Raw genomic sequence first — 113631 nt, 5'->3', positions numbered from 1 at the left:
GAAGGCCGCACCCGCGGCGAACGCCAAGCGGGCGCTGCTCGGCTGGGACGGACGCGTCCTGCTGCTGGTGCTCTTCGCGCTGGCGGGGGCCGCGACGGCCAGTCACATCCTGCTCGCGGTCGGGGTCGGTCTCGGCTTCCTGACGGGGGCGATCCGCGACTGGCGCGCCGGCGGACGCCGATGACGCTGCTCAGCGTGGTCCTGCCCGTCTACAAGGTGCAGGGCTACCTGCGCCAATGCCTCGACTCGCTGCTCGAGCAGCGGTTCACCGACTTCGAGGTCGTGGCCGTCGACGACTGCTCGCCCGACCACAGCGGGGCCATCCTCGCCGAGTACGCCGCCCGCGACCCCCGCGTCCGCGTCGTCTCCCTGGCGGAGAACGTGGGACTCGGCCGGGCCCGCAACGCCGGCCTGGACCACGCCGTAGGCGAGTACGTCTGGTTCGTCGACAGCGACGACTGGCTCGCCGAGGGGGCCCTGACCGCCGTCGCGGACCGGCTCGCCGACACCGCCGCCGACGTGCTGATCGTGGGGTTCGACCGGGTGGAGTGGGACGGCCGGGTGGCCGTGCCGGGGGCCGGCCGGCTCCTCGCCGAGGCGCCGGAGACCTTCACGGCCCAGGAGTGGCCGCGGATCCTGAACACCCTGCACGTCGCCTGGAACAAGGTCGTGCGCCGCGATCTGCTGCTCAAGCTCGGCTTCCGGTTCGGCACGGGCTGGTACGAGGACGTCTCGTTCACCTTTCCCCTGCTCGCCGCCGCGCCGCGGATCAGCGGCCTGAGCCGGATCTGCGTCCATTACCGCCAGCGCCGCACCGGAGCGATCACCCGTACGCTCGACGACCGGCACTTCGAGGTCTTCGACCACTGGGCCCACGCCATGACGCTGGTCGACCGGTACAGCGACAGTGCCGAGGCGCTGCGGCCGGTGCTGTTCCGGCGGATGATGTGGCACTACCTGGTGGTGCTGCGCAACGCCCAGCGGGTACCGAAGGCGTCCCGCCGGCGCTTCTTCGACCGGATCGCCGAGGACTACCACCGGTACAAGCCGGCCGTGGGCTACCGGCTGCCGCCGGGCGCCATGGGACTGCGGCACCGGCTCGTGGCCCGTCGCGCCTTCGTGCTGTTCCTGGCGTTGCAGTGGATGATCGGCGTCGTGCGGGCCGTCGACCGGGTCCGGTACCTGCCCCTGATCGAGGCGGAGGGACTCGCCAAGCGCGTACGCCAGGCGGCCTACCGGGCGTACTACCGGGCGCAGCTGCGGCTCCCGGTGGACGAGAGCCTCGCGCTGTACGCCGCGTACTGGTATCGCGGAGTGACCTGCAACCCGGCCGCCATCGCGAGCAAGGCCGCCGAGCTGGCACCCGGCGTGCGCAGCGTCTGGGTCGTTGGCCGCGGACGGGTGACCACGGTCCCGCCCGGCACGGATTACGTGATCGCCGGTTCGGCGTCCTACTACCGTGCGCTGGCTCGGGCCCGATGGCTGGTCAACAACGTGAACTGGCCGAACTGGGCGGTGAAGCGCCCGGGCACGACGCACCTGATGACCCATCACGGCACGCCGCTGAAGATGATGGGCATGGACCAGGCCGACCACCCGGCGGCCGCGAAGGACCAGGACTTCCACGCGCAGATGCGCCGGGCGGACCGCTGGGACTTCAGCATCACGGCCAACGCGCACACGACGATCGCGTGGGAGCGGGCCTATCCCTGCCGGCACGAGATCCTCGAGGTCGGTTACCCGCGCAACGACCGGCTGGCCACCGCGACCGCCGCGGACACCGCCGTCGTCCGCGACCAGCTCGGCATCCGGCCGCACGAGCGCGTCGTCCTCTACACCCCGACGCACCGCGAGTGGCTGCCGCTGGGCCGCCAGGTGCTGGACGTGGAGGCGTTCGCCGACCTGCTGGGCCCGGACACCGTCCTGCTGGTCCGCGCCCATTACTTCGCGGTGACCGACGAGCACGGTGCGCCGGCACGGCGTGGGCGCATCGTGGACGTGTCGGCGTACCCGGTCGTCGAGGACCTCTATCTGGCGGCGGACGTCATGGTGACCGACTACTCGTCGGCGATGTTCGACTTCGCGGTGCTGGACCGGCCGATCGTGATCTATGCGCCCGACTGGCCGGCGTACCGGGAGCTGCGCGGGGTGTACTTCGACCTGATGGAGCTGCCGCCGGGCGAGGTCGCCACCACCGTGTCCGAGCTGGCCGAGGTCTTCGCCACCGCTGCGTACGAAAGCGCGGGTGCCGCCGAGAAACGGGCAAGCTTCCGGCGGCGGTTCTGTTACCTGGACGACGGAAAGGCCGCGGAACGGGTGGTCCGCCGCGTGCTCCTGGGCGAGGCAGCCCCCTGACTTCCTGCTGAGACATTTACCCCTGTGACGATTCGGTAACTGACCGCGAATGGCCGTTCACCCGATGGCAGTCATCGATGGGTCTGGTCACGCTAAGCCATCGTCGCAGCTCACATGCAGGAGGTTGACGGTGTCCACCGTCGCGCTCAAGGACGTCACGAAGGTCTGGCCGGACGGGACCGTGGCGGTCGACAGGGTCAGCCTCGACGTGCAGGACGGCGAGTTCATGGTGCTGCTCGGCCCGTCCGGCTGCGGCAAGTCGACGATCCTGCGGATGATCGCCGGCCTCGAGGACCCCACCGCCGGTGCCATCCTGCTGAACGGCGAACCGGTGATGGACCTGGCCCCGAGGGACAGGCGGATCGCCATGGTTTTCCAGGACTTCGCGCTGTACCCGCACATGACGGTGGGGGACAACATCGGCTTTCCCCTGAAGCTGTCCGGCGTCGAGCCCGGTCCCCGGGTCGAGCGGATCGGCGACGTGGCGAGCGCGCTCGGCATCGGTGATGTGCTGGCCCGCAAGCCCGGTCAGCTCTCGGGCGGCCAGCGCCAGCGGGTCGCGATGGGCCGGGCCATCGTCCGCCGTCCGGGTCTGTTCCTCATGGACGAGCCGCTGTCGAACCTCGACAGCGGCCTGCGCGCCGAGCTGCGCGCCGAGATCACCAGCCTGACCCGCGAGCTCGGCGTCACGACGATGTACGTGACGCACGACCAGGCCGAGGCGCTCACCATGGCCGACCGGGTCGCGATCATCCGGCGCGGTGTCCTGCAGGACCTGGGCACCCCGACCGAGGTGTACGGCCGCCCGGCGACCCTTTACGTCGCGGCCTTCCTCGGCTCGCCTCGGATGAACCTGCTCGAGGCGTCGGTGTACGTGCACCTCGACCGCTATATCGCCCTCAACCTGGGTGAGCAGGCGCTCTACCTGCCGTGGAACGACATCCGCGCCCGGGCGATCTCGCACTACCACGGCGAGCGGATCGTCATCGGGATGCGGGCCGAGGCGCTCACCCCGGTCGCGCCCGACGCCCCGGGCGACGTGCTGCAGGGCCGGATCCGCTACCTCGAGCACCACGGCCACGAGTCGCTGGCGTTCCTGGACATCGGCGCCACCGCGATCGTCGTCGACGAGCTCGGCAAGGGAGTCACGGACGCGGCTCCCAGCGGTGGTGCGCTGCGGCGCTTCGGTGGTGCCTTGCAGCGGCTCGCCGGCCGCGGTGACCGCGCCGTGCTGGAACGGGAGGAGGCGGAGAAGGACTCCGTGCTCAGCGACCCGGGGCGGCATCACCGGCGTCCGGCCGAGCTGGCCGTCCGGCTGGCTCCGTACCCCGCCGTCTCGCCGGGGCATCCGCTGGCGATCAGCGTACGGATGGACGCGCTGCACTTCTTCGACGAGCGCGGCGACCGCATCGATGTCGGGTGGCGCTAAAGAAGACATTCTGCTCATCAGGTTGTAATCCGACCGGCGCGACGGAAAAGACGGGTCGGTGTCGTTGACACGGTGCCGTACCGTTCGCCGCACGTCGGTGCGATGGCGTATCGACGTCACACACCTGAAGGGTGGCGACAATGGCGAACGCATCCGGATTGCTGGTGATCGAGAGAATCCTGCGCGACAGACAGGGGATCTGGCAGCAGGTCGTCGAGGACCGCGCACTGTCGAAGCTCACCGGCCAGATGATGATCAGCTCGGTGATCGCCCTCGCGTGCTACGGGGCGGTGCTCGGTTCCTTCCACAGTGTCCTCATGGCTCTGACCTCCGCGGTGAAGCTGCCGCTGCTGTTCCTCGTGACGCTGGCCATCTGCCTGCCCACGCTCTACCTGTTCAACCTCGTCTTCGGGGCGCGGCTGTCCGTACGGCAGTCCCTCGCCCTGGTCATGGTGGCCCTGACCGTGACCGCCATGCTGGCGCTGGCGTTCGCGCCGATCGCGCTGTTCTTCCTGATCACCGCGCCGGACTACAGCTTCTTCAAGCTGCTCAACGTCGCGATCCTGGCGCTGTCGGCCCTGGTCGGGCTCCGCTTCCTCACCGGCGGCATGCGGGTGCTCAACGACCACGGCCTGCTGGCGCCCGAGAAGAAGGAGACGCCGGTCGAGGCTCCGGTCAGCCCCGCCGTCGCCGCTCCCGCTCCCGAGCCCGTTCCCGTGGGCGCTCCCGCGAACGGAGCCCCGGCCCCGGCTCCGGGCGTGCCGCCGGCGGTGGCCCAGGTGCCGCCGGGTTACATGCTCACGCCGATCGGCCAGCCCCGGCCCGCCCCGCGCCCCGCGGCGGTCAAGCAACCGGCACCGCCCAGCATGGCCCTGCTGTACGTGTGGATCCTGCTGTTCGGCTTCGTCGGCACTCAGCTCGCCTGGACCCTGCGGCCCTTCTTCGGCAGCCCCGGCATGAAGTTCAGCCTGTACCGCGAGATCGACGGCAACTTCTACGCCGAGATCTTCCGGACGCTCTCCCACCTGTTCTGACCGGACTTACCGGGCTCGGACGGCTGCCACGGAGGCGGTACACAGCGTAGGCTGCTCGGCGGTGGAGGAAACCGTCGACCACGAAGTGCTGCGTCCGGCTCCGGGCAGGGAGTCACCGGACGCCGTCTCCTCGTACCGGAAAACGGGTGACGACGCGTTGCTCGACCGCGTCTTCGGCCGTGACGACATCACCGTGCTGCGGCACGAGGTCCTCCAGCATCTCGATCCGGCTCTGCTGGGCGACCGCCTCGACGGCTATCTGCTCGCCGTCAACGAGGTCATCACCAACGTCGTGCTGCACGCCGGCGGCAGCGGGCGGCTGGTGCTGTCGCGCACCGCCTCCGCGGTCTGGTGCACGGTGACCGACTCCGGGCCCGGTATCCCGGAGGAGCACCGGCGCCCGCCCGAGGCGCCCGGCGCGTTCGAGGACGGCGGCCGGGGCATCTGGCTGGCGTACCAGCTGTGCGACGAAGTCACCATGGCGACGGGCCCAATTGGGACAACTATCGGACTGCGCATCGACCTCCCCGGCCGGCGCTCGACGTCTGACCTGCTCAACGGAGCGTCGGCCGGAGGCTGAACACGGCATGAAACGCCGTGGAAATGTCGACATCGGCATTCAAGCGTGTTCGTCACCGAGGGCGACTACATTAGGCCGGTGCTCGGACTACCTCCTCACGTGACGGCATGCCTCTTCGATCTCGACGGCGTGCTCACCCAGACCGCCCTGGTCCACAACGCAGCGTGGAAACAAACCTTCGACGCGTTCTTGCAGGTGTGGTCCGCGCAGAACGGACAGCCGTTCGTGCCGTTCGACTCCGGCTCCGACTACCATCGATACGTCGACGGCCGGCAGCGCGCCGACGGGGTCCGGACATTCCTGGCCTCGAGGGGCATCACCCTGCCCGAGGGCTCGCCGGACGACGGTCCCGACGAGGAGACCGTCAACGGCATCGGTAACCGCAAGAACGTGCTGGTCTTGCAAAAGATCCAGGAAGGGGCCGTACAGGTCTATCCAGGATCCGTCGACTACCTGCACGCTGCCGTGGACGCCGGCCTGCGCCGCGCGGTCGTGTCCGCGAGCGCCAACTGCAAGGACGTGCTGGAGGCGGCGAAGATCGCCGACCTCCTCGAGGTGCGCGTAGACGGTGTGGTCGCGCGTGCCGAGAACCTGCCCGGCAAGCCGGCGCCGGACACGTTCCTGCACGGTGCGAAGCTCCTCGGCGTCCCGCCGGAGAACTGTGCCGTCTTCGAGGACGCCCTTGCGGGTGTCGAGGCGGGCAGGGCCGGTGGATTCGGCATCGTGATCGGCGTGGACCGGGTCGGTCAGGCCGACGCGTTGCGCGAGCACGGCGCCGACATCGTGGTGCAGGACCTCGCCGAGCTCCTGACCCGGTAACACCCCCATCGACTTACTTACTCTTCTCAGTTGCGAGAGGCACCACCGTGATCCGTGAACGGGCCTACCCCGTCGACCCCTGGCACATCCGGGAGACCCGGCTGGACCTGGATCTCCTGGCCCAGTCAGAGTCGGTCTTCGCCCTGGCCAACGGCCACATCGGCATCCGCGGGAACCTGGACGAGGGCGAGCCGCACGGCCTGCCCGGCACCTACCTCAACTCGTTCTACGAGCTGCGGCCGCTGCCGTACGCCGAGGCCGGTTACGGCTTCCCCGAGTCGGGTCAGACGATGGTCAACGTGACCAACGCCAAACTCATGCGGCTGCTCGTCGACGACGAGCCGTTCGACGTGCGGTACGGCGACCTGCGCTCCCACGAGCGCACCCTCGACCTTCGCGCCGGCACCCTCGAGCGGATCGTCGAATGGGTGTCGCCGTCCGGGCAGGCGATCCGCGTACGCACCGTGCGGATGGTGTCCTTCACCCAGCGCTCGGTCGTGGCGTTCCTCTACGAGGTCGAGCCGCTGAACGACACCGCGCGGCTGATCCTGCAGTCCGAGCTGGTCGCCAACGAGCAGCTGCCGCCCACCAGCAAGGACCCGCGGGTCGCGGCGGTGCTGGACCACCCGCTCCAGGCCGAGGAGATGCTGGAACAGCGCACCGGCGGCCTGCTCGTGCACTGCACCAAGGCCAGCGACCTGCGCATGGCGGCGGCCATGGAGCACCTCGTCGAGGCGCCCGGCAAGCACGCCGTCACCACCGAGGGCCACCCCGACTGGCTGCGTACCACGGTGGCCTGCAAGCTGGAGCCGGGGCAGAAGCTGCGGGTCGTGAAGCTGGCCGCTTACGGCTGGTCGAGCAACCGCTCTCTGCCCGCCGTGCGCGACCAGGTCGGTGCGGCCCTCGCCAGCGCCCGGCTGGACGGCTGGGAGGGGCTGATCGAGGCCCAGCGCGAGTACCTCGACGAGTTCTGGGACCACTCCGACGTGCGCGTCGAGGGTGACCCGGAGGTGCAGCAGGCGGTCCGCTTCGGCCTCTTCCACACCCTGCAGGCCGGTGCCCGGGCCGAGAAGCGCCCGATCGGCTCCAAGGGACTCTCCGGCCCCGGCTACGACGGCCACACCTTCTGGGACGCCGAGACGTTCGTGCTGCCGGCGCTGACGTACACGCAGCCGTCCGCGGCCGCCGACGTGCTCCGCTGGCGGCACTCCACCCTGGATCTCGCCAAGGAGCGCGCGCAGACCCTCGGCCTGCAAGGGGCGGCCTTCCCGTGGCGCACGATCCGCGGGCAGGAGTGCTCGGCGTACTGGCCGGCCGGCACCGCCGGCTTCCACATCGGCGCCGACATCGCCGACGCGGTCCGCCGCTACGTCTCCGCCACCGCCGACTACGACTTCGAGCGCGAGGTCGGCCTCGAGCTGCTGGTCGAGACCGCCCGGCTGTGGCGCTCCCTGGGACACCACGACCGGCACGGCCGCTTCCACATCGACGGCGTGACCGGCCCGGACGAGTACACGGCCGTGGTGGACGACAACGTCTACACCAACCTGATGGCCCAGCAGAACCTCTTCGCGGCGGCGGACGCGGCCAAGCGCCACCCCGACCTGGCCCGCAAGCTCGGCGTCGACGACGAGGAGTCCGCCTCCTGGCGCGACGCCGCGGCCGCGGTGCACATCCCGTACGACCGTGAGCTGGGCGTCCACCAGCAGTCGGAGGGGTTCACCCGGCTGCAGGAGTGGGACTTCGAGAACACGCCGCCGGAGGCGTACCCGCTGCTGCTCAACTACCCGTACTTCGACCTCTACCGCAAGCAGGTCGTCAAGCAGGCCGACCTGGTGATGGCCATGTACGTCCGCGGCGACGCGTTCACCCCGGACGAGAAGGCCCGCAATTTCGCGTACTACGACGCCCGTACGGTCCGCGACTCGTCGCTGTCGGCCTGCATCCAGGCGGTCATCGCGGCCGAGGTGGGCTTCGTCGAGCTGGCCCACGACTACTTGGGCGAAGCGGCCCTGATGGACCTGCACGACCTGCACCAGAACGCCCGCGACGGCGTGCATGTCGCGTCGCTCGCCGGCTCCTGGATCGCCCTGGTCGCGGGGCTGGGCGGCATGCGCGACTACAACGGCCAGCTCTCCTTCGCCCCGCGCCTGCCGAGCCGGATCAGCAACCTGGAGTTCTCGCTGCTGTGGCGCGGGCTGCGGCTGCGGGTCGAGGTCACGCCCGACGAGGTGACGTACTCGCTGCGCAACGGCGGCGGGTCCGCGCGGCTGGACCTGCTGCACCACGGCAAGGAGGTGACGGTGACCCAGGTCAAGCCGGTCGTCCTGCCGATTCCGCCGGCGCCGCCCACCGGCCCGGCACCCACGCAGCCGGCCGGGCGCGCACCGGTTCGCCGGGCGAGCGGGTCCTGACAGCTCAGAAACGCGGAAGCCCCCGTCCGGCTCGACCGGACGGGGGCTTCGTCGTGCGTGGGGCGCTGCTACAGCATGGAGATGTGTACGTGGTCCGTGTGGTTGGACGGTCCGTGGTACGTCTTCCAGCCGGTGGCCGGGAACCAGATCATGCGGTTCCAGATGACGTACAGGATGCCCAGCCGGTCGGCGTTGCGGACCGCGAACGCCATCAGGTTGTTGCCGTACTCGCGGGTGTCCTGGTTGTGCCAGGGTGAGAACCCGCTCTTCTGCAACGACCAGTCACAGGCGCGGCCCTTGGGATGCTCGAAGGGGCCACCGTCGCGGTGACAACCGACGAAGCGGTTGAATCCGGCCTTCTTCACCTCTTGGTACATGTGCAGGGTGCGCGCGGTGATGCAGCCGTTCGTGGTCGGGTCGTCGACGTTGCACGGCAGGGGCCCGAACTCCCCGTCGGCGTTCCGTGGCGCGGGCGCCGCCACCTTCGACTTGGCCAGCACGAAGCCGCCGGTCACCGTCTTGCCGCCGACCAGGTCGAGGGCTTTCTCGGCCGACTCCTTCTGCTTCGCCATCAGCTGGAGGTTCTGCTGCTGCGCCTTGACTTCCTGATCGAGGTGCGCCTTCGCGGTGGCGACCTCGTTGATGGCGGCGTCGAGCTGGCGCAGCTTGCCGTCGTTGAGGGCGTTGATCTCCTCGAGCGAGACCGCCTTGTCGACGAACGTGTCGGGCGAGCGGACGTTGAGCAGGAAGCCCACGGTGGTGAGGCCGCCCGTGCGGTACTGCTGCGCCGCCACGGCGCCCACCTGAGGCAGCAGCGCGTCCCGCGTGGCCTCGGCGTTCTTGACCTTCAGGGCCAGGCCGAGCTGCTCCTTGGTCGACTTCGCGACCGCGGACTTCGCCGCCAGGTAGCGCCGGCCGGTGCTGTCCAGCAGGTCGTTGAGCATGGGGTTGTCGTCGCCGTCGTCGGCGGTCGACGCATTCCCGCCGCCGGGCGCCGCACTCGCGGGCGCGCCGGGGGCTGCGATCATGGTGACCGCGGCTAGCGATGCCAGGGCGAGGACCAGCCACCGGCGGGGTCTTGCCGTCATCCAGTTTCCTTCCGTGTTGCCGCCGACCGGGTTAGCTGACGGGTTCGGGACGGAAGCGATCCCTACCGCTTGTTCAGCGGATTCACCCCATTACCAGGTGGTTCCCCGATTCGCCTCGCGGCGATTGAGCGGTGGTCCGCCGGCACCTTGGGGGCGGTGCCTTCCTTGGCAGCGACCGGCGGAAAGCTTACCTGACTCGGGGCCGCTCATCAGCGGTCGCGACGTCGGCAAAAGTGTTACCTAGCAACGACTTTGCGTTACTGCTCGATGGAATGGGGGCCGGTAAAGAATGACGGCGTGTGGTCATGCGACCGCATAGAGTGCGACAACTGTCGATTCCGGAAAACCATGGGTATCGTTCGTCACGGTTCCATCACGGAACCGCCGCCTAATCGCCGAAAGGCGAGCCGGGGACCCAACCGGTAATGGGGTGAATCCGCAGCTCCTGCGGTAGGGATCACTTCCGTCCCGAACCCGTCAGCTAACCCGGCCGGCGGCCGACGGAAGGAACGCACGTGAGGCTCGACCCTGTTCGCCGGCGATTAGCGACCCTGCTCGCGGTCCTCGTCGCCACCTCGGGGCTGACGCTCGCCGCGCCGGCCGCGGCCCACGCCGCGCCCCGCCCGCTCGCCGCGCCGGGGGACTCCGGCGACGACGGTGAGGGGGCCTCCAAGTCCCTGATCGAGCAGCTCGAGGCGGCGTCCAAGGGCTTCGTCGAGGCCAAGGAGGCGCTCGACCGCTCGAAGAAGCGCCAGCAGGAGCTGGTCACCAAGCTCAAGGAGATCGACGTCCAGCTCGGCCCCAAGCAGGGCGCGCTCGACGAGATCGTGCGCAGGTCGTACCAGGCCGGCCGGCTGGGTCCCATGAGCGCTCTGCTCACCGCCGACTCCACCGGCAGCCTCCTGGACCGGGCGCAGACCCTGGAGACGGTCGCGCGGAAGCAGGACCGCGCGGTCCGCGACCTCAGGGACGCACGGGCCCAGCAGGAGCAGGCGAAGCTCGCGATCGACGCGTCGATCCGCGACCAGCAGAAGCAGCTCACCATCATGGCCAAGCGCAAGGCCCAGGCCGAAGGCGCGCTGAAGGCCCACAACGCCGCCGCGCCGGCCGCGGACGACGGCGGCAGCAGCGGTTCCACCGGCGGCGGTTCGAGCTCGCGCGCCGCCCCCGCGCCCCGTAACTCCGACGGCTCGCTGCCGAGCGAGTCCTGCACCGTCGACGACCCGACCACCAGCGGGTGCATCACACCGCGGACGCTGCACGCGATGAAGGAAGCCAAGGCCGACGGCTTCACCCACTTCGTCGCGTGTTTCCGGCACCAGAACAGCGGCGAACATCCCAAGGGCCGGGCCTGCGACTTCGCCGCCGATCGAAACGGCTTCGGCGGCGTGGCGACGGGCAGCAGCCGCGACTACGGCAACCGGCTCGCGAACTACTTCATCAACAACGCGAGCCGGCTGGGTGTGCTCTACGTCATCTGGTTCCGGCGGATCTGGCTACCGAGCAGCGGCTGGAAGGCGTACACCCGGGGCAACGGCGATCCGTCCAGCGATCACACGAATCACGTGCACCTGTCGATGAGATGAGGATGCGGGGCCTGCGTCACTTCTTGACGTAGGCCTCGTACTCCTTGAGCACCTCGTCGGTGGGGCCGTCGCCGCGGATCACACCCGACTCCAGCCAGATGCAGCGCTCGCAGGTGTCCCGGATCGACTGCTCGCTGTGGCTCACCAGGAACACCGTGCCGGCCTCGGCGCGCAGGTCACGGACCCGCTGCTCACTGCGCTTGCGGAACTTGGCGTCGCCGGTGGCGAGCGCCTCGTCGATCAGCAGCACGTCGTGCTTCTTCGCCGCCGCGATCGAGAAGCGCAGCCGGGCGGCCATGCCGGACGAGTACGTCCGCATCGGCAGCGAGCTGAAGTCGCCGCGCTCGTTGATGCCGGAGAAATCGATGATGTCCTTCACCTGGGACTTCACCTGGGCCGGCGTCATGCCCATGGCGAGGCAGCCGAGCACCACGTTGCGCTCCCCGGGGAGGTCGTTCATGAGCGCCGCGTTGACGCCGAGCAGCGACGGCTGGCCGGCCGCGTAGATGGCGCCCTTCTCGACGGGCAGCAGGCCGGCGATGGCGCGCAGCAGGGTCGACTTGCCCGAGCCGTTGGTGCCGATCAGGCCGATCGCCTCGCCCTTGTACGCGACGAAGCTCACCCCCTTGATGGCGTGCACCTCGCGCAGCGTGGCCGGCTTGGCGCCGGTGACGATCCGCTTGAAGCTGGCGAGCGGGCTGCCCGTACCGGCGCTGCCGGCCTGGTGGACCCGGTAGACGACGTGGGCGTCGTCCACGATCACGGTGGGTTCGCGCTGGTCAGCCACGGCCGTAGCCCTTCTCTCCGCGCCAGAAGTAGACGTAGCCACCGATGCCGACCACCAGCGTCCAGGCGATGGCCTCGGACCAAAGCACGAGCGGCGAGGCGGCGAGCTTCACGTCCTCCATCAGTGCGTGGCGCATCAGTTCGATGAAGACCAGCAGCGGGTTCGCCTCGACCAGCCGCAGCACCACGGGATGCATGCCGGCCTGCTCGAACTTGGTCACCGGGTAGAGCACCGCGGAGCCATACATCCAGAAGCGCATGATGAACGGCACCAGCTGCTTGAAGTCGGCGACCTTGGAACCCAGGCGCGCGGCCGCCATCGCAAGACCCGCATTGAAGATCGACTGGAGCAGGAAGATCGGCACGATGAGCAGCCACTCGAGGGTGACCGGTTCGTGGAAGGCCAGCACGATGGCGATCAGCACCGCGATGGAGGCCACCATGTTGCGGACCTCGACCATCGTGATGGCCAGCGGCAGGGCGGCACGCGGGAAGTGGAGCGCCCGAATGAGACCCAGGTTGCCGCTGATGGCCTGGATGCCGGCCTGCACCACCGACTGGGTGAAGCTGAAGATGAAGACGCCCGTGCACAGGTAGGCCACGAAGTTGGGAGTGTTGTGCGAGGTCCCCAGGATCTTGCCGAAGATCACGTAGTAGACGGCCGCGTTGATCAGCGGCGTCAGCACCTGCCAGACCATGCCGAGCCGGGTCTTGCCGAGCGACGAGGTGACCTTGGCGTTCGCGTACGACGCGATGAAGTGCCGGTACGACCACAGCTGGCGCGTGTACGCGGGCAGGCTCGGCAGCTTGCCGGCCGCACCGAGGCCATGCCGGCGGGCCAGCTCTCTCAGAGGGATGCCGGTGTCGGAATCGGCGACCGCCGTCTGGGACATGGGGTGGCGCTCCGATCTGGTCGGTCCGTCAGGGGTCGGGGACCTGAATGACTTGCGCGGGAACACACTAAACAGTCTGACGCGATGAAACGCCATCGTATCGACGTTGGCCCGAACTTATCCGACCCGACGTCGAAACGCAACCGTTGCGTCCTCGCGTATAGTGTCCTCGTGGCGACAGCGAAACGCGCACCGGCCGGAGCGGCGGTGCTCCGCGGTGACATCACCGCGGCCATCCGGAACGCGGTGATGCACGAGCTGGCCGAGGTCGGCTACGGCCGGCTCTCCATCGAGGCGGTGGCACGCCGGGCCGGGGTCGGCAAGACCGCCGTCTACCGCCGGTGGAGCAACAAGCTGGAGATGGTACTGGAGATCGTCTCCGGCGTGGCGGAGCGTAGCGTGCCCATGCCCGACACCGGAAGCTTCGCCACGGATCTGCAGCTGTTGATGTTCATCGTCAGCAAGGCCCTGCAGCACCGCATCGCCTCGCAGATCATCCCCGATCTGATGGCCGAGGCCGCGCGGACCCCCAAGATCGCCGAGACGCTCCAGCGCGCGCTGCGCACCCACCAGCTCGCGGTCGGCGAGAAGATCGTCGGCCAGGCCGTCGAGCGGGGCGAGCTGCCCGCGGGCACCGATCCTGAGCTGGCCGTCGACCTCATGCTCGGGCCGCTCTACTGGCGGCTCGCGGTCGCGCGGACCCCGATCGACGACGACTACCTGGAGAAGCTCGTGGCCACCGTCACGACGGCGTTGCGAGGCACTCCGCCGGCATCATGATGGCCGCCGCGAGCTGCTCCGGCGCCATCGGCCGGGCGAAGTGGAAGCCCTGCGCCCGGACGTAACCGAGATCACCCAGCTTCTCCGCCTGCGCCAGCGTCTCGACACCCTCGGCGACGGCCTCCACGCCCATCGCGCGGGCGATCTGCAGGACCGCCCCGGCGATGGCATCCGGACCCGGGACCGGCGCGAAGGAGCGGTCGAGCTTGATCTGGTCCACCGGGCAGTTCGCCAGCAGGCTGAGCGTCGAGGCGCCGGTGCCGAAGTCGTCCAGGGAGAGCCGTACGCCCATCGCGCGCAGGGTACGCAGCGTCTCCGCGGTCGCCCCGCCGCCGACCGCGGTCGACTCGGTGATCTCGATGGTGAGCCGGCCGGGCGCCAGGCCCGTCTCCCGCAGCACCGCCGCCACGTCCGAGGCGAACGAGGCGTCCTGGAGCTGGCGCGCCGAAGCGTTCACCGACATCGAGCCCGGCGCCTGGTCGCCCAGCTCGGCGATCCACGCCGCGGCCTGGCGGCAGGCCTCGCGCAGCACCCACCGGCCGATCGGCACGATCATCCCGGTCAGCTCGGCGCCGGGGATGAACTCGCCGGGGCCGAGCAGCCCGCGGTCGGGATGCGCCCAGCGCACGAGGGCTTCCACCCCGGTGAGCCGGCCCTCCGGCAGCGCGACCACGGGCTGGTAGTGCAGGACCAGCTCGTCGCGCTCCAGCGCGTTGGTCAGGGCGGTGGTGATCCGGCGGCGTTCGGCACCCCGGGCCTCCGAACCGGGCCGGTAGCGCTGGAAATGGCCACCGCCCCGCTCCTTTGCCTCGTACATGGCGATATCGGCCTGGCGCAGCAGGTTGCCGGCGTCGTCGCCGCCGCGACCGTCGACGACGCCGAAGCTCGCGCGCACGGCCAGCAGGTGACCCTCGACCTCCATCGGTACGGCCAGCGCCTCCGTGATGCGCTCCAGCACCCGGTCGACGTCGCGGCCGCCCAGCCCCTCGAACAGGATCGCGAACTCGTCGCCGCCGAGCCGGGCCACCGTGTCGGTCGGGCGTACGCCGGCCCGCATCCGCTCGGCGACCGCGATGAGCAGCTCGTCGCCGCAGGCGTGCCCGAGCGTGTCGTTGACGGTCTTGAAGTCGTCGAGGTCGACCAGCACGATGCTCAGCCGCTGGCCGCGTTCCCGGCGGGCCACCGCCGCCTCGAGCCGCTCGGCGAAGAGCGCCCGGTTGGCCAGGCCGGTGAGCACGTCATGGGTCGCCTCGTAGCTGAGCCGCTCGTGCGCCTCGACCGTCTCGGTGACGTCCCGGCAGTTGCTCACGATGCCCGCGACGCCCGGCTCGTCGACCAGGTTGGCGCTGATCACCTCGAGCGTCCGGTACGAGCCGTCCGCATGCGCCACGCGTACCCGGTAGGTCGTGGTGGCGCCGGGGTAGACGGCGATCCGGCTCATGTGGCCCGCGACGGCGTTCCGGTCGTCCGGGTGCATGCGGTGCACGAGGTTCGTACCGATCACGGTGGCGGGATCGCTGCCCAGCACGCGCCGGACGGCCGGGCTGACGTACGCCAGCCGCCCGTCGGCGTCGGTGATGGTCACCACGTCGGTGGAGTTCTGCACCAGCAGGCGGAAGCGCTGCTCCTGGTGCCCCAGCTCGAGCATGTTGAAGTCGAGGCGCTCGAGCACCTGGTCGTTGCGGCGCAGGCTGCGCAGCTGGCGGGCGATCACGAGCACGGTGAGCGCCGCGCCGGCGGCGGTGGCCACGCCGAGCGGAACGACGCCGTTGGCGGTGTACACGAGCAGCAGCCAGGCGGCACCGGCGACCGCCACCGCCCGGAGGATCAGCGGCAGCCGCCGGTACCGCACGGGGGTGCGGGGCTGGGCGGTCATGGCTCTCCTCTCGCGCCGGGACGTTGCTCGCAGGATCGGTCGGTACGGCCGCCGCATGAGCATTACCTCTGCGCAGGCTTGCCGGGAGAATCCTCAAGCTGAGGTCAAGGCGGCCGAAAGGTAAGGTCCCCGCCCACGTACGACCCCCCGGAGCGCGCCCATGCGTATCGACCGCGTCGACGCGACGATCTTCCCGACCACGTCCCTGCTGGCCCTGGCCTTCGGTGACGCCGACAAGATCGACCGCATCACCCTGCCGCGTCCCGCCGGCCCGCCGGAGGGCTTCGCCGGCTTCTGGCGCAACGCCGACGGCACCGTGCGCCTCTGCCTGGCCGAGGACTGGTCGTACGAGGGCAAGGTGGCCGGGCGCCGCCGCAGCGCGCGCGGCACCTACCGGCGTGACGACGAGGGCCTGGTGCTCAGCGACGAGTCGGGGCTGCGTACCCGCATCGCGGTCGGTGACGGCCGCCTCGAGATGGCCGGTCACCAGCTCTTCAAGGCCTGAGGAGGCGCCGGCGGCTAATCCCGCGCGCGAACAGGCCGATCCGGAAGGCATGCGCCTGCTCAAGCTCCTGCTCCCGGTCCTCGCCCTGCCGCTGGCCGTCGGCGGCTGCGGCGTGCTGGGGCTGGGCTCGGCGGGTACGCCCGGAGCCTCGGCGAGCGCTACGCCCGCGGGCGGCCCGAACTGGATCGTGGTGGCCAGCGGCAGCGCGACCCCCACGCCGAAGATCGGCTACAGCGGGTCCCCTTCGCCCGCGCTGCCGCCGGTGTCCTTCCTCCCGACCGCGCCGAGCGACTGCCCCGACGACTGGACCGTTGAGCCGATCTTGATCCCGCTCGAGGTCAAGCCTGGGGTCGGCAAGCTCACGGTCACGTGGCCGCGGCAGTACGACTCCGACTACCGCATCACCGCCGTCAAGCAGCCCCTCAAGGCCGGCAGCCAGCCCCCGTACACGTGGCAGAGCGTTCCCCCGGCCACCGGGTGCACCGTCACCGCCACGATCACCGGGCTCGCCTCGGGCGTCCCGTACGTCGTGTGGCTGGACGCGCCGCACACCGGGCACGAGCGGGACGGGTCGCGGCACCCGTACAGCGGGCGCTCGGACGTGGTGTACCCCCAGTAGTCACGGCGCTGTGCGAGTACGCGGTGACGGTCGGGTCGGGCTGGTCGTCGAGCCGCTTCCGGGTGATCTCCGCGTTGCGGCGCAACCGGGTGCCGTTGATCCGGGCCAGGTCGCGGAGCGCCTTGGCCTCCACGTGGCGGGCGAGCAGGCGCAGCGGGCCGTACGCGGTGACCCGCACGGGAAGCCGGCGGTCAGCCGGGATCTACAACGGACACCGCAACACCGCGAACGTCGTCGTCACGCCGGGCCGGCTGGGCCCGCCGCACCACGTGCACGAGTACGTCGGCAACCTCGCCGTCAACGCCGACACCACGGTCGACGACCTCGCCGGCGCGGCGACGACCTGCCGCAACGGTGACGAATCCACCTACTACCGGCCGGTGCTGCGTACCGTCGCGGACGAGGCGATGCCGGATGTGATCGTCGAGGCGCCGGACCAGTTCCTCACGCCCGGCCGCCGTTCGACGCTCAGCGGCACATGGATGCGGTCGTCGCCTGCCTGAACGCGGGGCGGAGGGGTCAGTAGCCCTCGGGGGCGGGCTGGAGGGTGTCCGGCAGCGGCTTCGTCTTGCCGCCCTCGGGGTTCACGGCGAACCAGGTGCCGTTGACGCCCTGTCCGTTGATGTCGCCCGGCTTCTCGTCCTTGGCGAAGTAGTACACCGGCCAGCCGTTGATCGTCACCTGGCAGTGGCCGTCGGCGCGCTCGACGTACCCGAGGATCTTCGGGTTGATGCCCTTGGGGAAGATCTTGCCGGGCGACTTGATCAGCAGCGGCGGCCAGGCCTTGGCGCAGTCGCCGTTGCAGGTGGCCTTCGGCGGCTTGTTGTCGTCCTTGTCGAAGCGGTAGAGGGTGCGACCGGCACCGTCGGTGACGTAGGTGCCGATCTGCGCGTTCTCGGTGGCGTTGAGCTCGACAGTCCTGCTGCCCGTACGGATGCTCCGCGGCGGCTTCACGTCCTTCTTCGACCGGCCGCTGTAGATCTTGACCCATTTCTGGGTCTTCGCGACGGTCGGCTCGGGTACGGGCGCGGCGGGCGGATCCGGCGTCTCGGCCCCGGCCAGCTCCGGTGCCGGCCCGCGGCCGCTCTCCGGGGGCACGTCGGCCGCCGGCGGGGCGGTGGGCTCGGCCACCACCGCGGCGACCTCGATGGCGGTGCGCTCCGCGGGCCGGGCGCAGGCGGTGAGGCCGAGAACGCCGGTGACGGCGATCGCCGCGGACACGATGGTGGTGCGCTTCATGGTTCCCCCTGTCAGCGAAGCGGACCCCCTCCACACGGAAGGACCGCCGATCCGGTTCAGCGAAATTTCTTTGAACCGGATCCGGGGGGGCGTACGTGTGAGGAGAGTCAGACCGACGAAACGGGGGTCGAGGGTGGCCGGAACAACGCTCCGTCCGGCCGGCCTTGGCAGGTGGACCGCCGGGTGGGGGAGAAGATGCCGGGGTTGAGGCTCCAACGTCGCCGGGAGGTGGCCGATGAGGCGCTGGTCAGGTCGTTGTTCGAGGAACACGGGCGGGCGATGCTCGCGTACGCGACGCAGCTGACCCGCGACCGCGCGGCTGCCGAAGATGTCGTCCAGGAAGCCCTGGTCCGCGCATGGCGGCACCCGGACAGCCTGGTCAACGGAAAGGGTTCGGTACGCGGCTGGTTGCTGACCGTGATCCGCAACATCGTCACCGACCAGATCCGGGCCCGCAACGCCCGCGCCCCCGAGGTGCGGGAGAGCCCGGTCGACGTGGCGTCTGACGACGACCACGCGGAACGGGTGGTCAACTCGATGGTGGTGGTGGACGCGCTGAGCCGGCTCTCCGCCGAGCATCGTGAGGTCCTCGAGCAGTTGTACCTGCAGGGCTGCACGGTGACGGAGGCGGCCAAGACGCTCGGCATACCGCCGGGAACCGTCAAGTCGCGATCCTTCTACGCACTCCGGGCGTTACGCGAACTCAGGTCGCTGAGCCCCGCCGGAACGGAACGGTCTGCCTCATGAAGACGAATCACGTGGACCTCGCCGGCTACCTGACGAAGTCGTTGGACGCGGAGCAGATCCGCGCGGTCGAGGAGCACCTCACCGGCTGTGACGAATGCCGGGCCGAGGTGGAGTCCCTGCGGGAGTGGACGATGGCGCTCGAGGCCGTGCCCGAGGCGATGTTGCTGGACGGGCCTCCGGACGACGCCGATCTGCTATTGCAGCGCACGCTGCGGCAGATCAGGAACGAGTCGGCCGGGAGGCGGCATCGGCGCACGGCGCTGGTGGGAGCCGCCGCAGCGGTAGTGGTGGGCCTCTCCGTCGCCTCCGGTGTCATGGTCGGGCACGCCACTGCGCCGCAGGAGGCTTTGCCGTCGCCGACCCTGTCGCAGCCCACCACCGCGCCGGGCACCAGGACGGCGACCGCGGTGGACCCGGGCACGAAGGCCCGGATCACGGTCGCGGTCGCGCCGGCGCCCGGCTGGGTGCGGATCAAGGCCGCGGTCTCCGGAATTCCGCAGGGTGAGCGGTGCCGGCTCGAGGTCGTGGCCCGTGACGGTACGGCGGTCCTGGCCGGAAGCTGGGTCGTCTCGGCAGCCGGCGCGGCCGCCGGTACGACCCTGGACGGGAGCGCGCTGGTGCCGCCGGACCAGGTGGCTTCGGTACGTGTGGTCACTGAGGGCGGGAAGCAGTACACCAGCGTGGCCGTCTGATCAGTGCTGCGCCCCCTCCGGTCTCGCCCGCCGGGGCAGCAGGAACGCGAGGCCGAACGAGGCTGCCAGCATCAGCAGCGCGATGCCGAGCGTGCGTACCGTGGCGTCCCGGAATCCGGCACGGACCGCCTCCGCGGCCTTCGTGCCGAGCTCCGCGGCGGCCGGGCCCTGCGGCTGGGCCTGCGCCCGGCACGACGGCGGCTCCACGTCGGGGTCCTTCTCGGCCACCCGGTCCCGCAGACAGGTACGCAGCGCGGTGACGACCCCGGGCTGGGCCTCCGCCGGGACGGCGGCCGCGGTCAGGGCGGGGCGCAGGCTTGCCGCATCGACGTGGTCGCCGACCGCGCCGGGCAGCAGTCCGAAGAAGACGGTGCCGAGTACGGCGATCCCGAAGGCGCCGCCGAGCTGCTGCACCGAGGTGAGCGCGCCCGAGGCCGAACCGGTCTCCTCGTCGTCGACGCCGGCCAGGACGATGTTGAAGAACGGCGCCATGGCCAGGCCCATGCCGGCGCCGAGCGGGACGAGCGCCGGGATCAGGTGGTAGGGCGTGATGCTGGCGCCCGCGGCCTGGATCGTCGCGGCCACCCCGGCGGTGGCCAGGGCCATGACGACGGTGCCCAGCAGCAGGAGCTTGCGGCCCAGCCGGTCGCTGAGCCCGGCGCCGGCGGCGATGAAGCCGACGACCGTGCCCAGGGCCTGCGGGAGGGTGGTCAGACCGGCCTTCAGGGGTGAGAAGCCGAGCCCCACCTGCAGGTAGAGGGTGAAGACCAGCCCGGTGCCGATGAGCGCGGCGAAGAAGACCAGCCCGAGGAGCAGGCCGCCGGTGAACGCGCGCTTGCGGAAGAGGCTGGGGGTCACGAGGGGGTCCAGGCCACGCTTGTCCCGGCGCGCCTCATAGTGGGCGAAGAGCCCGAACACGGCGATCCCGGCCGCCAGCATGACGAGGATCCAGGCCGGCCAGTCCAGCTCCCGGCCCTGCACCAGCGGGTAGAGCAGCAGGAAGGCCCCGACCGCGGCCAGGACGACGCCGGCGAGGTCGAGGCGCGGCGTACGGTCGCTGCGGAACTCGGGCAGGAACTTGATCGCCCCGAACACCGCGAAGAGCCCGAGCGGCAGGTTGATCAGGAAGATCATGCGCCAGCCGGTGCCGAAGTAGTCGGCGTCGACCAGCCAGCCCGCGAGGATCGGCCCGCCGACGGCACCGAGGCCCATCACCGGCCCGAACGCGCCGAAGGCCTTCGCCTGCTCCTGCGGCGAGAACATCTGCTTGATCATGCCCAGGCCCTGCGGCAGCATGAGCGCGCCGAAGAGCCCCTGTACCGCGCGGGCGCCGATGAGCACGCCGGGCGTCCAGGCCACGGCGCAGAGCAGCGACGCGAGCGTGAAGCCGGTCGCGCCGATCATGAACATTCTGCGGCGGCCGTAAATGTCCCCGAGCCGGCCGCCGGTGAGCAGCCCGACGGCCATCGCGAGCGTGTAGGCGGCGCCGAGCCATTGGATCAGGCTCAGCGAGCCGCCCAGTTCTTCGCGGATCACCGGGCCGGCGATCGTGGTGACGAGCGAGTCGAGGAGGTCCATCACCTCGACGGCGAGGATCACGAAGAGCGCGACCCAGCGCCAACGGTACGGGGCCACCCCGGTGGGCGTTCCCTCCACTACGGCTTGCATGCAATTCCCCCGAACAGTGTTCCGATGTGTCGAACACCGTTCTACTGACGAACACCGTTCGAGTCAAGTACGATGTTCGTTGATGACCGACACCGAGCTCCCCCTGCCTCCGTGGCGCCGCGGCGTCTCGAAGCGTGCCCGCCCCGTCCGGCCGGCGCTCAGCCAGGCCCAGATCGTCGACGCCGGCCTGCGCATCGTGACCGAGGAAGGCATCGAAGCGGTGAGCATGCGGCGAATCGCGGCCGTCTTCCACACCGGGGCGTCGAGTCTCTACGCGCACGTGGCCAACAAGGAGGAGCTGCTCCAGTTGATGTTCGACCGCATCTGCGGCGACATCGACGTGCCGGTCCCCGAGCCGGGCCGCTGGCGCGAGCAGATCAAACAGATGGCCCGCTCCGGCCACGCCGTGATGGGCCGGCACAACGACATCGCCCGGGCGGCCCTGGCCACCGTTCCGAGCGGCCCGAACGCGCTGCGCGTGTCCGAGGGCATGCTCGCGATCCTGCTGGCCGGCGGCGTGCCGCCGAAGGTCGCCGCGTGGGCCCTCGACCGCCTCTTCCTGTACCTGGTCGCGGACGCGTACGAGGGCTCGCTCCACGCCCAGGCCGCCGCGGGGCGCGGCGTGACCGAAGGGGAGTACGGCGACACGTTCACCGATCAGCTCGCCGGCTACTTCGAGAACCTGCCCGTGGACCGGTTCCCGCATCTGCGGGCCAATGCCCGGGTCATGACGTCCGGCGGGCAGGACGAGCGTTTCGAGTTCGGCCTCGACCTGATCATCGACGGCCTGGCGCGCTACGCCCGATCCTGACGCTGACGGTCAGGCGGTCGGGAGACCGGCCTCCCGCCAGGCTTTGAAGCCGCCCTCGAGGTCCGTCGCCCGCAGCAGCCCGAGGTCCTGCAACGCGGCCGCCGCCAGGCTGCTCGTGTAGCCCTCCTGGCAGGTCACGATTACCTCGAGGTCATAGTGCGTGAACGGCAGCCGTGCATCGCTGCGAGGATCCAGGCGCCACTCGAGGACGTTGCGTTCGATGATCACGGCGCCCGGGATCTCGCCGTGCTCGGCTCGCTGGGCGGCCGGGCGGATGTCGACCAGGACGGCGCCACGAGCCAGGGCGCGGTGGGTCTCGTGGGGGCCGACGCGTACGAGGCGGGTGCGCGCCTCGGCGAGCAGGTCGTCGATGCCGCGGGAGCCGGGCGGGGCGGGTGCGCTCACCACTGGGCTCCGGCGCGCTCGACGGTCACCACGTCCAGGCCCGTCGCGGCGATGCGGTAGCGGGTCATGGTCGTGAGGGCGGGGCCGTACGCGTGGATGCTGATCGCCGGGCGGCCGGAGCGGTTGGTGATCCGGTGGATGTGGTGGGTGCCGAAGCGGCGGCCCGCTCCCTCGCCGAGCTCGCGCGAGGTGATCCGGGGTGCGGAGCCAGGGGAGACGGTGACCGTGTCCTCCACGAGGCTGCCGGAGAAGACGTGGAACGCCCCGGCCGAGCCGCCGTGGTCGTGCAGGTCGGTGCCCTGGCCCGGCAGCCAGGTCAGCAGCCATACCTCGTGGTCCGCCTCGTCGGCGAGCCGGTGGAACCACCGGTCGATCGCGTCGAAGCGCGGAGCCACCGGCCACGCCTGCGGGTCGGCGGCGTACCGCTGGGCGATGGCGAGGTGGTCGAGGCGGATGTCGACGGTGGTCACGGAGCGCTCCCCCGGTTGTCTATAAATCCTATGAGGCTTATAGGTTTACCTGGTGAGGATACGCCGGTGGGCGAGGCGCGCGGGATCTACCACGATGTGAGATGGCCGACGGCGGCTACCACCAGCCCCGACGCTTGGCCCACGTGAGCAGCAGGGCGGACATGATCGCCATGACGGACAGGACCACGAGCAACTGGGGCACATGGGTGTTCTGGTTGACGATGATGTTCATGCCGTAAATCGAGGAAAGCGCGGTTATCGGCAAAGTCACCACCGCGATCACCGCCAGGCGTTCGGCCGCGATGGTCATTTTCGTCTCGGCGCGGACGCGGTAGAACTCGATCACGCCCTGAAGATATTCACGTTCGCCGTCCGCGAGTCCCTTGATCCGGGTTAATTGATCAACGACATCGGTGATCATTGGTAGATCCGACTCCGGGATTCTCTTCCCCAATGCGACGATGCGGCCGTACACCTCGGCGCCGAGAGCGCCCATCGTCCGCACCGCGAGAAGGCCGTGCCGGGCCTGGAACAATTCTTCGAGGAACTCCTCGGGGTTGCCCATGTGGCCGCCGGTGACCCGCTGCTCCAGATGCCACACGTCGCGGGTGATCTCCTCGATGAAGGACTCCAGCCGCTGCGCGAGGGTGGAGACGATCGCGTACGACAGCTCGTACGGTGAGTCCGGCCGCAACCGCCCGCTCTCGAGCCGGCGGCGCACCGCGTCGGTCTCGCGGCGTGCGACCTCGGGATTCACGGCCGGGTTGAGCGGCCCGTGCACGGTGACGACGTACCGGTCGCCGATGATCTGGTCGAGTTCGAGGTAGTGGACGTGCCCGGACGGCCCCCGTTCCGGCCCGTGCAGGATCAGCAGGTGGTGCTCCGGGTAGATGCGCACGCGCGGCACCCGGTTGCGCACCGCGCAGTCCCGTACGGCGAGCGGGTGGCACCGGAGCACGTCGGTGAGCAGCCGTACGGCTTCCTCGTCGCACTCCGGAATATCGATCCAGATGAGGGAGTCGTTGCGCGCGAGCAATTCGTCGACTTCGGACATCAGGTGCTTTTCGACACCTTGATCAGTCAGGAGGAGAACCTCGATGCCGGCCATGTGTTCACGCTAGACCCGAAAGAGCCTCACACCCGTTAGCCTCTTTCACAAAGAGCTGCCGTACAGCTACTGAGCCGATACGTACGGTCGATATTCGCGCGTAATGATTCACCGGATCGGCCCACGACCTCAGCCGTTCAGGCGGAATGGGCGCTCGAGCGGAGCCATCGGTATCCGGAGCGTTATATGGTCGGCGGCGCCTGCGAGAGCGGGTGCCCGGAGGTTCCCCTCGCCCCCCGCCTCCGAGCCCCCCGATGAACGAGGACGGACACGTGTCGAACTCCCGCCGCGGTTTGCTCGCCGCCGGCCTAGCCGCCGCCGTAGTCGGTTCCATGGGCGTCGTGTGGACCCTGAACGCCAACGCCGAGGAGACGCCGGAGGCGCCCGCGCCCGCCGTGGCCGCGCCCGCCGACGCGGCGCCCGCGGTGGCCGCGCCCGTCGACTCGACATCCGCCGGGGCGGCGGTTCCCGACACCATGGCGACGGACGACGAGGGTGATCCGGTGCCGACGCCGCCGAAGCTGCTGCCGTGGGGTGAGCGGCCGTCGAAGCTCAAACGTGCGCGGGCCGGTGTCTCCAGTGCCGCGGTCGCCGCCGCCGGTGCGGACGCCGCGCCTGCCGACGCCAGTGGATCGCTGGAGCCCACGCCGGAGTACGCGCCCAAGGGCCGTAACTCCCGCACCGGCATCCTGCGCAAGGCCACCACCACCGTCGTGCCGCCGGCGCCCCCGCTTGCCGGCGCGGTGGCCGCCGGCGGCAACGTGTACTTCCACTACGCCGTCGGCACCCAGACCGGCGACACCGACGGCAGCTGGGCCAACCTGAGCATCGCGAAGCCCGAGCTGGACCACGACGACTTCCACACGCTCACCGAGATCGCGATGCAGTCCGCGGACGGCCGGCAGATCGTCGAGGTCGGCTGGACCGTGGACCGGACGGTCAACGGCGACGACGATCCCCACCTGTTCGTCTACTACTGGAAGGACCGGCAGCCGAGCTGCTACAACGCCTGCGGCTTCGAGATGTACAGCAAGACGGTCAAGCCGGGCGACACCCTGCCGACCGGCTCGCAGAAGCGGTTCGGCATCCAGCACTCCGGCGGCGTGTGGTGGATCGCGTACGACTCCGAGTGGATCGGGTATTTCCCGGACAAGCTGTGGAACGGCACGTACACCCGCGCCGGCCTGACCCAGTGGTTCGGCGAGGTCGCGGCGTCCAGCGCGGCGCCCTGCACCGACATGGGCAACGGCTACCCGGCGACGAACGACGCGGCGGGACGTATCGGCTCGATCTCCATGACCAACGGCCCGGAACCGAGGGCCGCGGTCCGCGCCACGAGCGAGTACTACAGTGTGCTCTCCCTGAGTGACCGGACCTTCCGCTTCGGCGGCCGCGGAGCCTGCTGATCACATCCCGACGCCCGAGGCCCGATCCCGTACGAGGGGATCGGGCCTCTTTGCCGCGCGCTGATCGAACCGGGCGGCCCGTGGCGGGGTACAACGAGGCGGGACGGCGACGGGAGGCGGCGATGAGGCGACGGGTGAGTCCCGACGAGGAGCTGATGACCGCGCTGTACACCGAGCACTACGCGGTGCTGCTCAGCTTCGTCTCGCGGTACGTGCAGGACCGGCACAAGGCCGAGGACCTGGTGCAGGAGACGCTGCTGCGGGCCTGGCGGCACATCGACCACCTCGATCCCGAACCCGGTCGTACCCGGTCGTACCTCCTCACGATCGCCCGCAACGTGGTCACCAACGCGTGGCGCGCCGAGCAGCGGCGGCCGCACCTGGTCGGCGACGACGCGGCGGTCGCGGCGGTGCCGGCGGCCGACAACGTCGACCAGCTCGTCGAGGGATGGCTGGTCGCCGAGGCGCTGGAACGCCTGTCGGCGGACCACCGCGCGGTGGTGCAGGCGATGTACTACGAGGGCCGGACGGTCGCCGACGCCGCCAAGCGGCTGTCGGTGCCCGAGGGCACGGTGAAGTCGCGGGCCTACTACGCGGTACGCGCCCTGCGGCAGGTGTTCGAGGAGATGGGGGTGCTCCGATGAGCACCGGCCACGACGACCTGCGCAAACTGCTCGGCGGCTATCTGCTGGGCGGGCTCGACGACGCTGACACCGACCGGCTCGACGCGCACCTGCTGCACTGTGACGACTGCCGTGCGGAGTTGGAGCAGCTGGGTCCCGTACCCGAGCTCCTCCGGTCCTTGGAGGCCTCGCCGCCGCCGGCGGTCGCACCCGGTACGCGGCCGAGCGCCGTGCGGATCGAGGGTCTGCTCGCCCGGATGCGTGCCGAGCGGGCCCGCGAGCGCCGCCGCCTGAGCACCCGCTGGCTGGCGGCCGCCGCGGCGGTGCTCGTGGCGGCGATCTCGCTGGGGGTCGTCGTCACGCGCGACGACGACCGGTCCGCGCCGCCGCCCCAGGCGGTGCCGAGCAGGCCCCCGCTGGTCACCGCGGTCTTCGAGCCCGCGAGCGGCGGCGGGATGACCGGCGAGGCGGTGCTGACGGGCAAGACCTGGGGGGTGTCGATCGACCTCAACGTGTCCCGGCTGACCGGACGGGGGCCGTTCGTGTGCCAGGTCCACGAGGCCGACGGCTCGATGGAGCAGGCCGCGATCTGGGGTCCGACGCCGAGCGGCAACGCCAAGGTGACCGGCGCGAGCTCGATCCAGCTGCGCGACGTACGGGCGGTGGCGGTGGCCGACAAGGAGGGCCACGTGCTGGGTACCGCCCGCCTGAAGTGACTACGCGGCGTCGCGGCCGTACAGGCGCTCGCGCTGTGCCTGCGGCAGGGAGCACGCCGCCGTGCCGCCCGGCAGCAGGTGGCGGTGGCCGGCGATCCAGCGGTACGCCGGCCACGCCAGCAGGCCGACGGGCTTGAGCTGCAGCGCGCGGCCCGGGACCTCCCACAGCCGGCCGGCGTCGCGCAGCAGCAGCGCGATGGCGTCCGGCCCGGAGGCGATCGTGCCGTCCGGGCCGACCCACTGCACCGCCTCCTCCACCTGCTCGAGCGTGAGCCCGAGCGCGTCGAGGTCGGCGAACTGCCAGGGGACCACCGTCGCGCGGGACGGGATGCGGCGCTCGATGAACTGCGCACACGTGGTGCAGAACGAGCAGTCGCCGTCGTACACGAAGGTGGGTTCGATCATGCTCTTATCTTCTCAGGTGACCCGGCGTAGCCGGACCAGGTAGGTCTGCGCGACGACCACCACCGCGAGGAACGCGCCGCTGATGACCTGCTGATAGCTGCTGGGAACGTTGCCCACCTGATTGATCATGTTCTGGATCACGCCGAGCAGCAGCACGCCCGCGATCGTGCCCGCGATGGTGCCCGCGCCGCCGGTCAGCAGCGTGCCGCCGATGACGACCGCGGCGATCGCGTCGAGCTCCATGCCCGTGCCCAGGACCGTGACGCCGGAGCCCAGCTTGGCCGCGTTGATCGCCCCGGCCAGGCCCGCGAGCAGGCCCGACATGACATAGACCCAGACTTTGGTACGCCGGACAGCGACGCCCATGAGGCTCGCCGCGTCCTCACTCCCGCCGACCGCGTAGACCGAGTGACCGAACCGGGTGCGCGACAGCAGCACCATGCCGGCCGCGAAGACCGCCGCCACCAGCCACACCGGGTAGCCGATGCCCAGGAACGAGCCGGTGCCGAAGCCGCGGAACGCGTCGTCGGTGACCAGATAGGTCGTCGAACCCTCGTTGCTGAGCGCGCGCATCAGCCCCCGCGCTCCGAGCAGCGCCGCCAGGGTCACGATGAAAGGCGCCATCCTCGTGTACGCGATGAGCAGCCCGTTGATCACGCCGATGAGCCCGCACACGGCCAACGGTAAGAGGAATGCCGGAATCAGTCCCCACTGGGACGCATAGGCGGAGACGACGCCGCCGAGGACGTAGAGCGAACCCACGGAGAGGTCGATGCCACCGGTGATGATGACGAAGGTCATGCCGAGCGCGATGAGAGCGGGCGGGGCCGCGGCGACCAGGATCGTGCCCGCGTTGTCGTAGCTGCGGAAGTTGGGGAACGCCGCCGAGGCGATGACCACGACGGCGATGAGGACGGCCAGCGCCCCCTGGCGCTGCACCAGGCCGACGAGGCGGTCGGTGCGCTGGGCCCGGCGTTCGTCGGCGGCGACGGCCACGGCACCCTGCGGTTCCGACGCGATCTGCTGGGTCACCGGGTCTTCCTCTCTCGGGCGGCGTAGACGGCGATGAGGATGATGACGGCCTGCACCATCTCGGTCGTGGACGGCTGGAGGTTGTGCTTGATCATCGTGGCGACCACCAGCTGCATGAGCAGGGCGCCGGCCACCGTGCCGACGATGCGGACCTTGCCGCCGGTCAGCGGGGTGCCGCCGACCACCACCGCCGTGATGGCGGAGAGCTCTATGAGCAGGCCGACCGAGGAGGCGTCGCTGGACTGGATGCGGGCGACGGCGAGCAGGCCGGCGACGGAGGCCAGCACGCCGCAGACGATGTAGACGGTGATCAGCACCCGCTTGACGGGGATGCCGGCGAGCTCGGTCGCCGGGCGGTTGCCGCCGATCGCGAGCAGGCGGCGGCCGAAGACCGTACGGCGAACCACGAACGCGACGACGACGACCAGGAGGGCCGCGATCCAGACCAGCATCGGGATGCCGAGGAGATCGCCGGAGCCGAGGAAGATGAAGTCCTCGTTACGGACGTCCTTGAGCTGGCCCTTGGAGATCACCAGGGCCAGCCCGCGGCCGCCGACGAACAGGGCGAGGGTGGCCACGATGGGCTGCAGACCCACCCGGGCCACGAGCGTGCCGTTGATCAGGCCCACCGCCGCGCCGGCGAGCAGCGAGACGAGGATCGCCGCGATGACGCCGTACCCGAGATAGAGCGGGATGAGGGCGGCCGCAAGGGCCATCACCGAGCCGACCGACAGGTCGATGCCCTCGGTGCCGATCACCAGCGCCATGCCGAGCGCCACGATCACGATCGGGGCGACCTGGACGAGCTGGATGCGCAGGTTGCTCCAGGTCAGGAAGTGGGGGGTGAACAGCACGTTGTAGAGGACCAGCACGCCGATCGCGACGTAGACGCCGTACTTCGGGAGCCAGGCGCGCACCCGCGCCATGTCCACGGCGGGCCGCGGGGCGGTCGCAGCCTCAGTGGTCATTGCCAACCTCTTTCGCTTCGACCGCCGCCGCGGCGATCGTCTCCAGCAGCGCCTCGGTGGTCACGTCGTCGCCGCGCAGTTCGCCGACGACCGCGCCGTCGCGCAGCACCACCACCCGGTCCGAGCCTTCGACCAGCTCCTCCGCGTCGGACGAGACCAGCACGACACCTAGGCCCTCGGCGGCCAGCTCGTCGATGAGCCCCTGCACCTCCGCCTTCGCGCCGACGTCGATGCCGCGCGTGGGCTCGTCCAGCAGCAGTACCTTGGGCTGGGTGGCGAGCAGGCGGGCGAGCAGCACCTTCTGCTGGTTGCCGCCGGAGAGGTCGCCGACGCGCTGGTCGGGGCTGGACGCCTTGATCCGTAACCGGGTCATGTAGGTGCGGACGATCTCGTCGATCTTCCGGTCGGAGACCAGGCCGAGCTTCGACATGCGGGGCAGCACGGCGAGCGCGATGTTCTCCCGTACGGACAGGCCCGCGACGATGCCCTCGGCCTTGCGGTCCTCGGGCTGGACGGCGATGCCGGCCTTGACCGCCTGCACGGTGGTGGGTCGCTGGAGATCCTTACCGTCCACCTCGACCGCACCGCTGTCGACCGGGTACGCCCCGCCGATCGCCTTGATCGTCTCGCTGCGCCCGGCGCCGAGCAGCCCACCCAGCCCCACGACCTCGCCCGGCTGCACGGCGAAACTGATGTCGTGCAGCTTGTGCCGGCTGCTGAGGCCGGAGACCCGCAGCACCGGGGCGGCATCCCCGACACCGGCGTGATCGCCGGCGAAACCGGTGAAGCCCTCCCGGCGTACGGCGGACATGTCGCGGCCGAGCATGAGCGACACCAGCCGGATCCGCTCGAGATCGGCCAGCCTCCCGGTGTGGACCACCTTGCCGTCGCGCAGGATCGTCACCGCGTCGCAGATCTGGTAGAGCTCGTCGAGCCGGTGGCTGACGTAGACGATGCCGATGCCCTGGGCGTGCAGATCCCGGATGACGCCGAAGAGGGTCTCCACCTCGCGCGGTTCCAGCGACGACGTGGGCTCGTCCATGATGACGACCTTGGCGTCGATCATCACCGCCCGTGCGAGCGCGACCATCTGCTGCGCGCCCAGCGCCAGGGTGCCGAGCTGGCGGCGTACGTCGGTGGTGACGCCGTAGCGCAGCAAGATCTCGTGCGCCTCCCGGAACATCCGCTTCTCGTCGAGCAGGCCCAGGGCGTTACGCGGCTCGCGGCCGAGGAACAGGTTGTGGGCCACGCTCATCAGCGGGATGAGGTTGACCTCCTGGTAGATCGTCGAGATGCCGGCGCGCTGGGCGTCCATCGGCGAGTCGAAGCGGGCCGGCTCGTCGCGGTAGCGGAGCTGGCCGGCGTCGGGCTGGTAGACGCCGGTCAGGACCTTGATCAATGTGGATTTTCCGGCGCCGTTCTCGCCGACCAGGGCGTGGACCTCGCCGGGTTGCAGGGTGAAGGACACGCCGTCCAGGGCTCGTACGCCCGGGAAGACTTTCGATACATCGACGACTTCTAGCAGCGCCATGAACGCATTCACTCACTTCTCAACATAATCCGTCAAGACTTCGCACATGATCTCTCGTCGTGGTTGCTGTGGGGGCTTCGGGGATGGGATGACCCACTCCGGGCGGTCAGGCTTGATCCCTGCGTGGGTCATCCCATCCCCGAAGCCGTTGTGGTTGCTCTTCGACGATCGGCTTCAGGCCAGGGGAGCCGCGTTGGTCCAGGTGGCGTCAGCGGAGTAGCTGGCTGGGTTGTCCCAGGAGTTGGCGCCGCCTGGGGTGGCGATGTAGACCGCCTCGGCGTAGTGGCGCCAGTAGTAGCCGGGGTAGTTGAGCGACTCCAGCGAGATGTTGGCGGTGCCGGCGTTCAGGGGTGGCTGGGCGCAGAAGGTGGCGTCCTGCAGGAACGTCGTCGTGTTGTCGTTCGGGGACTTCTGGAGGCGGTAGGCGGCGTGGCGCAGGTATTGGCCGGGGAAGTTGACTGATTCGAAGGAGTAGCAGCTGGTGTCGGCGAAGCCTGGGCGGATGGTGAAGGTGGCGTCGGCTCGGTCGGTCGCCGAACTGCTCGTGGTGATGACGTCCGTTCGGGCGAGGCCGTCGTAGTGGCGGAGGTAGCGGGTGTCGTAGCCCGGAGTGGTGACCCGGAACGAGTGTTTCTGTCCGACGGTCAGGTCGGCGCCGCTGCGCCAGAGCGGCGCCGTGATGGTCCAGGTGGCGTCGTCGTTGTAGGTGCCGCCGGTGTTCTGGTCCATCCAGATTTCTTCGTTGCGGTGGCGGAGGTAGTGGCCCGGCATGTTTGCGGCTTCCAGGGAGGTGCCGCCGCCGGAGAGGCCTGGGCGGGCGCAGAATGTCGCGTCGGCGTTGAAGGTGCCACCGGTGTTCGCCTCGCTGTAGACGCGGTAGTTCCGGTGGCGGAGGTAGCGGCCCGGGAAATTGCGGGACTCGAAGGAATAGCAGGCGTTGTTCGACAGGCCGGGACGGATGGTGAAGGTGGCGTCCTGGCGGTCGGTTGGTGTGCTGATGGTGGCGATGACGTCGGTGCGGGCGGCGCCGTCGCGGTGGCGCAGGTAGCGGTTCGTGTAGCCCGGGGTGGTCACGCGCAGGGATACCAGCTTGTTCGTCGGCAGGGTCGTGCCGTCGGCTGCGCCGAGGACGGTCAGGTTCACCGCGCGTACGCGGGCGAAGTCCATCTTCTGGATCTGCCGGTCATAGGTGAAGAAGCCGTTGAGTTCCTCTTCCACGTCCGTGGGCTCGGTGTAGACAGACCCGGAGAGACCGTTGCTGGTGATCAGGTCGATCAGTTTGCTGGTGATCTGTACGTAGCGGTTGGTGAGGGCGTGGGAGTCGGGCAGCCACTCGTAGGCGAACTTGCCGCTGGTCGGCCACTCGTGCCCGGGTACGCGCAGGCCGAGGCCGCCGTACTCGCCGTTGACCGCGATGCGGGTGGCGCTGGGGGCGCGGGTGATGCCGGGGCCGACGTACACGTGGTCGTCGATCACGTCGCCGTTGCCCGGGTCCGGGTCGGAGTCGCAGCAGTTGGCACCGGAGTCGTGGTTGACCAGGCGGGTCGGGTCCCAGCTCTTGACCAGGTCGGCGATGCGGCCGGCGTCGTACTCGCCCCAGCCCTCGTTGAACGGCACCCACTGGACGATCGACGTGATGCCCTTGTGCTCGTCGATCATCTCCTTGAGCTCCTTCTCGAACCGCTGGCGGCCGGCCGCCGAGGGTTCACGGCCGCTGGCCAGCGCCGGCATGTCCTGCCAGACCAGGAGACCCAGCTTGTCCGCCCAGTAGAACCAGCGGTCGCTCTCGACCTTGATGTGCTTGCGGACCATGGTGAAGCCCAGCGCCTTCTGCTGGTCGAGGTCGAAGCGCAGGGCGGCGTCGGTGGGCGCGGTGTAGCCGCCGTCCGGCCAGAAGCCCTGGTCGAGAGTGCCGAGCTGGTAGACGAACTTGCCGTTGAGCGTCGGGCGCAGCACTCCGCCGAGCATCGCCTTGCCGAGCGAGCGCATGCCGAAGTAGCCGCCCACGACATCACCGCCGCCGGTGCCGGTCAGCGTCACGCGCAGGTCGTACAGGAAAGGGTCCGACGGGGTCCAGAGGTGGGCGTTCGGGACCGGTACGCGGATGCTCGAGCCGATGCCGCCCGTGGCCGATCCGACGACGGCGCCGCCGCTGAGCACTTCGGCGCGTACGCCCTGGCCGCTGGTGCCGGCGCCCTGCACGACGAGGTCGAGCGCGCCGGCGGCGAGGTTGGGCGTGGTGTCGAGGCGGGTGATCCGCGCCGGGTTGGTGGGCTCGAGCCAGACGGTCTGCCAGATGCCGGACGACGAGGTGTACCAGATGCCGCCGCGGCTGGTGCGCTGCTTGCCGACCGGGATGTCCTGGTTGTCGGTCGGGTCCCAGACGCCGACGATGATCTCGTTCGAGCCGGCCCGCAGCGCGCCGGTGACGTCGTACGAGAACTTGTCGTAGCCGCCTTCGTGGGTGCCGAGCAGGGTGCCGTTCACCCACACCTTCGACTGCCAGTCGACCGCGCCGAAGTTGAGCTGCACGGTGCGGCCGGCCCAGCCCGCGGGGACGGTGAAGGTCCGGCGGTAGTACATGAAGTCCTCGTGCCGCATGATCCCGGAGAGAGCGCTCTCGATGGGGTACGGCACCAGCACCTCCTCGCCGAGATTGCCGTTGATCGGCGGGTTGTTGATGTTCGCCGCGCCCGCGAACTGCCAGATGCCGTTCAGGCTCTGCCAGTCGCGGCGGGTCAGCTGGGGCCGGGGATATTCGGGCAGCGGGTTGGTGGTGGACACCTGGTTGGTCCACGGGGTGCTGAGCGGGGGAGTCTTGGGCGTGAACGCCGCCGCAGGTGCCGGCGTGGCGATCAGGGCGCCGGCGGAGGAGGTCAGCGCGGCCGTGGTCACGGCGAGGAGGCGTCGCCATGACCGGGATCGATGTTCAGTCACGTTGGTTCTCCTTGTCCAGGAGCGTGCAACGGCGCACGGCGGCGCTGGAGAGGTCCAGCGCCGCCGTGGGGGGATGAAACCGTGATCAGTAGGCGCTGTTGAGGTCGCTCTTCGCGTTGCTCTGGTCGTATTCGCGGTCGCTGATGATGATGTCCTCGGGGATCGGCTCGCCGCTGAAGAACTTGGTGGCGGTCTGGAAGGCGAGAGGGCCGAAGCGCGGGTTGGACTCGATCACCGAGTAGATCCAGCCGTCGACGATGCCCTGGACCGCGCCCTTGGTGCCGTCGATCGAGACGATCTTGACGTCGCCCTTCTGCTTGCCCGCGCCCTTGAGCGCGACCTCGGCACCGAGGGCCATCTCGTCGTTCTCCGCGTAGATTCCCTTGATGTCCGAGTTGGACTGCAGCAGCTGCTCGGTGACCTTCTGGCCCTCCTCGCGGGAGAACTGCCCGGTCTGCTCGAACACGATCTTGACGTCGGGCGCGACCTTGGCGATCTGGTCCTTGAAGCCCTTGGTCCGCAGCGTGGTGACGTTGTTGCCCGGTGAGCCGAGCAGGATCGCCACCGAGCCCTTGTTGCCCAGCGCGGCGGCCATCTTGTCGGCCGCGCGCTTGCCCTGCTCCTCGAAGTCCGACCCGATGAAGGTCAGGTAGTCCTTGCAGGAGGTGGCGTTGATCTTGCGGTCGATCGTGATGATCGGGACCTTCTTGGCCGACGCCTTGGCGAAGACCGAGTCCCACCCGTCGGAGTTCAGCGGGGCGATCACCAGCAGCTGCACGCCAGAGTCGATCATCTGCTCGACATCGCTGATCTGCTTGTTGAACTGCGAGTTCGCGTTGGTGGTCTGCAGATTGCCGGCCGGGATGCCGAGCTTCGCCGCCTCGTCCTTGATGGACTGCGTCTCGGCGATGCGGAACGGGTTCGCCTCCTTCTCCGACTGGGAGAAGCCGATCTTCGCCGTCTTCAGGTCGACCTTCTGGCCGCCGAACTGGTCCAGCGTGCAGGTCTTGGCGCCGGGCGCCGCCGACTGGACGACCTGGGCGCCCGCCGACGCGTTCGACCCGGCCGTGGGGGTGCCGCTGTCCTCGGACTTCGCGCAGGCGCTGACGAGGAGCAGGGTAGCTCCGAGGGAGATGACCGCCGGCCTCCAGCGGCCGGACATGGCGCTCATGGCATGTGCTCCTTAGTGGTGATTCCCAGCTCGTCGGTGGGGGCATCGACGCTTTACCATCCGGAAACACATTCACGCACTATCGAACTTTTCCTGTCAAGGTCATGGTCATAACCAACCAGAAACGAACGCAACGCTGGGTCGTTATGCGACTGCAACGCCGTAAAATCGCAGGTCAGCGTAGGGTTTCCCGGAGCTTGGTGGGTTGGCGATCATGAGCCATCGACGTTGTTAACGATCACATCTGGACACGCTCTCCGTCGCTACCGGACGGTGGCCGTGGGCGTGGAGCCCCGGGACAGGTCGATGCCGTACTCGGCGAGCCGCTCGCGAGTGCGGTGCAGATCCCACTGCGCCCCCAGCACGGTGTAGAGCTCCGCCGCCTCGGCACCCGTACGCGCTGCCTCGTGCGGCCGTCGCGACAGCGCGAGGAGCACCGCCGCGTCCTCCAGCGCGGCCGCGAGCTCGGGCACGCGACCGACGTCCCGGTAGTGGGCGGCCGCCTGCAGGGCCGGCTCGGGGTCCTCGGTCATCAAGGCCCGGCACCGCGCTGCGGCGGCGAACGCGCGCGCCGGACGTATCTCCTTGTCGGCCTCGGCCGCACAGATGGCCGCGGCCTGCTCGGCAACGTCGCGGCGGCCGAGCGTGAGAGCGAGCCGCAGGGCGTCGGGCAGCCACTGGTGGCGCAGCATCATCGGCGCGTACCCGGGGGTGAGCAGCGGCGCCAGCTCGTCCAGTGCTTCCGCCGCCCGGCCCTGCTGTTCCGCGACGAGCGCACGGGCGACCAGCAGGAAGTCGCAGCTCTCGCGCTCGGCGTCGGTGACGGGCAGGGCGTTGGCGGCGTCGAGATGGGCGGCGGCCAGGCTGTGATCACGCCGCCGCCCGGCGATCAGGGCCGCCACGCCATGCAGGAGCATCGCGACGGCGCCCGGTTCCCGCATGCCCAGGAAGGTGATGCCGGGTGCGTCGTCGGTGACGGCGCTGACCTCGGCCGTGGCATCGTCCCAGCGGCCGAGCCAGTAGTACTGCACCGCCGAGGCCACCTGGAGGCTGGCCGGCAGGCGGTGCCGGATCGCGAACAGAGCCGCCTCGCGCAGGGTCCGTTCGGCCTCGTCCAGGCGGTCGAGGTTCTGCAGCGTGAACATGCGGTTGTCCAGCAGGTCGAAGTACATGCCCGCGAACGTGGGATGGTCGCGCATGAGCTCCAGCGCGCGGTCGACGTACTCGAGGGCCCGCTCGTGGTCGCGCCGGATCGAGTGGGTGAGCCACCCGGTCTGCAGGGCGAACGCCGCCTCGTACGGCTGACCGGCCGCGATCGCCTCGTCGAACACGTGCCGCGCCCGCTCGTCGGCCTGGTCCAGGTCGTCCAGGGAGCCCCGGCGGAAGTTGGCCAGCAGCACCCGGTGGCGGGTACGCCAGATCTCCGGCGCGGCCGGGTCGTACACCGCGTCGGCGAGCAGCTCGATCGCCTCGGCCGGATGCCCCTGCCGGAACCGCATGGCCGCCAGTAGCTGGCGCATCTCGGCCCGGTCGGACGGGTCGGTGGCGATACCGAGCGCCTCGCGGGCCTCCTCTATCGGATAGCGCTCGTAGCGGAAGTCGAGCTTCACCAGGGCGATCAGCAACGTCTCGCGCTGCTCCGCGGTGGCCAGGCCGGTGCCGAGCACCTGCCGGATCAGCGTGTGGGCGATCTGCGGGACCCGCTTGACCACCTCGGCGTGGTGTTCGGTCAGCCAGGCGACCACCCAGTCGTCGACCACCGGGGTCTCGGCGGCGAGCTGCTCGGCCACCCGGGTCACCGGGCTGCCCTTGCGCGCGAGGATCTCGGCGGTCTGCCGATGCCGCAGCGCGCGGATGGCCCGCGGGATGCTCTCGTAGAGGGCCTCGCGCAGGAACGGGTGGCGGAACGCGAGGTCGGACCCCGAGTCCACGACGATGCTCGCGGCGAGGGCCTCCTCGAGGTTGTTCACCAGCTCGAACGGGGAACGGCCGGTCACCGCGACCACGTCGTCGACGGCGAACTCCGTGCCGAGGAGAGCCGCGAGCCGCAACACCTCCTTGGTGTCGTCGCTCAAGAAGTCCACAGTGGTGCGGACCACGGCGAGCAGGGAGCGCGGCGCCTCCACCGGCACCGACGCGTCGATGTCGGCGCGGCCCTCGGCCACCGACACCACGCCGCGGCGTACCAGCGCGGACGCCATCTCCCGGGCGCAGAGCGGGTTTCCGCCGGAATGACTCACCACGGTGCGCAGGTGCGGGCCCACCGGAGCGCCGACCACCGCGGCGACGATCTCCTCGGTCGCCTCCGGCGCGAGCGCCTCCAGGACCAGGACGTGTCCCTGCCGCAGCTGCACGCCGCGGCGCAACTGGGCCAGCTCGCGCCCGTTGGGCTCGGGACGGGCCGCGGCCACGAGCAGCAACGGCAGGTGCCGGGTGGCCGCGGCCATCCGATCCCAGAGCAGCACGCTCGCCTCGTCGGCCCACTGCAGATCGTCCACGACCAGGACGGTCGGCGTCGCCGCGCAAGCGGTCCGCAGGTACGCGAGGATGCGCTCCGCCGCGATCCCCGGCCCCGCATCATCGTTGTCGTCGCCGGAGGCCGCGTGCAGCTCCCCGGCGAGGGCGGCGCGGCGCGGATCGGGTGAGCTCGCCGCCAGGCCCAGCGCGCGGGCCAGCACCTGCAGCGGGACGTGCCGGTCCAGCTCGCCGGCCACGCCCCAGAACAGCTGGCAGCCGGCCTCGTCGGCGTCGGACAGCGAGCGGGTCAGCAGCTCGGTCTTGCCGATGCCCGGCTCGCCCTCGATCCAGACGGCCGCCCCACCCCCGGCCGCGGTCCGCCGGACCAGGTCGCGCAGCAGGGCCACCTCGTCCGTACGCCCGAACAGCGGCTGGTCCGTCACCCCGTCCCGGATGGCGCGAGCGACCTGGGTGGGCACGACCGCCGCGGCCCGTACCGGCTCGTCCTCGCCGCCCACCGAACCGTCCAGCACCCTGCGCTGCAGCTCCTGCAGGCGGGGACCGGGTTCGACACCCAGCTCCGCGACGAGCGTGCGGCGGGCCGCGCGGAACGCCTCCAGCGCCTCGGCCGGACGGCCCGCGCGATACAGCGCCAGCATCAGCAGCTCGTGCAGCGGCTCATGGAGCGGATAGTCACGGACCAGTCCTGCCAGGTCGGCGATGAGCGCGTCGTCGTCGAGCTGCATGGCGATGCGGGCACGTCGCTCCGCCGCCGCGAGCCGCCGGTCGCCGAGCCGGGTGCGTTCCACCTCGATGCGGTCGCCGGTAAGGCCGGCGTACGCCTCGCCGTGCCACAGGCGCAGGGCTTCGTCCAGGCGCGCCGCAGCGGCGGTGGCGTCGCCGGACTCCTGCAGCGCGGCCGCCTCGGCGCAGAGCTGCTCGAAGCGGTCGCTGTCCAACCCGCCCGGTGTGACCCGCAGCGAGTAGCCGTTCGGGCCGGAGGTGAGCACGTCGGCGGCGCCGCTGCGGTCCGGGCCGGGGGCGAGCGCGCGCCGCAGACCTGAGATGTACGTGTAGACGCTGCCCGGCGCCGTCGCCGGCGGGCTGGTGCCCCACACCGCCTCGATGATCTCGTCCCGGCCGACGATCCGGTTCGCGTCGGCGGCCAGGACCGCGAACAGGGCGCGTTGCCGGGCCGGGCCGAGGTTCAGCTCGCGGTCGCCGTACCAGGCCCGGACCGGGCCGAGGACCGACACCCGGAGGGGTTCCTGCGGGTCGTCCGACATCCGTCCTCCGTTTCCGCGCCGGCCGGTCAGCGACCGGCCGGTACCTGGTCTCCGAGCAGCGCCGAGCGGCTCAGGTGCGGCGCGGTCGGCTCACCGGGCAGGTACGGCCGGAGCCTGGTGATCAGCAGGCGGAAGCGGGTGAGCCAGGGCTCCGGATAGCGACGGGAGCTGAGCGCGGCGCGCGCCACGTCGGCCGCCGCCACATGATCCCCGTGCCGGTCGTGGCCGCACGCCATGATCCATTGCATCTCGGCCTCGAGGCTCACGTCGGTGGTGCGGGCGGCGACCCAGCCGGCGTCCGCCACGGCGTTGTGGCCCTGCTCGTGCAGCAGCCGGGCCAGCCAGGCGGTCAGGCCCAGCCGGGTGCTCTCGTCGAGGGCGTACTCCGCGCGGACCTGCCGCAGCATGGTCACCGCGGCCTCGGGGGCGCGGGCTGCGAGCTGTTCGATGTGGCGGGTCAGCCAGCGGCTGGCGCCGGCGTCGAGCGGCACCGGTCCGGCCAGCAGCTGCTCCACCACCCGTTCCGGCGCGCCACCCAGGTCAGCGATCTTCTCGGCGAACGATCGGTGCAGCATGATCCGCAGGGCGGCCGGCGTGCTCTCGTGCAGCACCCGCGAGACGATCCGGTGCCGGAAGGCGAGCGTCTGCGGGTCGTCGGTGAGCACGCCCGCGATACGGGCGGGCTCGACGGTCCGGGCCAGCTCCCCGGGATCCCGGTCGGTCACGGCGGCCACCTCCGCCACGGAGCATTCCCCGCCCAGGAAGGCGCAGGCGCGCAGGATGTGGCGCGTCTCCTCGCTGAAGGCCGCGAGGTGTGCGTTCACCGCGGCGACCAGCTCGGGCGGCGGAACGTCGCGGTAGCCGGGCTCGCCGCGCGCGCTCGCCGCGAGGTGCCGCAGGTAGTACGGGTTTCCACCGGCATCGGCGAGCAGCCGGCGCAGCTGCCTCGGCTCCGGCGCGGCCGGAGCGATCGCGCGGATCAGCGCCGTCGCCTGCTCGGGGCGCAGCGGCGCCAGGTGGAGCGTCTCGTCGGCCGGCCCGGCGAGCACGTGCGGCGATCCGGGGCGCACCGAGGCGACCAGCAGCAGCGGGAGCTCGTGGGCCAGCTCGTACAGGGCGCTCCAGACCCGAAGGGTGGCGTCGTCCGCGCACTGGAGGTCGTCGGCCACGAGGATCAGCGGTGACTCGGCTGCCTGCCGGACCAGCTCGACCGCACGCGCGACGGTCTGCGGGCGGGGGCCGTCGATGGCGTCCGCGGCCACCGTGAAGAGGTTGCGCACCAGGTCGCGCGGGGCGTCGCCGGACATCGCGGACTCCATGCACTCCAACAGCACGCCGAGCGGCATGCGCCGGGCCAGCTCGTCGCCGACCCCCCAGCCCACCCGGCATCCGCGCGGCACGTCGCCGCGCAGCGCCACGGTGAGCAGTGCGGACTTGCCCATTCCTGGCGGGCCGACGACCCGGATGCTACGGCCACGGCCGCCCGCCACCGCCTTGACGGCCTGCCGGAGTGACGCCAGCTCGGCGTCGCGCCCGATGAGCGTCACCGGGTCGGAGACGATGACCGGCCCGGCCGCATGTCGTGCCGGCGCGGGCCGATCCTTGGTGCCGGTGAGGATGCGCAGGCGCATCGTCCGCAGCGCCGCGCCGGGCTCGGTGCCGGTCTCCTCGAGCAGCACCTGGCTCAGGTGGTCGTGCACGCGCAGCGCCTCGGCCTGGCGGCCGGTCGCCTGCAGGGCGGTCATCAGCATCCCGTGCAGCGTCTCCTGCAACGGGTACGCCTGCACCAGCGCGCGGAGGGCGGCGATCGCCTCGTCGTTGCGGCCGAGCTCCATGAGCAGTGCCGCGTGCCGCTCGGCGCTCGCCAGGCGCAGCTCGGTGAGGCGCAGGCGCTGGGCTTCCGCGTACGGCCCTGGCACGCCGGAGAGGGCCTCGCCGTGCCAGAGCCGCATGGCGGCCTCAAGCGCGGCCAGTTCGGCGAGCCGGTCGCCCCTGCTGCGGTGCCGGCGGCTCTCGTCGCGCAGCGCCTCGAAGCGGAACACGTCGACGTTCTCCGGCTGGACGTGCAGGCAATACGTGCCTCCGCCGGAGGTGAGCAGCTGCCCGGCGGCCCAGCGGTCGCGATCCGGTTCCAGGACCCGGCGCAGGGTCGACACGTACGTGTAGACGTTGCCGATCGCGCTGGCCGGCGGTTCGTCCCCCCACAGTGCACCGACGAGTTGCTGGCGTGAGACGGCGTGGCCGGCGTGCAGGGCCAGCACGGCGAGAACAGCCGCGCGCCGCGCCGACCCGAGCGGCAGCTCCGCCTCGTCCCGCCATGCTCGGACGGGGCCCAGCAGGCGAAGGTCCATGCCCTCGTGCGCTGCCGTCATGGCTACCCCATCTCGTGGTCGTGAGATCGCTCTCCGCCGCCCGGCGGTGGAGGGTAAAACCATTCTTAATCAATCCGTGCAAGCTGATCATGGGGCTTGCGTCGGGCAAGCATATCGTCGCCCTTGACCGTTTGCGGATCTGTCGTGACTCATTCTTGACCGCTTCCCGCCGCGTACGCGAATCGATGATCACCACTCGACCTGGGTTACTCGCGCGTAGGCCGGAGAGTGTCCTCGCCTCCGCTCCGCGGCGGTGATTGACAGAAAGCTTGCGAGTGCCGCAGTGAACAGGGTCGATGCTTCCATGAAGGTCGCGTGAAGATTTCCTGAAGGCGGCTTCCGGAGACTGGCTCGGCAATGCCGACCAACCGGAGGTAGCAGTGGAGCAGGTCCGCGTCGCCCTGCAGGCGATGGATCCGATCAGCCATGCTGGGCTGGCCAATTTTCTTCAGTCGCGTCCCGGGCTCGTGCTGCTTCCCGCCGCCGACCGGGTCGCCGCCAAGGTGCTCGTCGTCTCGGCCGACCGGCTGACCACCGACGTCGTGGCCCTCCTGCGGCGTTCGGCGGCGGAGACGGGCGCGCCGGTCGTGCTCGTCACCAGCGAGATCAACGAGACCGAGCTGCTCACCGCGGTCGAGTGCCGCGTGGTGGCGGTGCTCCCGCGGTCCGCGGTCACCGCCGAGCGCCTGGTGCACTGCGTGCTCGCGGCCGCGGCCGGGGGCGGGGTCATGCCGCCGAACCTGGTGGGGGAGCTGCTCAAGCACATCGAACGGCTCCAGCGTGACGTGCTCACCCCGCACGGCCTGAACGCCTCGGGACTCACCCCGCGGGAGATCGACGTGCTGCGGCTGATGGCGGAGGGCTTCGACACCAGCGAGATCGCCGGCGAGCTCTGCTACTCGGAACGCACGGTGAAGAACGTCATCTACGGCCTCACCCACCGCCTCAAGCTGCGCAACCGCTCGCACGCCGTCGCGTACGCCCTGCGCGCCGGGATGATCTGACGGAATCCCGGCCCGGCCGTGAACCGGCGAGCCCCGCTCGCCGTCGTGGGGACGACTGCTTCGCAAGGAGACATGCGGGATGTGGACAGCGACACTGGGTGGCCGCCGGCTGGCGGCGATCGCGGCGCTCGGGCTCGCCGCGTTGGTGACCCTGACCGCGTCGGGGCGATCCGATTCGGCGTACGCGGGACAGGCGCTGCCCGGCGCCGAGGTCTCGCCGGACCAGGTGCGGGTGCTGATCGAGGCGGCGAAGTCCTGCCCGGCGCTCACCCCGGCCCGGCTGGCCGGCCAGGTGATGGCCGCCTCCCAGTTCGGCACCGAGCCGGTGGAGGCGGTGAGCGCTGCCGGCGGCCGTGGCCCGGCGGGCCTCACGCCGAAGGTGTGGCACAAGTGGGCGCCGTGGGCGGACGCCCGGCGGACCGACACCCGGGCCAGCGTGCTCGCCCTCGCCCACGGCATGTGCGACCTGGTCGGGCAACTGCGTCTGATCAAGGTGCCGGGCGAACAGTGGCGGCTGGCGCTGGCCGCGCACCGGGTGGGGATGGCGCCGGTCATCCAGGCGGCGGGCGTACCCGCTACGGCCCGCGAATACGTGGACACCGTCGAGCGCTACGCGAGCTGGTACGCGCTGCAGCCCGCGTTCGGCGGCTCCGGTGACCCCGCGCCCTCGACCCCGCCCGTCGAGCCCCGGCTGACCTTGGCTGCTCCGGTGCGCGTACCGGACGCGTACGTGGCCGCCGTCGTGGCTGCCGGGCGGGTGTGTGCGGCCGTGCCGGCGCCTCGGATCGCGGCTCAGATCATGGCGACGTCCGCGTTCGACCCGCAGCGGCTGGGGCCGGCCGGGCAGCAGGGTGTCGCCCAGTTCCTGCCCCAGACGTGGGTGAAGTACGTTCCGCCGTCCGATGCCACCCCCTGGAGCCCGACGGCGGCGATCCGGGCCCTCGGCGCGACGATGTGCGCGATCACCGAGGAGATGGCGCCGCGGGCCAAGGACCCGTACCCGCTGGCCCTGGCAGCGTTCCAGCGCGGCGACTCCGACGTGGACAAGCACGACCTCGAGAAGTCGGACGCACTCAAGGCTTTGGTCGCTCTGGTGCACGCGTACGAAGCGCAGTACACGAAGGACACCCGGTTGACCACCGGGCCGGCGAAGCCTGACCAGACAAACGAGCCGAAGCCGAAGGGGAAGCCGAAGCCGAAGGCCACACACCCACCGGCGCGGTCCAACCAGCCGCCGATCAAGGCCGCCGACGGCGACGGCTCGGGACGGGTGTACGGCCCGTACTTCCTGCACAACAAGGAGACCGGGCAGTGCGTCGACGTACCGGGCACCGGGCCCGGACCGCGGGACGGGCCGATCAACCAGTCGCCCTGTCAGAGGTCCACGCAGGACAACCAGGAGTTCGCGTTCGTGCCCCGGTTCGTCGACGGCGACGGCTACCAGCTCTACTGGATCCGCAACGTGGTCGACGACTACTGCCTGGATCCGCCGGGCCTGGGCGACGTACCGGACGGCACCCGGCTGGACGAGACGGGCTGCTTCGACGAGGACAACCAGTACTGGCGGCTGGAGAAGAGCATCACCGCCGGCGGTTTCCAGCACTACTGGATCCGGAACACCGCCTCGGGCCTGTGCCTCGACGTTCCCGGCGACGCGGATGCCGGCAACGACACGCAGCTCGCGCTCTCCGCCTGCCGCAAGAACAACGACCACGACTGGGCTCTCGTGCAGAAGTCGGAGTGGTGAGTCATGGTGCTGACGGCCCTCGAGACGCGGCTGCGCTTCCAGACCGTGCCCCTCCCGCAGGCCCGGGCGCTGCCCACCGCGAACGGCCTCGGCGCGGAGCGGACCTGGCTGCGCAGCACGTTCAGCAGGCAGTACGACGCGGCCGCCGCCACGGTCTCCCGGGTGCTCGCCCGGCACCCGGGCTTCCACGCGGCGCCGGAGACGCTGGTGGACGCCGCGGCGGTGCACCTCTACCTGTCCGCGTTCGGTGTCGGCCTCCCGGCGGCCCTGCGCCGCGGGGAGCCGGGCCCGCACGTGCCGTTCGGCCGGTGCGTCAGCGCGGGGCTGGAGCGGCTCCCGTCCTACCGCGGCGCCGCCGGTCTGCGCGCGGTGCTCAATGCCGGGGAGATCCGCGAGATCAGGGAGCACGGCATCCTGCGGGACTGGGCGTTCACCGAGGCCCTGATCGAACCGCCGGCGGACCTCCCGGGCACGGCCGACGTGCTCGTGTGGTCGATGACGGCCCGGCGGACGCGGTTGCTGGAACCGCACGACGAGAACCGGGCGGACCACCGGGTGGTGTTCCTGCCGGGCACGTCGTTCAAGGTGCTGGAGGCGGCCGAGCCGGGTCCGGGACGCCGCGGCCGACTCGTGCTGCGGGAGCTCTCGCCGGACGAGCGGGACCGGGGACATGTCGCCTTCGACGACCTGACCGTGCCGTCGCTGCACCGTGCGGCCGCTCAGTGGGGTGGCCCCGGCTCGGCGCGGCCGGGCGTCGCGGCGGTGCCGCGGTTCTCCGCCGTGCCGGGGCTGCGGTAACCGCTGCTAGAGGGTCTTACCGTGCACAGAGGTTGTAGCGTTGCGGCATGGCTTCGAGTGGAATCCGGGACCGCTTCCGCGCGCAGATGCGCCAGGAGGTCAAGGACGCCGCGCTCCGGCAGCTGGCCGAGGGCGGCGCGCAGGCGCTCTCGCTCAACGCGATCGCCAAGGAGCTGGGCGTTTCCGGTCCCGCGCTCTACCGCTATTTCGCCGGCCGGGACGCCCTGCTCACCGAGCTGATCCTGGACGCGTACGCCGACCTCACCGCCGCCGTCGCCGGGGCGCCCCGCCGGCTGCCCGACCTGGCCGCGGCGTACCGGTCCTGGGCCGTCGCCCAGCCGCACCGATACCGCCTGCTCTTCGCCGCGCCGCTGCCCGGCTACGACGCCCACGACGAACGGCTCGTCGCCGCGGCGCAGCGGGCGATGACCGTACTGCTGGAAGCGGTCGGCCCCGGGCCGGAGCCGGAACCGGCCCTCGCCCGGCAGCTCGCGGCCTGGTCCGGCGAGACGGATCCGGCGGTGGCGCTGCATGCCGTCACGGCGTGGAGCCGGCTGCACGGGCTCGTCAGCCTCGAGATCGAGGGCAACTTCCGGTCGATGGGCCTCGACCCGGACCTCTTCTTCGCCGCCGAGACCCGGGCCCTGGACCGATTGATCAGTAACTGACCTTCCGGGTGAGCACCCGCCTGCCGCACGATCCACGCTCAGAGTCGGCTGATTATCGAGCGTGGAGTGATGCGACGTGCCCCCAACGGTCCGAGTTGCGGTCCTCTTCGGTGGGCGGAGCACCGAACATGACGTCTCCTGCCGCTCGGCGGCAAGCGTCGTGCAGTGTCTGGACCGCGGCCGCTACGAGGTGGTTCCGGTCCGCATCACCGTCGAAGGCGAGTGGATCGTCGGCGCCGACCGCGCCACGGCGACCGTCGACGAGGCGGCGCTCCGGGCCATGACGCCCGAGCCGGACGGCTGGCGGCCGACCATCGTGGAGAGCCTCTTCCGGGCCCTGGAGGCGCTGCGCGACGTCGACGTCGTCATGCCGGTCCTGCACGGGCCGTACGGCGAGGACGGCACGGTGCAGAGCGTCCTCGAGCTCGCCGGCATCCCGTACGTCGGCAGCGGCGTCCTGGCCAGCGCCACCTCGATGGACAAGGAGTTCACCAAGAAGATCCTCGCCGCGGAGGGCATCGCGGTGGCCGACGGCGTGGTGCTGCGCGGCGCGAAGGACGAGGTCACCGCCGCCGAGCAGGAGCGCCTCCGGCTGCCCGCCTTCGTGAAGCCGGCCCGCGGCGGGTCGAGCATCGGCGTGTCCCGGGTCGGCGACTGGGCCGAACTGCCGACGGCCGTGGAGTCGGCCCGGCTGTGCGACACGAAGGTGCTGGTCGAGGCCGGTGTGCCGGGCCGCGAGATCGACGTCGGCGTGCTGGAGCTGCCCGACGGCCGGTTGGTCGCGAGCCCGCCGCTGGAGATCCGGGTCGCCGGCCACCACGGCTTCTTCGACTACGACGCCAAGTACCGCGAGGGCCTGACCGAGTTCGTCATCCCGGCCGACCTCGACCCCGACACCACCGAGTGGCTGGGCGCCGAGGCGATCCGGGTCTTCCGCACGCTGGGCTGCGCGGGCCTGCTACGCGTCGACTTCTTCGTCGACCCGGTACGTGGCCTGACCGTCAACGAGGTCAACACCATGCCGGGGCTCACCGCGATGTCGCAGTTCCCGCGGATGTGGCAGGCGGCCGGGACCCCGTACCCGGAGCTGCTCGACCTGCTGGTCACCACCGCCCTGGCCGGCACCCGACGGCCCGCGCCCGCGCTGCCGTGACCTGGGACGCGCCGACGCAGGTCATCCCGGCGGTGAAGCCGGTGGAACCGGCCAAGCCGCGGGCGGGCTGGGCGGACGTGGCCAAGGGCGTCTGCATCATCCTGGTCGTGCTGTGGCACGTGATCATGAAGCACTACCTGCAGATCACCTGGCATCTGCCCGCGCCGATCCCCGGCCTGTGGGGTGCGTTCGGCGATCAGCTGCTGCCGCTGCGGATGCCGGTCTTCTTCACCATCTCCGGGCTCTTCGCCGCCTCCGCGGTGCAGCGGTCCTGGAGGGTCACCGCGCGGAGCCGGATCGCCAGGTTCTATTACCTGTACGCCATCTGGTTCACGGTGCACACCGTGGTGCTGTCGATGGTGCCGCGCTTCGACACGCTGGCCGCGCGCAGCGCCCTGGACGTCCTCGAGCAGCTCACCATCACCCCGACCAACCTGTGGTACCTGGTGGCGCTGGCGGCCTACTTCGTCATCGCGAAGCTCACCCGGGAATTACCGGTCGCCGTCGTGCTCGGGCCGGCGCTGCTGCTCTCGGCGGTCGCCTCCGCGGGTCTCCTCGCCGCCCCGGGCAACCGCGGGCAGCTCTACCAGAACCTCTTCTTCTTCCTCGCCGGGCTCCGGCTCAAGCCGTGGGTCGAGCGCTGGGTACGTACGACCGACCGGCGCATGCTGCTCGCCGGCGGCGCGGCGTACCTGGTCGTCATGCTGGTGATCCGCCTGCTCGGTGCGAAGCAGTGGCTCGGGGTCTGGCCGGCGGTCTGCGGCCTCGCGGTGGTCGTGGGTATCGCCGCCGCGGTGGAGCTGGACCGCTGGACCAGGGTGAGCCGGCTCCTGGCGGATCTAGGCCGTAACACCCTGCCCATCTACGTGATGCACATGCCCCTGCTGGCGCTGCTGCACGCCGCGCTGCTCAAGCCGTTCTCGGGCGCGGGCACCCCGGTTCAGCTGGTGCTCGCCGTCCTCCTGCCCGTGGCGCTCACCGCCCTGCTCATCACGGTGTGCCTCACCCTGCGGCGCGGGATCGAGGCGGCCGGCGGGTCCTGGCTCTTCGACCTGCCGGCACGGCGGGAGCACGCGCGCCAGGAACCGGCCTGGGACGACCGGCCGACAATGGTGCTCCCGCTGCTCAGGTGAGTTCGATGCCGGTGGTCTCGCGCCGCCACAGCAGGCTGCACAGCACCTCGAGGCCGCGGTTCAGGTGCCGGCGGTACGTGCTGAACGGCAACCCGAGCCGCTCCGCCGCCGCCTCCTGGGTCGGTGCCCCGCCCAAGTAGGTGGCCACCAGCGCGCGATGCGGCTTGCCCTGCCGGGGATCCTCGCCGAGCGCGTCCACCGTGGACTTCAGCACGTCGCGGAGCGCGGCTACCGGCTCGGCGGATGTCTCGGAAGCGGCCACCATCCGGCTGTGCACCAGCGGATTCTCGGCGAGCAGGTCCGGACGCCGCCATGCCCGCAACGCGTCGCGGACCGCGACGTCGAACTCGGGGCGGGGCAGGGACTCGACCCGCGCGGTGGAGACGAGCGTGGTGCCCTCCTCCAGGCGGCTCAGCACGGCCTCGTGCCGCAGGGGATCGCGCCACTGCAGCTCCGTACGGACCGCGGTACGCACGAACGGGCGCACCCGGACGCCGTGAGGCCCGCATTCCGCGTACGGGAGGGTGCACAGCCAGCGGAACAGTTCGACGGCGTCGGCGTCGGCCACCGTGGCGCGGATCAGCTTCTCCGTGGTGGTCTCCGCGTACGCACAGATCTCCAGGGCGTGCCGGTGCGCCGCCGAGGGCACGTCACCGATCACCTGCCGGACCACGGCCTGGGCCACGGAGAGGCGTACCTCGTCGTCGTCCTTGTCGGCGCCGATCGCCTCGACCGCCAGGCGCAACGCCAGCGGGTTGCCGCCGGCCAGCTCGGTCAGGAACGGCTGGCGCCGGCGGGGGACCGCGTACCGGTCCAGCAGCATCTCCGCCTCGGACGGGGACAGGTCACCGACCTCCTGCACCCGCAGGACGTCGTTCCAGCCCGGGTCGGCGGTCCACTCGACGCCCGGCGGGGTCCGCGCGGCCAGCACCACGACCGTGCCCACAGGCAGGCTGGGCAGGAACTCCTCGCGCAGCCACGGCTCCACCGGCCGCCAGTGCTCGAACTCGTCGATGAGCAGCACCGGTCCGGCCGTGCCCGCGGGCATCGGTGGCACGGCGGCCAGCAGGGCCGGGATCATCCCGCCCGGCTCGAACCGGTCCACCCGCACGACCTGGCGGTTGGCGCGCTCCGCCTCGACGCCGTACCGGCGCAGCAGGGTGGTCTTGCCCGTGCCGCCGGCGCCGTACAGGTGGAGCACGGTGAAGACGCCGCCGCCGGCCAGCGCCGCGCGGAACGCCGCCATCTCGGCCGTACGGCCGACGAAGGCCCGGTTGCGCGCCGAGCGGAGGTACTCCTCCAGGCGCGTCACCGCGTTTTCCTGAATCATCGTTCGGCATTCGGTCTGCATCGTCGTACGATTCTTCCCGTTGCGTTGTTCGCTCGCCGTAAACCGCGTCCATGCTGGGGCGCTGGGTCGTCATGATGGCCCTTTCCGGCAACCGTGTGGCGGAGCGGAAACTGTCCGTGACGACGGCGGATTGACCAGAGAATGGTCTTCAGAATGAGCAGGGCCGTCGTCCACCATGCGCCGGATGTCGTATTCAATCGGGGCCGGACGGTGACGGCGATGGCGGAGGCCGTCGTCGATCTCGACGCGATCGGCCACAACACCAGAGTGCTCGCCGCCACCGCCGGTCCGGCCGGGATGATGGCCGTGGTCAAGGCCGACGGCTTCGGTCACGGTGCCGTCGAGGTCGCGCGTACGACGCTGCGCCACGGCGCCACCTGGCTCGGCGTGGCGACCGTCGCGGAGGCCCTCACCCTGCGCGCCGCGGGCATCACCGCACCGACGCTGCTCTGGCTCTATCCGCCGACGGAGACCTTCGAGGAGGTCCTGGCCGCCGGGATCGACGTGTCGGTCGGTGGGGTCGAGGCACTGGAGGCACTCGCCGACGCGGCCGACCGCACCGGCACGGTCGCGAACGTGCACCTCAAGGTCGACACCGGGATGTCGCGCGGCGGCGCGCCCGCCGAGGAGTGGGCGCAGCTGTTCGCCTGGGCGCGCAAGTTCGAGAATGCGGGGCTGCTGCGCGTACGGGCGTTGTGGTCGCACCTGGCGAACGCCGAGAACCCGCGGAACCCCCGTCTGCTCGCCCAACTGGACGAGTTCGGCGAGGCCCGCCAGGCGGCTGCCGCGGCCGGCCTCGAACCGCCGATCCTGCACGTCGCCAACTCGGCCGCGGCGCTCCAGCTGCCCCAGGCCCGGTTCGACATGCTGCGCGCGGGCATCGGTCTCTACGGCGTCGAGCCGGTGCCGGGCCGCGATTTCGGCCTGCGGCCGGCGCTGACCGTACGGGCACAGGTCCTGCTCACCAAGCGGGTCCCGGCGGGCACCGGCGTCTCGTACGGTCCCGACTTCATCACCGACCGGGAGACGACGCTGGCGCTCGTGCCGCTGGGCTTCGCCGACGGGGTGCCGCGGCACACCGCCGGCCGGGCGTCGCTCGCCATCCGGGGCGTACGCTGCCCGATCGCGGGCCGGGTGAGCATGGACCAGGTCGTCCTCGACGTCGGTGACCTGCCGGTCCGCGCCGGTGAGTGGGCCGTCATGGTCGGCCCCGGCGAGTCCGGCGAGCCCACCGTCGCGGAGTGGGCGGGATGGGCGGGGACCAACCCGCACGAGATCCTCACCGGGATCGGGGCCCGTGTGGTGCGCCGCTACGAGAGCATCCGGTGACCCGTACGCCGGACACCACCGACGTCCTCAGGACCGCCGCCGGCATCGGTCTGTGCGGCGCCGTCGTGCAGTACGTCGTCGCGCGCCACTACCTCCAGATCGAATGGGGGATCAGCCTGCCCGTACCGCTGGTGTGGTGGGCGGTGGCCGGGGCTGCGGGGGTGCTTGGTGCGCCGCTGTTGCTGGTCGGCCTCGGCCGGGGCACGGCGCGTCTCGTCGCGCTGCCGTGGGCCAGGCTGGTGTTCACCTGGGTTCTTCCCTGCCTGGCGGCTCACCTCGTCTGGCTCGCCGTCACGCTGGTCGTGCTGCGCCGCATCAACCCGGGTCTGCTCGGCGTTCCGGCCCGTGACTCGCGCGAGGTGCTGAGCATCGTGCTGCTGCCGCCTCCCGAGCTGTCCCTGCTGTACGTCCTCGCGCTCTTCCCGGTGCTCGCCAAGCTGGTGCAGCGGGTGCCCGCGGCCGCGGTGGTCGCCGTCCTCGCGGCCGCGACGCTGCTGACCGAGACCCTCACTCTCGCGGTGTTCCTCGCCGCCGGGCTGCGTCTCGCCGCCGATACCGACCGCCTCGTCGCCACGGCGTCCCGGCGGAACCTCGTGCTGCGCGGGGCGGTGGCCCTGGTCGGTGCGGCCGTGCTCGGCGTGGACCGCTTTCCGGCCGGGCTTGCCACGGTGGTCGCGGGGCTGGCGGCGCTGCCTTTCGGGCTCACGGTGGCGGCTCTCGCGCAGGGACGGCTCCTGGTGGCGCTGGGTGCTGCGGCCGTACCCGGGTATTTGCTGATGATTCCTTGTCTTGCGGTGGCCGACAAGATCTTGCTGGCCCGGCTCTCGGTGCAGGGCCCCGGGGTGCAGCTCGTGGTCGCGGCGGTCGAGCCGGCGGTGCTGGCCGCGGCCGTCGTTCTCGGGGGAATCGTCCTGGTGGCGCTCGGACGCCGGGTGCGGGCGCGGGTTCCGGCGGTGGCGGCGCGATGAGGGTACGGCTGGCGGCGCTCGCCTCGGCGGCCCTGCTGCTCACCGCGGCGGGCTGCGCGAGCGACCAAGCGCCAAGGGCTGCCGCGAGCTCGGCGCCCGAGGTGACCCTGACCTTCGCGGGCGACGTGAACTTCGAGGGGCGGGTGGACAAGCTGCTCGCCGATCCGGCCACCGCCTTCGGCCCGGCGGCGAAGGAGCTCGGGGACGGCGACCTGACGTTCGTCAACCTGGAGACGCCGGTCACCGGCCGGGGAAAGGCCGAGCCCAAACGGTACGTGTTCCGCGCGCGCGACGGCGCGGTCCCGGCTTTGAAGGCCGCGGGGGTCGACGCGGTGTCGCTCGCCAACAACCACAGCCTCGACTATGGACGGCAGGGCCTCGCCGACACCATGGCGACCGTGCGGCGCGGTGGCCTCGGCGCGATCGGCGCGGGCCGGGACGCGACCCAGGCCTACCAGCCGTGGCGGCGGACGGTACGCGGCGTGCGGATCGCCGTGCTCGCCTTCAGCCAGGTGGACGACCTCGCCCAGGAGTGGGCGGCGCAACCGGACCGGGCGGGGCTCGCCATGGCGTTCGACCGGGAGCGGGCCCTGGCCGCGGTGCGGGCCGCCCGCGCCGACAGCGACCTGGTGGTGGTGCTGCCGCACTGGGGGACCGAGGGCGACCGCTGCCCCGACCGGCTTCAGCGCGACTTCGCCGACGCCCTGATCAGTGCGGGTGCGGACGTCATCGTCGGCGCGCACGCGCACGTGTTGCAGGGCGCCGGGCGGTCCGGGGACGCGTACGTCGCCTACGGGCTCGGCAACTTCCTCTGGTACAGCTCGGGGTTGTTCCAGCCTTACAGCGCCCGGGCCGGGATCCTGCGGCTGACCGTCCGCGGTCGTACGGTCGTGGGCTCGGAGTTCGTGCCCACGGTCGTCTCCGGCACCGGGCAACCCACCGTGCTCACCGGGTGGCGAGCCGGTATCGCGCGGGACAACTTCACCGGGCTGCGGAAATGCGCGGGGCTCGACGCCGTCAGTAGTGCGCAGTGATCGTCCGTGCCGCGCCGTCGACGGTCATGCGGCCGCCGTACGGAAGGACCCACTGCGGATCGGTGTGCCCGAAGTCCACCCCGAAGACGATCATCGCCTCCGGGTGGTACGCGGCGAACGCCTTCAGCACCGCCTCGCGCTGGTCCTCCCGGTAGGCGTTGCGCTGATCGACCGGCCGCGGTTCGAACAGCGCGGTGGCCTTCGCGGTGCCGACCAGCACCGCGGGGAACTGCTCGAGCAGGCCCCGTTCGCCGAAGTCGCGCAGCATGTGGAACACCTCGGTGGCGGACGGCATGTCCTCGGAGGTCTCCAGCAGCAGGATGCAGCCGGCGTAGTCCTCGACCGGCCGTACCCATCGGTTCGCCGCCAGCGTCCAGTGCAGGATCTCCAGGTTGCCGCCCCACGTCGGCCCGCTGACCACCCGGTCCGCCCGGTGCCACACCCGCCCGGGGTGCGGGTACGACGGCACGGACCCGGTGAGCGCGCCCGGATCGGCCCAGCTCAGCTCCTCCTCGCGGAATTCGTCCACCGGACAGATCTCCACGTCGCCGCCGGCGAACAGGGCCGCCCGCAGGGACGAGGTGAGCTCGGGCCCGGCACCGGACGCCCGGCCGAGAAACACCATCGTGGACATCCCGTGGTACGCGCCGACGCCGTGATACCAGAGCCAGTTCAGCAGATTCGTGTTGTCGGAGTACCCGAAGAAGGGCTTGGGATCGGCCCGGAACACCGCCGGGTCGAGATGCCGCAACACGGTGATCTGGTCGTCCCCGCCGATCGTCGCGAAGACGGCCCGGATGCCCGGGTCGGCGTACGCCGCCATCAGGTCGGCGGCCCGCTCCGGGGGCGACGCGTGCCGCCGGGTGGTGGGGAACTCGACCGGCTCCAGCTCGAACTCCTCGCGAAGCCGCTGGACGCTGCGCTCGTGCACCGCGGGGAACTCCGCAGGGGCGGCGAAGGAGGGTGAGAGGACCGCGACGCGGTCACCGGCGGCGAGCTTCGGCGGGCGGATCGGTTCGGGACTCATCCCGGCATTGAATCAATACCGATACCGCCGCGTCCCCCGGATATCGGCCAGCTGCCGGCGCAGTCGGGCGTTCTCCCGCCGCAGCGAGGCCAGCTCACGGGCTCCTCGGCGCCGCCACCACGCCATGACCGCCTCGTGGCCCCGGCCGGCGTCGCGCGCCAGGCGATAGATGAGGCTCATCGTCTCCACGTCCTCTCCGCCGGGCGCCGCGATGAAATCCCGGGCGCCGTGAACCGGGACCGGCCGATGCCCGTTGTGGCTCTTCGACAACGGCTCGTCCGGGTCCTCGCCGTTCCTGACGGGCGCCGGCCCGGCGCGGTTCACGAGCCCGCCGACACCTGACGAGGAGATGCGGATGCCCGTCACACCCGATGCCGCCGTCGACGGTGAGCAGCCGGTTGCACCCGTGCCCGGCCGGCACTCGTACACGTACTTCGGGAAGAAGATCACGCCGGCGCACGCGCCGATCGGAGGTCCGGTGCCGGTCGTCGATCGACCACCGTCGTCCACTGTGGCGGCGCCCGAGGTTCCGGCGCCGCGATGGCAGCCGCATCAACCCGGGGCGGCGGCGCCCGCGCCGTCCGGCCGGCTCTCGGAGCACGGGATCGCCTGGGTGTCCGCGCACGGCGGGTGCGGCGCGACGACCCTCACCGCCGTGCTGGGCGGGGTGGATCTGGGTTGCCGCTGGCCGAACGCCGGGCGGCACGAGCCTTCGCGGGTGTTCCTGGTCGCGCGTACGCACGCACAGGGCCTGCGTGCCGCCTCCCGGGCGCTGAACGCCGTCCGGGAGGGCCGCCACCCGGCCGGCATGGAGCTGATGGGGCTCGTCCTCGTCGCCGACGCCCCGGGACGGTTGCCGCGGACGCTGGTGAGCCGGGTCAAGGTGCTGCGGTCCGCCGTACCGGTGCACCGGATTCCATGGATCGCGCCTTGGCGGATCGGCCGGCAGGCGGACCGCCTGCCCCGGCAGGTCGCCCGGCTCGAGCAGCGGGTACGGGCGCTGGACCCCGGCGGTTCCCGCTCACGGTGAGCCCGGGAACGAATACGCAGATGTGGGTGGCAGTTCGGGCGAGACGGTCCCGGGAGACGCGACACCCGTTCGGCGGCGGTGCAACCATCCGATTTGCCACCGGCTCCTCGCGCGGTGGCCGCAGACGAGTGGTGAGACGGAGAAGCGGATGCGGACGGAGAGAACGGGTGTGGCGGTCCTCATCGGACCGTTGCGCACGGCCGCCGGTGGACGCGCCTCCGAGAACCGACGCGGATCGGACGAGCCCATGCCGAGTACGCCTTCCCCGCCGCCCGGAAGTGGGACGGACGCGCCGCCGGCGGCGGCCACCGCCCGGCCCGGCACCCCTGACGCCGAGGCGCTCGAGCACCTCCAGCGGGTGCACCGGCCGGTGCTCCTGGCCTACATCACCCGCCTGACCAAGGGCGACGTGCACTGGGCGGAGGACATCCTGCAGGAGACCCTGGTCCGGGCCTGGAAGAACCCGGAGGCCCGCAACGCCGAGGGCCGGTGGAACCGGGCCTGGCTCTTCACCGTGGCCCGCCGGATCACCATCGACCACGTCCGCGCGATCCAGGTTCGCCCGGCCGAGTACTTCGACGAGCGGCTCGACGCGCACGCCGGAGCCGAGAACGACATCGACCGGATGCTCGAGGCCCAGGAGGTGCGGGCGGCGATCTCGTCGCTGCCCGAGCGGCTGCGCACCATCCTGGTCGAGATCTACTTCCAGGAACGCTCCGTGGCCGAGGCGGCCGAGATCCTGGACGTGCCGGCCGGCACGGTCAAATCCCGCACCTTCTATGCGCTGCGCGCCCTGCGCGAGGCCCTCACGGAACGGGGCTTCCGATTTTGAGCACGACGTTCTCGATCAGCCGGACCGCGGGCCGAATCGGTCTCGCCCTCGCCGTCGTGGCGGCAGCGCTGACAGCCGCGACCGGTCCCGTACGCGCCGCCGACGACGAATACGTGAAGTACTACACGGTGACCTCGGCGTACAACGGCAAGCCGGAGAACCTCACCGAGATCGCCACCCGGTTCCTGGGCAGCAGCTCCCGGTCGGCGGAGATCCTCACCGCCAACACCGACCGTAAGCAGCCGGACGGCGACGTCCTGACGGACCCGGACCGTCTGCACGCCGGATGGGTGCTGGTGATGCCGTGGGACGCGGTGGGTGCGGGCATCCAGTACGGCGTCCTGCCCGACCCTCTTGCGCCGGCGAGGACGACCAAGCCCAAGAAGGGCACGCCAAGCAGGCCGCCGTCGCTGCCGCCCGCGCAATCGATCCCGATGCCGGGCAGCCCGCCGAGCGCCCGGCCCGGCGTGACACCGGGCGCGCCTCCCTCCTGCCCGTCCTCGTCCACGTCCAGCACCAAGTCGGACTGGGCCCGGCTGCGGCTGGCGGCGGACAAGGCGTGGCCGCAGAGCAAGGGCAAGGGCGAGCTGGTCGCGATCGTCGACTCCGGCGTCAACGGCGGCCTGGCGCAGCTCAGCGGGCACGTGTCGATCGGCGTCGACGTCACCGACGACGCCGGCCGCGGCGACAGCGACTGCCTGGGCACGGGTACGGCCATGGCGGCCCTTCTCGTCGCCCGGCAGGTCAAGGGCGAGGGGCCGGTCGGGATCGCGCCCGACGTCACGATCCTGCCCGTACGCGTGGCCCGCGACAGGCTGCCCGTGCCACCGGAGGCGCAGGTCAAGGGCATCGCGACGGCCGTGGCGGCGGGCGCGACGGTGATCGCGCTGGGTTCGTCCGTGGACGCGACCGACGCCGGTGTCGCCAAGGCCGTCGCCGATGCGGTGGCGCGTGACGTCGTGGTCGTCATGGGTGCGCCGACCGAGGACAAGCCGGTGAACGCGGACGTCAAGGCGGCCGAGGGCACGGTCCGGGTCGCCGGCGTCGGCATCGACGACCAGTGGGCGGTGAACTACCGCAAAGGCACGGTGGACGTGGCCGCGCCCGGCGTCAACGTCACCAGCCTCGGCAGCAACGGCCCGGTCAACGGCAGCGGCACCCACTATGCCGTCGCCTTCGCGGCGGGCGAGGCGGCGCTGATCCGCGCCGCGTACCCGGATCTCACCGCGGCCCAGGTCACCCACCGGTTGAAGGCCACCGCGGACCGGATGGGCGACGACGGCTGGGGCTTTCTGAACCCGGCCTCGGCGGTGACGAAGGTTCTCGGCGAGGAATCGGCGGCGAGCGCACCCACCCTCCGGGAACCGGCACCGGCCGCCTCGCGGAGCAGCGGCGGAGGCGACGGCTCGACGCGGACGACCGTACTGATCGTGACCGTGGCCCTGATGCTGGCGGCCGCCGCCCTGCTCGGCCGCCGGATCCGGCAGCTGCTGCGCCAGGACGACGACGATGCGGGATACGAGAACGACATGGACCTGTACGACCCGCGGCTCCAGGCCCGCGAGCCGGCGATGGCGTCCCCGGCTCCGGCCTCCGGCCCCGCAGTGCCGGTCTCGTCCCCGTCGGTGAACGGCGGTCCCGCCACCGGCGGCGACCACTGGTCCGATCCCGGTGGCCACTGGACGGACTGACCGTGCCGGCCCCTCACCACCCGCCGCCTGAGCCGCCTGGTGCCGGCTCAGGCGGCCGGCGTGTCCGGCCGCCCCTGCGCCAGCAGACCGAAGCCGATCGCCACCCGGGTGAGCTCCGCCTTGTTGCGCGCGTCGAGCTTGGCCCGCAGGCGCTTGGCGTACGTGTTGACGGTCGCCTCGGACAGGCCCATGCGGGTCGCGATCTGCGAATGCGTGTAGCCGGAAGCGATCCAGCCCAACGTTTCCCGCTCCCGGGGCGCCAGATTCACGTCGGGCGGGAGCGGCGGTCCGGCGATCTGGTGGCACGCGTAGAAGCCGCCACGGGCCACGACGCCGAGGGCGGCGGCCAGCTCACGGGGATCGCCGGGGCGGGAGACACACCCGTGCGCTCCGGCGTGGACGGTCGCCAGCAGATCCGACGGCCGGTGCCAGGCGGCGGTCACGAGCGGACGGCCGTACGCGGCGGCGTGCGAGACGAGCCCGAGCGCCGCGCGGTCGACCCGGGGCAGCTCGACGATCACCACGTCGTACCCGCGGTGCGCGGCGCGGAGCTCCGGGACCGAGCCGGCGACGGTGACCACCCGGAGGCCGGGAGTGCCGGAGGCGGCCTGCTCCAGATGCCGGCGCGACATCGGCAGGTCCGCGACGACGGCGACCGAGTACAAGGGTCCTCCACGGCTGCATCGGCGGCAATCACCGGTACAACGGGGTGCGTACCGGTGCGGTTCACGGACCCGGCAGGATTGCCGAACCGCCCGGATGAACCGGGTGGCCTGCCCGGACGTTCATCGGTGGACATGACGAGCGGTGACGAACTGAGGGTTGATGTAGGTGGCTGACATCGCCGGTGACGAGCAGCACGTGACGGACCTGCTCGGGCTCTACTACATGGATGCGCTGGACCGGTCGCAGGGCGACGCGGTGGAGCGCCACCTTCAGTCCTGCCCGCGGTGCCGAAGCGCCGCCGACGAGACGATCGAGACCATCGCGGCTCTCGAGCTGCTGCCCGAGGACGACCGGCGCGAGCTGCTGGCGAACTTCGGGGCCCTGCACCGTACGGGGCCACCGCCGGCGCGCTTCGCCCGTTTTTTCGGCGAGCCCCGCGTCGATGAACCGGACAAGGGTTCGCCGCCGGGCCGGTCCGGGCCCACCGCGCCACCCGCACGCCGCACGTTCCGGATGCGCAACCGGCGTACCGCCGCGCTCCTGCGCAATGGCGTGCTGCTCGCCGTGGTGCTCGTCGTCGCCGGGCTGGCTGTCGGGGCGTTGCTGCGTACGCCCGCGGGCTCCTCGGCACCGAGCACGACGGTGGCCGCCACCGCCGCGGACGACCGGACCGGGGCGTCGCTCTCGGTCTCCGCCACGCAGCCGGAAGACGGCGTGGTCACGATCCGCGCCACCGTCAACGGGCTCAGGGCCGGGCGGGGATACCAGCTGCACGCCGTCACCACGGACGGCCGGACGGTGCCGGTGCTGACCTGGACCAGCGACGGCAAGGTGCAGGAGCTCAGCGGCGATGTCCAGGTGCCGCTCGCCGCGCTGTCGCTGTTCACGGTCGTGCTGGCCGGCGAGGGTCCGGTCGTGTCCGCGTACCTGACGCCGACAGCGGGGCAGCCCCGCGCGTCGTAGCGGGCACATCGGGCCCACGACCCTTCCGCGCCGCCGCTCGTTCTGGTCGACTCCCTGTCGAGACGTCCGCCGGCCGGCCCGGCGGAAAGCCGAGGGAGGGCCCATGAGCGGGGACATCCCTCACCTGCCCTTCGCGGGCGAGCTCTTCCTGAAGCTCGCCGCGGAGGGCCGCCTCGTCGTGGACCCGGGCCAGGCGAACGAGATCATCGCGCGGCTGGAATCCACGCTCGCCCAGATCCGGTCCCGCATGCGGATCATCCGCATCTGGCAGCAGCAGCCGATGCAACGGGTCGACGAGCTCCCCGAGGAACTCGCGCCGGATGTCATCGACGCCGTGTTCCTGGACCAGCTCGCGCCCGGCCAGCTCGAGCTCGCGGCCGTCGAGCTGCCCAAGTACATCCGGGCGCTGCACGAGGCGAGTGGCCGCTGAGCTGGGCATGAAGGTCGCATGAAGATTTTCTGAAGGCAGCTTCCGGAGACTGGCCACCGCCATCGAACGATCTCTGGAGGTTGCTGTGGACCAGGTTCGGGTCGCCCTGCACGCGACGGACCCGCTCAGCCACGCCGGGCTCGCCGGCCTTCTTCAGACCCGGCCGGAGCTCACGCTGCTGCGCGTCGCCGACCGCGCCGAGGCCAGAGTGCTCGTGGTCGCGGCCGAACGACTGAGCCCGGAGGTGGTCGCCGTGCTGCGCCGCGCGGCCGCCGATTCCGGGGCGCCGGTGGTGCTGGTGACCACCGAGATCAGCGAGGAGGAACTGCTGACCGCGGTCGAGTGCCGGGTCGTCGCGGTGCTGCCGAGGTCGGCGGTCACGGCCGAGCGCCTGACCAAGAGCGTGCTCGCGGCCGCAGCCGGCGGCGGGATCATGCCGGCCAACCTCGTGGGTGAGCTGCTCAAGCACATCGAACGGCTGCAGCGCGAGGTGCTCTCGCCGCAGGGCCTTGCCGCCGGCCTCACGCCGCGCGAGATCGACGTGCTCCGGCTGATGGCCGACGGGCTGGACACCAGCGAGATCGCCGGGGAGCTCTGCTACTCCGAGCGCACCGTGAAGAACGTGATCTACGGGCTGACGCACCGGCTCAACCTGCGCAACCGCTCGCACGCCGTCGCATTCGCCCTGCGCGCCGGAATGATCTGAACCCGGGTCGCCACCCGTCCGTTCGTCTGGAGACCTCACGACGGACAGGGTGGTGGAGATGAAGTCTCTGCAGTGGACAGCGGTGCGAGCGGCCGTACTCGTGACGGCGGTGACCGGTGTCGCCGCCTGCCAGAGCGACCCGCGCGTCGAGCCGGACGGGGCTACCAGCTCCTCGGCCGCACCGGCGGTCGAGTCGAGGCTGGCGAGCCGCGCGGCGATCATGTCGGTGAGCAAGGCCGACGCGTGCCGGCAGGCCAACGAGGCGTTCAACGACGTCCTCCAGGCCCTCATGGACGTCGCCAAGCCCGGCAAGGATCCGGCGTACTCGGAGAAGGAACTCGCGCCGATGCGCGTACGGGTCAAGAAGTCCACCGACCGCCTCACCCAGCTCGCCGTCGGGTCCTCCGACGAGCGCCTGCGATCGGCCATCCAGCGTCTGGCGGACGCCGGCGCCGCCTATCTGCCGGTGACACACCTGGCAACCGCTGAGAAGGAGGGCGCCGCCTTCACCGAGGCCGCCCAGAAGCTCGGCGAACTGTGCAAGTGACACCGGACAAAAGGGCAGGCGTGAACCGGGATCATCGGGCGCCCGTTGTCTGGCTGTCGATCTGGCAAGTCACCGGAGATGGGGGTCGAGAGTCGTGACCACGGAAGCTGTCAGGGCGCGGACGTACGGCAACTGGCGGCGGCCCCGCAAGGCCGGCCTGGGGTCGCTCGGCCTGGTCGGCACCATCGGCACGTTCGGCGGTCTGGTCGTGGTGCTGCTCGCCTCGCTGATCTCGCTGCGGGCGGCGTTCGTCGCGCTGGTGCCGATCGCCCTGGCGCTGGTGCCGCTCGCGCTGCGTACGCAGGACGGCCGCAACGTCTACAACCTGATGTCGATCCGCATCGGATGGGCCCGGCGCAAGGCGAAGCGCGAGCACCTGTACGTGTCCGGCCCGCTGTCCGCGCGGCCCGGTGGACGGTTCCGTCCCCCGGGCATGCTCAGCAAGGTCACCATGTTGGAGGGACGTGACCCGTACGACCGGCCCTTCGGCGTGCTGCACCACCGCTACCGCAACCTGTACACGATCGTCCTCGGCTGCGAGCCCGACGGCGGCTCCCTGGTCGACGCGGACCAGGTCGACATCTGGGTGGCGCTCTGGGGCGACTGGCTGTCCCGGCTCGCGCACGAGCCCGGCCTGCGCGGCGCCTCGGTGGTGGTCGAGACCGCGCCGGACCCCGGCACCCGCCTCGCGACCGAGGTGCTGACCCGGATCTCGCCCGACGCGCCACCGGCCGCCCGGGCGGTGATGGAAGAGGTCGTGGAGCGCTACCCCGACGCGTCCTCCGAGATGAACACCTACATCACCCTGACGTACGGCCTGCCCGGCGGTCAGAAGCGCGGCACGGAGGAGGTGCTGACCGACCTCGCGCTGCGCATCCAGGGCCTGGTCAGCGGGCTGGTCAGCGCCGGCGGGGGCGCCGCGGAACCGCTGTCGGCCGAGCGCATCGCCGAGGTGGTGCGGGTCGCGTACGACCCGGCGGTCTCGGCGGACGTGCTCGACATCCGGGCCCGCCACGGCGGTACGGGACTCGACTGGTCGGACGCCGGACCCGCGGCCACGGTGGAGAGTGTCACCGCGTACCGGCACGACTCGGGCGTCTCCCGGAGCTGGCTGCTGACGCTGGCGCCCCGCGGCACCGTGCGCTCCAGCGTGCTGCGGACGCTGCTCGACCCGGCCCCGAGCATCCGGCGCAAGCGGGTGGCGCTGCTCTACCGGCCCATCGACCCGGCCACCTCGGCGAAGATCGTCGAAGCCGACCGCCGCGCCGCCCAGTTCATGGCCAACTCGACGAAGGGCCTGGTACGCGCCCGAGCCGCGTCCGAGGTCGCTGCCGCCGAGCAGACGGCCTCCGAGGAGGCGGCGGGCGCCGGCCTCGTGGAGTTCTCCATGGTGGTGACCGTGACGGTGGACGCGGCCGAGGACATCGCCGACGCCGACGTGACCATGCGCAACATGCTGGGCGCGACCCGCCTCGCCATGCGGCCGGCCGACCGGATGCAGGCGGCGGCGTTCAGCTGCGCGCTGCCGGCCGGAATCCTGCCCTGGGAGCAGACGATGGTGCCCCACGAGCTGCAGGAGGCGCTGTGACCACCACCGGCGGGACCCGACTGCGCATCCTGGACCTCGGCGCCGGCTGGAAGCGCGGGGCGTCGGGCCCCACCACGGCGCTCAGCGGCCTCGTCGTCCCGCCGGCCGACGAGCAGGACCGCGAGATCGACGAGGTCGGCAAGCAGACCCCGCGGGCGCTCCGGAAGGCGGCCGAGCGGCAGGCGCGTACCGACCTGATCGAGGCCCGGCGCAAGGAGCGGGCCGCGAAGGCCGACCGGCCCGACAGCGTCCCGCACCGCGGCGCGTACGGCACGGGCGGCGGCCGGGTCGCCACGATGGACCCGCCCGCGATGTGGCGCGCCACCACCGTGCAGGCGTGCGGCCTCTGGCCCTTCGCCTCCGGATCCGGCGCCCCGAGCACGGGCGTGCCGCTGGGCCAGCACCTCGCGACCGGCGCGACCGTGTGCGGCGACCCGCTCAACTGGTTCACCCGCGCCCGCTACATCTCCAACCCGTCGCTGTTCATGCTCGGCATGCCGGGCCTCGGCAAGTCGACCCTGATCAACCGGATGCTCATCGGGCTCTCGGCGCAGGGCGTGGTGCCGCTGGTGCTCGGCGACCTCAAGCCGGACTACGCGGACACCGTCCGGGCCCTGGGCGGCCAGGTCATCCGGATCGCCCGCGGCGTCGGCGGTCTCAACGTGCTGGATCCCGGCGCGATGGGTGCCGCCGCGGCGAGGATCGGCGGTCAGGCCGGGGAGGTGCTGGCCGCCGAGACGCACGGCCGGGTGCTCAACATGGTCGCCGCGCTGCTGACCATCGTGCGTGGTGCGCCGATCACGGATCACGAGCAGTCCGTGCTGTCGGCCTGCCTGCGGCACCTGCGGGAGCGTACGGCCCCGGGACGCGCCTTCCACCTCACGGACCTGCTCGCGGTGCTGCAGGAGGGACCGCCGCGGGTCCGGCAGATCACGCTCGACCGTGGCCAGGAGGCCCGCTACCGGGACGCGGTGGATCCGCTGCACCGTTCGCTGCTGGGCATTCTCGACGGCCCTCTCGGCGACACGTTCGCCTCCGAGACGTCGACGCACATCGACCCGAACGCGACCGCGGTGTGCATCGACATCTCCCGCATCGGCGAGGCGGACAGCCAGCTGACCGCCGCGGCGATGCTCGCGGCCTGGTCCGACGGCCTCGGTACGGTCGCCGCCTCGCACGCGCTGGCCGACGCCGGCCTGGCACCGCGGCGCTGGTTCTTCACCGTGCTGGACGAGCTGTGGCGGCCCCTGCGCGCCGCCTCCGGCATCGTCGACCGCATCGACGCGCTGACCCGCCTCAACCGGTCCCTCGGCCTCGCCGACTCGAAGATCACGCATACCCTCAAGGACGCCGAGGCGCTGGGCAACGAGTCGGACAAGGCGAAGGCGCGCGGTTTCGTCGAGCGGGCCGGCATGGTGGCCTGCGCCGGGCTGCCCCGCGCCGAGATGGAGGAGCTGGGCAAGGTCGTCGGCCTGTCCCGCCGGGAGATCGAGCTGGTCTCCTCCTGGTCCTCGCCGCCGGGCTGGGCGCAGAACGGCGAGAACGAGGAACCGCCCGGCCGTGGCCGCTTCCTCATCAAGGTGGGTGGCCGCCCGGGGATCCCGATCCGGGTGGCGATCACCGACACCGAGCGCCACCTGCACGACACCAACACCCGCTGGGTCTCCAACGGGTACGCCGAACGAGTGGCGGCCGAACGCGCCGAGGCCGAGGCGAAACTGGCGGCCGGCGACGCGGACGGGGGCACGGCATGAGTTCGTCACCGCGCGGTGGAGGCCTCGGCAACGACGTGCTGCCCTGGCTGATCCCGGGATTCGCTCTGCTCGCCGCGGTCGTGCTCGGCGTCGTGGGCCTCGGCGGCACCCTGGGCGCGGCGGTCACCGGGCACGGCTGGCACCCGCCGGCCCTCGATCTCGCCGTCTACCTCCAGGTGCTCTCCGGGAACACCGCGGCGGCCTGGCCGGGCGCGCCGTCGTGGGCCGTCTACGGCGGCGCCACCCTGGTTCTCACGCTGGTGCTGCTGGCGGTGCTGAAGCTGGGCCGGAAACTCGCCGGGCGGATGACGAACCCCACGAAGGGGCTGGCGACCCGGCGAGAGATGCAGAGCATGATGCCCAAGGGGATCGAGGCGCGGGCCCGGGACCTGCGTCCGTCGATCAAGGGTGCCCGTACGGTCCATCCCGACGAGGCCGGGAACCTCCTCGGTGACCTCATGCCGAACGGGCCGGAGCTGCGGTCCTCGTTCGAGGACGTGGAGCTGGACCTCATGGCGCCCCGCGCCGGCAAGTCCACCGGCATCGCCATCCCACGGCTGCTGCGTGCTCGCGGTCCGGTGCTGCTGACCTCGAACAAATCCGACGTCTACACCGTCACCCGTCAAGAGCGGGCGAAGGTCGGCAAGGTCTGGACCTTCGATCCCCAGGGCATCGCCCACACGCCCCGGGAGATGTGGTGGGACATGCTGGCCGGCTGCGACACCATCGAGGGCGCCCGCCGGCTGGCCGGGCACTTCGTCAGCTCGGTCAACGACGACTCGTCCAAGAAGGACTTCTGGATCTCCGCGGCGCAGAACACGCTCACCGCGCTGTTCCTGGCCGCGGCCCGCGGCGGAGCGTCCGTCTCCGACCTGCTCGGCTGGCTCGCCGACCCGGCCGACCGGGCGCCCATCGACCTGCTCCGGGAGGTCGGCATGCCCGCCATGGCCGAACAGCTGCAGGGCACGGTCCGCGGCGCGGTGGAGACCCGGGACGGCATCTACGAGACCGCCCGGCAGTGCGTCGCGTGCCTGCTGGACCCCGGCATCCTCGCCTGGGTCAGCCCGGACCCGGCCCGGCCGGAGTTCGTCCCCGACGTGCACGTACTCGGCCGCGACACGCTCTACCTGCTGTCCAAGGACGGCGGTGGCTCGGCCGCGGGCGTGATCGCCGGCCTCGCCGACGCGACGATGCGGGCCGGCGTGGTCGCCGCGGAGCGCATGGGCGGGCGGCTGGACCCGCCGATGACCGCGGTGCTCGACGAGGCGGCGAACGTCTGCCGCATCAGCGACCTGCCCGACCTCTACAGCCACTTCGGCTCCCGCGGCATCAACGTCGTGACCCTGCTGCAGAGCTACCGGCAGGGCGTACGGGTCTGGGGAGAACCGGGCATGGACGCCCTGTGGAGCGCGGCGACGGTCAAGCTGCTCGGCGCCGGCCTCGACGACGCCGACTTCGTGGACAAGATCGCGCGGCTGGTCGGTCAGCACGACGTGAAGACGCCCAGCTGGTCGACGAGCCGGGACGGGTCGTCGCGCTCGATGTCGTACCGGCAGGAGCAGGTGCTGCCCGCCGACAAGATCAGGGCCCTGCCCAAGGGCACCGCGCTGCTGCTCGCCACGGGTGTCCGGCCCGCGCTGATCCGCTTGCGCCCCTGGTACAAGGAGCCCGACGCCGGGCCCATCTCGCGGGCGGCCAAGGCCGAGGTCGAGGCGATCACCCAGCGCGCCGCAGCGAGCTGGTCGCGGCGGCCGGCGTACCGCAAGGCGCTCGGTGACGAGTTCCGGGTCGCGCCCGCCTGGGACGGTGGGAGATGACCGGTCCGATGTGGGCGGCGCTCGTCGTCGCCACGCTCACCCTGGCCGCCGGCCTGGCCGCGGCCGTCCGGACGGCACGCCGGGGACAGTGGCCCCGGTGGTGGCCGGTTGCGGCCCGGCCCGCGCCCAGCCTCGCCCATCAGTGGGCCAGCCAGGCCCTCGAACCGCGCACCGGGCGGCACGTGCGGCTTGGGCGTACCGGCCGGTTGCTGATCGCGGCCGCCTGCGGGATCGCGCTGGTCGCGGTCGGCTCGGTGGTCACCCTGGCCGTGACGGCGGGGGAGCGGGCCCCGGACCGCTTCACCGTCGCGCTTTCCGGGCAATCGGCCGACGACGTCGGGTACGGCCCCCGCATCGTGTCGGAGGACGCGGCCCTGTGCCTGGCGGCCCGCGCGGACGCCGACGGATCGGCATTGACCCTGGCGCCCTGCGACGGCTCGCCGACCCAGCGCTTCACGCCCGCCACGGACGGCACGATCCGCCTGGGCCCGCGTTGCCTCACCCTCACCAAGGACGTGTCGGTGGAAGTCGCGCCCTGCGGCGGCGGGCCCGACCAGCGGTTCTCGGCGGAGTCCGGGCGGCTCGCGACCAAGGCGGGTGCGTGCGTCGACGTCGCGGACGGCCGGGTCGTGGTGGACGCCGGCATCGTCCTGCGCAACTGCGACGACATCACCGCACGCGACTGGTGGTACCTCGCGTCCTGACGTCGCGTCCGATCGAAAGGTGTCACAGCCATGACGGCAACGCTCGATGATCGCGTGGTCCCGGGCACCGCGCTCCTGCAGGACCGGATCGGCAACGCCCTCGTCCTGCACCCGGACGAGCCGGTCAGCGACGAGGCCCGGGACCTGGCCCTGCGGATCGCCGCCGACCCCGGCAACGACATCGTCGTGCTGGACCTGCCGGAGGGCGTGCCGTTCGCGGTCTGGCAGTCGCTGGTGCGCACCTGGCCCCGCCGCCGGCGCCGCGGCGTCCGCCTGGTCACCTGCCGCAGCGGCCCCGGCACCGCCGGACTGACCGCCCAGTGGCTGGCGCAACTTCTGCGCTGCGTCGTGCACGCACCGGACGGCAAGCTGACCGTCGGCCCCACCGGGACCGTGCTCGCGCACTCGTCCCCGGACAGCGGCTGGCTGAGGTTCCGCCCCGGCAAACCGCCGGTCTGGTCCGCCAAGCGGTATCCGGCCCCGGCGTGGGACGCGGCGGCCGTCGAGACGCGTACGCTCGGACCGACGATCCGCGCCGAACCGCTGACCGGCGGCCTGTGGATCCACGACACCCGCGACCCGCAGCGCGTCGAGCGGCACCGGACCCTGCTGGAGACCGCGTCACCCTGCGATCCGGACGCGATGACCGTCGTGCTGGGCTGCCCGGGTACGCCGCCGCTCGTCCTCGACGCCGTCCGCCTGCTGTGGGACGACCTGACCGACGACCAGCGCACCCGCTTGCGCTTCGCGGCGTACGGCCCGGTCACCACGCCGGACGGCGACCGTCTCGGGCAGACACTCGCCGACGTGCTCGGCGCGCCCGTGGTGTGCTTCGCCGGTTTGCCGCTGACCGCACCGTACGAGGACGCGGCGTATCCGATCCGGGCCGACGGGGAACCGGGCTGGCCGGCCTTCGCCCGCGAACTCGGCTTCTCGCCCCGCATCCTGCCGGTGTCGCTGCCCCGGCGGCCGGTCATCCTCGGCCACCGGCTGCCCCTCGACCTGGGCGAGGAGGTGGCGCCGCTGACGTACCGGGCCGACGGCGACGTGTGGGTCGAGATCGTGGAGGCGGGACTTTGGGTACGGCCACCGCAGGCCCCCGACCATGCCGAACGGGTACGCGGCCTGACCGCCGACCCGGACCACTGCGCGGTGCTGTTCGAGGACGGGCTGTTGCCGGCTGCCCGACGCCTCGCCGAACGGCTGACCGATGCCCGCGTGACCAGCCGGGCGCGGCCAGCGTCGGAGCTCGTCCGGCCGGACCCCGAGCGGACCTTCGTAGCGCCGCCAGCGGACCCCGAGGAGCCCTTCGTTGCGCCGGCACCGGACGCCGAGGGGACCTTCGTAGCGCCGCCGCCGGCACCCGAGCGGTGGAACGAACCGACACCGCTGCCGGTGGAGTCCCGCACCGCCACGATGCCGGCCACCGCACCGGAACCGCCCAGCAAGGAGCCGCCGCGGGTGATCGAGCTTGCCCCGCCGCCGCGGGCGGTGCAGCCGGCCGCGCCGCCGCGGCCGGTCGAGCCTGCCGAGATCCTCCCGCGGGCCACCCCTACGCCGTTTTCGTCGCCGCCGGTCGCCCCCGTGCCGCTGTCCGCTCCGCCTCTGCTGGTTCCTCGACCGGCGTCGTCAAAAGTGGACAAGGATCGCGACTTCTTGCGCCGCACGCTGGCGGTCCTGGACCCGGCGGCGGACGTCGACTCCCTCACCCGGGCGGTAGCAGCTGATCCCGATGACAGCGGTGCGGTCGCGGAGTCCATAGCCCTGCGCTGGTACCTCACCCGTGGCGGGACCGGGCTCGACCCCCTGCTGTGCACCGGCGAGGACGGCGACCACCGGCGGCTCGCCGATCTGGCGTCTGCCGCGCTCGAACGCCTGCCCCGACAGGCCGGTGCGGTCACCTACGCCCGTACGCCGGCTCCGCAGGAATGGGAGATGTACCAGGACGCCCGGCTGATCGCCGACTGGGGTTTCGTCCATGCGCTGACCGAGCCCTGCGCGGCGCAGGACGGGGACACCAACGTGCTGATCTGGTCGCTGACGGCCGCCCGTACCGGAGACTTCGAGCCCGATGACGACGCGGCCGTGACCGACCGGGTGGTGTTCCGGCCGGGGACGATGTTCAAGGTGCTCGAGCTGCGGCCGCCCCGGGGCCGGCAGCGGGGGAGCATCCTGCTGCGCGAGCTGGATCCGGCGGAGGACGGCGGTTTCGATCCGGCCCCGCTTCCGGCGGACGCGGAGGCCGTGACCTCCCTGCTGGGCGAGCTCCGCCGATGGGCGCTGTCCCGGCCGCAGCCGCGGGCCGGGGCCGGAGCGGCGGCACGCTTCGACCGCCTGCCCGGCCTGATCTGACGCCCGGCCGCGGCTCAGAAGACGAGCGGCTCGACCGGTGGCGCCTGCTTGGCCCGGTGCGACCCGGGCTTGCACCCGGCGAACGGACCGGACGGATCTCGCAGCGAGCTCATCACCGGCTGGAGGAAGTCCCGGTGCCACGTGGCGGGGCCGCTCAGGTTGCTGGCCGCGCCCGTCATCTCCTGCCAGGCCATGGAGAGACCGTGCAGCTGGGCCACCGCCTCGGGGTGCCGCCACCACTGCGAGCACCACGGCGCCGCCGAGGTGACTTCGCGGGCGTACACGGGAATCAGGAGGTTGTGCACCCAGAAGGCCAGACGCTCGAGGGTCTCGCCGTAGCCGACCCCCTCCTGGTAGAGGATGAACGAGGGGATCTGCGTCTCGGGTTCGTTCGCGACCTGGGTCATTCGTGCTCCTTCTCAGTTCCGGACGGGCTTCTTCGGCGCCGGCAGCGACGCCGACCGGGCGAGGTACGGTCGTGCCGGTAGCTGCTGCCCGTCGGGATGCCCGGCGTGGCGCCGTTCGGCGTCCGCGCTCGCAGCCCGGGCGACGAGGTCCGGACGAGGAGCCTGTGCCGGGCTGGGAACGGCGCGAATCCGTTGCTGGAAGGCGTGCTGTGCCACCTGTTGCTCACCCGCCTCGACCGCTTTCTTGAGGGCCTTGGTGGCTTCCTCGTGGAAGCGCTTCGTCTGCTCGAGCCGTCCGCCGTAGAAGAGCCGCCGGAAGGCGTCGTTGCGCGGGTTGGCGACCAGCGCGGCGTTGAGCTCGTCGAGCTGCCGGGCCTGCGCGAGCATGTGCGGGGCGAACTCCCTGGCGCGGTCCGTCCAGGAAGGAGTGCTGGCCGGTGCGGCCTCGGCAGCGGCTTCGTCGCCGACGAAGGCGGGCCGGCTGCGGAAGGCGTTCACCAAGCGGCGGAGATAGTCCCGCCATTTCGGTTCCAGGTCGCCGTCGGGCGCGGCGAGCCGGTTGACGTAGCGCTCGGCCTGGCCGAGGCGGACGGAACCGGGGCGGTCCCGGCCGGGCTCTCGGAGCCTGGCGAGGTCGGCCATGGCATGGCGGGTCCAGCTGTCGTCGGAAGGCATACCGCTACGACGGGCCGCCCGCCCCGCCGGTTCATCGCCCGCCGGCGAGCCGTCCCGGCACGAACAGCACCGCGAGGACGCTGCCGCCGGCCATCAGGCCCGCACCGATGAGCATGGCCGTGCGGTACGTCGGCGCCAGATCCGCCGCGTCGGTCAGACTGCCGGCGCCGATGCCCGCGGCCAGCGGCAGCACCGCCACGGCGAGCAGCCCGGCCGCCCGGGCCACCGCGTTGTTCACCCCGCTGGCGATGCCGGCGTGGGCGTCGTCGAGGGCGCCGAGCGCCGTCGCGGTCAGGGGTGCGACCAGCAGGGACAGCCCCAGGCCGAAGACGATCACCGGAGGCAGGACGTCGGTCAGGTACGCGGCCCCGGGCCCGATCCGGGACATCCACACCAGCGCGGCGGCGCAGATCAGCGGGCCTGCGGTCATCGGGATGCGCGGCCCGATCCGCTGGGCGAGCGCCCCGGCGCGGGCCGAGAACAGCAGCATCAGCACCGTGATCGGCAGCAGGGCGACGCCGCCGGCGAGGGCGCTGTAGCCCGCCACCACCTGGAGGTTGACCGCCACCAGGAAGAAGACGCCGCCGTTGGCGGCGTACACCAGGAAGGTGACCAGGTTGGCGCCGGTGAACGCGCGGGAGCGGAAGATGGTCAGCGGCAGCATCGGATGCCGGGCCCGATGCTCGTGCAGGACGAAACCCGCCATGCCGAGGACGCCGATCGCGAGCCCGGCCAGCACCGGTGGGCTGCCCGGCCCGTCCACGGGCCAGGCGGTGAAGCCGTACGTGAGCCCGCCCAGCCCCGCGGCACCGAGGATCACTCCGGCCACGTCGAGCTCCCGGGCGGCCTCCGGGTTCCGCGACTCCGGCACGTGCCGGGCCGAGACGGCGATGACCAGCACCGCCAGGGGCACGTTGATCAGGAAGATCAGCCGCCAGTCGGCCACGTCGACCAGCCAGCCGCCGAGGAACGGTCCCAGCGCGCCGCCGATGCCGCCGAGCCCGGACCAGGCGCCGATCGCCCGCGAGCGGTCCTCGGGCGCGAACGACGCCTCGAGGATGGCCAGGGCGCCCGGGGTGAGGAGCGCGCCGCCGATGCCCTGCAGCACGCGTGCGGCGATGAGCAGCTCGATCGACGAGGCCACGCCGCAGAGCAGGGAGGCGGCCGCGAACCAGCCGATGCCGATCGTGAATACGCGTCTGCGGCCGTACCGGTCGCCGAGCGAGCCGCCGAGCAGGATCAGGGCGGCGAGGCTGAGGGCGTACCCGTTGATGGTCCACTGCAGGCCGGCCGCGCTCGCGCCGAGGTCCTCGCCGATCGTCGGCAGGGCGATGTTGACGACGGTCGCGTCGATGAAGGCGAGGCTCGAGCCGAGGACCGTGGCGAGCAGCACCCACCGGCCGGCGGCAGTGCGGTAGCGGACGCCTGTCGTGCCGCCGAGCTCCATGCCCGGGACACTACGCCCGATGATCAGGCGACGCGCCGCAGCTCCGCCGGGGCCTGCAGCTCCGCCCGGTGCGGAACGGCCGCCCGCGCCGCCAGCAGTGCCGCCCGGGAAGCGATCGCGGGCCGGCTGGTCGGCCGCTCCCGGCGCAGGAGCAGCGCCTCCACCCGGGCCAGAAGTTCCGACCGGTGGTACGGCTTGGCCAGGAAGTCGTCGGCGCCCGCGTCCATGCCGGCGAGGATCCGGTGCCCGTTCACGTCGGCGCTGACCAGCATGATCGGCAGGTCGGCGGTGTGCGGATCGGCGCGCAGGAGCCGGCACAGCTCGATGCCGGAGAGGCCCGGCATCCGTACGTCGAGCAGCACGGCGTCGATCCCGCCCGCCGCGACCGCCCGCCGCGCCGACTCGGCGTCGGCGGCCTCGACCACGTCGTGGCCGCAGCGATGGAGCGCCAGCGAGAGAAGGTCACGGTGATCGGAGTCGTCGTCGGCGATCAGTACGGTGGCCACGTGACCTCCCTTCGGCGTGTGCGGAGTCACCCGGTCTGTTCGGCGTACCCCAGGAACCGCTTAGCCGTTTCGCGGGATTCGTGCGCCACGCCATGCCGTGATCATGATCGTGGCGAGCAGCAGCACCGCCAGCGCGGCGGGCCACCGCGCCAGGCCGAGCAGGAGATCGCCGGCCGGGAGCGTGACCGGGGTGGTTCCGGTGGCGTCGGCCGCCAGCTGCAGGACGGTACGCACCCACAGCGGGATCATCAGCACCAGCGCGATCACGGTGAGCTCCCGGACGAACGCCCGCGTGCCGTCCCCCCGCGGCCCGGTCCGCCGGGCGGTCCACCGCGTGGCCGCCACGCCCAGCCAGGCCCCGGCCAGCCCGCAGAGCAGCGCGATCGCCGTCACCCACCAGGGCTGCAGCCGCCGGACGTCGGCGAACGTGGCGACGCCGCCCTCGGCCGCGTCGGCGTGGAAGGCGAACCGGACCCCGCCCTTCGCCGCGTCGAAGGCCATGCCGCCGTCCGGGATGCCCTCGCCGATCGACCAGCCGGCCGCCGCGATCCGCGCCCGGGCCTGCTCCCGGTACGGCCCCACGGCACCGGTGGCGGGTACCTGCGGGCTGATGATCCGGGTCGGCTCGACGTCGTCGCGGGCCATCAGGAAGCTCAGCACCGCGGGCTCGTCGTCGGCCGGGAACAGGTCCTTCTCGATGCTCACCGGCGTACCCGGGTAGGCGACCGCGGCGACCGCCTGCAGGTCGGGTGCGGGGGCGAGGGCGTCCGCGGCGCGGGCGCCGATCCTGGCAGCCAGGACGCCGGCGACCAGGGCGAGCAGGACGGCCGCGACCCGGACGCCCGTGCCGGTGCGCTCCGCGGGCGCGGCGGCGGTGAGGGTCATGAGGGTGCCTGCGAGCGCTGCGCGGCGGTACGGACGGCGGACCGGCCACCCACGGCGGCCACCACGACGGACAGCAGGCACAGCAGCACCGCGAACTGGGTGACGCCCCAGCCGTAGGTCATGCTGAGCGACCAGAAAGGCCAGCCCGGCGGGTCGGTGCGCAGAGTGTCCGCGATCAGTCCGGCCGTGCCCATCACAGTCAGGGGGGTGAGTGGGACCAGGGCGATGACGACCGGCTCCCGGGTCAGCGACCGGATCGCCCCGCGCGCCCGCTCGGTGCGGCGGCTGACCCACCCGGTGACCAGCCACCCCAGCAGCGCGCCGGCCAGCCATCCGGCCCAGCTCAGCGCGGACAACCAGCGCGGCGTCATCCGGGTCAGCGTGGCGGTCACGTCGAAGTTGCCCGGCGGCGTGTCCACCACGGCGGTCGAGGTCTCGACCTCCATGAGGATCTCGTCGCGGGTGGCGGTGAGCAGTGTGCCGTTCTGGTCGAGCTGCCCGGTCGCGATGACGGTGTCGCCCGTCGGGACCGTCTTGCCGACGTCCCAGCCGTCCGCCGCCAGCCGGGCCGCGGTCGCCTCGGTCCAGGCGCGGTAGTCCCCGGGCAGGGACCGGCCGTCCGGACCGACGGCCAGCGTCGAGAACTTGAAGTCCTCGTCGTGGCCCCGGAGCAGCACCTCGGTCGTCGACGGCTCCCCGACGTCGTCGAACAGCCGGTCGCCGTCACGCTCCGCCCAGTGGCCCACCCCCGGGAACAGGGCGTTCTCGATGGCGGCGAGGCGCGCACCGGACGGGAAAGCGGGGCCGCCCTCCCAGCCGATCCGCGCCGCGACCGCGGCGCCCAGGTAGGCAGTGCTCAGCGAGATGAGAATCGCGATCGCCACCACGCCGCGGCTGCCGGGCCGGCCGAGCCGGGCCCGCATGCCGTGCCGCAGCAGATTCAGCGCCTCCCGCAGGGTCGGCCGGGTGCGCCCGCCCTCGGTCAGGGTGTCGAAGAGCTCTTCCCTGCGGGGCCCTTTCGGGTACGCCCGCAGCACCAGCTGGTAGCCGCTCACGCGGTCTGCTCCACCCCGTGGCGCACGGACAGCTGCCGTGCGGCGGTCCGGGCGTTGCTGCGCAGCCGCTCGGTCTCCACGTCCAGCGCCGCAGCGCCGTCCTCGGTGAGCCGGTAGTAGCGGCGGGTACGCCCCTCGACGATCTCGTCGCGGTCGGGCTCCACCAGACCCTCGGCGGTGAGCCGGTCGAGGGCCGCGTACAGGGTGCCGGCCTGCAGCTTCATCTGGCCGTCCGAGAGCCGGCCGACCTCCTGGAGGACCCCGTAGCCGTGCAACGGGTGGCTCGCCAGGGCGGTCAGGATCCAGAACGTCGGTTCCCGCATCGCTTTCGCCATGCGGGCAATATAAAGATGACTTGAATATGGGTCAACAGGCGGGTGCCGGCCGCACTAGCATTGCCGGGTGACCGTGACGCCCATCCGCCTGATCGGCGACCCCGTCCTGCGCCGCAAGGCCGACCCGGTCGCCGACTTCGACGCCGAGCTCCGCACCCTCGTCCAGGACCTGCGGGAGACCCTGGCCGACCGCCGGGGCGCCGGGCTCGCCGCCCCGCAGCTCGGGGTGAGCCGCCGCGTGTTCGTGATCGCGCCCCAGCTGGTGGGCGAGGGCACGGTCGACCACCTGGTCAACCCGGTCCTGGACTTCCCCGACGCCGAGGAGCAGGACGGCCCGGAGGGCTGCCTGTCGATCCCCGGCATCTACCTGGACACGAAGCGCCGGCTCAACGTCGTGGCCAAGGGCTTCACCGCCCACGGCGACCCGGTCCAGGTCGTAGGCAACGGCCTGCTGGCCCGCTGCATCCAGCACGAGACCGACCACCTCGACGGTGTGCTGTTCATCGACCGCCTCGACGCGGAGCGGCAGGAGCGCCTGCTGGCCGTGGCCCGCGAGGCACGGACAGCGGTCAAAGTGTCCCCGCACTGACGGCGGGTGGGGTCAGGCACTCGCGCCGCCGCATCGAAACTGTGGCCGAGCGGATGCGGGACAGCCGGCCGGCAACCGCATCCGCACCGCCTCGGGTTCTACCTGCCGGGACTCGAACCGCGACGGCCCTTGGGCGGTGAATAGGGCTTCGGCGGAGTCGGGGTCCGGGACTGGTTGGGCGAATACCTGTCGGTCCTGGGCTCCCCGGGAATCGGATCGCGGGTCAGCGATCGCGGATCGACGTATCCGGCAGAGCCGCCGGGCACGTGTGACCGGCTGAAGTATTGGGAACTGTCGTACGGAGTGCCGGCGTCCAGAGCCGCCGCGCTGACCCGCCGCTCAGTGCGGCCGTCCTGATAGCCGTACGACGACGTAGGTATGCCCTGGGCGTTCGGCCGCCCCGCAGAGGCCGGGTAGTCACGGTTGTTGTCGTAGATCGCCTGGAGCTTGATGCGCCACTGTCCCGTCCTCGAACTCTTCGCGCTCGGCAGGATCCGGGCGATGTCGTTGACGAAGCGCTGCTGCCGTTCTTTGCATTCATTGCAGGTGCCGCTGGTGACAACGAGGTCTACCTGGAAGTTCTTGACGTTCTGCTTGCCCTGCATGTTCGCCACGACGTCGTAGGTCCAGTCGAGAGCGTGTACCTCGGCATCCCTTTTGGACTTGCGCACCTCGGACCCGGCTCCGTGCCAGGTCGAGTACCGGCTGCCCTGAACCGGGTCCGCACCGCTGGTGAACGGCTGAGATTGAGCCACCAACTGGTTGTTGACGTAGACGAGAGCCTTGATCGCAGTGCCCGGCACACCCTGACTGGCTACGGTGTTGAACGCCATCGCGCGAGGTGCTGAGGCGGCCGCGTACGGCTGTTGCGGCGGCGGGTACTGAGGGTACTGAGAGTACTGATACGGATCTTGTTGATCGGGCATTTCCCGCTCCCTGAGGTCGGCTTGCGGCGCGTCACCCGTACGACGGACCGCAAGAGGGAGCGGTTCATGACCGCGACCTAGCGGTTCAGGAGGGTGTCGGCCACCCGTGAGCAGCCCTGGCCGTCGACGGCGGCCCATGCCTCGGCGGCCAGCGCTGCGCGGGCCGACGGGCTCACCAGCAGCTTCCGGAGTACGTCGACCGCCGCCGCCGCGTCCCTCGTGGACTCCCGCAGGGCGGGCAGGTGCCCCAGGCCGGCCGCGAGGCCGCGGGCGGTCGTGCGGCCGTACCCGATGATCTGGTTGTCGACCACCCAGACCAGCGCGGCCGGCAATCCCAGGCAGAGCAGCTCCCAGGTCGACGTGCCACTGGCGCTGATCGCGAGGTCGGCGTCCGCCAGCAGCTTCGGCAGGTCGTCGGTGGGCTCGATGATCTCCAGCCGCTGCCCGGCGCCGGGTTCGAGGGCGAGCAGTTCGGCGCGGAGCTCCGGATTCGCCGCCACGACGGTCGCGGTGCACTCCATGCCGGTGCGGATCAGGAGCCGGGCCACGACCGGCGCCGCCCGGTACGCATCCGTACCGCCGAAGAACGCCACCACCCGAGGCGCCGCAACCACGCGCGGGACGGGCGGGGACGGCGGGCGCAGGCGCGTGACGGCCTGCCGCAGCAGCGCGTAGTCGAGGCCCGCCAGCCGGATGGCGCCAGCGGGCAGGTCCGGTGCGGCCAGGTCGGCGTCGAGGTTCTGGTCGACGTACACGTCCGCGGGCAGGCCCCTCAGGTCGCCGTCGACGATCGCCATCACCGTGCGGCCCGAGGCGCGCAGGGCCGCCGCATGCGCGGGCGGAAGCTCGTACGAGTCGACCACGACGGCGTCCAGTTCCAGCCGATCCGCGGCTGCGACCAGCCCGACGGCGTCGTACGGCGCGGGGTGCCAGGGCAGTCCCCGGGTGAGCAGTTGCTGCGCGGCCCACTCGAGGCCGCCGAGGTCGCTGAGGAAGTGCACGGTCACGCCGCGCGTGGTCAGTTCCTCGGCCAGCGCCACGCAACGGACGAGGTGCCCGACGCCCGTCCGAGCCCCCGCATCACAACGAATCCCGACCTTCACGCCTGTGCAAGTTCCTTCTGACGGATGTGAGCATTCAGGGCAGCCAGCTCGGGGCGGTCGGTGAGCCAGTCGGCGAGCGTGCGTACGGGCACCGGCCGGTCCCCGAAGTGCGCCACCACGGCCTCGATCAGCCGCCAGTCGTCCTCCGTGTCGAGGGTGAGCCGCAGGTGCGACAGGTCCGGTTGGAGGGTCAGGCCGAGCACCGTGAAATCGTACGGGTGGGAGTACACGTACGACGTCACGTGCGTGCGGTGGTGCTCCGTGGCGAGCTTGTCGATCTGCCGCAGCACCTCGGTACGCACGATCTCCACGTCCAGCCCGCGCGGCAGTGTACGGGCGATCGACGTGCTCAGGTAGTCGAGATCCGGCGTGGCCGCGAAGACGTTCGCCGCCAGCATGACGAGCTCGGGATCGAGCAGCGGGCAGTCCGCGGTGAAGCGCAGCACCGCGTCGGAGTCGTCCTCCCGCTCCTCCAGCACGCCGAGGAAGCGGGTCAGCACGTCGTCGACCGGTCCCCGATGCACGGCGACGCCGATCGCCCCGCACTCGGCGACCACCGCGTCGTCGCGGGCTTCCGTGGTGGTGGCCACGACGAGGTCGTCGAGGACGCCGCTGTCCCGCGCCGCCCGGACCACGCGGTCCAGCACGGTACGGCCGCCGAGGCGCCGCAGCACCTTGCCGGGCAGCCGGGAGGAGCCCATCCGGGCCTGGACGATGCCGAGGGTACGCATAGAGATCCTTACCGGTTCCTCAGGAGTCGGACGGCCTTGCGGGCGGCGCGCGCCCCGAGGCGGGTGATGCGGTAGCCGACCTTGCCGCTGAACATGTCGATCTGGAGCCGGGCCCGGCGCAGCTCGCGGTCGCGGTTGACCAGCTCGGCCTCGACGTGCCGGAAACGGGCGGTCGCATCCGCCAGCTGCTCCTCGAGCCGCCGTACGCGCTCCTCGTGCTCGCGCAGCGAATCGGGCGCGGGCAGCGGCTCGTCGTCCACCGGCGCGGCGTCGCGGGACAGTCCAGCGGCGGCGAGCAGCACCGCGGTCAGCGCATCGGTGTCGCCGGCCGCCGGCCACGGATGCTCGTACCCCCCGGCGAGCAGCATCGCCGCGAGGCGCCGGACGGCCACCCCGGGTTCGACCGGCGGCCGGGTCGCGTCGAGGACCGAGAAGGCGTCGCCGTCGACGAGCACGTTGTCGGCGGTCGCCGCGGGTTGCGCGGCCACCCAGGCGGTGAGCAGGCGCCGCACCTCCGGGAGGTCGTGGCGCAGGCAGGCCCCGATGAGCAGTTCCTCCAGCAGGCGGCCGGGGGGAAGCTCGGGCATCGGGCCCGCACCGAGTACCGCCGCGGGCAGGCTCACCGGGCCGGGCGCGCCCCGGAAGGCGAGGACCACCCAGGCGGGGGCCAGCTCCGGACCGAGGCCGGCGCGGATCGCGGCCGAGCTGAGGCGCCGCGGGTCACTGAGCACCCGGTGACCCGCGAAGGCGGCACCGGCCGCGCCGGACGCCGCGGCGGCGAGAGCACCCGCCGGTCCGTGGCGCAGGGTGGGCTCGTCGGCGACGAAGGTGGGTGCCGTCGGCAGCGGCCAGGCGGTACCCAGCCAGCTGACGGTCAGGCCGTCGGCGGTGAGCCGCTCACGCAGGCGGGCGGGGGTGCCGGGCTTGTCGTCGTACTCGCCGACCGGGCGCCAGTCCGCGTCCGTGTGCGCGGAGGTGACGGTGGTCCGGTCGACGAGCTTGTGCACGCCGAGCTCGTTCTCCACGGCGAGCAGCAGGGCGCCTCCGGGCAGCAGGGCGCGCTGCAGTGCCTGCACGCTCTCCGCCCAGTCGTACTGCGGTCCCTCCACCGTGCAGAGGCGGGCCACGCCGTCCAGGGCGATGATGACGTCGAACCGGTCGGTGAGCTTCGCCAGCGATCCGCACAGGACCGTCATCGGGCGGTCCTGGAACGAGGCCGCGTCCTGCTCACCCCGGACGAGACAGGTGATCTCCGCGGTTTCCGGCAGTGCCGCGATCAGCCCCGGATCGTGCGGCCCGGCGACCAGCACCCGGGCGCCGGCCGGCACGAGCGGACCCAGCACCTCCAGCAGGTGGCCGAACGAGGGTCCGCCGGCGGGCCTCGCGTCGGACCAGCCGACCATCTCACCACCGATGTGTCGCAGCGCCATCATGCCGCCCACCCGAGAACTTCGCGCAGCTCCGCGGGGGAGGCGAGGGCATCGGCGCCCAGCTCGGCGAGGGCCGATTCGCGGGCGGCTCCGGGGTCGGGGGACTTGCCGTGCAGCTCCGGCCACTGGCGGCGGATCCGCTCGGCGATCGGGCGCACCTCGCCGGCCAGCTCCATGGGGTCGCCGTAGACGGCGGGTTCGCAGCCGACCGCGGCACCGTAGAGGACAGCGCTGCTCAGCCGGTTGGAGGCCACCCGGCGGTGCCGGCGCAGCTCGGCGAGCTGGTGGTGCAGGAACCGGGTGTCCGTGTCGCGCCAGCGCAGGCCGCGGTAGCCGTGGCAGATCACCCGGCCGGCTTGTTCGTAGCGGCGGCGGGTCCGGTCGTCGCGGAACTCGTGCCAGTACAGGCAGAAGGTGACCGGCCCGTCCTCGGTCTCCAGGATCTCGTCGATGAGCCGCTGATGGTTGCCGACGACGTGCTGGCCCTCCCAGCCGTGGAACGGGTACCAGATCGTGCCTTCGCGCGGCGTACCGTCGTCGGACCCGGCCGTGCTGAGCAGGTAGAGAAAGGGCGCTCCCACGGTCGTGGCGTAGCGGCGGCCCATCGACCACGCGCGCCGCCGGGTCTGCTCCGACCAGACGAAGATCGGGCGGCCGGAGACGTACGGCGTCCCCGCCCCGAGCCCGTCCACCACGTTCCAGCCGTGCTGCAGATACCCGTTGATCCGGGGCGGATCCTCGGGGTTCAGCCCGCAGTACGCGGCCAGCACGTGCGCATGGCCGTAGAAGTGGTTCGCGTGGTGCACGGGGCTCAGCTCTCCAGGATCGTGCGCAGGGCCTCGACGACGCGCTCCTGCTCGGCATCGGTGAGGTCGTAGAAGAGCGGCAGGGACAGCTCCTCGGCGTAGAAGGCCTCCGCGTTCGGGCACATGCCGCGCCGGTAGCCGAGGTCCTCGTAGACCGGGTGCCAGTACGCCGGCACGTAGTTGACCTGCACCCCGATGCCGGCCGCGCGCATCCGGTCGAACACCTCGCGGCGGCGGCCGTCGAGGACCCGTACGGGATAGAGATGCCGCATCGGGTCGACGTGGTCGCGCGTGACCGGCAGCCGCAGCCCCGGCACGCCCGCGAGCAACTCGTCGTAGCGGGCGCTCAGCCGCTGCCGGCGCGCCTTGAATGCGGGAAGCCGGCGCAGCTGGGAGCTGCCCATGGCGCAGAGCACGTCGGGCAGCCGGTAGTTGAGCCCGAACTCGTGCACCTCCTGGTGCCAGCCGCCCTCGTCCGGGTGGCGCATCCGCGCCCGGTCACGGACCAGCCCGACCGTGCGGAACACCCGGGCGCGTCGCAGCAGCTCCGGATCCGTGGCGGCGACGGCACCGCCCTCGCCGGTGGTCAGGTTCTTCGTCGGGAAGAACGAGAAGGTGGTCAGGTCGGCGAGCGTGCCGACCGGCCTTCCCCAGTACGTCGACCCGATGGCGTGCGCGGCGTCCGCGATCAGCACCGCGTCGACGCTGTCGGCCACCTTGCGCAGGGCGTCGTACTCGGCGGGGTGCCCGGCGTAGTCCACCGCGGCGATCGCCCGCGTGCGGGAGGTGACCGCCGCCTCGACGGCGAACGGGTCGAGGTTGGCGGTGTCCTCCTCGACGTCGGCGAACACCACCGTCGCGCCGAGCATCGAGGCCGTGCCGGCGGTGGCGTAGAAGGTCATCGGAGTGGTGACGACCTCGTCGCCGGGCCCGATCCCGGCGGCCGCGTACGCCGTGTGCAGCGCGGCGGTGCCGTTGATGACCGCGGCGCAGGGGGCGCCGGCCACCTCCGCCAGATCGTTCTCGAACTGCTCGACGCGGGGGCCGGTGGTGAGCCAGTCGCTGCGCAGGGCGGCGGTGACCGCCTCGACGTCGTCCTCGGTGACGTTCTGCCGTCCGTACGGCAGCATCACTTGTCCCCGATGAGGTCGCGCATCTCGTCGACCTCCAGCCACAGGTCGTTGTTGTCCGAGCGGTAGTTGAAGCCGTCGGCGACCGGCTCGCCGCCCTTGGGGGTCTCGTAGCCCCAGCTGGCGACGACGGGCTGGACGACGTAGCGGTCCGGGAAGCGCAGCGTCCGGCGGCTGTCGTCGGCGGCGATCATCTCCTCGTGCAGCTTCTCGCCGGGGCGGATGCCGGTCTCGTGCGTGGGCGCGTCCGGCGCGACCGCCTCGACCAGGTCGAGGATCCGCATGCTCGGGATGCGCGGCACGAACAGCTCGCCGCCCTGCATGACGTCGAAGGAGTCGACGACGAAGCGGACCGCCTGCTCGAGGGTGATCCAGAAGCGGGTCATCCGCTTGTCGGTGATCGGCAGGCTCTTCCCCTCGGCGTTCAGCCGGCGGAACAGCGGTACGACCGAGCCGCGGCTGCCCATCACGTTGCCGTAGCGCACCACCGAGAAGCGGGTCGGGTGGGTCGCGGCGTAGTGGTTGCCCGCGATGAACAGCTTGTCGGCGACGAGCTTCGTGGCGCCGTACAGGTTGATCGGGCTGGACGCCTTGTCGGTGGAGAGGGCGACCACCCGCTGCACGCCGGCGTTGATGGCGGCGTCGATGACGTTCTGCGAGCCGTTGATGTTCGTCGCGACGAACTCCGACGGGTTGTACTCGGCGGTGTCGACCTGCTTGAGCGCCGCCGCGTGGACGACGTGGTCGACTCCGTGCATGGCCCGGTCCAGGCGGTCCTTGTCGCGGATGTCGCCGAGGAAGAAGCGCAGCCGCGGATCGTCGCCGAACATCTGGCGGACCTCGTACTGCTTCAGCTCGTCGCGGCTGAACACCACGATGCGGTGCGGGTCCAGATGCGCCAGTGCGTGGCCCAGGAATGCCTTCCCGAACGAACCGGTAGCACCGGTGACCAGGATCGACGATCCACTCAACACACTCATCTTATTGCTCCCCGGGGGGTGGGCACGGGCTGTGAACGGCGAAAGCATAACCACGCGCAACGGCGATTCCAGCGACTGGAGCAAATGCCAGGTTCAATTCACGGCGAGTTCAACTCGTTTTTGTCACCGCGTAGCGACCGCTGGGGCAAGGTGGTTTCCTTCGTCCATCCGCCCTGGGAGTAACACCGTGATTGAGCTGCAGAGACTGCGTGAAGCGTTCCGGACGTCGCTGGATCTGCCGCCGGACGCTCCCGTGGACGATCTGCATTACCAGGACAATGAGAAGTGGGACTCGCTGGCGCACATGTCGCTCGTCGCCGCGATCGAAGATGAATTCTCGGTAATGATCGACACCGACGACGTGATCAATATGTCCAGTTTTCACGAGGCCATGCGAATTCTCGGTAAATACGGGGTGGACTTCGATGCCTGATCGGGTTGCGCTCGTCACCGGCGCATCCCGCGGCATCGGGCGCGCGGTCGCCCAGCGGCTCGCCGAGCAGGGCCACGACCTCGTCGTGCACGGCCACCGCGCCGACGTCGTCGAGGAGGCGGCGGCCCAGCTCGCCGACAAGTACGGCGTCGAGGTCGTCGCGACCCACGGCGACGTGGCCGACCCGGAGACGAGCCGGACGATGATGCGGGTCGCCTTCGAGCGCTTCCGCCGGCTTGACGCCCTCGTGGTCAACGCCGGTACGCACGCCGCCGGCATGCTGGGTATGACCGACGACGCCACGGTTCAGCGGCTCTTCGCCGTCAACGCGGCCGGTGCCGCGTACACGTTGCAGGGCGCGGTCCGCCTGCTCGGCCGCGGCCGCAACCCCGCGGTCGTGCTGGTCTCCTCGATCACCGGCACCCACGGCGTCGCGGGTCAGGCGGTCTACGCGGCGTCGAAGGCCGCGGTCAGTGCCCTCGCCCGCTCGGCAGCCAAGGAACTCGGCCCCCGCGGCATCCGGGTCAACGCCGTGGCGCCCGGCTTCATCGTCACCGACATGCTCGACACCCTCGACGAGGCGGGCCGCGCGAAGCGGATCGCCGACACCGCCCTGGGCCGGCTCGGCGAGGCCGACGAGGTCGCCGACGTCGTGGCGTTCCTGCTCTCCGGGCAGGCCCGGTTCGTCACCGGCCAGGTGCTCGGAGTCGACGGAGGACTCACGCTGTGAACCTGCTCCATCCCGGCGCCCGGGTGGTCGACGCCGCGACCGGTGCCGTCCTGCTCCGCAGCGACGTGGACGCGGCGGCGGCCGCGTTCGAGAGGCTTCCGCCGGGCGTCGTCTTCGCGCTGACCCCCACCGAGGTAGGAGCGGTGGCCCGCTATCTGGGCGCGCTCGCCGCCCGCCGGCCCGTCGCGCTGCTCGACCCGGACCTCGACCGGGGGGTGCTGCTCGCGCTGGCCGAACGGTTCGAGCCGGTCCAGATCACCGGGATCACCGCGGCGCCGCCGGACGGCTACCGCGCCGTGGCCGACACGTGGATCCGCGACGCGCCGGCCGTCGAGCCGCACCCGGAGCTGGCGTTGCTGCTCACCACGAGCGGCTCGACCGGTAACCCCAAGCTCGTCCGGCTGTCCCGGTCCGCCGTCCTCACCAACGCGGTCGCGATCGGGGAGAGCCTCGGCATCACCGGGGACGACGTCGCGCCCACCACCCTGCCGCTCTTCTACACGTACGGGCTCTCGGTGCTCAACAGCCACCTGCTGCGGGGCGCGACCGTGGTGCTCGAGCGCAGCGGGATCCTGCAGCGCGACTTCTGGACCGCGGTCGGGACGCACGGCATCACCTCGCTCGCCGCCGTGCCGTACCAGTACGAGATGCTGCGCCGGTTGCGTTTCGACCCGGCCGCGCACCCGAGCCTGCGGACCCTCACCCAGGCCGGCGGCCGACTGCGGCCCGAGCTGGTCCAGGACTTCGCGCAGCGGATGGCCGCCGTCGACGGCCGGCTGTTCGTCATGTACGGCCAGACCGAGGCGACCGCCCGCATGACCGTGCTCCCGCCCGACCGGATCCAGGACAAGCTCGGTTCCGCGGGCCTCCCGATCCCCGGCGGCTACCTGTCGATCGCGGACGGCGAGGTCGTCTACACCGGAATGAACGTCATGATGGGGTACGCCGAGAGCGCCGCCGACCTGGCCCGCGGCGACGACCTGGGCGGCGTGCTGCGCACCGGCGACCTGGGCCACCTCGACGACGAGGGCTTCCTGTTCCTCGCCGGCCGGCTCAAGCGCATCGGCAAGGTCTTCGGCGTCCGCGTGAACCTCGACGACGTCGAGCGGAGCCTGGCGGCACACGGCGCCGTGGCGGCGGTGGCGGGCGACGACAAGCTGCACGTTTTCGTCGAGGGCGCAGACGCCGAGCTCACCCGTTCCGTCCGTAAGGAGCTGGCGGTCTTCCTGGGCACCCACTTCTCGGGCCTGGACGTCCGCGGCGTCGACGCGCTGCCGCTGCTGCCCACCGGCAAGATCGATTACCGGTCGCTGGAGGCGCTTCGATGAGTCTGTTCACGCTGGCGCAGGACGCCCGGGAAGCCCTGCTGCACAAGGAGCTCTCCGGGCTGACCGAGCACCATCGCGCCCACTGCGCCGAGTACGACCGCATCCTCACCGCGTCGGGCTTCACCTCCGCGGAAACGGTGGCCGGGCTGCCGTGGCTGCCCGTACGCCTCTTCAAGAACCTGGAACTGAAGAGCATCCCCGATGACGAGGTGTTCAAGGTCCTGACGTCGAGCGGCACCACCGGCGAGGTCAGCCGGATCTACCTGGACAAGGCGGCCGCCGCGACCCAGACCCGCCAGCTCGGCGCGACCCTGCAGACGGTGCTGGGACCGAAGCGGCTTCCGATGATCCTCGCCGACTCGCGCGGCATCCTGAAGGACCGCCGGTCGTTCAGCGCCCGCGGGGCCGGAGTGCTGGGCATGGCGACGTTCGGCCGCGACCACGCCTGGGCGCTCGACGTGGAGGGCCGGCCGGACGTGCCCACGCTCCGTACGTTCCTCGAGAGGCACGGCGGCGAACCCTTCCTCATCTTCGGCTTCACCTATCTCGTCTGGCTGCACCTCTACGAGGTCGCCCGCGAGCACGGCCTCGACCTGAGCAACGGCGTCCTCATCCACTCCGGGGGCTGGAAGAAGCTCGTCGACCAGGCCGTGTCGCCGCAGGAGTTCCGCCGGCGGCTGCGCGACGACACCGGCCTGACCCGGATGCACAACTTCTACGGGATGGTCGAGCAGATCGGCACGATCTTCCTCGAGGGGCCGTCCGGCGGCTCGCTCTACTGCCCTGACTTCGCCGACGTCATCATCCGCAACCCGCGTACGTGGCAGGAGCAGCCGGTGGGCGAGCCGGGCCTCATCGAGGTGGTGAGCACGCTGCCGACCTCGTACCCGGGACACGTACTGCTCACGGAGGACCTGGGCGTCCTCGACGGCGTCGACGACGGCGACTGGCCGGGCAAGCGCTTCTCCGTGATCGGGCGGCTGCCGCGCGCCGAAGCCCGGGGTTGCAGCGACACCTACAGGGAGGCCGCATGAGGTTCCGGTTCGGAGAGCCGGGGGAGCTGACCGCCCCGTCGGACGACCGGCTCGCCGTCGGCGATCCGCGGGTCGTGGATTTCCTGAGCCGTTTCGCGCGGCGGCTGCTGGCTCCGGCCGTCGCCCGGCGGCACCCGGAGCTCGGGTCGCTCGGCTACTTCCTGCGCCCGGCCGAACTGAACCGGGCCGTGAGCCGGATGCGGCGCGACGACGACACGTACGTCTTCCCGCGCGGCAACGTCTTCCACGTTCCGCCGGCCAATGTGGACACGATTTTCGTGTACTCCTGGGCGCTGTCCGCGCTCGCCGGGAACCACAACGTCGTCCGCATCTCGTCGCGTTCGGCCGGCGCCGCGGAGACCGTGTTGGAGGCGCTGAACACGACCCTGGCCGACGCCGACCCGGTGATCGGGCGGACCCAGCGCATGGTCACGTACGGCCGCGACGACGAGCTGACCGCCGCCCTGAGCGCCTGGTGCGACCTGCGCGTGATCTGGGGCGGCGACTCGGCGGTCGAGGCGATCCGCCGCCACCCGCTGCGCCCCTCGGCGCGTGACCTGACGTTCCCGGACCGCACCTCGTGGGCGGCCTTGTCCGTCCCCGGATGGCAGGCCGCGGATGCGAGTGCCCGCCGCGCGGCCGTGGTGGGCTTCTCCAACGACGCGTACTGGTTCGACCAGGCCGCGTGCTCCTCGCCGCGCACGGTGTTCCTGGTCGGCGGTTCGGCCGCCGATGCGGCGACGGCCCGTGCGGAGTTCCTGGCGCTGCTCGCCGACGTGGTCGTGCAGCGCGGTTGGGTGGTCGACGCCGCGATGGCGGTGGAGAAGCGGGTCAACGCGTACGGGCTGGCGGCCCGCGGGGCGGTGTCCGCGCTGGCGTTCCCGGACAACGCGGTGACCTCGCTGTCGCTGACCGGGGTGGCGCAGGCGCCCCGGCGCTGGATCGGCGCCGGGGCGTTCCCGTTCGCGCACGTGGCCACGCTGGACGAGCTCGTGCCCGCGATGAATCGGCAGGACCAGACGTTCAGCCACTTCGGGTTCGCCACCTCCGACCTGCGCGCGTTCGCCACCGCGCTGGGCGGCCGCGGCGTGGACCGGATCGTGCCCTTCGGCTCGGCGCTCACCTTCAGCGCGATCTGGGACGGCTACGACCTGCCCCACGAGTTCACCCGGCTGACCACCCTCGAGTCGTGACCACCGGGCTGTCGGTGGTGGTGCCGATGTACAACGAGGAGGCGGTCGTCCCCACCCTGGTTGCCCGATTACGCCCGGTGCTCGACGGACTCGGGATCCCGTACGAGGTGGTCGCGGTCGACGACGGCAGCACCGACCGCACCGCGGAGCTGCTCGGGGTGCAACGCCGCAGCTGGCCGGAGCTGCGGCTGATCGGGTTGCGCCGCAACAGTGGTCATCAGGCGGCGCTCACCGCGGGCCTGCACCGGTCACGCGGCGACTGGGTGGTCACCATCGACGCCGACCTGCAGGACCCGCCCGAGACGATCCCGGAGATGCTGGCCCTCGCCCGCGACCGAGGCCTCGACGTCGTCTACGGCGTGCGCAGCGACCGCAGCACCGACACCCCGTTCAAGCGGTACACCGCGGGCGCGTACTACCGCATGATGCGGCGGCTGATCGGCGGGGACGTACCGTCCCAGGCCGGCGACTTCCGGCTGCTCAGCCGCGAGACGGTCGACGTGCTCAGGGCGTTGCCCGAGCGCACCCCGGTGTACCGGCTGCTGGTGCCCGCCCTCGGATTCGCGTCCGGCTCCGTCTCCTACGTACGCGAGCAGCGCGCCGCAGGCGACACCAAATATCCGCTGCGCAGGATGGTCGCGCTGGCGTGGGACAGCGCGGCGGACTTCTCGGCGGCGCCGCTGCGGATCGCGACCTGGCTCGGCGCACTCGCCTTCCTCGCCTGCCTGGCGCTGATGGTCTTCGGGATCGTGGTCTGGGCGAACGGCACGGTGATCCCGGGCTGGACGTCGCTCTTCCTGGCCGTGCTCCTGCTGGCCGCGGTGCAGCTGATCTGCCTGGGCCTGCTGGGCGAGTACGTCGCGCGGATCTACCGTACGGTCCAGAGCCGCCCCGCCTTCCACATCGCCGCCGACTCCCTCGATCCGGAGCCCGGCCTCGCCGAGATTCCGCAGCAGCGCTCGGCGGCCTCGGTGCGGTGATCGCGGTCTCGATCCGCCCGGGAGCTCCGCGGACCGCGGTGGAGTCCTCGCGCACGCCCCTCCTTCTCGCGGCGCTGCCCTGGATTCTGGCCGCTGCGGTGTTCGCCGGCGCGCTGCTCGTCACCGGGACGCCGGGCGGCGATGTCGCGATCTATGCCGTCTACCTGGTCGCCGGGATCGTCGTGCCGGGGACGCTCGTGCATCGCGCACTCCGCGGCAGCCGCGGCAACCTTCCCGAGGACGTGGGGCTCGGCGCCGCCACCGGGCTCGTCGTGCAACTCGCCGGGTGGGCGCTCGCCGCGGCCACCGGCCTGCAGCCGCTGCTGCGCTGGTGGCCGGCGGTCGTCATCGCGGTGTTCGTGGGCGTACCGCGGTGGCGCCGGCATTGGCGGACCGCCGAGCCGAGCCCGCTGCCGCTGCGCTGGTCCTGGATGGTCTGCGGGGTGTTGATCGGCGTGGTCGCCCTGGGGGTGGCGGCGTGGACGACGACGCCGCTGCCGCCCGCGGACACGGTCTACTACCCGGATCTCATGTACCACCTGGCGTTGGTGCACGAGATGACCCGGTCCATGCCGTTCGAGGTGCCGCAACTCGCCGGCGACCCGCTGCGCTATCACTACCTGTCGGACGCGGACATGGCCGCAGCCAGCATGATCACGGGGATCGCGCCGACCACGGTGCTGCTGCGGCTGTGGATGGTGCCGATCGGGGCGACCGCGGTGGTGGTGCTCGCGGCGCTGACCCGGGACGTGAGCGGCAGGTGGTGGGCGGGTCCGCCGGCCGCCGGGGTCGCCCTGCTCGGCCTGCCGCTCGTCCTGGGTGCACCGATTCAGGCGTACGGCGGGACGTCGCTCTCGTTCTCGAGTCCGTCGCAGACGTACGCGATGCCGCTGCTGGCCCTGCTCGTGACGATCGCGGTGGGCGTACTGCGCGGCGAGCGGCTCGGGGCGGCCTGGATCCTGGTGCCTCCGCTGGCGCTCGCCTGCGCGGGAGCCAAGTCGAGCTCCCTGCCGCCGCTGGTCGTGGGGCTGCTCCTCGCGGGCGTGGCTGTGGCCCGGGACCGGGTCCGGCTGCGGGCGACGGTCGCGCTTCTCGGTCTCGTGGTCGCGGCGATGCTGCTGGGGATGCGGTTGTTCGCCGGCGGGGGAGCGGGGACCCTCGGCGTGCAGCCGCTCAGCCTGTTGCGCTGGATGGAGCCGTACACCACCACCCTGGGCCGCTTCGACGGCGTGGTCCCGGGCGGTCTGCTGCCGCCGGGGGTCCGGCAGGCGGACGCCGGTGGCCGGTACCTGATCGCGGGCATCATCGTGTGGTGGCTGGTCTTCCAGTCGCCGCGGCTGCTCGGGATCGCCGGGCTGCCGGCCCGCGGACTGCGGCGCGACCCGGCGGCGTGGCTGCTGGCCGGGACGACAGCCGCGGGTACGGGCGCAGCCTGGCTGCTCTGGCATCCGTCGGCGAGCCAGCTCTATTTCTTCCTGTGCGCGGCACCCTTCGGTGCGGTGCTGACGGCATGGCTCCTCGCCGGCCTGACTCGCCGCTGGTGGGTGCCGGCCTCCGGTTTCGTGGCCGGCGCGGCGTGGGCCGTCCTCGCGCCCGCGGTGCCGCCACCGCAGGATCAGACGTCCGTGGCGGAGTGGGGCTGGACGCTCGCGCTGCCCGCCCTGCATACGTTGCCGTTCGTCGCCGCGGCCGCCGTGGTCCTGCTGATCCTGCGTAAACGGCCCCGAGCGCTGGCGGCCGCCGTCGTGGCGGCGGTGCTCGGTGCCGGTCTGGCGACGGGTGTGGCGGTGTCGGTCGAGGAGACCCTCCGCGCCGGCCGGGAGCAGCCGCCGACCGCGCGCCTGCTCACCCAGGAGGAGATGCGCGCGGCCCTGTGGCTGGACGACCATGCCGGCGTTGATGACCTGGTCGCCACCAATGTGCACTGCGTGCCGATGGGTCGCTACGAGCCGTGCGACGCGCGGGCCTTCTGGGTGGCCGGCCTCGGCGGCCGGCGGACGCTGGTGGAGAGCTGGGCCTACTCCGACGCCGCGCTGGCGGCCAACGGGCTGGACGGCCTGAAATACGTCCTGCAGCCCCCGCCGGATCCCGTGCGGTACGAGCTCAACCAGCGGGTCTTCACCGAGGCATACCCGGTGGGGCTGCGCGCGCTGCGTGCCGCCGGCGTCAGGTGGCTCTTCGCCGACAGCCGGGCGGGTGAGGTATCTCCCGACCTCGCCCGGCTGGCGCGGCTGCGCTACACCTCCGGCCCGGTCGGCGTCTACGAGCTCACGGCGCCACCTCGATGACGACCTTGCCGCGGAGTCGGCCGGCCTCGCTGTCCTCGTGCACCGCGGCCAGCTCCGCCAGAGGACGCCGGGCGCTGACGTCGACCTTGACCGCGCCGGCGTCGATGCGCTCGACGATCCGGGCGAGCTGGGCGGCGTCGCTGCGGACGTACATGCTGATGGTGGTGACCTTGCGCTCGGCGTCCTCGGGCGCGGGGGATGCGGTGGTCACCACGACGCCGCCCGGACGGACGAGCCGGACCAGCGCCGCCATCGTCGCGTCGTCGGCCCGGACCAGGTTGAGCACCACGTCGACGGGCTCGGTCACCGCCTCGGCGACCGGGCCGGCGGTGTAGTCGATGACCTCGTCGGCGCCCTGCTCCTCCACTGTCCGGACACTTCGGGCGCTCGCGGTGGCGAGCACGTGGGCACCGGCCGCCTTCGCGAACTGCACCGCGTAGCCGCCGACGCCCCCGCCCGCACCGTTGACGAGCACCCGCTGGCCGGCCTGGAGCCCGGCGTGCTCGAAGAGGCCTTGCCAGGCGGTGAGGGCGACGGCCGGCACGGCGGCCGCGTCGGCGAGCGGGATGCTCGCGGGTGCGTCGGTGAGCACGCCCGCCGGAGCGGCGACCCACTCGGCGGCGGCGCCTGCCCCGGTCATCGGCAGGAATCCGATGACGCGGCGGCCGCCCTCGGTGGTGCCGGCGACGTCGACGCCGGGAGTGTGCGGCAGCGTCAGCGGCATCGCCTCGCGCAGGTAGCCGGCGCGCAGCGCGGCGTCGACCGGATTGAACGAGGTGGCGGCGACCCTGACCAGGATCTCGCCCGGGCCGGCGACCGGACGGTCGATCTCGTCCGGACGCAGCACGCCCGGTTCGCCGAACTCGTGGAAGCGGATGGCGCGCATGGTTCCTCCTCCGATCATTTGCTTCGAACTCGAAGCATGTGGCGACCGTAGCACGCTTCGAATTCGAAGCAAGTAGAATACGGCGTGACCGATGCCACGCTGAACGCGGAACAGCTCGCCGCCTACTTCGCCTTGAAGGAGGTCGGCAGCCTGCTCGAGCACGCCGTCGAGCAGCAGCTGCGGGAGGACGGGGGCCTCAGCGGCCCGCAGTTCCAGATCCTGGCCCGGCTCGCCGGCTCGCCGGCCGGTCACCTGCGCATGACCGATCTCGCGGACGGCCTCGTCTACAGCCGGAGCGGCCTCACGTACCAGGCGGCCCAGCTGGAGAAGGCCGGCCTGATCACCCGGGCGCCCGCCGAGGACGACGAGCGCAGCACCGTCGTGACCCTCACGCCGAGCGGTCGCGAGCTGCTCGGACGGGTCATGCCGGGGCACATCGAGGTCGTGCAGCGACTGCTCTTCAGCTCGCTGAACCGCAAGGACATGGCGGCGATCACGGAGATCCTCGGCCGCGTCCGCGACCGGATGCGGACGGCGCCGCCACGCTCGGCCGCGCCCCGGCGCTCGGCCGGGGCGCGCAAACCCGCCGACTAGAGCGGAAGAACCGCGGTGAGGGTGGTGCCGCCGCCGTCGGGGCTCTCGACGCTCATGACCCCGCCGGCCGCCTCGACCCGGTCCGCCAGCCCGGCCAGGCCGTGCCCCTTGGCGAGGCTCGCCCCGCCCACACCGTCGTCGGCAACCGTGATCATCAGTGCGGTCGGCGCGCGCCGGACGCTGACCTGCACCTCCGCCGCGTGGCTGTGCTTCGCCACGTTGGTGAGCGCCTCGGCGACCACGAAATACGCCGTGGTCTCCACCGCCGGGTCGAGCCGGGACATCGGCGGCGCGTCCAGGTCCACCGGAACGGTGCTGCGCCCGGCCAGCGCGGTCAGCGCCGCTTGCAGGCCCCGGTCCACCAGGATCGGCGGCGCGATTCCCCGGGAGAGGGCACGCAGCTCGTCCAGCGTCTCGCGGGTCTGGGCCAGCGCCTCGGCCACCGTCGCCCGCGCCGCTTCCGGGTCGGTGGTGAACTGCTGCTCGGCGCGGCCGAGATCCATCGCCAGGCGTACCAGTCGCTGCTGCGGACCGTCGTGGATGTCCCGCTCCAGCCGCCGCAGCGCGGTCGCCTCCGCGGAGACGGCGGCCGCCTTCTGGGCCTGGGCGGTGTCGCGGGCGGCCTCCGCCTCGGCGACCTGCTCCCGCAGCTCGGTCACGCCGCTCAGCAACGCCCGGGCGAACAGCGCCTCCAGCAGGGCCGTGCCGCGCAGCACCGGATAGAGGGTGCCGAGGAAGAAGAAGCCGAGCGCCAGGTAGAAGATCGCCCGGGTGGACCAGGCGTCGCCCATGCCGAGCAGCTCCGGGAGGTCGGTGTCGTCCGGGCCGCGCGGGATCGACCAGTCCCACAGCGGGAACGTCAGACCGCCGAGCGTGCCCGCCCACCAGGTCACCGCGAAGCAGAACGCGATGGTGCTGGGGATGAACCGGAACACGCCGTGGAGCAGATCCAGCCAGGCCTGGCCGTCGCTGAGCGGGATCAGCACCCGCTTGCCGAAGCTCGCGCCCGCACGGGCCCGCTTGTAGTACGGATGCGGCAGCCGCCGTCCGAGCACCGGACCGATCCGCGCCCGCTCGACGGTGGCGAAGCCGCGCGCCAGCATGAGCGTGCCGAGCAGCACCGGAACGCCGACCCAGATGACCGCGGTGCCCACGCCGAGGGCGAACCCGGTGACGCAGAGGACGATGGTGATGATGCCCAGCGGGAAACCGAGCAGGATGAACTGGGTGTCGAGCCCGATCTGCCGCACGAGGCGCCGGACGGGGGACCGGTAGTGGGGCGCCGCGGCGATGCTGGTGGTCATGGCGTCGACGCTAGTCACCGGGCGCCTTCCAGCCGATCCCGCAGACCGCCCGACCGGAGGTAGGGTTAACCTCACCCGATTCCCCTCCTCCGGGTGTGGCCGGTGCGCGATGCTGACCTCGTGGGAAAGGGGACCGGCCTGCATGAGCAGGTGCAGCGACGGCTCGACGCGCTGGTGAACGGCGGGCGTGAGATCGGCGTGCAGGTCGCCGCGTACCTGGACGGGCGGCTGATCGTGAACGCCGCCGCGGGGCTCGCCGACGAGGCCACCGGTGCGCCGGTCACCCCCGACACCCCGTTCCTCAACTTCGCGTCCGGCAAGGGCCTCGCCAGCACAGTGGTGCACCTGCTGGCCGAGCGCGGGGAGCTCGACTACGACCTGCGCGTCGCCGACGTGTGGCCGGAGTACGGGCGGCACGGCAAGCAGGACACCACGCTCCGGCACCTTCTGCTCCATGAGGCCGGGGTGCCGTGGCTGCCGGCGTACACGATGCCGGAGGACCTGGTGCACTGGGACAAGATGTGCCGGTCCATAGCGGGTGCGCAGCCGGTGTGGGAACCCGGTACGCGGCACGGCCTGCACGAGTGGACGTACGGCTGGCTGCTGGGCGAAGTGGTCCGCAGGGTCACGCACCGGCCGATCAGCCAGGTGCTCGCCGAGGAGGTGGCCCACCCGCTCGGCGTCGACCGCGAGCTGTTCTTCGGCGTACCCCCGGCGCTGGTGCACCGCGTCGCCCGCCTCAAGGACCGCAGCTGGTCGGCGGCGCTGGACCGGCTCAGCGCCCGGGTCGAGCACTTCGACCGGGTCTTCCCGCCGGGCGTACGCCCCGACGCCAGCCTTGCGAACCGTCGCGACCTGATGCGCGCCGACATCCCGTCGACCGCGGTCATGAGCGCGCGCGGCATCGCCCGCGTGTACGCCGCGCTGATGGGGGAGGTGGACGGCGTACGGCTGATCTCCCCGGAGCGGCTCAAGGTGATCAGCACCGTGGAGACGACGGGCCCCGACCACACCATCGGCGCCGACCTGCCGAAGACCCTCGGGTACGCCGCCCAGCCCGGCAGTACGCGCATCGGCTGGAGCAGTGCGGGCGGCGGGCTCACCGGCTTCCACCCCGAGCTCGGCCTGGCCGTGGCGGCGATGCGCAACCACCTCAGCGGGGATCACGACGACCCGCTGGAGGACATCGCGGCGGCTGTCCACGCCGTCGTCGCCGCCGCCTGAAAAATCCGCGACCCATGAACCGGCGTGCCCGGGCGCCCGTTGTTGCTGTCCGAACGGGGCCGGACCAGGCGCCGGGAGGAGCGGCTTCGCATGCAGACGGTGACGACCAGGGCGTGGCGGTGGATCGCCGTCATCGTCATCGCAGCCCTGGCGGCGGTCGGGCTCGGTGCGCTCGCGTCGGCACCGGCCCGGGCCGACGACAAGTACAAGCTGGACGTCGACAACCAGATGGGCGCGGACGTCGAATTCTGCCTGCGCACCACCACCTCCGGGGTCGTACGCGACTGCACGGGCCGGATCAACACCCGCAAGACGGACACGCTATACATCGACTACAAGCAGGGTGACCAGGTCTATCTCGACTACGAGGTGTTCGGCGAGCACACCCACGACGGCAACCTGATCACCGGCGCCTCCAACTGCAAGCTGACCGGCACGGTCACGTCGCCGAGCATGTCCTGCAACGTCCCCGAGTCCGGGAACGTCTACAAGGTCGACGTCGACAACAAGATGGGCGCGGACGTCGAGTTCTGCATCAGGACCACGACCTCCGGGACGAAGCGCAGCTGCTCCGGCCGGCTGATGACCCGCAAGACGACGACCCTCTATATCGAGTACAAGGACGGCGACGCCGTCTACCTCGACTTCGAGATCTTCGGGGAGCACACCCACGACGGGAACGTCATCACCGGCGGTCATCAGTGCACCGCGGAGGGCATTATCAACGCCACCAAAGTGGACTGTCACGTACCGACCAGCGACGCACCGGGGCAGAAGTTCTCCGAGAAGCCGATGTCCCCGTACGCGATCGACGTCAACGATCCCAACAGCGACATGATGTCGCTGCTCGGCCTGCTCGCCTGGTGTGTCAGCGCCTGCTGCGTGGCGGGTCTGGTGGTGACCGGCGTCAGCATGTCACTGCAGCTCCGGCGGGGCGAACCGGGCGAGTTCAGCACCCACTGGCGAGGCGCCTTCCTGGTCGCCGTCAGCTGCTTCATCGGCACGACCGCCGGGCCGATCGTCTCCTTCCTCGACCTCGTCTGAGCGGCGCGCCCCGCGCTGCTCACCATCCACACCCAAGGGGAGAAACCATGTCCATGTCGGGTCTCTACTACTCCGCGATGGGGCGAGTGCTCGCCGAACCGGCGCCGCCCGGCGGAGGCGGGGGCGTCCCCACGCCGGTCAAGACCGCGCCGAACGAGCTGATCACCGCGGTCGGCAAGGGCCTCGGCCTGGTCGCCTGGGCCGGCACCGCGGCCGGCGTGGCCGGCGTCCTGATCACGGGCATGATGATGGCGATCTCGCACAAGCGCGGCGAGACCTCGGAACACATGAGCCGGCTCGGCATGGTGCTCGGCGGCTGTGTGCTCGTCTCCGTCGCCGGTCCGGTCGTGAACTTCTTCTTCTGATGGGCAAAATCGATTTCCGTACGGCGGACGACCGGCCGTTCTGGCAGCAACGGGGATGGCAGCTGTCGGCCGCGTTCCTCGTGCTGGTGCTGTGCTCGGGCGTCGTCACCGCCCTGGCCGGGGTCTCCGGGGGCGGATCCGACGGCGAGCGTGCGGCGGCAGCCGGACCACTGGGCGCCGGTGTCGCCGACGGGCAGTCCCGCCCCGCGGGGTGCCGTACCGACGACGCAGATCAGCGCCCGCCGCAGCGGGCACCGGACGACGTGACCTGGCGACCGCTCAACGGCGCGAAGATCCCGGTGTCGCCGTCGGCCGGGCCGGTGCAGGAGAGCGGGACGGTGTTGTGGTGTTTCGCGCACACCCCGATGGGCGCGGTCATGGCGGCGAACGTCATCCCCCGGCACATGAGCGGCGCCGAGTGGAAGACCGTGACCGAGCAGCAGGTCGTCGCCGGCGTGGACCGGGACGTGTTCGTGGCCCGCAGGTCCTCGCTGCCGGTCTCGTCGACGCAGTACACGGCCAACACGCTCGCCGGCTTCATGCTCCTGTCGTACGCCCCGGAGTCCGCGACGGTGCGCCTGCTGATCCGGCAGTCGCCGGCCGTCTACGGAACCGCCGACTTCGACCTCGCCTGGGACGGCGGCGACTGGAAGCTCCGGCCGCTGTCCGGCGGCGAGCTGCACACGCCGGTCACGGCCGTCACGGCCAACGGCGGCTTCGTGATGTGGAAGGTGTGACATGGCGGAATGCTCCAGCGGCGATCCGATGTACTTCGGCAGCATGTCGGGCGCCGTCTCCTTCTTCGACCAGGGCATCGACGGCATCCTCAGCTCGATCGCCAGCGCGATCCTGAAGGCGGCGATCAGCCTCTTCTCGGACGTCGCGAACAAGATCCCGACCTTCGGCGACGAGGCCACGGTCACCAAGATCAGTACGCAGCTCAACTGGCTGGTGGTCGCCATCGCCGTCGCGTCGCTGCTCTTCGCCGCCGCACGGATGGCCCTGGAACGCCGCGGGCAGGCTGGCATCACGGCGCTCAAGGGCCTGGTGAAGATGATCCTCGTCGGCGGCGCCGCGTCGTTCGTCATCACCCGGCTCGCGAAGGAGGGCGACACCTACACGAACTACCTCTACGAGGCGGGCGTCAAGGAGCAGATCAAGACCATCGCCGAGTGCGGCACGGGCGGCGGCACGGCGTTCCTGCTGATCATCGTCGGCCTGCTGCTGATCATCGCGGGCATCATCCACGTCATCCTGCTCTACATCCGCCTGGGCGTGATGGTGGTGCTGACGGCCACCCTGCCCCTGTCCGCGGCGGCCTCGATGACGGAATGGGGCGCGTCGTGGTGGCGCAAGCATGTCGCCTGGCTCGTCGCCTGGCTGGTCTTCAAACCGGCGACCGGCCTCGTCATCTACGCCGGCACAGTGATGATCAATTCAACGAGCGCGAACGGCGACCAGCAGAAGATCGCCGGTTGCGGCGTCCTGCTGCTGTCCGCGGTGGCGCTCCCCGCCCTCTTGCGCCTGGTCGTACCGGCCGCGGCCGCCCTCGGCGCGTCCGACGGCGTGTCCGGCGTGGCCGCGGGCGGAGCGGGTGCCGCCGGCAAACTGGCCACCGGAGCGATCGCCGCGGGTGCGGGGGGCGCGGCGTCCCTGGCGGGCGGCGGCAAGCGGGGCGGCCCGAGCGGCGCCTCCGCCGCCGGCGCCCGCGGCTCCCAGGGCGGCAAGGGCGCGACCGGCGGCAAGGGCACCGACGGCTCGTCCGGCAGCAACGGTTCCTCGGGCAGCAACGGTTCCTCGGGCCGCAGCGGCGGCGCGCGAATCGCCGCGGGGGCGGTGCGCGGCGCTGCCACGGCAGTGGGAACCGCGGCGGCCGCGGTGGGTCATGTCGCCGGGCACGCCTCCCAGGCCGCGCCGAGCGCCGCCCGTCACGCGGGCAACGTGGTCTCCGGCGCGCTGCCCGGCGCCCACGACGGGGACGACCGCTAAACCGGTGGAACGGCGCCGCCGTGCGCCACTACTGTGCGGCGAACGAAGTCGTCTAGGCAAGGACGTGCCGTTGTACACCCTGTGAGACCTCCCGAGCGCTGATTTCGTCGCGCGTCGCGCCTTGTGCGCCGCGCTTCCCTTTGCTGCGGACTTCTCACTGAAAACCGGTGTACCTCTATGTCCATCACTTGGATGGTCGTTCCGACCTGCCTGCCGCTCGTTCTCCGCCGCTGTCATACGTGCGCGTCCGAACGCTTCCGGGCGAGTGGCAAATTCCGCGTCAACGCCAACCACAAACTTCTCGACGCCTGGCTCCTCGTGCTCTGCACCGCGTGCGGGGAAACGGCAAAACTCACGATCCTGGAACGGACGAATGTGCGTTCCGTACGGCCCGAGTTGCTGGACCGGCTCCACGACAACGACCCCGGCCTGACAGCTGAGCTGCTCCAGGACCCGGTCCTGGTACGCCGTAACCGCATCGCTCTCGACTGGGACGGCGCCTGGCGGCTCGACACCGGGGGATCGGACCACCTGGACCGCGAGGTGGTCGACGTCTCGGTCCGCTTCGCGGCGCGCATCCCCGTCCGGCCGGTGCGACTGATCGCCGAGGGATGCGAGCTTACGCGGGCCGAGGTCGAGCGCCTGATCGCGGCGGGAAAGCTCGTCTCCGCGGTCCGATTGAGCGGCAAGCTCTCCGGCGACTTCACCTTCACGCTCAAGCGGTGAACACCGAGGGCCGGACGCCTTCCGGCGTCCGGCCCTCGTCGCTGAGTGTCTTCCATCCCCCATGGACACTTCCTCGTGACCGGTCCCGTGGTCACGGCGCTGCCGCCGTGACCATAGGACGGCGGCCGGCCACGGCACAGGGCGAGCAAGTGGGATCCTGACAAACGTCAGCAGATGATGCTGTCGCCGGGCTCCACGCCGAGCTTGCCGGTCAAGGTGCGATAGAGGCTGACCCGGCTCTGGACCTGGCCCGCATTGCCCCCGTTGCACCCCAGCGCGCCGTTGATGCTGCGGATCGTTCCGCCGAACCCGGCGCCACCGGTGATCGCGGCGTGAGCCGGCGTGGGCCCGGCGCCGCTCTGGGTCATCCAGAACCACAGGGCCGTCTGCCAGGCCACCGACGGGTCGGTGCCGACCTTGTCCGGCTCGTTCAGCAGGTCGACGCCGAGGGCGTCGCCCGCCGCCTTGTAGTTGTAGTTCCAGCTGAGTTGCAGCGGCCCGCGGCCGTGGTACGCGGCCTGGCCCGCGGGACACCCGTACGGCCGAGCGGCATCGCAGTAGTGTCCCCAGTTCGCCGTGTTGATCTCGTCGACGTGCTTCAGGCCCCCGGACTCGTGGCTCACGTTCGCCAGGAACGCCGCCAGCTCCTGCTTGCGGAGGGTGTCGTCGCCGGTGCCCGCGAAGGCCGGGAACTTGCCCATGGCCGCGACCAGGCCGGCGTACGAATAGAGCGGGTTGCGCCCCGGGAACATCTCGTCGAACAGCGCCTCGGTGATCGGGCCCGAACCGGCCGGCGGCTTCGCGGAGCCGGACGTGGCCGAGCCGCTGGGTTCGGGCTCTCCCGTCACGTAGTTCGCGAACAACGACCGCACCTGGAACGGGTAGCTCCGCAGGTCGACGCCTCTGATGCCGCCGACCTCCCGGACGTGGTCGATGCCCTTGTCCCAGGCCAGCAGCGTGAGGGTCAGCTTGTCGCCGATCACCTTCTTTTCGTCGAGCAGCCGCTGCACCTCGTCGCCCAGGGAACACAGGTACCTGGCCTGGGCGTGGATCGAGTCCCCGGCGTCGAGAGCGGAGACCGTACCGTTGTCATCGTCGTCCTTGCCGAATTTCTTGAACGCCTCGGCCGGCACTTGGGAGATGCCTTTCTCCCCGTCCGGCCCGGCCTTCTTCGCGTCGAAGCCGGACTCCACGTCGATCTGCGCGGCCAGCACGGCGGGGCTGAGCAGATCACATTCCTTCGCCGCCGCCTTGAGCGGCGCCGCCAGGCCCTTGTCGGGCAGCTTGTCCTCGGCCAGCGTGCCCTTGCCGTCGCCACCGACGTACGCGCTCGCGAAGTCCCCGGCGCCGCTGGAGGAGTTGGGATCGGGCTGCGACACCGCGGAACCGGTGATCGCGATGATCACGATGAGCAGGAGCAGGGCCATGGCGACCACCGGCCCGAAGCCGATCAGGCTGATCGCGGCCAGCACGATGTGCGTCGCGTTCGGCTGGGTGATCGCCTTCTGGGCGTCGCCGACCGCCGCGGCCTTGCGCAGCTTGCCCACTGCCATCGGGGTCCTCGCGTTCCTCTGCCGGCCGCGATGTCGGGGCGGCGGTCCTCGCAACAACGGCCGGACCACCGCGCCGGTTCACGCCGCTCCCGGGAACTCCTCGAACGCCCGGTCGAAGTACTTCGCCAGCTGGACGTCGCGGTCCGAGACCCGATGGCCGATGTCCCAGGTCGTGAGGGCAACCCGCAGCGAGCGCCAGATGTTCTCCCACCGAGGGTGATGGATCGCGATGTCACAACCCGGTGCCACCTCGTTCATGAACGAGATGGCGTCCCGGAACGTGCGGAAGTGGAACTCCCGGCACAGCTCCACGCGAGTCCTGGACGGATCTTCGGGCAAGGGGCTCTCGACGAGGCGCCAGTGACGAAGCGCTCCTTCCAGCGCCACGCGCAGCTTGTCCTCGCTCAGCGGATCGGGCAGTTCGGGAGGCGCCACGGGATACGGCCCGCCGGTCACCGAGCCGGCAGCCGCGTCATCGAGGGCGCGGATCCGGCTGACGATCAGGCCCACGTCGTGCTCGAAGTACGCATTGCGGAGCTCCACGGCCTGCCGCTCCGCGAGCGGGGCGACGGCCGCCGGCAATCGTTCGGCCGGTGGCATGCGGGCGTCCCGGACCAGGAGCGGGATCACCGGCTTCCCGGAGCCGAGGGCCGCTTCGATCTCCCGCCGTACCCAATCGGTCTCCTGGTCGATCAGTCGTTCGCCCCATTCGTCGGCCGCCCGGATCCAGTCGGGTCCGATCACCACCAGGACGGCCGTCGCGTCGGTGAGGCTCTGCCGCAGCCGGTCGGGCCAGACCGCCCCCGGCTCGATGGAGGAGGTGTCCATGAAGATGGCACAGCCGCGGAGGAGGTCCTTGAGCGTCGTCCGGAGGCGGCCCGCGTCCGCGGCGCTGTCGCTTCGACGGTACGAGATGAAGATCTGGCTCACCGTGACCACCTGTCCGGGCTGGAGAATTCGCCCCCAGCTTGAGGGGTCCCCCGGCGCCGGGCTGTCACGTTGCGGACAGGCCCGGCTCGCTAGGCTCCACGGCATGCGTGTGGTGATCGCCGACGACGCCGTGCTCCTGCGGGAGGGCCTGGTCCGGCTGCTCGAGGAGAACGACTTCACCGTCGTGGCCGCGGTCGGTGACGGTCCGGCGCTGGTCGAGGCGATCGTCGCGCACGAGCCCGACGTGTCGATCGTCGACGTACGGATGCCGCCCACCCACACCGACGAAGGCCTGCGCGCCGCCGTGGAGGCCCGTAAGCGGGTGCCGGGCAGCCCGGTGCTGGTGCTGTCCCAGTACGTCGAGGTCGAGTACGCCGACGACCTGCTCGCCGACCGGCTGGGTGCGGTCGGCTACCTGCTCAAGGACCGGGTCTCCGAGGTGGGGGAGTTCCTCGACGGGCTGCGGCGGGTGGCCGGCGGCGCGACCGTCCTCGACCCGGAGGTCGTCGGTCAGCTCCTGGTCCGGCGGCGCCGCGACGACCCCCTGCGCAACCTGACGCCGCGCGAGCGCGAAGTGCTGGGCCTCATGGCCGAGGGACGGTCCAACACCGCCATCGCCCGCAAGATCGTGGTGACCGAGGGCGCCGTGGAGAAGCACGTACGCAACATCTTCACCAAGCTCGACCTGCCGCCGGACGAGGAGCAGCATCGCCGCGTGCTCGCCGTGCTGACGTACCTGCAGAGCTGACCGGTCAGAAGAACTCGTCGAGCAGCCGGTAGAAGTCGAGCTTGGCCGGGTCGGGCGGGATGCCGTACCGGGCGAGGAAGCGATCGCCGTCGTCCGGCAGCGATCGGGTCATCAGGGCCAGGTCCGTCCAGCGGTCCGCCACGCCCAGCCGGCCCACATCGATCACGCCGGTCACCTCGCAGCTCGCGGGGTCGAGCAGGACGTTCGGCGGGCAGAGATCGCCGTGGCAGACGACCAGATCCTCCGCTACGGACGGGCGGGTGGCGAGCAGGCGCGCGACGAGCCGGTCGCGGGTCCAGCCGGCGCGTTCGGCGTCGAGCATGTCCAGGGCCACGTCGGCGGCCAGGGCCTCGGGGACGGTGACCGCCAGCCGCCGGTCGAAGGGGCAGTCCGCCACCGGCAGCGTGTGCAGGCGGCGGGTCAGGTCGGCGAGCGCGTCGACGACCCGGGGGCGGTCCCCGGCGGGCCACGGGTCGGACGCGGGACGCCCCGGCACCTCCGCCGTCTCGAGCAGGCCGGGCCGGCAGGTCAGCACCTCGGGCGCCGGGATGCCGCGGGCGCGCAGCCAGGTCAGGCGCTCGCCCTCGGCGACGAGGTCGTGGCCCGGATCGTCCGAGGCCTTGCGGTAGACACCGGCCCGCCGGGTCACCAGTGCGCCCGAGAGCCCGGTCGTCACGATCTCCCACATGCAGACAGCCTGGCATGCAGAGGTGGTGCTAGCCCTACCCACATCGGCAGGCTGGCCGGGTCGTCCCGGCGCCCCCGAATTCCTAGCGTCGGATGTCATGAAGCACAGGGAGAACATCACCGGGATAGCGGCCCGTGCCGCAGTGTGGAGCGCCCGGCACCGCACTCTGGCGATCCTCGGCTGGATCGCCTTCGTCGTCGGCATCACCGTCCTGAGCGGACACCTCGGCACCAGGGAGGCGACGGCCGGCGATCAGGGGCACGGCGAGTCGGGCCGGGCGGATCGGATCGTGGAGCAGGCCGGGTTTCCCGCACGGCCGGCCGGCGAGATGGTTCTCGTGCAGGGTGCGCGCCGTGACGCCGCGGTCGCCGACGTGACACGGACGTTGAAGGCGCAGGCCGAGGTCGCCGACCTCAGCCCGCCGCTGGTCTCGCCGGACGGCACCTCCACGCTGATCCCCTTCACGATGAAGGGCGATGCCGAGACTGCCAAGGAGCGGGTCCAGCCGCTGCTCGACGCGGTCGCCGGGGTGCAGGAGCGGCACCCGGGCCTCTACGTCGCCGAGGCCGGCGACGCGAGCGGCGAGAAGCTCATCGGCGACTCGCTCGACAAGGGCCTGAACCGGCTGTCGATGCTGTCCATCCCGATCACCCTCGGCATTCTGCTCGTGGCGTTCGGCGCGGTCGTCGCCGCGCTGCTGCCGGTCGGGCTGGCCGTCACCGCCGTGATCGCGGCCGTCGGCCTGCTCGCGGGGGCGAGCCGCCTGGTGCCGGCCGTCGACACCACGATGCACGTCATGCTCCTGGTCGGCCTCGCCGTCGGGGTCGACTACTGCCTCTTCTACATCCGCCGGGAACGCGACGAGCGCCGCCGGGGCGCCGATCCGCACCGCGCCCTGGTCATCGCGGCGCAGACCTCCGGCCGATCCATCTGGGTCTCCGGGCTTACCGTGATCGTCGCCATGGCCGGGATGTTCCTCACGTACGACGCGACGTTCCAAAGCTTCGCGGTGGGCACGATCCTCGTGGTGGCGACCGCCGTCCTGGGTTCGCTGACCGTCCTGCCCGCCCTGCTCTCGGCGCTGGGCGACCGGGTCGACGCCATGAAGATCCCGGGGCTGTACCGGCGTCGGAGCGAGGGGCGCGTCTGGAACGCGGTGCTACGGATCGTGCTGGCGAAACCACTGCTCTCGGCCGTGGTGGCGGTCGCCGCCCTCGCGGCGCTCGCGGCGCCGATGCTCGACCTGCGGACGAAGGGCGAGGGGCTGGAGGACTTCTCCCCGCATGCCCCCGCCGTGCAGGCGTTCACCCGCATCAACGCCGCCTTCCCGAGCGAGACCTCGCCCGCCGAGGTGGTCGTGCAGGCGCCGACCGTGCGCGGTCCGGAGTTCCAGGCCGCGCTGGTCGGATTCAAGAAGGCGGCAGCGGGCACGGGCCGGCTCCGGGAGCCGATCGACGTGCGGGTCAACCCGGCGGGCACGGTTGCGGTGGTCTCGGTGGGGTTGCCCGGCAGCGGCAGCGACCGTACGTCGGAGGAAGCGCTGGAGACGCTCAGGACGACCGTGGCGCCGCAGGCCTTCGGCAGGCTCCCCGATGTGACGGTGGCGGTCACCGGCGACACCGCGAGCAACGTCGACTTCAACCACCGGCTGCACATGTCGCTGCCGTGGGTGTTCGGCTTCGTCCTCGGCCTGGCGTTCGTGCTGCTCCTGGTCTCCTTCCGCTCGGTCGTCGTGGCGGCGACCGGCGTCGTGCTCAACCTGCTCTCCGTCGCCGCGGCGTACGGAATGCTGGTCTACGTCTTCCAGTACGGCCACTTCGAGTCGCTGCTGGATTTCCGGGCAGCCGGCGGCATCACCAACTGGATGCCGCTGTTCCTGTTCATCATCCTGTTCGGACTATCCATGGACTACCACGTGTTCGTACTCAGCCGGATCAGGGAGGGGCACGATCGCGGGCTGCCCACCCGCGAGGCGGTGGCCCGCGGCATCGGTGGCACGGCCGGTGTCATCACCAGTGCCGCGGTGGTGATGGTGGCGGTGTTCGCGCTGTTCGCGACGCTGCCGCTGATCTCGACCAAGGAGCTCGGCGTCGGGCTGGCGGCCGCCGTGCTGCTCGACGCGACGATCATCCGTGCGGTCCTGCTCCCGGCCGTGATGGCGCTGCTCGGCGAGCGAAACTGGTGGCTGCCGCGCTGGCTGTCCTGGCTCCCGCAGGTGGCGCACGAGCCGCCCCCGCCCGCGACGGTGCCGGCGGGTGACGACGAGCGGGAGCTCGTTCCCGCGGCCTGAGACGCGCGAAAGGGCGGCCGCCGTGGCGGTCGCCCTTCGATGCGCGGGACGTCAGCTCTTGAAGGCGTCCTTGATGTCCTCGCCGGCCTGCTTGAGCTTCGAGCTGCTCTGGTCGACCTTGCCCTCGGCCTCGAGCTTCTCGTCGTCGGTCGCCTTGCCGACGCCCTCCTTGACCTTGCCGCCCAGCTCCTCGGCCTTGTTGTCGATCTTGTCGTCGGTGCCCATCGAAACCTCCCGGGGAAGCGTTGCCTACGTCCGCGATGTACCCCGGGTGCGGACGAAGCAACCCTTCCCGAGCGGTTACGACGTCGAGACGGTCTCCGCGGCCGGGATCAGGGACTGCTTGGCGGCGAGCAGCTCGCTGAGCCGGGCCGGCGGCATCGGGCGTGCGAAGTGGTAGCCCTGCGCCGCGATGTAGCCCAGCGACAGCAGCTGTTCCGCCTGGTCGGCCGTCTCCACGCCCTCGGCCACCGCGTGCAGGCCGAGCGCCTGCGCCAGGTGGATCACCGCGGCCGAGACCGGCGGGCGGTCGTCGACCTCGGACTGGGTGAACGAGCGGTCCAGCTTGATCTCGTCGATCGGGCAGTCGTGCAGCAGGGTCAGCGTCGAGTGGCCGGTGCCGAAGTCGTCCAGCGACACGCGTACGCCCATGGCGCGCAGCCGGAGCAGGTTGACCACGGAGGGCCCGGGCTCCAGCGCCATCGTCTCGGTGATCTCCAGGACGATCCGCTCGGCGGCCAGGCCGAACTCCGCGAGCAGGCCCGCCACGTGCTCGGCGAAGCCGGGTTCGCGCAGGTCACGGGCCGACACGTTGACGTTCAGCACCTGCGGGGCGGCGTCGCCGTGCAGGACGTTCCACTCCGCGAGCTGGGCGAAGGCCGTACGCATGACCCAGTGCCCCAGCGGGACGATCAGGCCGGTGCGCTCCGCGATCGGGATGAACGCGTCCGGCGCGAGCGTGCCCCGGACCGGGTGGGCCCAGCGCACCAGGGCCTCGGCGCCCATGATGTGGCCGTCGTCCAGCGAGACGATCGGCTGGTAGAGCAGGAAGAGCTGGCCGGTGGCGATCGCGTCGCGCAGCTCGGTGCCCAGGTCGCTGCCGCTGACCGACATGCTCGGGTCGTAGTGCAGGCAGGCCGTGCCGTGTAGGTTCTTGGCCGCGTACATCGCGATGTCGGCGTGGCGCAGCAGCGCGGAGGGCCGGTCGCCGGTACGCCCGTCGGCGATGCCGATGCTGGCCCGGATGGGCAGCTCGTGGCCGTCGGCGTACACCGGCTGGCGCAGGGCGTTCATCATGCGTTCGGCGGCCAGGTCAGCGGCGGCCGGGTCGGCGTCGTCGAGCACCACGACGAACTCGTCGCCGCCGAGCCGGGCCACGGTGTCCTCGACGCGGACGCAGGCCTCCAGGCGCTTCGCCACCCCGATCAGCAGCAGGTCGCCGACCTCGTGCCCGAGGGTGTCGTTGACCTCCTTGAAGTCGTCGAGGTCGATGAGGGCGACGGCCACCGGGCGGTCGCCCGGCGTGGCGAGAGCCTTCTCGAGACGGTTGTGGAAGAGCACCCGGTTCGGCAGCCCGGTCAGGCCGTCGTGGGTGGCGCTGTGGTCGAGGCGGGCCAGCAGCCGGCTGTTGTCCCGGAAAGCGGTGAGCTGGCGCAGCACGACCAGCGCGGTGAGCAGCACCGCGGAGCCGACCACGACCATCTCGTCCGCGCCGTCCGACCAGGTCACCGCCACGAGCAGCCCGTCGACGGCGGCGACGGCCGCGTACGGGAGCAGGCTGAACGACCGCGGCCGGGGCGCCACCGCCCCCCGCCGCTTGCCGCCGGGCGCCAGCCGCTGACGCGCGGCGGCGAGCAGGGCGATGTAGTAGACGATCGGGGTGCTCACCATGTCGGGGAACAGGTGCGGGTCCAGCGCCTCGAACCAGGGGCGGAACATCGGTGCGACGGCGCCCACGAACATGGCGACGGCGAGCAGCCGCAGCGCCTCGTTGTCGACGTGCGAGTGGCTGGAGAGCACGAACTTCGCGACCGCGAAGACGGCCAGCAGGGCGATGATGGTGACCATCAGCGACAGGAAGATGCCGGTGTCGTCGCCGTTGTTCAGGGCCGAGCGGGTCGAGAAGTGCCAGAGGAACACGGCGGCGGCAAGCATCAGCGTCCCCGCGTCCAGCACCACGCGCAGGATCTCGCCGGAGGTCTGGCGGCCGAGCGGGAGCCGGAACAGGGCGTACATGATGATCAGCACGCCGAGGCCGGAGCCGACCAGCATGACGGGCCCGGTCTGCGGACCGTGGGGGCGCGCCTCGGCCAGGACGTCGATCGCCTGCGAGGACACCCCGATGCCGATGACCACCGCGGCGGCCGTCAGGTGCTGCCAGAATCGCCGGGTGGCCGGCAGCAGCGACTCGGTCCGCGCGGTCCGCACGAAGCCGGCGACCAGGAAACAGGCGGACACGGCGGTCGGCACCCACAGCAGCACCCGCGGCCCCACCGGGTGGACCACGTTGGCGGTGAACCAGAGGGCCGCGACGAGCGCGCATATGCCGGAGGCGCGTAGCAGCCGGTCGGTTTTGTGCACGCTCACTCCCTCAGCTTCCGGTTCGGTACCGGACCCATCGGTCGCCGGGCCGCCGGCGTGAGAATTTGCGGTCCGCCTCACCGCGGACGCATTCCGGACAGCCGACGTTTGACCTTTCGTCATCCGGGGGGTCGAGCGTGATCGGTATGAATACCGTGCTGCTGTCGGTGGTCGTGCCGGTGTACCGGGTCGAGGGCTACCTGTATCAGTGCCTCGAGTCGATCCGCGCCGGGCTGACCGCCGGGGAGTCGGCAGCCGTCGAGGTCATCGCGGTCGACGACGCCTCGCCGGACGGGTGCGGGGCGATGCTGGACGCGTACGCCGACCGCCACGGCGACCTCCGGGTGGTGCACCTGAGCCACAACGTGGGCCTGGGGCTCGCCCGCAACGCCGGCCTGGCCGAGGCTCGGGGCGAGTACGTCTGGTTCGTCGACAGCGACGACTGGCTCCCGGCCGGCTCGGTCCGCGCGGTGCTGGACCGCCTGCGCGCGGAGCGGCCCGACGTCCTGCTGGTCGACCATCTGCGGGTGCACGAGAACGGCCGGCTGGAGCCCGACGCGAGCAGCGGCGTGCTGAAGGATTCGCGGCTCACCAGCCTCATCAAGCTCCAGCACACCGCCTGGAACAGGATCGTGCGCCGCGGGCTGCTCGAGGAGCTCGACCTGCGCTTCCTGCCCGGTTGGTACGAGGACGTCCCGTTCAGCAACCCGGTACTGATCGCCGCCGACCGCATCGCCGTCCTCGACCGGGTCTGCTACCACTACCGGATCGGCCGCCTGGGCGCGATCACCGCCACCCGCAGCGAGCGCCACTTCGAGGCCTTCGAGCAGTACGACCGCATGCTCGCCTGGGTCGCCGCCCGCGATCCCGAGCCGTGGCTGCGTCACCAGCTGTTCACCTTGATGGTGAACCACCTCCTGGTGGTGGCCGGCAACGACGGCCGTCTCCCGCCCGGGCGGCGGCGCGCCTTCTTCAAGCGCCTGGTCACGCACTACCGCCGCTACCTGCCGGCCGACTATCCGGGCCACCCGGGGGTGAAGCATCGCCTGGTCCGGATCGGCAGCTACCCGCTCTACGCGGGGTTGCGGCAGGCGTACCGGATCGGCAAGCGCGACCCCGAGCTGTCACCTGCGGTTCGCCCGGCCCTTGCCTCCGCGCCACAGCAGGCTCAGGCGGCGACCATACGGTGACGCCTCCACGAGGAGAACGTGAGAGGTGTGCCCCGAGTGCTGCGTGCTGCTGTCGATGCTGATCGCGACACCGTGCTCACTTGGCGCAACCACCCCGACGTGCGCGCGGTCAGCCTGACCACCCACGTCATCTCGCCGGAGGAGCACGCGAAGTGGTGGGAAGCCGCGATGGGGGACCCGCGGCGGCACATCCTGATCTTCGACGACAAGGGCGTCGTCATCTTCGACCTGCGTGAGGATCCGCCGAGCTGGAGCTTCTACCTCGACGTCGCGGGCCTGGGCGGCACCCTGCTGGCGACCTGGATGCGGCTCGAGCAGGCGGCGGTCCGGTACGCGTTCGACGAGCTCGGCCTCGAGCGGCTCGGCGGCGAGACGCTGGCCACGAACGCCCAGGTGCTGGCCCTGCACCGGCGCTTCGGGTTCCGCGAGACGAAGCGCTACGAACGGCTGATCGACGGCACGCCGCAGACCGTGGTGTGGACCGAGAGAGTGAGAGAGCATTGATCGTCGACGACGTGGAGATCGGTGCGGGGCACCGGCCGTACATCGTGGCCGAGATGTCCGGCAACCACAACGGCTCCCTCGACCGGGCCCTCGCCCTGGTGGACGCGGCCGCGGACGCCGGCGCGCACGCCATCAAGATCCAGACGTACACGGCCGACACGATGACCGTCGACGTCAAGCACCCGCGGTTCCAGATCTCCCAGGGCCATGAGCTGTGGGGCGACGAGTACCTCTACCAGCTGTACGAGCGAGCGCACACGCCGTGGGAGTGGCACGACGCCATCTTCGAACGGGCCCGAGAGCGCGGCCTGACGCCGTTCTCCAGCCCGTTCGACCGCACCGCGGTGGAGCTGCTGGAGAAGCTCGGCGCGCCGATGTACAAGATCGCCTCCTCCGAGATCACCGACCTGCCGCTGATCCGGCTCTGCGCGAGCACGGGCAAGCCGCTGATCATCTCCACCGGCATGGCGAGCGTGCAGGAGATCGCCGCCGCGGTGGACGCCGCCCGGGGCGCCGGCTGCACGGACATCGTCGTGCTCTCCTGCACCGCCTCCTACCCGGCCCCGCCGCAGCACACCAACCTGCGCCGCATCCCGGTGCTGGCCGAGGCTTTCCGGGTGCCGATCGGCCTGAGCGACCACACGCTCGGCATCGGCGTACCGGTCGCGAGCGTGGCGTTCGGCGCCTGCCTGATCGAGAAGCACATCACGCTGGACCGCGAGGACGGCGGCGTGGACTCCGCCTTCTCGCTGGAGCCGCAGGAGCTGAAAGCTCTCGTCGTCGAGTCGGAGCGGGCCTGGCAGGCGCTCGGCACCACCGCCATCGGACCCACCGAGGCGGAGCAGGAGGGACTGCGATTCCGGCGTTCGCTCTACGTGGTGACCGACGTCAACGCCGGCGACCCCGTCACCGAGGACAACGTCCGTTCCATCCGGCCCACCGGCGGCCTGGCCCCGGACGCCATCGGCATGGTGCTCGGGCGCACCTTCCAGCGGGACGCGGCCAAGGGCACGCCGCTGTCCTGGGACCTGATCTGAGAGGCGCGAGTAACGGTGTGGCTGAACGCGAACGCGAAGGAACTCCAGTGGTTCCTCGAGTCGGCAGCGGTGTATTGGGAGAAGAACCTGCCGCGACCGGCTGACGACGCGGTGGTCGTGGTGGAGGCGTTCCACCAGGACATCCGCGTCAACCTGCGCAACCTGGCGTTCGCCAACGCCATCCGGCGCCTGCACCCGGCGCGGATGGTGGTGCTGACCGGCGTCGAGGACCAGTGGTCGAGGACGCTGTGGAGCGGCTTCGACGTGGACGTGGTCCGCAAGGTCTCGGAGGCCTTCGCCGCCTCCGAGGTGATCGACGTCTGGGACCGGGTGCGCCGGTCGGGCACCCCGGCCCGGGACGACGAGACGATCGTCGCGTACACCGATGCCACCTACTGCCGGCTGGCCAAGGTCCCGCGGCTGCCCGACGGCTACCGGGCGCGGACGGACTACAAACTCCGGCACACGTACGCCACCCGGCTCGCCGACTTCTACGACGAGCTGATGCGGCGCAACGTGGTGGGGCTGGTCACCAGCCACGTCGACTACGACCAGTGGGGACTCGCCGTCGAGTCGGCCCGCCGCGCCGGGATCCCGATCATCCACACCCAGCAGACCGGCTGCCTCAAGGCGTACGGGCTCTTCCCGGAGAGCGACACCGGCACCGGCACCTTCCGGGAGGAGCTCACCCGGCAGATCGGCGAGGTCTTCGAGACTCAGGTCTGGTCCCGGCGGGAGGAGCTGCGGCCCAGCGCCGAGCTGGTCGCCTGGCGGGCCAAGGTCAACCTCGGGCGGCCCAGCTGGTGGCGCGGTGGCGTGACCGCCTCGGTCGACCTCAGCAACCCCGCCGAGCGGGCCCGGCTGCGCACCCACGTCGTGGACCGGCTGGGTTTCGACCCGGAGCGGCCGGTCGTGACCGTTTTCAACCACGCTGTCTCGGATGCGCTCGGCACCAACCGCGAGCTGTTCCCTAGCCTCGCCGACTGGTTCGCGGACACGGCGGCGCACGCGGCGGAGAACACCGGCGCCCAGTGGCTGTTCCTCGACCACCCGAGCCAGGCGCTCTACGACTCCACCGGCTTCTTCGACTCGGTCGCGGCGAAGTACAAGCGCGTCAAGCACGTCGCCTTCCGGCCCAGCGCCACGCTGAGCAAGAACGCGCTGTGGAGCCTCACCGACCTCGGCGTCACGGTTCGTGGCAGCGTCAGCAACGAGCTGCCCGCGTACGGCATCCCGGTGATCCAGGCCGGGTGGTCGGAGTGGAGCTCGTGCGGGCTCTCCACGGTCGTCGACGACCAGGATGCGTACTGGAAGACCCTCGAGCAGAGCATCACCGCCATCCGCGACGGCGTGGACCTGGTCAGCGAGGAGCAGGTCCGGCGCGCCCGGCTGTGGCTCTGGCTCTACCGCAGCGGCACCGACGTGGTGACGCCGCTGGTGCCGCAGTGGGAGGTCTGGCCGGCCGACACGCTGCTCAAGACCATGCGCGCCACCTTCCGGCACATCGAGGCCGACGCGGATCCGCTCTACGCCTCGGTCGAGCGCATGTGGACCCGCAAGGAACCGATGCTGACCAGGACGGACTTCCGCGCATGATCGGCTCGTGGTTCGCCACCGACTACGACGAGCCGCAGCACGTCATCGAGGGCCTGCCGGTCGAGGTCGGCAGCGGCCGCGACCCCGGCCTGTGCATCGTCGACCAGGTCGTGCGCGGCACCGCCATCGTCGGGCGGGTCACCGGCGACCACGGCGCGGTCGGGCTCAAGGTCAGCAGCCCGGGCGTGCCGACCCGGGTCTCGGTGGTGATCCACCTCGACGAGACCGCCACCCGGTGGTGGTCCGACCGGGTCCGCCCGCCGCGGCTCGCCCCCGAGCTGCCCCGGCTGGTCCTGGTCCGGGCGCAGGGCGAGCTGCGCGGTGCCGCCGTGCTGGCGCGGCGGCAAGGCCTGCGCCGCGCCGGGGGAGCGAAGGTCACGGTCGAGTTCGACCTCGCCGCGGCCGAGCTCGACAGCGACGGACTGCTCATGGTCGAGCTGGCCGAACCCCCGCGGCCCGAGTGGGTGCACGGCCGGGTCGCCGCGCGTTCCGCGCTGGGCGTGCGGATCGACAAGATTTCGGTACGGGCGCGGCCGGCCACGACCGCAACACCGGTGCCGGACGGCCCCACGGGCTGCGACCTGGCCCTGCTACCACCCGGCGGCCCCGATCGGTTCCGGCTGGAGCTGTCCCCGGTCACCCCGGCGCCGCCGCTGCCCCGCTCGCCGTCGACGAAGCTGACCCGCCGCAAGCCCGCCCGGGCCGGTTTCAAGGTGCTCCGGGCCGCCCGCCGCGCCGGCAACCGGGTCCTGGCCGAGGTGCACCGCTCCCGCCCCGGCTCCGCCACCGGCGTGCGTGCGTTCGACCTGCTCACCGGCGTACCCGTGGATCTCGAGCCGGTGCAGCGGGAAGCCGCAGCGTGGGAACTGCGCCGGACCACTCCGTCGGAGGGTCCGGTTCTGATCGGTCTGGATACCGGCGACCGAGGGCTGTCGTGCCGCATCGCGGTGCCGGGCCGGTGATCCACCGACCGGCGCTCGGGGCCGACCCCGACCGCAACCGCCGTCTGCTCCAGGAGGCGCTGGACACCGTGCCGGCGGGCAAGCTGGAGCTGCCGCCCGGCACCTACGTGGTCCGCGACGGCCTGCGCGTTCCCGGCGGCTGGACCATCCGCGGCTCGGAGGTCGTCGGCGCGAACGGGGGCCGCCCGCGCACCTGGCTGGAGTCGACCGGCACCACAGGGCACCCGGTCCTGCACATTCTCGGCTCGGACGTGTCGGTGAGCGACCTGGGCCTGCGGCCGCCCCCGGCCGACCCCGGAGAACACGGCGGCGACCGCGGCACCGCCATCACCGTCGGCGACTACCTCTACGAGCAGACCCCCGACTGGATCGCCCGCGTCGACGTCCGGCGCGTGCACGTGGACCGCCCCATCGAGAAACACGCGAACTGCGTGGCGCTCATGGGTGCCGTCCACGACATCACTCTGCACGACCTCACCATCCGCGGCGGCTACACCGGCGTCGCCGTGCACTGGGGCGCGGTCGGCACGGATGTCTCGACGATCACCGGCCCGACCTACCACCCGCACCGCCTCACCATCACCGACCTGCGGGTTCGTGACGCGATCGAGGGCTTCTACCTGAGCTCGGTGCACGACGTCCGGGTCGAGGGCGCCTGCCTGCGCGACGTCGACATGGGCTTCCGGCTGCTGCCCGGCGACAACACCGACCGCTTCGTGACCTCGGACGTGGTCGGCACGGCCATCGACATCTCGGACGTCTGCGTGCACTGGCACGGCCCGTTGTACGCGGTCCGCGCCGCCGGTTGGGGCCGCAGCGAGGTCGACGGAGTGGTCAGCGTGCTGCGTTACCGCGACACCGTGATCCGGAACTGCCGCATCCGCGGCGCGGGCACGGGCGAGTCGTGGTCGCCCATCCTCCTGGAGCGGGCGGAGGGCGTCGACCTGCGCGACATCTCGGTCCAGTCCGATCTTCCCGGCGAATCGGCGGCGTGCTGTCCCCGCGCGACGCCGCGAAGCTGAGGCGCCGGCGCGCAGAGTCGCCTACAGTGGACGCCCAAAGCGAGTGATGTCCGGTCGAGCCCCGGACACAACGCCCCTCGGACGAGGTCGGGGGTGGACGCCGCCACGTCCACCCTCGGCCTCCCGCGCTCGCCGAGCGGGACGGAATTTGTCGTAGGGCGGGCGTAGCGTCGGCCACCATGACGACGACGGCGGTGGTGGCGGACGGCCTCGTGAAGACGTACGGGGAGGTCAAAGCGCTCGACGGGCTCCACCTGGAGATTCCGGAGGGCACGGTCCTGGGTCTGCTCGGACCCAACGGGGCGGGAAAGACGACATGTGTGCGGGTGCTGACGACGCTCCTGCGCCCGGACTCCGGCCGCGCCGAGGTCATGGGGATCGACGTGCTCCGCGAGCCGAAACGGGTCCGCGAACGCATCGGCGTCTCCGGCCAGTACGCGGCGGTCGACGAATACCTCACGGGATTCGAGAACCTGGACATGGTCGGCCGCCTGTATCACCTGGGCCGCCGTCCGTCCGCCGACCGGGCCCGTGAGCTCCTGGCGCAGTTCCGGCTGGAGGACGCCGCCAACCGGCCGGTGAAGACGTATTCGGGCGGCATGCGGCGCCGCCTCGACCTGGCGGGCGCCCTGGTGGCCCGGCCTCGGGTGCTGTTCCTGGACGAGCCGACCACCGGCCTCGATCCGCGCAGCCGCACCGAGATGTGGGGCACCCTGTCCGAGCTGGTGGCCGGCGGCACCACCGTGCTGCTGACCACGCAATATCTCGAGGAGGCCGACCGGCTGGCCGACTCCATCGTGGTCGTGGACCACGGGCGCGTGATCGCCCAGGGCACCGCCGACGAGCTGAAGTCGCAGGTCGGCGGCGAAGTGATCGAGATGGTCATCGCCGACCCGGCGCAGATCGGCAACGCCGCCGGCGTCCTCGACCAGGTGTGCCGGGGCCGGGTGAGCGTCGACGACCACACCCGCAAGCTGTCCGCCCCGGTCGACGGTGGCAAGCCGGCAGCGGCGGTGCTGGTGGAGGCGTTGCGCCGGCTCGACGGGACCGGGATCGCGGTGATGGACGTCGGCGTGCGCCGCCCCACCCTGGACGACGTCTTCCTGGAACTGACCGGCCACGCCGCGGAGCCGTCGCTGCCCGAGACGGAGGTCGTGGGATGAACGCAGTCACATCCGCGCTGGCCGACGGTGCCGTCATCACGCGCCGCAACCTGCTGAAGATCAAACGTGTCCCGGACGTCCTGGTCTTCTCGACCCTGTCCCCGATCATGTTCGTCCTGCTCTTCGCGTACGTCTTCGGCAGTGC

At 71.6% G+C, this 113631-nt stretch carries 106 protein-coding genes and 2 riboswitches (2 of these 108 cut by a window edge); of the genes, 64 read left to right on the top strand and 42 right to left on the bottom strand.

Annotation, left to right across the window (positions count from 1 at the left end):
- The 7 genes from ACIBO8_RS33030 to ACIBO8_RS33000 all read left to right on the top strand — a co-directional run.
- Positions 1 to 184, top strand: partial view of a DUF5941 domain-containing protein gene (locus ACIBO8_RS33030; RefSeq protein WP_396119354.1) — the end only. It extends 1823 nt beyond the left edge of the window; the window shows 184 of its 2007 coding nt (coding positions 1824–2007); the start codon falls outside the window, past its left edge; its stop codon occupies positions 182 to 184.
- Entirely contained in the window at positions 181 to 2355 is a 2175-nt protein-coding gene (locus ACIBO8_RS33025) for a CDP-glycerol glycerophosphotransferase family protein (RefSeq protein WP_396119353.1), read from the top strand. Before ACIBO8_RS33030 ends, ACIBO8_RS33025 begins: the two co-directional genes overlap by 4 nt.
- A 130-nt stretch (positions 2356 to 2485) precedes the next feature.
- Complete coding sequence (locus ACIBO8_RS33020; protein WP_396119352.1) at positions 2486 to 3784, top strand: ABC transporter ATP-binding protein; 1299 nt, start codon at positions 2486 to 2488, stop codon at positions 3782 to 3784.
- Positions 3785 to 3924: 140 nt separating this feature from the next.
- Positions 3925 to 4818, top strand: coding sequence for a hypothetical protein (locus ACIBO8_RS33015; RefSeq protein ID WP_396119351.1), 894 nt, complete (start codon positions 3925 to 3927; stop codon positions 4816 to 4818).
- A 61-nt stretch (positions 4819 to 4879) separates the two neighbouring features.
- Positions 4880 to 5398, top strand: a complete 519-nt coding sequence (locus ACIBO8_RS33010) for an ATP-binding protein (protein ID WP_396119350.1) — start codon at positions 4880 to 4882, stop codon at positions 5396 to 5398.
- Between the two features lie 78 nt (positions 5399 to 5476).
- Entirely contained in the window at positions 5477 to 6217 is a 741-nt protein-coding gene (locus ACIBO8_RS33005; RefSeq protein ID WP_396119572.1) for an HAD family hydrolase, read from the top strand.
- A gap of 47 nt (positions 6218 to 6264) precedes the next feature.
- Positions 6265 to 8631: a glycoside hydrolase family 65 protein gene (locus tag ACIBO8_RS33000; RefSeq protein ID WP_396119349.1), complete on the top strand. Its 2367-nt coding sequence runs from the start codon at positions 6265 to 6267 to the stop codon at positions 8629 to 8631.
- A 68-nt stretch (positions 8632 to 8699) separates the two neighbouring features.
- Here the strand turns inward: ACIBO8_RS33000 and ACIBO8_RS32995 are convergent, their stop codons facing one another.
- Positions 8700 to 9719, bottom strand: a complete 1020-nt coding sequence (locus ACIBO8_RS32995; RefSeq protein ID WP_396119348.1) for a coiled-coil domain-containing protein — start codon at positions 9717 to 9719, stop codon at positions 8700 to 8702.
- A gap of 4 nt (positions 9720 to 9723) precedes the next feature.
- A riboswitch (cyclic di-AMP (ydaO/yuaA leader) is annotated at positions 9724 to 9860 on the bottom strand.
- Positions 9861 to 10094: 234 nt separating this feature from the next.
- A riboswitch (cyclic di-AMP (ydaO/yuaA leader) is annotated at positions 10095 to 10231 on the top strand.
- 3 nt (positions 10232 to 10234) lie between these two features.
- Here ACIBO8_RS32995 and ACIBO8_RS32990 point away from each other — a divergent pair.
- Entirely contained in the window at positions 10235 to 11305 is a 1071-nt protein-coding gene (locus tag ACIBO8_RS32990; RefSeq protein ID WP_396119346.1) for a coiled-coil domain-containing protein, read from the top strand.
- A 16-nt stretch (positions 11306 to 11321) separates the two neighbouring features.
- Here ACIBO8_RS32990 and ACIBO8_RS32985 read toward each other — a convergent pair whose 3' ends face one another.
- Together ACIBO8_RS32985 and ACIBO8_RS32980 are read right to left on the bottom strand one after the other, a co-directional pair.
- Positions 11322 to 12092, bottom strand: coding sequence for an ABC transporter ATP-binding protein (locus tag ACIBO8_RS32985; RefSeq protein WP_396119345.1), 771 nt, complete (start codon positions 12090 to 12092; stop codon positions 11322 to 11324).
- On the bottom strand, positions 12085 to 12984 hold the full coding sequence (locus ACIBO8_RS32980) for an ABC transporter permease (protein ID WP_396119344.1): 900 nt from the start codon (positions 12982 to 12984) through the stop codon (positions 12085 to 12087). Before ACIBO8_RS32980 ends, ACIBO8_RS32985 begins: the two co-directional genes overlap by 8 nt.
- A 171-nt stretch (positions 12985 to 13155) precedes the next feature.
- On the opposite strand from ACIBO8_RS32980, the gene ACIBO8_RS32975 reads away from it, so the two are divergent.
- Positions 13156 to 13764 (top strand): TetR/AcrR family transcriptional regulator, encoded by a 609-nt coding sequence (locus tag ACIBO8_RS32975; RefSeq protein WP_396119343.1) that lies wholly within the window; start codon positions 13156 to 13158, stop codon positions 13762 to 13764.
- Here ACIBO8_RS32975 and ACIBO8_RS32970 read toward each other — a convergent pair.
- Positions 13727 to 15640 (bottom strand): putative bifunctional diguanylate cyclase/phosphodiesterase, encoded by a 1914-nt coding sequence (locus ACIBO8_RS32970; RefSeq protein WP_396119342.1) that lies wholly within the window; start codon positions 15638 to 15640, stop codon positions 13727 to 13729. The genes ACIBO8_RS32975 and ACIBO8_RS32970 overlap by 38 nt on opposite strands.
- A gap of 160 nt (positions 15641 to 15800) precedes the next feature.
- Between ACIBO8_RS32970 and ACIBO8_RS32965 the strand changes: the two genes are divergently transcribed.
- The 3 genes from ACIBO8_RS32965 to ACIBO8_RS32955 are packed head-to-tail and all read left to right on the top strand — an operon-like array spanning position 15801 to position 17267.
- Complete coding sequence (locus ACIBO8_RS32965; protein ID WP_396119341.1) at positions 15801 to 16145, top strand: hypothetical protein; 345 nt, start codon at positions 15801 to 15803, stop codon at positions 16143 to 16145.
- Between the two features lie 49 nt (positions 16146 to 16194).
- Positions 16195 to 16764 (top strand): hypothetical protein, encoded by a 570-nt coding sequence (locus tag ACIBO8_RS32960; RefSeq protein WP_396119340.1) that lies wholly within the window; start codon positions 16195 to 16197, stop codon positions 16762 to 16764.
- Between the two features lie 23 nt (positions 16765 to 16787).
- Positions 16788 to 17267, top strand: a complete 480-nt coding sequence (locus ACIBO8_RS32955) for a hypothetical protein (RefSeq protein ID WP_396119339.1) — start codon at positions 16788 to 16790, stop codon at positions 17265 to 17267.
- 16 nt (positions 17268 to 17283) lie between these two features.
- Here the strand turns inward: ACIBO8_RS32955 and ACIBO8_RS32950 are convergent, their stop codons facing one another.
- Positions 17284 to 18003 (bottom strand): hypothetical protein, encoded by a 720-nt coding sequence (locus tag ACIBO8_RS32950; protein ID WP_396119337.1) that lies wholly within the window; start codon positions 18001 to 18003, stop codon positions 17284 to 17286.
- 195 nt (positions 18004 to 18198) lie between these two features.
- Here ACIBO8_RS32950 and ACIBO8_RS32945 point away from each other — a divergent pair, with 195 nt between their 5' ends.
- Together ACIBO8_RS32945 and ACIBO8_RS32940 are read left to right on the top strand one after the other, a co-directional pair.
- Entirely contained in the window at positions 18199 to 18750 is a 552-nt protein-coding gene (locus ACIBO8_RS32945) for a sigma-70 family RNA polymerase sigma factor (RefSeq protein ID WP_396119571.1), read from the top strand.
- Complete coding sequence (locus tag ACIBO8_RS32940) at positions 18747 to 19442, top strand: anti-sigma factor family protein (RefSeq protein ID WP_396119336.1); 696 nt, start codon at positions 18747 to 18749, stop codon at positions 19440 to 19442. Before ACIBO8_RS32945 ends, ACIBO8_RS32940 begins: the two co-directional genes overlap by 4 nt.
- Here the strand turns inward: ACIBO8_RS32940 and ACIBO8_RS32935 are convergent, their stop codons facing one another.
- The gene (locus ACIBO8_RS32935) at positions 19443 to 21110 is read right to left on the bottom strand and encodes an MFS transporter (protein WP_396119335.1); all 1668 of its coding nucleotides are present in this window, start codon (positions 21108 to 21110) and stop codon (positions 19443 to 19445) included.
- Between the two features lie 82 nt (positions 21111 to 21192).
- Between ACIBO8_RS32935 and ACIBO8_RS32930 the strand changes: the two genes are divergently transcribed.
- The gene (locus ACIBO8_RS32930) at positions 21193 to 21921 is read left to right on the top strand and encodes a TetR/AcrR family transcriptional regulator (protein WP_396119334.1); all 729 of its coding nucleotides are present in this window, start codon (positions 21193 to 21195) and stop codon (positions 21919 to 21921) included.
- A gap of 9 nt (positions 21922 to 21930) precedes the next feature.
- Here the strand turns inward: ACIBO8_RS32930 and ACIBO8_RS32925 are convergent, their stop codons facing one another.
- From ACIBO8_RS32925 to ACIBO8_RS32915, 3 genes are all read right to left on the bottom strand, one after another.
- Complete coding sequence (locus tag ACIBO8_RS32925; protein WP_396119333.1) at positions 21931 to 22326, bottom strand: rhodanese-like domain-containing protein; 396 nt, start codon at positions 22324 to 22326, stop codon at positions 21931 to 21933.
- Positions 22323 to 22796 (bottom strand): cysteine dioxygenase, encoded by a 474-nt coding sequence (locus ACIBO8_RS32920; RefSeq protein ID WP_396119332.1) that lies wholly within the window; start codon positions 22794 to 22796, stop codon positions 22323 to 22325. Before ACIBO8_RS32920 ends, ACIBO8_RS32925 begins: the two co-directional genes overlap by 4 nt.
- Positions 22797 to 22911: 115 nt before the next feature.
- A complete protein-coding gene (locus ACIBO8_RS32915; protein WP_396119331.1) occupies positions 22912 to 23850 on the bottom strand; it encodes a magnesium transporter CorA family protein in 939 nt (312 codons plus the stop codon).
- Positions 23851 to 24176: 326 nt separating this feature from the next.
- Between ACIBO8_RS32915 and ACIBO8_RS32910 the strand changes: the two genes are divergently transcribed.
- The 3 genes from ACIBO8_RS32910 to ACIBO8_RS32900 all read left to right on the top strand — a co-directional run bounded on the left by ACIBO8_RS32910 (position 24177) and on the right by ACIBO8_RS32900 (position 26649).
- On the top strand, positions 24177 to 25310 hold the full coding sequence (locus ACIBO8_RS32910; RefSeq protein WP_396119329.1) for a neprosin family prolyl endopeptidase: 1134 nt from the start codon (positions 24177 to 24179) through the stop codon (positions 25308 to 25310).
- Positions 25311 to 25432: 122 nt separating this feature from the next.
- Positions 25433 to 25954, top strand: a complete 522-nt coding sequence (locus ACIBO8_RS32905) for a sigma-70 family RNA polymerase sigma factor (RefSeq protein ID WP_396119328.1) — start codon at positions 25433 to 25435, stop codon at positions 25952 to 25954.
- Positions 25951 to 26649 carry an anti-sigma factor family protein gene (locus ACIBO8_RS32900; RefSeq protein WP_396119327.1) on the top strand — a complete coding sequence of 233 codons (699 nt, stop codon included), beginning with the start codon at positions 25951 to 25953 and terminating at the stop codon, positions 26647 to 26649. The genes ACIBO8_RS32905 and ACIBO8_RS32900 overlap by 4 nt, the downstream gene beginning before the upstream one ends.
- Here the strand turns inward: ACIBO8_RS32900 and ACIBO8_RS32895 are convergent, their stop codons facing one another.
- The 8 genes from ACIBO8_RS32895 to ACIBO8_RS32860 all read right to left on the bottom strand — a co-directional run bounded on the left by ACIBO8_RS32895 (position 26650) and on the right by ACIBO8_RS32860 (position 40808).
- The gene (locus ACIBO8_RS32895) at positions 26650 to 27054 is read right to left on the bottom strand and encodes a thiol-disulfide oxidoreductase DCC family protein (protein ID WP_396119326.1); all 405 of its coding nucleotides are present in this window, start codon (positions 27052 to 27054) and stop codon (positions 26650 to 26652) included.
- Positions 27055 to 27066: 12 nt separating this feature from the next.
- Positions 27067 to 28086 carry an ABC transporter permease gene (locus tag ACIBO8_RS32890; RefSeq protein ID WP_396119325.1) on the bottom strand — a complete coding sequence of 340 codons (1020 nt, stop codon included), beginning with the start codon at positions 28084 to 28086 and terminating at the stop codon, positions 27067 to 27069.
- Positions 28083 to 29054 (bottom strand): ABC transporter permease, encoded by a 972-nt coding sequence (locus tag ACIBO8_RS32885; protein ID WP_396119324.1) that lies wholly within the window; start codon positions 29052 to 29054, stop codon positions 28083 to 28085. The genes ACIBO8_RS32890 and ACIBO8_RS32885 overlap by 4 nt, the downstream gene beginning before the upstream one ends.
- Positions 29044 to 30585 (bottom strand): sugar ABC transporter ATP-binding protein, encoded by a 1542-nt coding sequence (locus ACIBO8_RS32880; protein WP_396119323.1) that lies wholly within the window; start codon positions 30583 to 30585, stop codon positions 29044 to 29046. The genes ACIBO8_RS32885 and ACIBO8_RS32880 overlap by 11 nt, the downstream gene beginning before the upstream one ends.
- 174 nt (positions 30586 to 30759) lie before the next feature.
- Complete coding sequence (locus tag ACIBO8_RS32875; protein WP_396119322.1) at positions 30760 to 33522, bottom strand: AbfB domain-containing protein; 2763 nt, start codon at positions 33520 to 33522, stop codon at positions 30760 to 30762.
- Positions 33523 to 33607: 85 nt separating this feature from the next.
- Complete coding sequence (locus ACIBO8_RS32870; RefSeq protein WP_396119321.1) at positions 33608 to 34693, bottom strand: ABC transporter substrate-binding protein; 1086 nt, start codon at positions 34691 to 34693, stop codon at positions 33608 to 33610.
- A gap of 263 nt (positions 34694 to 34956) precedes the next feature.
- Positions 34957 to 38436: a BTAD domain-containing putative transcriptional regulator gene (locus tag ACIBO8_RS32865; RefSeq protein WP_396119320.1), complete on the bottom strand. Its 3480-nt coding sequence runs from the start codon at positions 38434 to 38436 to the stop codon at positions 34957 to 34959.
- A 26-nt stretch (positions 38437 to 38462) separates the two neighbouring features.
- Positions 38463 to 40808: a BTAD domain-containing putative transcriptional regulator gene (locus ACIBO8_RS32860; RefSeq protein ID WP_396119319.1), complete on the bottom strand. Its 2346-nt coding sequence runs from the start codon at positions 40806 to 40808 to the stop codon at positions 38463 to 38465.
- A 380-nt stretch (positions 40809 to 41188) separates the two neighbouring features.
- Here ACIBO8_RS32860 and ACIBO8_RS32855 point away from each other — a divergent pair, with 380 nt between their 5' ends.
- The 6 genes from ACIBO8_RS32855 to ACIBO8_RS32830 all read left to right on the top strand — a co-directional run bounded on the left by ACIBO8_RS32855 (position 41189) and on the right by ACIBO8_RS32830 (position 47311).
- Positions 41189 to 41812, top strand: coding sequence for a response regulator transcription factor (locus ACIBO8_RS32855; protein ID WP_396119318.1), 624 nt, complete (start codon positions 41189 to 41191; stop codon positions 41810 to 41812).
- A gap of 79 nt (positions 41813 to 41891) precedes the next feature.
- Entirely contained in the window at positions 41892 to 43559 is a 1668-nt protein-coding gene (locus ACIBO8_RS32850; protein ID WP_396119317.1) for an RICIN domain-containing protein, read from the top strand.
- A gap of 3 nt (positions 43560 to 43562) precedes the next feature.
- The gene (locus ACIBO8_RS32845) at positions 43563 to 44357 is read left to right on the top strand and encodes a hypothetical protein (RefSeq protein WP_396119316.1); all 795 of its coding nucleotides are present in this window, start codon (positions 43563 to 43565) and stop codon (positions 44355 to 44357) included.
- A 47-nt stretch (positions 44358 to 44404) separates the two neighbouring features.
- Entirely contained in the window at positions 44405 to 45025 is a 621-nt protein-coding gene (locus ACIBO8_RS32840) for a TetR/AcrR family transcriptional regulator (RefSeq protein WP_396119315.1), read from the top strand.
- A 76-nt stretch (positions 45026 to 45101) separates the two neighbouring features.
- Positions 45102 to 46178: a D-alanine--D-alanine ligase family protein gene (locus ACIBO8_RS32835; protein WP_396119314.1), complete on the top strand. Its 1077-nt coding sequence runs from the start codon at positions 45102 to 45104 to the stop codon at positions 46176 to 46178.
- A complete protein-coding gene (locus ACIBO8_RS32830; RefSeq protein WP_396119313.1) occupies positions 46175 to 47311 on the top strand; it encodes an acyltransferase family protein in 1137 nt (378 codons plus the stop codon). Before ACIBO8_RS32835 ends, ACIBO8_RS32830 begins: the two co-directional genes overlap by 4 nt.
- Here the strand turns inward: ACIBO8_RS32830 and ACIBO8_RS32825 are convergent.
- The gene (locus ACIBO8_RS32825) at positions 47304 to 48623 is read right to left on the bottom strand and encodes a hypothetical protein (RefSeq protein ID WP_396119312.1); all 1320 of its coding nucleotides are present in this window, start codon (positions 48621 to 48623) and stop codon (positions 47304 to 47306) included. The genes ACIBO8_RS32830 and ACIBO8_RS32825 overlap by 8 nt on opposite strands.
- 258 nt (positions 48624 to 48881) lie before the next feature.
- Here ACIBO8_RS32825 and alr point away from each other — a divergent pair, with 258 nt between their 5' ends.
- From alr to ACIBO8_RS32810, 3 genes are read left to right on the top strand one after another with little or no spacing between them, the layout of a single operon-like run.
- Positions 48882 to 49991, top strand: coding sequence for an alanine racemase (alr, locus tag ACIBO8_RS32820; RefSeq protein WP_396119311.1), 1110 nt, complete (start codon positions 48882 to 48884; stop codon positions 49989 to 49991).
- A complete protein-coding gene (locus ACIBO8_RS32815; protein ID WP_396119310.1) occupies positions 49988 to 50959 on the top strand; it encodes a hypothetical protein in 972 nt (323 codons plus the stop codon). Before alr ends, ACIBO8_RS32815 begins: the two co-directional genes overlap by 4 nt.
- The gene (locus ACIBO8_RS32810; protein ID WP_396119309.1) at positions 50956 to 51993 is read left to right on the top strand and encodes a CapA family protein; all 1038 of its coding nucleotides are present in this window, start codon (positions 50956 to 50958) and stop codon (positions 51991 to 51993) included. Before ACIBO8_RS32815 ends, ACIBO8_RS32810 begins: the two co-directional genes overlap by 4 nt.
- Here the strand turns inward: ACIBO8_RS32810 and ACIBO8_RS32805 are convergent.
- Entirely contained in the window at positions 51977 to 53020 is a 1044-nt protein-coding gene (locus ACIBO8_RS32805) for a S66 peptidase family protein (protein ID WP_396119308.1), read from the bottom strand. The genes ACIBO8_RS32810 and ACIBO8_RS32805 overlap by 17 nt on opposite strands.
- Before the next feature lie 12 nt (positions 53021 to 53032).
- A complete protein-coding gene (locus ACIBO8_RS32800) occupies positions 53033 to 53344 on the bottom strand; it encodes a hypothetical protein (protein ID WP_396119307.1) in 312 nt (103 codons plus the stop codon).
- A gap of 31 nt (positions 53345 to 53375) precedes the next feature.
- Here ACIBO8_RS32800 and ACIBO8_RS32795 point away from each other — a divergent pair, with 31 nt between their 5' ends.
- From ACIBO8_RS32795 to ACIBO8_RS32785, 3 genes are all read left to right on the top strand, one after another.
- Positions 53376 to 54050, top strand: coding sequence for a DUF6668 family protein (locus ACIBO8_RS32795; protein ID WP_396119306.1), 675 nt, complete (start codon positions 53376 to 53378; stop codon positions 54048 to 54050).
- A 247-nt stretch (positions 54051 to 54297) separates the two neighbouring features.
- Complete coding sequence (locus ACIBO8_RS32790) at positions 54298 to 54882, top strand: sigma-70 family RNA polymerase sigma factor (protein WP_396119305.1); 585 nt, start codon at positions 54298 to 54300, stop codon at positions 54880 to 54882.
- Positions 54879 to 56573, top strand: a complete 1695-nt coding sequence (locus tag ACIBO8_RS32785; protein WP_396119303.1) for a S8 family serine peptidase — start codon at positions 54879 to 54881, stop codon at positions 56571 to 56573. The genes ACIBO8_RS32790 and ACIBO8_RS32785 overlap by 4 nt, the downstream gene beginning before the upstream one ends.
- A 47-nt stretch (positions 56574 to 56620) precedes the next feature.
- On the opposite strand, the gene ACIBO8_RS32780 is transcribed toward ACIBO8_RS32785, so the two are convergent.
- Complete coding sequence (locus tag ACIBO8_RS32780) at positions 56621 to 57238, bottom strand: LuxR C-terminal-related transcriptional regulator (protein ID WP_396119302.1); 618 nt, start codon at positions 57236 to 57238, stop codon at positions 56621 to 56623.
- 166 nt (positions 57239 to 57404) lie between these two features.
- Here ACIBO8_RS32780 and ACIBO8_RS32775 point away from each other — a divergent pair, with 166 nt between their 5' ends.
- The 9 genes from ACIBO8_RS32775 to ACIBO8_RS32735 all read left to right on the top strand — a co-directional run bounded on the left by ACIBO8_RS32775 (position 57405) and on the right by ACIBO8_RS32735 (position 68100).
- The gene (locus ACIBO8_RS32775) at positions 57405 to 58202 is read left to right on the top strand and encodes a zf-HC2 domain-containing protein (RefSeq protein ID WP_396119301.1); all 798 of its coding nucleotides are present in this window, start codon (positions 57405 to 57407) and stop codon (positions 58200 to 58202) included.
- A gap of 103 nt (positions 58203 to 58305) precedes the next feature.
- Positions 58306 to 58632, top strand: a complete 327-nt coding sequence (locus ACIBO8_RS32770; protein ID WP_396119300.1) for a hypothetical protein — start codon at positions 58306 to 58308, stop codon at positions 58630 to 58632.
- A gap of 85 nt (positions 58633 to 58717) precedes the next feature.
- Entirely contained in the window at positions 58718 to 59338 is a 621-nt protein-coding gene (locus ACIBO8_RS32765; RefSeq protein ID WP_396119298.1) for a LuxR C-terminal-related transcriptional regulator, read from the top strand.
- Positions 59339 to 59396: 58 nt separating this feature from the next.
- Entirely contained in the window at positions 59397 to 59885 is a 489-nt protein-coding gene (locus tag ACIBO8_RS32760) for a hypothetical protein (RefSeq protein ID WP_396119297.1), read from the top strand.
- Positions 59886 to 59979: 94 nt separating this feature from the next.
- Positions 59980 to 61473, top strand: coding sequence for an SCO6880 family protein (locus ACIBO8_RS32755; RefSeq protein WP_396119296.1), 1494 nt, complete (start codon positions 59980 to 59982; stop codon positions 61471 to 61473).
- Positions 61470 to 63227, top strand: a complete 1758-nt coding sequence (locus ACIBO8_RS32750) for an ATP/GTP-binding protein (protein ID WP_396119295.1) — start codon at positions 61470 to 61472, stop codon at positions 63225 to 63227. The genes ACIBO8_RS32755 and ACIBO8_RS32750 overlap by 4 nt, the downstream gene beginning before the upstream one ends.
- The gene (locus tag ACIBO8_RS32745; RefSeq protein ID WP_396119294.1) at positions 63224 to 65044 is read left to right on the top strand and encodes a type IV secretory system conjugative DNA transfer family protein; all 1821 of its coding nucleotides are present in this window, start codon (positions 63224 to 63226) and stop codon (positions 65042 to 65044) included. Before ACIBO8_RS32750 ends, ACIBO8_RS32745 begins: the two co-directional genes overlap by 4 nt.
- On the top strand, positions 65041 to 65748 hold the full coding sequence (locus ACIBO8_RS32740; RefSeq protein WP_396119292.1) for an RICIN domain-containing protein: 708 nt from the start codon (positions 65041 to 65043) through the stop codon (positions 65746 to 65748). Before ACIBO8_RS32745 ends, ACIBO8_RS32740 begins: the two co-directional genes overlap by 4 nt.
- A gap of 30 nt (positions 65749 to 65778) precedes the next feature.
- Positions 65779 to 68100 (top strand): hypothetical protein, encoded by a 2322-nt coding sequence (locus tag ACIBO8_RS32735; RefSeq protein ID WP_396119291.1) that lies wholly within the window; start codon positions 65779 to 65781, stop codon positions 68098 to 68100.
- 14 nt (positions 68101 to 68114) lie between these two features.
- On the opposite strand, the gene ACIBO8_RS32730 is transcribed toward ACIBO8_RS32735, so the two are convergent.
- From ACIBO8_RS32730 to ACIBO8_RS32700, 7 genes are read right to left on the bottom strand one after another with little or no spacing between them, the layout of a single operon-like run.
- Entirely contained in the window at positions 68115 to 68507 is a 393-nt protein-coding gene (locus tag ACIBO8_RS32730) for a DUF4913 domain-containing protein (protein ID WP_396119290.1), read from the bottom strand.
- Between the two features lie 12 nt (positions 68508 to 68519).
- Positions 68520 to 69182, bottom strand: coding sequence for a hypothetical protein (locus tag ACIBO8_RS32725; RefSeq protein WP_396119287.1), 663 nt, complete (start codon positions 69180 to 69182; stop codon positions 68520 to 68522).
- Between the two features lie 31 nt (positions 69183 to 69213).
- A complete protein-coding gene (locus tag ACIBO8_RS32720; protein WP_396119286.1) occupies positions 69214 to 70629 on the bottom strand; it encodes a DHA2 family efflux MFS transporter permease subunit in 1416 nt (471 codons plus the stop codon).
- Positions 70630 to 70652: 23 nt separating this feature from the next.
- On the bottom strand, positions 70653 to 71135 hold the full coding sequence (locus ACIBO8_RS32715; protein WP_396119285.1) for a response regulator transcription factor: 483 nt from the start codon (positions 71133 to 71135) through the stop codon (positions 70653 to 70655).
- Positions 71136 to 71195: 60 nt separating this feature from the next.
- A complete protein-coding gene (locus ACIBO8_RS32710) occupies positions 71196 to 72020 on the bottom strand; it encodes a hypothetical protein (protein ID WP_396119283.1) in 825 nt (274 codons plus the stop codon).
- Complete coding sequence (locus ACIBO8_RS32705; protein ID WP_396119282.1) at positions 72017 to 73075, bottom strand: hypothetical protein; 1059 nt, start codon at positions 73073 to 73075, stop codon at positions 72017 to 72019. The genes ACIBO8_RS32710 and ACIBO8_RS32705 overlap by 4 nt, the downstream gene beginning before the upstream one ends.
- Complete coding sequence (locus ACIBO8_RS32700; protein WP_396119281.1) at positions 73072 to 73410, bottom strand: PadR family transcriptional regulator; 339 nt, start codon at positions 73408 to 73410, stop codon at positions 73072 to 73074. Before ACIBO8_RS32700 ends, ACIBO8_RS32705 begins: the two co-directional genes overlap by 4 nt.
- Positions 73411 to 73477: 67 nt before the next feature.
- Between ACIBO8_RS32700 and def the strand changes: the two genes are divergently transcribed.
- Positions 73478 to 73999 (top strand): peptide deformylase, encoded by a 522-nt coding sequence (gene def / locus ACIBO8_RS32695; protein ID WP_396119280.1) that lies wholly within the window; start codon positions 73478 to 73480, stop codon positions 73997 to 73999.
- A 98-nt stretch (positions 74000 to 74097) separates the two neighbouring features.
- Here the strand turns inward: def and ACIBO8_RS32690 are convergent, their stop codons facing one another.
- The 7 genes from ACIBO8_RS32690 to pseB form a co-directional block, all read right to left on the bottom strand.
- Positions 74098 to 74925, bottom strand: a complete 828-nt coding sequence (locus tag ACIBO8_RS32690; protein ID WP_396119279.1) for a hypothetical protein — start codon at positions 74923 to 74925, stop codon at positions 74098 to 74100.
- Positions 74926 to 75002: 77 nt separating this feature from the next.
- Positions 75003 to 76028, bottom strand: coding sequence for a PseG/SpsG family protein (locus ACIBO8_RS32685; protein WP_396119278.1), 1026 nt, complete (start codon positions 76026 to 76028; stop codon positions 75003 to 75005).
- Positions 76025 to 76759 carry a cytidylyltransferase domain-containing protein gene (locus tag ACIBO8_RS32680; RefSeq protein WP_396119277.1) on the bottom strand — a complete coding sequence of 245 codons (735 nt, stop codon included), beginning with the start codon at positions 76757 to 76759 and terminating at the stop codon, positions 76025 to 76027. The genes ACIBO8_RS32685 and ACIBO8_RS32680 overlap by 4 nt, the downstream gene beginning before the upstream one ends.
- An 8-nt stretch (positions 76760 to 76767) precedes the next feature.
- Complete coding sequence (locus ACIBO8_RS32675) at positions 76768 to 78192, bottom strand: hypothetical protein (RefSeq protein WP_396119276.1); 1425 nt, start codon at positions 78190 to 78192, stop codon at positions 76768 to 76770.
- Entirely contained in the window at positions 78189 to 78995 is an 807-nt protein-coding gene (locus ACIBO8_RS32670; protein WP_396119275.1) for a hypothetical protein, read from the bottom strand. The genes ACIBO8_RS32675 and ACIBO8_RS32670 overlap by 4 nt, the downstream gene beginning before the upstream one ends.
- A 5-nt stretch (positions 78996 to 79000) precedes the next feature.
- Positions 79001 to 80125: a DegT/DnrJ/EryC1/StrS family aminotransferase gene (locus tag ACIBO8_RS32665; protein WP_396119274.1), complete on the bottom strand. Its 1125-nt coding sequence runs from the start codon at positions 80123 to 80125 to the stop codon at positions 79001 to 79003.
- On the bottom strand, positions 80125 to 81099 hold the full coding sequence (gene pseB / locus ACIBO8_RS32660) for a UDP-N-acetylglucosamine 4,6-dehydratase (inverting) (protein WP_396119570.1): 975 nt from the start codon (positions 81097 to 81099) through the stop codon (positions 80125 to 80127). The genes ACIBO8_RS32665 and pseB overlap by 1 nt, the downstream gene beginning before the upstream one ends.
- Positions 81100 to 81295: 196 nt before the next feature.
- Between pseB and ACIBO8_RS32655 the strand changes: the two genes are divergently transcribed.
- The 7 genes from ACIBO8_RS32655 to ACIBO8_RS32625 are packed head-to-tail and all read left to right on the top strand — an operon-like array spanning position 81296 to position 89091.
- Positions 81296 to 81538: an acyl carrier protein gene (locus ACIBO8_RS32655; protein ID WP_106127298.1), complete on the top strand. Its 243-nt coding sequence runs from the start codon at positions 81296 to 81298 to the stop codon at positions 81536 to 81538.
- Positions 81531 to 82268 (top strand): SDR family NAD(P)-dependent oxidoreductase, encoded by a 738-nt coding sequence (locus tag ACIBO8_RS32650; RefSeq protein WP_396119273.1) that lies wholly within the window; start codon positions 81531 to 81533, stop codon positions 82266 to 82268. Before ACIBO8_RS32655 ends, ACIBO8_RS32650 begins: the two co-directional genes overlap by 8 nt.
- Complete coding sequence (locus tag ACIBO8_RS32645; RefSeq protein WP_396119272.1) at positions 82265 to 83596, top strand: AMP-binding protein; 1332 nt, start codon at positions 82265 to 82267, stop codon at positions 83594 to 83596. Before ACIBO8_RS32650 ends, ACIBO8_RS32645 begins: the two co-directional genes overlap by 4 nt.
- The gene (locus tag ACIBO8_RS32640; protein WP_396119270.1) at positions 83593 to 84630 is read left to right on the top strand and encodes an acyl-protein synthetase; all 1038 of its coding nucleotides are present in this window, start codon (positions 83593 to 83595) and stop codon (positions 84628 to 84630) included. Before ACIBO8_RS32645 ends, ACIBO8_RS32640 begins: the two co-directional genes overlap by 4 nt.
- Entirely contained in the window at positions 84627 to 85823 is a 1197-nt protein-coding gene (locus tag ACIBO8_RS32635; RefSeq protein WP_396119269.1) for an acyl-CoA reductase, read from the top strand. The genes ACIBO8_RS32640 and ACIBO8_RS32635 overlap by 4 nt, the downstream gene beginning before the upstream one ends.
- On the top strand, positions 85820 to 86803 hold the full coding sequence (locus tag ACIBO8_RS32630) for a glycosyltransferase family 2 protein (protein WP_396119268.1): 984 nt from the start codon (positions 85820 to 85822) through the stop codon (positions 86801 to 86803). The genes ACIBO8_RS32635 and ACIBO8_RS32630 overlap by 4 nt, the downstream gene beginning before the upstream one ends.
- Positions 86800 to 89091 (top strand): hypothetical protein, encoded by a 2292-nt coding sequence (locus ACIBO8_RS32625; RefSeq protein WP_396119267.1) that lies wholly within the window; start codon positions 86800 to 86802, stop codon positions 89089 to 89091. Before ACIBO8_RS32630 ends, ACIBO8_RS32625 begins: the two co-directional genes overlap by 4 nt.
- Here ACIBO8_RS32625 and ACIBO8_RS32620 read toward each other — a convergent pair.
- Positions 89072 to 89977 (bottom strand): NADP-dependent oxidoreductase, encoded by a 906-nt coding sequence (locus ACIBO8_RS32620; RefSeq protein WP_396119266.1) that lies wholly within the window; start codon positions 89975 to 89977, stop codon positions 89072 to 89074. The two genes, ACIBO8_RS32625 and ACIBO8_RS32620, sit on opposite strands and share 20 nt — an antisense overlap.
- An 84-nt stretch (positions 89978 to 90061) precedes the next feature.
- Between ACIBO8_RS32620 and ACIBO8_RS32615 the strand changes: the two genes are divergently transcribed.
- The gene (locus ACIBO8_RS32615; protein ID WP_396119265.1) at positions 90062 to 90571 is read left to right on the top strand and encodes a MarR family winged helix-turn-helix transcriptional regulator; all 510 of its coding nucleotides are present in this window, start codon (positions 90062 to 90064) and stop codon (positions 90569 to 90571) included.
- On the opposite strand, the gene ACIBO8_RS32610 is transcribed toward ACIBO8_RS32615, so the two are convergent.
- A complete protein-coding gene (locus ACIBO8_RS32610; RefSeq protein WP_396119264.1) occupies positions 90568 to 91875 on the bottom strand; it encodes a sensor histidine kinase in 1308 nt (435 codons plus the stop codon). The two genes, ACIBO8_RS32615 and ACIBO8_RS32610, sit on opposite strands and share 4 nt — an antisense overlap.
- Before the next feature lie 120 nt (positions 91876 to 91995).
- Here ACIBO8_RS32610 and ACIBO8_RS32605 point away from each other — a divergent pair, with 120 nt between their 5' ends.
- From ACIBO8_RS32605 to ACIBO8_RS32580, 6 genes are all read left to right on the top strand, one after another.
- A complete protein-coding gene (locus tag ACIBO8_RS32605) occupies positions 91996 to 93099 on the top strand; it encodes a serine hydrolase domain-containing protein (RefSeq protein WP_396119263.1) in 1104 nt (367 codons plus the stop codon).
- A 90-nt stretch (positions 93100 to 93189) separates the two neighbouring features.
- The gene (locus tag ACIBO8_RS32600; protein ID WP_396119262.1) at positions 93190 to 94143 is read left to right on the top strand and encodes a hypothetical protein; all 954 of its coding nucleotides are present in this window, start codon (positions 93190 to 93192) and stop codon (positions 94141 to 94143) included.
- Between the two features lie 47 nt (positions 94144 to 94190).
- Positions 94191 to 94508, top strand: coding sequence for a hypothetical protein (locus ACIBO8_RS32595; RefSeq protein WP_396119261.1), 318 nt, complete (start codon positions 94191 to 94193; stop codon positions 94506 to 94508).
- Entirely contained in the window at positions 94508 to 95245 is a 738-nt protein-coding gene (locus ACIBO8_RS32590) for a hypothetical protein (RefSeq protein ID WP_396119259.1), read from the top strand. Before ACIBO8_RS32595 ends, ACIBO8_RS32590 begins: the two co-directional genes overlap by 1 nt.
- Before the next feature lies 1 nt (position 95246).
- Complete coding sequence (locus ACIBO8_RS32585; protein ID WP_396119258.1) at positions 95247 to 96497, top strand: hypothetical protein; 1251 nt, start codon at positions 95247 to 95249, stop codon at positions 96495 to 96497.
- 177 nt (positions 96498 to 96674) lie between these two features.
- Positions 96675 to 97223 carry a DUF1062 domain-containing protein gene (locus ACIBO8_RS32580; protein ID WP_396119257.1) on the top strand — a complete coding sequence of 183 codons (549 nt, stop codon included), beginning with the start codon at positions 96675 to 96677 and terminating at the stop codon, positions 97221 to 97223.
- Positions 97224 to 97390: 167 nt separating this feature from the next.
- Here the strand turns inward: ACIBO8_RS32580 and ACIBO8_RS32575 are convergent, their stop codons facing one another.
- A complete protein-coding gene (locus ACIBO8_RS32575) occupies positions 97391 to 98776 on the bottom strand; it encodes a glycoside hydrolase family 19 protein (protein ID WP_396119256.1) in 1386 nt (461 codons plus the stop codon).
- 78 nt (positions 98777 to 98854) lie between these two features.
- Entirely contained in the window at positions 98855 to 99706 is an 852-nt protein-coding gene (locus tag ACIBO8_RS32570) for a 4a-hydroxytetrahydrobiopterin dehydratase (RefSeq protein ID WP_396119255.1), read from the bottom strand.
- A gap of 103 nt (positions 99707 to 99809) precedes the next feature.
- On the opposite strand from ACIBO8_RS32570, the gene ACIBO8_RS32565 reads away from it, so the two are divergent.
- The gene (locus tag ACIBO8_RS32565) at positions 99810 to 100454 is read left to right on the top strand and encodes a response regulator (RefSeq protein WP_396119254.1); all 645 of its coding nucleotides are present in this window, start codon (positions 99810 to 99812) and stop codon (positions 100452 to 100454) included.
- A 4-nt stretch (positions 100455 to 100458) separates the two neighbouring features.
- Here the strand turns inward: ACIBO8_RS32565 and ACIBO8_RS32560 are convergent, their stop codons facing one another.
- Positions 100459 to 101142 carry an aminoglycoside 3'-phosphotransferase gene (locus tag ACIBO8_RS32560; protein ID WP_396119253.1) on the bottom strand — a complete coding sequence of 228 codons (684 nt, stop codon included), beginning with the start codon at positions 101140 to 101142 and terminating at the stop codon, positions 100459 to 100461.
- A 97-nt stretch (positions 101143 to 101239) separates the two neighbouring features.
- On the opposite strand from ACIBO8_RS32560, the gene ACIBO8_RS32555 reads away from it, so the two are divergent.
- Complete coding sequence (locus tag ACIBO8_RS32555; RefSeq protein ID WP_396119252.1) at positions 101240 to 103432, top strand: MMPL family transporter; 2193 nt, start codon at positions 101240 to 101242, stop codon at positions 103430 to 103432.
- Positions 103433 to 103483: 51 nt separating this feature from the next.
- Here ACIBO8_RS32555 and ACIBO8_RS32550 read toward each other — a convergent pair whose 3' ends face one another.
- Both ACIBO8_RS32550 and ACIBO8_RS32545 read right to left on the bottom strand, forming a co-directional pair.
- Complete coding sequence (locus ACIBO8_RS32550) at positions 103484 to 103657, bottom strand: CsbD family protein (protein WP_366152452.1); 174 nt, start codon at positions 103655 to 103657, stop codon at positions 103484 to 103486.
- A gap of 75 nt (positions 103658 to 103732) precedes the next feature.
- Complete coding sequence (locus tag ACIBO8_RS32545; RefSeq protein WP_396119250.1) at positions 103733 to 106012, bottom strand: putative bifunctional diguanylate cyclase/phosphodiesterase; 2280 nt, start codon at positions 106010 to 106012, stop codon at positions 103733 to 103735.
- Between the two features lie 146 nt (positions 106013 to 106158).
- Here ACIBO8_RS32545 and ACIBO8_RS32540 point away from each other — a divergent pair, with 146 nt between their 5' ends.
- The 8 genes from ACIBO8_RS32540 to ACIBO8_RS32505 all read left to right on the top strand — a co-directional run.
- A complete protein-coding gene (locus ACIBO8_RS32540) occupies positions 106159 to 107202 on the top strand; it encodes a glycosyltransferase family 2 protein (protein ID WP_396119249.1) in 1044 nt (347 codons plus the stop codon).
- 27 nt (positions 107203 to 107229) lie between these two features.
- Positions 107230 to 107706 (top strand): GNAT family N-acetyltransferase, encoded by a 477-nt coding sequence (locus tag ACIBO8_RS32535; RefSeq protein ID WP_396119248.1) that lies wholly within the window; start codon positions 107230 to 107232, stop codon positions 107704 to 107706.
- Positions 107703 to 108743, top strand: a complete 1041-nt coding sequence (gene pseI, locus ACIBO8_RS32530) for a pseudaminic acid synthase (RefSeq protein WP_396119247.1) — start codon at positions 107703 to 107705, stop codon at positions 108741 to 108743. The genes ACIBO8_RS32535 and pseI overlap by 4 nt, the downstream gene beginning before the upstream one ends.
- Positions 108744 to 108758: 15 nt before the next feature.
- Entirely contained in the window at positions 108759 to 110339 is a 1581-nt protein-coding gene (locus tag ACIBO8_RS32525; RefSeq protein ID WP_396119246.1) for a hypothetical protein, read from the top strand.
- Complete coding sequence (locus ACIBO8_RS32520) at positions 110336 to 111301, top strand: hypothetical protein (RefSeq protein ID WP_396119245.1); 966 nt, start codon at positions 110336 to 110338, stop codon at positions 111299 to 111301. Before ACIBO8_RS32525 ends, ACIBO8_RS32520 begins: the two co-directional genes overlap by 4 nt.
- Positions 111298 to 112323: a hypothetical protein gene (locus ACIBO8_RS32515; protein ID WP_396119244.1), complete on the top strand. Its 1026-nt coding sequence runs from the start codon at positions 111298 to 111300 to the stop codon at positions 112321 to 112323. The genes ACIBO8_RS32520 and ACIBO8_RS32515 overlap by 4 nt, the downstream gene beginning before the upstream one ends.
- A 179-nt stretch (positions 112324 to 112502) precedes the next feature.
- Entirely contained in the window at positions 112503 to 113486 is a 984-nt protein-coding gene (locus ACIBO8_RS32510; RefSeq protein ID WP_396119242.1) for an ATP-binding cassette domain-containing protein, read from the top strand.
- Positions 113483 to 113631, top strand: partial view of an ABC transporter permease gene (locus tag ACIBO8_RS32505; RefSeq protein ID WP_396119241.1) — the beginning only. Its footprint extends 655 nt past the window's final position; only the first 149 of its 804 coding nucleotides appear in the window; the start codon lies at positions 113483 to 113485; its stop codon lies off the right edge, out of view. The genes ACIBO8_RS32510 and ACIBO8_RS32505 overlap by 4 nt, the downstream gene beginning before the upstream one ends.

It is taken from the genome of Actinoplanes sp. NPDC049681 (genome assembly GCF_044465265.1).
GTDB lineage: Bacteria > Actinomycetota > Actinomycetes > Mycobacteriales > Micromonosporaceae > Actinoplanes.
Note: the sequence above shows the minus strand (reverse complement) of the source record. Positions and strands in the feature narration are given on the sequence as shown.

Excerpts from the sequence above, each read along its gene's own strand:
- ACIBO8_RS32840 (WP_396119315.1), top strand. The coding sequence starts at position 44,405 with ATGGCTTCGAGTGGAATCCGGGACCGCTTCCGCGCGCAGATGCGCCAG.
- ACIBO8_RS32745 (WP_396119294.1), top strand. The coding sequence starts at position 63,224 with ATGAGTTCGTCACCGCGCGGTGGAGGCCTCGGCAACGACGTGCTGCCC.
- ACIBO8_RS32795 (WP_396119306.1), top strand. The coding sequence starts at position 53,376 with ATGCCCGTCACACCCGATGCCGCCGTCGACGGTGAGCAGCCGGTTGCA.
- ACIBO8_RS32585 (WP_396119258.1), top strand. The coding sequence starts at position 95,247 with ATGGCGGAATGCTCCAGCGGCGATCCGATGTACTTCGGCAGCATGTCG.
- ACIBO8_RS32580 (WP_396119257.1), top strand. The coding sequence starts at position 96,675 with ATGTCCATCACTTGGATGGTCGTTCCGACCTGCCTGCCGCTCGTTCTC.
- ACIBO8_RS32950 (WP_396119337.1), bottom strand. The coding sequence starts at position 18,003 with ATGAAGCGCACCACCATCGTGTCCGCGGCGATCGCCGTCACCGGCGTT.
- ACIBO8_RS32560 (WP_396119253.1), bottom strand. The coding sequence starts at position 101,142 with ATGTGGGAGATCGTGACGACCGGGCTCTCGGGCGCACTGGTGACCCGG.
- ACIBO8_RS32650 (WP_396119273.1), top strand. The coding sequence starts at position 81,531 with ATGCCTGATCGGGTTGCGCTCGTCACCGGCGCATCCCGCGGCATCGGG.
- ACIBO8_RS32700 (WP_396119281.1), bottom strand. The coding sequence starts at position 73,410 with ATGGCGAAAGCGATGCGGGAACCGACGTTCTGGATCCTGACCGCCCTG.
- ACIBO8_RS32960 (WP_396119340.1), top strand. The coding sequence starts at position 16,195 with ATGCGCCTGCTCAAGCTCCTGCTCCCGGTCCTCGCCCTGCCGCTGGCC.
- ACIBO8_RS32810 (WP_396119309.1), top strand. The coding sequence starts at position 50,956 with ATGAGGGTACGGCTGGCGGCGCTCGCCTCGGCGGCCCTGCTGCTCACC.
- ACIBO8_RS32970 (WP_396119342.1), bottom strand. The coding sequence starts at position 15,640 with ATGACCGCCCAGCCCCGCACCCCCGTGCGGTACCGGCGGCTGCCGCTG.
- ACIBO8_RS32740 (WP_396119292.1), top strand. The coding sequence starts at position 65,041 with ATGACCGGTCCGATGTGGGCGGCGCTCGTCGTCGCCACGCTCACCCTG.
- ACIBO8_RS32610 (WP_396119264.1), bottom strand. The coding sequence starts at position 91,875 with ATGACCACCAGCATCGCCGCGGCGCCCCACTACCGGTCCCCCGTCCGG.
- ACIBO8_RS32995 (WP_396119348.1), bottom strand. The coding sequence starts at position 9,719 with ATGACGGCAAGACCCCGCCGGTGGCTGGTCCTCGCCCTGGCATCGCTA.
- ACIBO8_RS32930 (WP_396119334.1), top strand. The coding sequence starts at position 21,193 with ATGACCGACACCGAGCTCCCCCTGCCTCCGTGGCGCCGCGGCGTCTCG.
- ACIBO8_RS32880 (WP_396119323.1), bottom strand. The coding sequence starts at position 30,585 with ATGGCGCTGCTAGAAGTCGTCGATGTATCGAAAGTCTTCCCGGGCGTA.
- ACIBO8_RS32680 (WP_396119277.1), bottom strand. The coding sequence starts at position 76,759 with ATGCGTACCCTCGGCATCGTCCAGGCCCGGATGGGCTCCTCCCGGCTG.
- ACIBO8_RS32600 (WP_396119262.1), top strand. The coding sequence starts at position 93,190 with ATGCAGACGGTGACGACCAGGGCGTGGCGGTGGATCGCCGTCATCGTC.
- ACIBO8_RS32565 (WP_396119254.1), top strand. The coding sequence starts at position 99,810 with ATGCGTGTGGTGATCGCCGACGACGCCGTGCTCCTGCGGGAGGGCCTG.
- ACIBO8_RS32710 (WP_396119283.1), bottom strand. The coding sequence starts at position 72,020 with ATGACCCTCACCGCCGCCGCGCCCGCGGAGCGCACCGGCACGGGCGTC.
- ACIBO8_RS32905 (WP_396119328.1), top strand. The coding sequence starts at position 25,433 with ATGAGGCGACGGGTGAGTCCCGACGAGGAGCTGATGACCGCGCTGTAC.
- ACIBO8_RS32720 (WP_396119286.1), bottom strand. The coding sequence starts at position 70,629 with ATGGAGCTCGGCGGCACGACAGGCGTCCGCTACCGCACTGCCGCCGGC.
- ACIBO8_RS32690 (WP_396119279.1), bottom strand. The coding sequence starts at position 74,925 with ATGCCCGATCAACAAGATCCGTATCAGTACTCTCAGTACCCTCAGTAC.
- ACIBO8_RS32945 (WP_396119571.1), top strand. The coding sequence starts at position 18,199 with ATGCCGGGGTTGAGGCTCCAACGTCGCCGGGAGGTGGCCGATGAGGCG.
- ACIBO8_RS32640 (WP_396119270.1), top strand. The coding sequence starts at position 83,593 with ATGAGTCTGTTCACGCTGGCGCAGGACGCCCGGGAAGCCCTGCTGCAC.
- ACIBO8_RS32860 (WP_396119319.1), bottom strand. The coding sequence starts at position 40,808 with ATGACGGCAGCGCACGAGGGCATGGACCTTCGCCTGCTGGGCCCCGTC.
- ACIBO8_RS32550 (WP_366152452.1), bottom strand. The coding sequence starts at position 103,657 with ATGGGCACCGACGACAAGATCGACAACAAGGCCGAGGAGCTGGGCGGC.
- ACIBO8_RS32915 (WP_396119331.1), bottom strand. The coding sequence starts at position 23,850 with ATGTCCGAAGTCGACGAATTGCTCGCGCGCAACGACTCCCTCATCTGG.
- ACIBO8_RS32940 (WP_396119336.1), top strand. The coding sequence starts at position 18,747 with ATGAAGACGAATCACGTGGACCTCGCCGGCTACCTGACGAAGTCGTTG.
- ACIBO8_RS33015 (WP_396119351.1), top strand. The coding sequence starts at position 3,925 with ATGGCGAACGCATCCGGATTGCTGGTGATCGAGAGAATCCTGCGCGAC.
- ACIBO8_RS32980 (WP_396119344.1), bottom strand. The coding sequence starts at position 12,984 with ATGTCCCAGACGGCGGTCGCCGATTCCGACACCGGCATCCCTCTGAGA.
- ACIBO8_RS32540 (WP_396119249.1), top strand. The coding sequence starts at position 106,159 with ATGAATACCGTGCTGCTGTCGGTGGTCGTGCCGGTGTACCGGGTCGAG.
- ACIBO8_RS32770 (WP_396119300.1), top strand. The coding sequence starts at position 58,306 with ATGAGCGGGGACATCCCTCACCTGCCCTTCGCGGGCGAGCTCTTCCTG.
- ACIBO8_RS32725 (WP_396119287.1), bottom strand. The coding sequence starts at position 69,182 with ATGCCTTCCGACGACAGCTGGACCCGCCATGCCATGGCCGACCTCGCC.
- ACIBO8_RS32790 (WP_396119305.1), top strand. The coding sequence starts at position 54,298 with ATGCCGAGTACGCCTTCCCCGCCGCCCGGAAGTGGGACGGACGCGCCG.
- ACIBO8_RS33025 (WP_396119353.1), top strand. The coding sequence starts at position 181 with ATGACGCTGCTCAGCGTGGTCCTGCCCGTCTACAAGGTGCAGGGCTAC.
- ACIBO8_RS32635 (WP_396119269.1), top strand. The coding sequence starts at position 84,627 with ATGAGGTTCCGGTTCGGAGAGCCGGGGGAGCTGACCGCCCCGTCGGAC.
- alr (WP_396119311.1), top strand. The coding sequence starts at position 48,882 with ATGGCGGAGGCCGTCGTCGATCTCGACGCGATCGGCCACAACACCAGA.
- ACIBO8_RS32885 (WP_396119324.1), bottom strand. The coding sequence starts at position 29,054 with ATGACCACTGAGGCTGCGACCGCCCCGCGGCCCGCCGTGGACATGGCG.
- ACIBO8_RS32590 (WP_396119259.1), top strand. The coding sequence starts at position 94,508 with ATGGGCAAAATCGATTTCCGTACGGCGGACGACCGGCCGTTCTGGCAG.
- ACIBO8_RS32850 (WP_396119317.1), top strand. The coding sequence starts at position 41,892 with ATGTGGACAGCGACACTGGGTGGCCGCCGGCTGGCGGCGATCGCGGCG.
- ACIBO8_RS32735 (WP_396119291.1), top strand. The coding sequence starts at position 65,779 with ATGACGGCAACGCTCGATGATCGCGTGGTCCCGGGCACCGCGCTCCTG.
- ACIBO8_RS32965 (WP_396119341.1), top strand. The coding sequence starts at position 15,801 with ATGCGTATCGACCGCGTCGACGCGACGATCTTCCCGACCACGTCCCTG.
- ACIBO8_RS32620 (WP_396119266.1), bottom strand. The coding sequence starts at position 89,977 with ATGCGCGCCATCCGCTTCCACGAGTTCGGCGAACCGGGCGTGCTGCGT.
- ACIBO8_RS32895 (WP_396119326.1), bottom strand. The coding sequence starts at position 27,054 with ATGATCGAACCCACCTTCGTGTACGACGGCGACTGCTCGTTCTGCACC.
- ACIBO8_RS32760 (WP_396119297.1), top strand. The coding sequence starts at position 59,397 with ATGAAGTCTCTGCAGTGGACAGCGGTGCGAGCGGCCGTACTCGTGACG.
- ACIBO8_RS32870 (WP_396119321.1), bottom strand. The coding sequence starts at position 34,693 with ATGAGCGCCATGTCCGGCCGCTGGAGGCCGGCGGTCATCTCCCTCGGA.
- ACIBO8_RS32805 (WP_396119308.1), bottom strand. The coding sequence starts at position 53,020 with ATGAGTCCCGAACCGATCCGCCCGCCGAAGCTCGCCGCCGGTGACCGC.
- ACIBO8_RS32595 (WP_396119261.1), top strand. The coding sequence starts at position 94,191 with ATGTCCATGTCGGGTCTCTACTACTCCGCGATGGGGCGAGTGCTCGCC.
- ACIBO8_RS32845 (WP_396119316.1), top strand. The coding sequence starts at position 43,563 with ATGGTGCTGACGGCCCTCGAGACGCGGCTGCGCTTCCAGACCGTGCCC.
- ACIBO8_RS32555 (WP_396119252.1), top strand. The coding sequence starts at position 101,240 with ATGAAGCACAGGGAGAACATCACCGGGATAGCGGCCCGTGCCGCAGTG.
- ACIBO8_RS32900 (WP_396119327.1), top strand. The coding sequence starts at position 25,951 with ATGAGCACCGGCCACGACGACCTGCGCAAACTGCTCGGCGGCTATCTG.
- ACIBO8_RS32665 (WP_396119274.1), bottom strand. The coding sequence starts at position 80,125 with ATGCTGCCGTACGGACGGCAGAACGTCACCGAGGACGACGTCGAGGCG.
- ACIBO8_RS32730 (WP_396119290.1), bottom strand. The coding sequence starts at position 68,507 with ATGACCCAGGTCGCGAACGAACCCGAGACGCAGATCCCCTCGTTCATC.
- ACIBO8_RS32675 (WP_396119276.1), bottom strand. The coding sequence starts at position 78,192 with ATGATGGCGCTGCGACACATCGGTGGTGAGATGGTCGGCTGGTCCGAC.
- ACIBO8_RS32575 (WP_396119256.1), bottom strand. The coding sequence starts at position 98,776 with ATGGCAGTGGGCAAGCTGCGCAAGGCCGCGGCGGTCGGCGACGCCCAG.
- ACIBO8_RS32865 (WP_396119320.1), bottom strand. The coding sequence starts at position 38,436 with ATGTCGGACGACCCGCAGGAACCCCTCCGGGTGTCGGTCCTCGGCCCG.
- ACIBO8_RS32935 (WP_396119335.1), bottom strand. The coding sequence starts at position 21,110 with ATGCAAGCCGTAGTGGAGGGAACGCCCACCGGGGTGGCCCCGTACCGT.
- ACIBO8_RS32520 (WP_396119245.1), top strand. The coding sequence starts at position 110,336 with ATGATCGGCTCGTGGTTCGCCACCGACTACGACGAGCCGCAGCACGTC.
- ACIBO8_RS32510 (WP_396119242.1), top strand. The coding sequence starts at position 112,503 with ATGACGACGACGGCGGTGGTGGCGGACGGCCTCGTGAAGACGTACGGG.